95 protein-coding genes and 7 tRNA genes are annotated in these 99,863 nt (G+C 41.7%); 57 read left to right on the top strand and 45 right to left on the bottom strand.

Annotation, left to right across the window (positions count from 1 at the left end; all coding sequences use genetic code 11):
* Positions 1-392 precede the first annotated feature (392 nt).
* Positions 393-791 (top strand): DUF1104 domain-containing protein, encoded by a 399-nt coding sequence (locus BJI48_RS06920; protein ID WP_095333330.1) that lies wholly within the window; start codon positions 393-395, stop codon positions 789-791.
* Positions 792-905: 114 nt separating this feature from the next.
* Here BJI48_RS06920 and BJI48_RS06915 read toward each other — a convergent pair.
* Positions 906-981: transfer RNA gene (locus BJI48_RS06915), tRNA-Phe, on the bottom strand.
* A 371-nt stretch (positions 982-1,352) separates the two neighbouring features.
* Between BJI48_RS06915 and BJI48_RS06910 the strand changes: the two genes are divergently transcribed.
* Positions 1,353-4,034 carry a TonB-dependent receptor plug domain-containing protein gene (locus BJI48_RS06910; protein WP_095333328.1) on the top strand — a complete coding sequence of 894 codons (2,682 nt, stop codon included), beginning with the start codon at positions 1,353-1,355 and terminating at the stop codon, positions 4,032-4,034.
* Positions 4,024-5,097 (top strand): cytochrome c peroxidase, encoded by a 1,074-nt coding sequence (locus BJI48_RS06905; protein ID WP_095333326.1) that lies wholly within the window; start codon positions 4,024-4,026, stop codon positions 5,095-5,097. Before BJI48_RS06910 ends, BJI48_RS06905 begins: the two co-directional genes overlap by 11 nt.
* Before the next feature lie 217 nt (positions 5,098-5,314).
* On the opposite strand, the gene BJI48_RS06900 is transcribed toward BJI48_RS06905, so the two are convergent.
* From BJI48_RS06900 to BJI48_RS06890, 3 genes are all read right to left on the bottom strand, one after another.
* Positions 5,315-5,755: a Sua5 YciO YrdC YwlC family protein gene (locus BJI48_RS06900; protein ID WP_095333324.1), complete on the bottom strand. Its 441-nt coding sequence runs from the start codon at positions 5,753-5,755 to the stop codon at positions 5,315-5,317.
* Positions 5,752-9,057, bottom strand: coding sequence for a carbamoyl-phosphate synthase large subunit (gene carB / locus BJI48_RS06895; protein WP_095333321.1), 3,306 nt, complete (start codon positions 9,055-9,057; stop codon positions 5,752-5,754). The genes BJI48_RS06900 and carB overlap by 4 nt, the downstream gene beginning before the upstream one ends.
* 143 nt (positions 9,058-9,200) lie before the next feature.
* Positions 9,201-9,854: an NAD(P)H-dependent oxidoreductase gene (locus BJI48_RS06890; protein WP_095333319.1), complete on the bottom strand. Its 654-nt coding sequence runs from the start codon at positions 9,852-9,854 to the stop codon at positions 9,201-9,203.
* 145 nt (positions 9,855-9,999) lie between these two features.
* On the opposite strand from BJI48_RS06890, the gene BJI48_RS06885 reads away from it, so the two are divergent.
* From BJI48_RS06885 to BJI48_RS06875, 3 genes are all read left to right on the top strand, one after another.
* A complete protein-coding gene (locus BJI48_RS06885) occupies positions 10,000-10,833 on the top strand; it encodes a flagellar hook-basal body protein (protein WP_095333317.1) in 834 nt (277 codons plus the stop codon).
* 824 nt (positions 10,834-11,657) lie between these two features.
* Positions 11,658-11,882 carry a hypothetical protein gene (locus BJI48_RS06880; RefSeq protein WP_095333314.1) on the top strand — a complete coding sequence of 75 codons (225 nt, stop codon included), beginning with the start codon at positions 11,658-11,660 and terminating at the stop codon, positions 11,880-11,882.
* Positions 11,879-12,151 (top strand): type II toxin-antitoxin system YafQ family toxin, encoded by a 273-nt coding sequence (locus BJI48_RS06875; protein ID WP_095333312.1) that lies wholly within the window; start codon positions 11,879-11,881, stop codon positions 12,149-12,151. The genes BJI48_RS06880 and BJI48_RS06875 overlap by 4 nt, the downstream gene beginning before the upstream one ends.
* 365 nt (positions 12,152-12,516) lie before the next feature.
* On the opposite strand, the gene BJI48_RS06870 is transcribed toward BJI48_RS06875, so the two are convergent.
* From BJI48_RS06870 to BJI48_RS06830, 9 genes are all read right to left on the bottom strand, one after another.
* The gene (locus BJI48_RS06870; RefSeq protein ID WP_095333310.1) at positions 12,517-13,461 is read right to left on the bottom strand and encodes an alpha/beta hydrolase-fold protein; all 945 of its coding nucleotides are present in this window, start codon (positions 13,459-13,461) and stop codon (positions 12,517-12,519) included.
* A gap of 1 nt (position 13,462) precedes the next feature.
* Positions 13,463-14,482, bottom strand: a complete 1,020-nt coding sequence (locus BJI48_RS06865) for a TonB-dependent receptor (protein ID WP_095333308.1) — start codon at positions 14,480-14,482, stop codon at positions 13,463-13,465.
* Positions 14,479-15,573: a TonB-dependent receptor plug domain-containing protein gene (locus BJI48_RS06860; RefSeq protein ID WP_095333306.1), complete on the bottom strand. Its 1,095-nt coding sequence runs from the start codon at positions 15,571-15,573 to the stop codon at positions 14,479-14,481. The genes BJI48_RS06865 and BJI48_RS06860 overlap by 4 nt, the downstream gene beginning before the upstream one ends.
* A 222-nt stretch (positions 15,574-15,795) precedes the next feature.
* Positions 15,796-16,098: a hypothetical protein gene (locus BJI48_RS06855; RefSeq protein ID WP_095333304.1), complete on the bottom strand. Its 303-nt coding sequence runs from the start codon at positions 16,096-16,098 to the stop codon at positions 15,796-15,798.
* Between the two features lie 145 nt (positions 16,099-16,243).
* Positions 16,244-16,999 (bottom strand): glutamate racemase, encoded by a 756-nt coding sequence (murI, locus tag BJI48_RS06850; protein ID WP_095333302.1) that lies wholly within the window; start codon positions 16,997-16,999, stop codon positions 16,244-16,246.
* A gap of 4 nt (positions 17,000-17,003) precedes the next feature.
* Positions 17,004-18,317, bottom strand: a complete 1,314-nt coding sequence (gene rho, locus BJI48_RS06845) for a transcription termination factor Rho (protein WP_095333300.1) — start codon at positions 18,315-18,317, stop codon at positions 17,004-17,006.
* Between the two features lie 124 nt (positions 18,318-18,441).
* Entirely contained in the window at positions 18,442-19,104 is a 663-nt protein-coding gene (locus tag BJI48_RS06840) for a response regulator (RefSeq protein ID WP_095333298.1), read from the bottom strand.
* A 4-nt stretch (positions 19,105-19,108) separates the two neighbouring features.
* Entirely contained in the window at positions 19,109-20,668 is a 1,560-nt protein-coding gene (locus tag BJI48_RS06835; RefSeq protein WP_095333295.1) for a HAMP domain-containing sensor histidine kinase, read from the bottom strand.
* The gene (locus tag BJI48_RS06830; protein WP_095333293.1) at positions 20,658-22,160 is read right to left on the bottom strand and encodes a hypothetical protein; all 1,503 of its coding nucleotides are present in this window, start codon (positions 22,158-22,160) and stop codon (positions 20,658-20,660) included. The genes BJI48_RS06835 and BJI48_RS06830 overlap by 11 nt, the downstream gene beginning before the upstream one ends.
* A 131-nt stretch (positions 22,161-22,291) precedes the next feature.
* On the opposite strand from BJI48_RS06830, the gene BJI48_RS06825 reads away from it, so the two are divergent.
* From BJI48_RS06825 to BJI48_RS06795, 7 genes are all read left to right on the top strand, one after another.
* On the top strand, positions 22,292-23,929 hold the full coding sequence (locus tag BJI48_RS06825) for a cation:proton antiporter (RefSeq protein WP_095333291.1): 1,638 nt from the start codon (positions 22,292-22,294) through the stop codon (positions 23,927-23,929).
* Between the two features lie 2 nt (positions 23,930-23,931).
* Positions 23,932-25,674, top strand: a complete 1,743-nt coding sequence (locus BJI48_RS06820) for a M3 family oligoendopeptidase (RefSeq protein ID WP_095333343.1) — start codon at positions 23,932-23,934, stop codon at positions 25,672-25,674.
* Entirely contained in the window at positions 25,671-26,141 is a 471-nt protein-coding gene (locus tag BJI48_RS06815; protein WP_095333288.1) for a hypothetical protein, read from the top strand. The genes BJI48_RS06820 and BJI48_RS06815 overlap by 4 nt, the downstream gene beginning before the upstream one ends.
* Before the next feature lie 78 nt (positions 26,142-26,219).
* Entirely contained in the window at positions 26,220-27,785 is a 1,566-nt protein-coding gene (locus BJI48_RS06810) for a DUF5644 domain-containing protein (RefSeq protein ID WP_095333286.1), read from the top strand.
* Between the two features lie 36 nt (positions 27,786-27,821).
* Complete coding sequence (locus tag BJI48_RS06805) at positions 27,822-28,133, top strand: hypothetical protein (RefSeq protein WP_095333284.1); 312 nt, start codon at positions 27,822-27,824, stop codon at positions 28,131-28,133.
* An 11-nt stretch (positions 28,134-28,144) separates the two neighbouring features.
* Positions 28,145-29,002, top strand: a complete 858-nt coding sequence (locus BJI48_RS06800) for a TerB family tellurite resistance protein (RefSeq protein WP_095333282.1) — start codon at positions 28,145-28,147, stop codon at positions 29,000-29,002.
* A 100-nt stretch (positions 29,003-29,102) separates the two neighbouring features.
* Complete coding sequence (locus BJI48_RS06795) at positions 29,103-29,612, top strand: hypothetical protein (RefSeq protein WP_095333279.1); 510 nt, start codon at positions 29,103-29,105, stop codon at positions 29,610-29,612.
* Between the two features lie 34 nt (positions 29,613-29,646).
* Here the strand turns inward: BJI48_RS06795 and BJI48_RS06790 are convergent, their stop codons facing one another.
* Both BJI48_RS06790 and waaF read right to left on the bottom strand, forming a co-directional pair.
* Positions 29,647-30,231: a flavin reductase family protein gene (locus BJI48_RS06790; protein WP_095333277.1), complete on the bottom strand. Its 585-nt coding sequence runs from the start codon at positions 30,229-30,231 to the stop codon at positions 29,647-29,649.
* Positions 30,231-31,280, bottom strand: a complete 1,050-nt coding sequence (gene waaF / locus BJI48_RS06785) for a lipopolysaccharide heptosyltransferase II (protein WP_095333275.1) — start codon at positions 31,278-31,280, stop codon at positions 30,231-30,233. The genes BJI48_RS06790 and waaF overlap by 1 nt, the downstream gene beginning before the upstream one ends.
* A 111-nt stretch (positions 31,281-31,391) precedes the next feature.
* Between waaF and hisS the strand changes: the two genes are divergently transcribed.
* Positions 31,392-32,711: a histidine--tRNA ligase gene (hisS, locus tag BJI48_RS06780; RefSeq protein WP_180763079.1), complete on the top strand. Its 1,320-nt coding sequence runs from the start codon at positions 31,392-31,394 to the stop codon at positions 32,709-32,711.
* 9 nt (positions 32,712-32,720) lie between these two features.
* Here hisS and BJI48_RS06775 read toward each other — a convergent pair whose 3' ends face one another.
* Positions 32,721-33,878: a metallophosphoesterase gene (locus tag BJI48_RS06775; RefSeq protein ID WP_095333271.1), complete on the bottom strand. Its 1,158-nt coding sequence runs from the start codon at positions 33,876-33,878 to the stop codon at positions 32,721-32,723.
* 97 nt (positions 33,879-33,975) lie between these two features.
* Between BJI48_RS06775 and BJI48_RS06770 the strand changes: the two genes are divergently transcribed.
* From BJI48_RS06770 to BJI48_RS06730, 9 genes are read left to right on the top strand one after another with little or no spacing between them, the layout of a single operon-like run.
* Positions 33,976-34,434: a low molecular weight protein-tyrosine-phosphatase gene (locus BJI48_RS06770; protein WP_095333268.1), complete on the top strand. Its 459-nt coding sequence runs from the start codon at positions 33,976-33,978 to the stop codon at positions 34,432-34,434.
* A 33-nt stretch (positions 34,435-34,467) separates the two neighbouring features.
* A complete protein-coding gene (locus BJI48_RS06765; protein ID WP_180763077.1) occupies positions 34,468-34,818 on the top strand; it encodes a Spx/MgsR family RNA polymerase-binding regulatory protein in 351 nt (116 codons plus the stop codon).
* Entirely contained in the window at positions 34,815-36,209 is a 1,395-nt protein-coding gene (locus tag BJI48_RS06760) for an SH3 domain-containing C40 family peptidase (RefSeq protein WP_095333263.1), read from the top strand. Before BJI48_RS06765 ends, BJI48_RS06760 begins: the two co-directional genes overlap by 4 nt.
* Entirely contained in the window at positions 36,206-37,084 is an 879-nt protein-coding gene (locus BJI48_RS06755; RefSeq protein ID WP_095333259.1) for a zinc ABC transporter substrate-binding protein, read from the top strand. The genes BJI48_RS06760 and BJI48_RS06755 overlap by 4 nt, the downstream gene beginning before the upstream one ends.
* Positions 37,081-37,806: an ABC transporter ATP-binding protein gene (locus BJI48_RS06750; RefSeq protein ID WP_257874432.1), complete on the top strand. Its 726-nt coding sequence runs from the start codon at positions 37,081-37,083 to the stop codon at positions 37,804-37,806. The genes BJI48_RS06755 and BJI48_RS06750 overlap by 4 nt, the downstream gene beginning before the upstream one ends.
* A gap of 10 nt (positions 37,807-37,816) precedes the next feature.
* Positions 37,817-39,172, top strand: a complete 1,356-nt coding sequence (locus BJI48_RS06745; RefSeq protein WP_095333253.1) for an FAD-dependent oxidoreductase — start codon at positions 37,817-37,819, stop codon at positions 39,170-39,172.
* A 14-nt stretch (positions 39,173-39,186) separates the two neighbouring features.
* Positions 39,187-40,011: a metal ABC transporter permease gene (locus BJI48_RS06740; RefSeq protein WP_095333250.1), complete on the top strand. Its 825-nt coding sequence runs from the start codon at positions 39,187-39,189 to the stop codon at positions 40,009-40,011.
* Entirely contained in the window at positions 40,011-40,220 is a 210-nt protein-coding gene (locus tag BJI48_RS06735; protein ID WP_095333248.1) for a DUF5408 family protein, read from the top strand. Before BJI48_RS06740 ends, BJI48_RS06735 begins: the two co-directional genes overlap by 1 nt.
* Positions 40,192-41,046, top strand: a complete 855-nt coding sequence (locus BJI48_RS06730; protein WP_095333244.1) for a hypothetical protein — start codon at positions 40,192-40,194, stop codon at positions 41,044-41,046. Before BJI48_RS06735 ends, BJI48_RS06730 begins: the two co-directional genes overlap by 29 nt.
* Here the strand turns inward: BJI48_RS06730 and BJI48_RS06725 are convergent.
* The 8 genes from BJI48_RS06725 to serS all read right to left on the bottom strand — a co-directional run bounded on the left by BJI48_RS06725 (position 41,043) and on the right by serS (position 50,916).
* Entirely contained in the window at positions 41,043-41,648 is a 606-nt protein-coding gene (locus BJI48_RS06725) for a ComF family protein (RefSeq protein ID WP_095333242.1), read from the bottom strand. The two genes, BJI48_RS06730 and BJI48_RS06725, sit on opposite strands and share 4 nt — an antisense overlap.
* Positions 41,645-42,298 carry a dTMP kinase gene (locus BJI48_RS06720; protein WP_095333239.1) on the bottom strand — a complete coding sequence of 218 codons (654 nt, stop codon included), beginning with the start codon at positions 42,296-42,298 and terminating at the stop codon, positions 41,645-41,647. The genes BJI48_RS06725 and BJI48_RS06720 overlap by 4 nt, the downstream gene beginning before the upstream one ends.
* Positions 42,283-42,792 (bottom strand): pantetheine-phosphate adenylyltransferase, encoded by a 510-nt coding sequence (gene coaD / locus BJI48_RS06715; RefSeq protein WP_095333237.1) that lies wholly within the window; start codon positions 42,790-42,792, stop codon positions 42,283-42,285. The genes BJI48_RS06720 and coaD overlap by 16 nt, the downstream gene beginning before the upstream one ends.
* Positions 42,789-43,382 carry a UbiX family flavin prenyltransferase gene (locus BJI48_RS06710; RefSeq protein ID WP_095333234.1) on the bottom strand — a complete coding sequence of 198 codons (594 nt, stop codon included), beginning with the start codon at positions 43,380-43,382 and terminating at the stop codon, positions 42,789-42,791. Before BJI48_RS06710 ends, coaD begins: the two co-directional genes overlap by 4 nt.
* Positions 43,383-44,380: 998 nt before the next feature.
* Positions 44,381-45,064 (bottom strand): flagellar basal body P-ring formation chaperone FlgA, encoded by a 684-nt coding sequence (flgA, locus tag BJI48_RS06705; RefSeq protein ID WP_095333232.1) that lies wholly within the window; start codon positions 45,062-45,064, stop codon positions 44,381-44,383.
* Between the two features lie 26 nt (positions 45,065-45,090).
* Positions 45,091-47,157 carry a UvrD-helicase domain-containing protein gene (locus tag BJI48_RS06700; protein WP_095333230.1) on the bottom strand — a complete coding sequence of 689 codons (2,067 nt, stop codon included), beginning with the start codon at positions 47,155-47,157 and terminating at the stop codon, positions 45,091-45,093.
* Positions 47,154-49,607: a tetratricopeptide repeat protein gene (locus tag BJI48_RS06695; RefSeq protein ID WP_095333228.1), complete on the bottom strand. Its 2,454-nt coding sequence runs from the start codon at positions 49,605-49,607 to the stop codon at positions 47,154-47,156. Before BJI48_RS06695 ends, BJI48_RS06700 begins: the two co-directional genes overlap by 4 nt.
* A 10-nt stretch (positions 49,608-49,617) precedes the next feature.
* On the bottom strand, positions 49,618-50,916 hold the full coding sequence (gene serS / locus BJI48_RS06690; protein WP_095333226.1) for a serine--tRNA ligase: 1,299 nt from the start codon (positions 50,914-50,916) through the stop codon (positions 49,618-49,620).
* Between the two features lie 230 nt (positions 50,917-51,146).
* Between serS and tatB the strand changes: the two genes are divergently transcribed.
* From tatB to BJI48_RS06645, 9 genes are all read left to right on the top strand, one after another.
* On the top strand, positions 51,147-51,860 hold the full coding sequence (tatB, locus tag BJI48_RS06685) for a Sec-independent protein translocase protein TatB (RefSeq protein WP_095333222.1): 714 nt from the start codon (positions 51,147-51,149) through the stop codon (positions 51,858-51,860).
* A 3-nt stretch (positions 51,861-51,863) separates the two neighbouring features.
* Entirely contained in the window at positions 51,864-52,637 is a 774-nt protein-coding gene (gene tatC / locus BJI48_RS06680; protein WP_095333218.1) for a twin-arginine translocase subunit TatC, read from the top strand.
* A gap of 10 nt (positions 52,638-52,647) precedes the next feature.
* On the top strand, positions 52,648-53,700 hold the full coding sequence (queA, locus tag BJI48_RS06675) for a tRNA preQ1(34) S-adenosylmethionine ribosyltransferase-isomerase QueA (protein WP_257874433.1): 1,053 nt from the start codon (positions 52,648-52,650) through the stop codon (positions 53,698-53,700).
* A gap of 26 nt (positions 53,701-53,726) precedes the next feature.
* Complete coding sequence (gene rsmG / locus BJI48_RS06670) at positions 53,727-54,356, top strand: 16S rRNA (guanine(527)-N(7))-methyltransferase RsmG (protein WP_095333341.1); 630 nt, start codon at positions 53,727-53,729, stop codon at positions 54,354-54,356.
* The gene (locus tag BJI48_RS06665; protein WP_095333214.1) at positions 54,353-54,565 is read left to right on the top strand and encodes a PP0621 family protein; all 213 of its coding nucleotides are present in this window, start codon (positions 54,353-54,355) and stop codon (positions 54,563-54,565) included. Before rsmG ends, BJI48_RS06665 begins: the two co-directional genes overlap by 4 nt.
* Complete coding sequence (locus BJI48_RS06660; RefSeq protein WP_095333212.1) at positions 54,562-54,942, top strand: hypothetical protein; 381 nt, start codon at positions 54,562-54,564, stop codon at positions 54,940-54,942. The genes BJI48_RS06665 and BJI48_RS06660 overlap by 4 nt, the downstream gene beginning before the upstream one ends.
* Before the next feature lie 49 nt (positions 54,943-54,991).
* A tRNA-Ser gene (locus tag BJI48_RS06655) sits at positions 54,992-55,079 on the top strand.
* A 305-nt stretch (positions 55,080-55,384) separates the two neighbouring features.
* A complete protein-coding gene (locus BJI48_RS06650) occupies positions 55,385-55,753 on the top strand; it encodes a DUF805 domain-containing protein (protein WP_095333210.1) in 369 nt (122 codons plus the stop codon).
* Between the two features lie 81 nt (positions 55,754-55,834).
* The gene (locus tag BJI48_RS06645; RefSeq protein ID WP_095333208.1) at positions 55,835-56,368 is read left to right on the top strand and encodes a DUF805 domain-containing protein; all 534 of its coding nucleotides are present in this window, start codon (positions 55,835-55,837) and stop codon (positions 56,366-56,368) included.
* Between the two features lie 11 nt (positions 56,369-56,379).
* On the opposite strand, the gene selB is transcribed toward BJI48_RS06645, so the two are convergent.
* Both selB and selA read right to left on the bottom strand, forming a co-directional pair.
* The gene (gene selB / locus BJI48_RS06640; protein ID WP_095333206.1) at positions 56,380-58,284 is read right to left on the bottom strand and encodes a selenocysteine-specific translation elongation factor; all 1,905 of its coding nucleotides are present in this window, start codon (positions 58,282-58,284) and stop codon (positions 56,380-56,382) included.
* Complete coding sequence (selA, locus tag BJI48_RS06635) at positions 58,284-59,663, bottom strand: L-seryl-tRNA(Sec) selenium transferase (RefSeq protein ID WP_257874431.1); 1,380 nt, start codon at positions 59,661-59,663, stop codon at positions 58,284-58,286. Before selA ends, selB begins: the two co-directional genes overlap by 1 nt.
* A 68-nt stretch (positions 59,664-59,731) precedes the next feature.
* Between selA and BJI48_RS06630 the strand changes: the two genes are divergently transcribed.
* Positions 59,732-59,826: transfer RNA gene (locus BJI48_RS06630), tRNA-Sec, on the top strand.
* 130 nt (positions 59,827-59,956) lie between these two features.
* Here the strand turns inward: BJI48_RS06630 and BJI48_RS06625 are convergent.
* The 9 genes from BJI48_RS06625 to BJI48_RS06585 form a co-directional block, all read right to left on the bottom strand.
* Positions 59,957-60,033: transfer RNA gene (locus BJI48_RS06625), tRNA-Arg, on the bottom strand.
* Positions 60,034-60,082: 49 nt separating this feature from the next.
* A tRNA-Arg gene (locus BJI48_RS06620) sits at positions 60,083-60,159 on the bottom strand.
* Between the two features lie 27 nt (positions 60,160-60,186).
* A tRNA-His gene (locus BJI48_RS06615) sits at positions 60,187-60,263 on the bottom strand.
* 28 nt (positions 60,264-60,291) lie between these two features.
* Positions 60,292-60,369: transfer RNA gene (locus BJI48_RS06610), tRNA-Pro, on the bottom strand.
* Positions 60,370-60,466: 97 nt separating this feature from the next.
* Positions 60,467-62,677 carry a ferrous iron transport protein B gene (gene feoB, locus BJI48_RS06605; RefSeq protein WP_257874430.1) on the bottom strand — a complete coding sequence of 737 codons (2,211 nt, stop codon included), beginning with the start codon at positions 62,675-62,677 and terminating at the stop codon, positions 60,467-60,469.
* A gap of 62 nt (positions 62,678-62,739) precedes the next feature.
* Positions 62,740-63,978 (bottom strand): Opr family porin, encoded by a 1,239-nt coding sequence (locus BJI48_RS06600; RefSeq protein WP_143428780.1) that lies wholly within the window; start codon positions 63,976-63,978, stop codon positions 62,740-62,742.
* A gap of 31 nt (positions 63,979-64,009) precedes the next feature.
* Positions 64,010-64,858, bottom strand: a complete 849-nt coding sequence (gene panC / locus BJI48_RS06595) for a pantoate--beta-alanine ligase (RefSeq protein WP_180763076.1) — start codon at positions 64,856-64,858, stop codon at positions 64,010-64,012.
* Positions 64,855-65,571 carry an orotidine-5'-phosphate decarboxylase gene (gene pyrF / locus BJI48_RS06590; protein ID WP_095333200.1) on the bottom strand — a complete coding sequence of 239 codons (717 nt, stop codon included), beginning with the start codon at positions 65,569-65,571 and terminating at the stop codon, positions 64,855-64,857. Before pyrF ends, panC begins: the two co-directional genes overlap by 4 nt.
* Entirely contained in the window at positions 65,572-66,237 is a 666-nt protein-coding gene (locus BJI48_RS06585; protein WP_257874429.1) for a DedA family protein, read from the bottom strand. It lies immediately after the preceding gene.
* 154 nt (positions 66,238-66,391) lie between these two features.
* On the opposite strand from BJI48_RS06585, the gene BJI48_RS06580 reads away from it, so the two are divergent.
* Genes BJI48_RS06580 through nusB form a run of 4 tightly spaced genes read left to right on the top strand, consistent with a single transcriptional unit; the run spans position 66,392 to position 68,718 of the window.
* Positions 66,392-67,042, top strand: a complete 651-nt coding sequence (locus BJI48_RS06580) for a carbonic anhydrase (RefSeq protein ID WP_095333198.1) — start codon at positions 66,392-66,394, stop codon at positions 67,040-67,042.
* Positions 67,039-67,845 carry a 3-deoxy-8-phosphooctulonate synthase gene (kdsA, locus tag BJI48_RS06575; protein WP_095333196.1) on the top strand — a complete coding sequence of 269 codons (807 nt, stop codon included), beginning with the start codon at positions 67,039-67,041 and terminating at the stop codon, positions 67,843-67,845. The genes BJI48_RS06580 and kdsA overlap by 4 nt, the downstream gene beginning before the upstream one ends.
* Positions 67,842-68,309, top strand: coding sequence for a 6,7-dimethyl-8-ribityllumazine synthase (ribH, locus tag BJI48_RS06570; protein ID WP_095333194.1), 468 nt, complete (start codon positions 67,842-67,844; stop codon positions 68,307-68,309). The genes kdsA and ribH overlap by 4 nt, the downstream gene beginning before the upstream one ends.
* Position 68,310: 1 nt before the next feature.
* Positions 68,311-68,718: a transcription antitermination factor NusB gene (nusB, locus tag BJI48_RS06565; RefSeq protein WP_095333192.1), complete on the top strand. Its 408-nt coding sequence runs from the start codon at positions 68,311-68,313 to the stop codon at positions 68,716-68,718.
* Positions 68,719-69,860: 1,142 nt separating this feature from the next.
* On the opposite strand, the gene BJI48_RS06560 is transcribed toward nusB, so the two are convergent.
* Genes BJI48_RS06560 through BJI48_RS06540 form a run of 5 tightly spaced genes read right to left on the bottom strand, consistent with a single transcriptional unit; the run spans position 69,861 to position 74,741 of the window.
* The gene (locus BJI48_RS06560; protein WP_095333190.1) at positions 69,861-70,706 is read right to left on the bottom strand and encodes an SPOR domain-containing protein; all 846 of its coding nucleotides are present in this window, start codon (positions 70,704-70,706) and stop codon (positions 69,861-69,863) included.
* 20 nt (positions 70,707-70,726) lie between these two features.
* On the bottom strand, positions 70,727-71,269 hold the full coding sequence (locus BJI48_RS06555) for a DUF1882 domain-containing protein (RefSeq protein ID WP_095333188.1): 543 nt from the start codon (positions 71,267-71,269) through the stop codon (positions 70,727-70,729).
* 8 nt (positions 71,270-71,277) lie between these two features.
* On the bottom strand, positions 71,278-72,528 hold the full coding sequence (locus tag BJI48_RS06550; RefSeq protein WP_095333186.1) for a serine hydroxymethyltransferase: 1,251 nt from the start codon (positions 72,526-72,528) through the stop codon (positions 71,278-71,280).
* A gap of 3 nt (positions 72,529-72,531) precedes the next feature.
* Positions 72,532-74,064, bottom strand: a complete 1,533-nt coding sequence (gene lysS / locus BJI48_RS06545) for a lysine--tRNA ligase (protein ID WP_095333184.1) — start codon at positions 74,062-74,064, stop codon at positions 72,532-72,534.
* Positions 74,064-74,741 carry a CvpA family protein gene (locus tag BJI48_RS06540; protein ID WP_095333182.1) on the bottom strand — a complete coding sequence of 226 codons (678 nt, stop codon included), beginning with the start codon at positions 74,739-74,741 and terminating at the stop codon, positions 74,064-74,066. Before BJI48_RS06540 ends, lysS begins: the two co-directional genes overlap by 1 nt.
* 168 nt (positions 74,742-74,909) lie before the next feature.
* Between BJI48_RS06540 and BJI48_RS06535 the strand changes: the two genes are divergently transcribed.
* Together BJI48_RS06535 and BJI48_RS06530 are read left to right on the top strand one after the other, a co-directional pair.
* Positions 74,910-76,226 (top strand): apolipoprotein N-acyltransferase, encoded by a 1,317-nt coding sequence (locus BJI48_RS06535; protein WP_257874428.1) that lies wholly within the window; start codon positions 74,910-74,912, stop codon positions 76,224-76,226.
* Positions 76,227-76,236: 10 nt separating this feature from the next.
* Positions 76,237-76,875: an ATP-binding cassette domain-containing protein gene (locus BJI48_RS06530; RefSeq protein WP_095333180.1), complete on the top strand. Its 639-nt coding sequence runs from the start codon at positions 76,237-76,239 to the stop codon at positions 76,873-76,875.
* Between the two features lie 36 nt (positions 76,876-76,911).
* Here the strand turns inward: BJI48_RS06530 and BJI48_RS06525 are convergent, their stop codons facing one another.
* Genes BJI48_RS06525 through BJI48_RS06510 form a run of 4 tightly spaced genes read right to left on the bottom strand, consistent with a single transcriptional unit; the run spans position 76,912 to position 82,173 of the window.
* Positions 76,912-77,202 carry a type ISP restriction/modification enzyme gene (locus BJI48_RS06525; RefSeq protein ID WP_095333178.1) on the bottom strand — a complete coding sequence of 97 codons (291 nt, stop codon included), beginning with the start codon at positions 77,200-77,202 and terminating at the stop codon, positions 76,912-76,914.
* Positions 77,192-80,386, bottom strand: coding sequence for a type ISP restriction/modification enzyme (locus BJI48_RS06520; protein ID WP_095333176.1), 3,195 nt, complete (start codon positions 80,384-80,386; stop codon positions 77,192-77,194). The genes BJI48_RS06525 and BJI48_RS06520 overlap by 11 nt, the downstream gene beginning before the upstream one ends.
* 56 nt (positions 80,387-80,442) lie before the next feature.
* Entirely contained in the window at positions 80,443-81,348 is a 906-nt protein-coding gene (locus BJI48_RS06515; RefSeq protein ID WP_095333174.1) for a tetraacyldisaccharide 4'-kinase, read from the bottom strand.
* 39 nt (positions 81,349-81,387) lie between these two features.
* The gene (locus BJI48_RS06510; protein ID WP_095333172.1) at positions 81,388-82,173 is read right to left on the bottom strand and encodes an NAD+ synthase; all 786 of its coding nucleotides are present in this window, start codon (positions 82,171-82,173) and stop codon (positions 81,388-81,390) included.
* 320 nt (positions 82,174-82,493) lie between these two features.
* Between BJI48_RS06510 and petA the strand changes: the two genes are divergently transcribed.
* Genes petA through BJI48_RS06495 form a run of 3 tightly spaced genes read left to right on the top strand, consistent with a single transcriptional unit; the run spans position 82,494 to position 85,097 of the window.
* Complete coding sequence (petA, locus tag BJI48_RS06505; RefSeq protein ID WP_095333170.1) at positions 82,494-82,997, top strand: ubiquinol-cytochrome c reductase iron-sulfur subunit; 504 nt, start codon at positions 82,494-82,496, stop codon at positions 82,995-82,997.
* A gap of 10 nt (positions 82,998-83,007) precedes the next feature.
* Complete coding sequence (locus BJI48_RS06500; RefSeq protein ID WP_095333168.1) at positions 83,008-84,243, top strand: cytochrome bc complex cytochrome b subunit; 1,236 nt, start codon at positions 83,008-83,010, stop codon at positions 84,241-84,243.
* A complete protein-coding gene (locus tag BJI48_RS06495) occupies positions 84,240-85,097 on the top strand; it encodes a c-type cytochrome (RefSeq protein WP_095333166.1) in 858 nt (285 codons plus the stop codon). Before BJI48_RS06500 ends, BJI48_RS06495 begins: the two co-directional genes overlap by 4 nt.
* 183 nt (positions 85,098-85,280) lie before the next feature.
* On the opposite strand, the gene thrC is transcribed toward BJI48_RS06495, so the two are convergent.
* Positions 85,281-86,828, bottom strand: a complete 1,548-nt coding sequence (gene thrC / locus BJI48_RS06490) for a threonine synthase (RefSeq protein ID WP_095333164.1) — start codon at positions 86,826-86,828, stop codon at positions 85,281-85,283.
* Positions 86,829-86,951: 123 nt separating this feature from the next.
* On the opposite strand from thrC, the gene BJI48_RS06485 reads away from it, so the two are divergent.
* The 15 genes from BJI48_RS06485 (at position 86,952) to BJI48_RS06415 (ending at position 99,721) form a co-directional block, all read left to right on the top strand.
* Entirely contained in the window at positions 86,952-87,161 is a 210-nt protein-coding gene (locus BJI48_RS06485; protein WP_095333162.1) for a hypothetical protein, read from the top strand.
* A complete protein-coding gene (locus BJI48_RS06480; RefSeq protein WP_095333160.1) occupies positions 87,162-88,175 on the top strand; it encodes an NADH:flavin oxidoreductase/NADH oxidase in 1,014 nt (337 codons plus the stop codon). It abuts the gene before it with no gap.
* Positions 88,176-88,189: 14 nt separating this feature from the next.
* Positions 88,190-89,560 (top strand): potassium transporter TrkG, encoded by a 1,371-nt coding sequence (locus tag BJI48_RS06475; RefSeq protein WP_095333158.1) that lies wholly within the window; start codon positions 88,190-88,192, stop codon positions 89,558-89,560.
* Positions 89,557-90,246, top strand: coding sequence for a TrkA family potassium uptake protein (locus tag BJI48_RS06470; RefSeq protein ID WP_095333156.1), 690 nt, complete (start codon positions 89,557-89,559; stop codon positions 90,244-90,246). The genes BJI48_RS06475 and BJI48_RS06470 overlap by 4 nt, the downstream gene beginning before the upstream one ends.
* A 59-nt stretch (positions 90,247-90,305) precedes the next feature.
* The gene (locus BJI48_RS06465) at positions 90,306-90,680 is read left to right on the top strand and encodes a hypothetical protein (RefSeq protein WP_095333154.1); all 375 of its coding nucleotides are present in this window, start codon (positions 90,306-90,308) and stop codon (positions 90,678-90,680) included.
* A 28-nt stretch (positions 90,681-90,708) separates the two neighbouring features.
* On the top strand, positions 90,709-91,377 hold the full coding sequence (locus BJI48_RS06460) for a response regulator transcription factor (RefSeq protein WP_095333152.1): 669 nt from the start codon (positions 90,709-90,711) through the stop codon (positions 91,375-91,377).
* Complete coding sequence (locus BJI48_RS06455; protein WP_095333150.1) at positions 91,368-92,591, top strand: HAMP domain-containing protein; 1,224 nt, start codon at positions 91,368-91,370, stop codon at positions 92,589-92,591. Before BJI48_RS06460 ends, BJI48_RS06455 begins: the two co-directional genes overlap by 10 nt.
* A 105-nt stretch (positions 92,592-92,696) precedes the next feature.
* Positions 92,697-95,303 (top strand): HD domain-containing phosphohydrolase, encoded by a 2,607-nt coding sequence (locus BJI48_RS06450; RefSeq protein WP_095333148.1) that lies wholly within the window; start codon positions 92,697-92,699, stop codon positions 95,301-95,303.
* A 3-nt stretch (positions 95,304-95,306) separates the two neighbouring features.
* Positions 95,307-95,699: a LysR family transcriptional regulator gene (locus tag BJI48_RS06445; protein WP_095333146.1), complete on the top strand. Its 393-nt coding sequence runs from the start codon at positions 95,307-95,309 to the stop codon at positions 95,697-95,699.
* Between the two features lie 33 nt (positions 95,700-95,732).
* Positions 95,733-96,470 carry a molybdate ABC transporter substrate-binding protein gene (modA, locus tag BJI48_RS06440; protein WP_095333144.1) on the top strand — a complete coding sequence of 246 codons (738 nt, stop codon included), beginning with the start codon at positions 95,733-95,735 and terminating at the stop codon, positions 96,468-96,470.
* Positions 96,463-96,855: a TOBE domain-containing protein gene (locus BJI48_RS06435; RefSeq protein WP_095333142.1), complete on the top strand. Its 393-nt coding sequence runs from the start codon at positions 96,463-96,465 to the stop codon at positions 96,853-96,855. The genes modA and BJI48_RS06435 overlap by 8 nt, the downstream gene beginning before the upstream one ends.
* On the top strand, positions 96,848-97,531 hold the full coding sequence (gene modB / locus BJI48_RS06430; protein WP_095333140.1) for a molybdate ABC transporter permease subunit: 684 nt from the start codon (positions 96,848-96,850) through the stop codon (positions 97,529-97,531). Before BJI48_RS06435 ends, modB begins: the two co-directional genes overlap by 8 nt.
* Entirely contained in the window at positions 97,528-98,394 is an 867-nt protein-coding gene (locus tag BJI48_RS06425; protein ID WP_095333138.1) for an ATP-binding cassette domain-containing protein, read from the top strand. The genes modB and BJI48_RS06425 overlap by 4 nt, the downstream gene beginning before the upstream one ends.
* 66 nt (positions 98,395-98,460) lie before the next feature.
* Entirely contained in the window at positions 98,461-99,123 is a 663-nt protein-coding gene (locus BJI48_RS06420; RefSeq protein WP_095333136.1) for an LPP20 family lipoprotein, read from the top strand.
* A complete protein-coding gene (locus BJI48_RS06415; RefSeq protein ID WP_257874427.1) occupies positions 99,080-99,721 on the top strand; it encodes a hypothetical protein in 642 nt (213 codons plus the stop codon). Before BJI48_RS06420 ends, BJI48_RS06415 begins: the two co-directional genes overlap by 44 nt.
* Positions 99,722-99,863: the final 142 nt, after the last annotated feature.

Raw genomic sequence — 99,863 nt, 5'->3', positions numbered from 1 at the left:
GATTCTTTTCCATAGCCGTGCGACTAGTTATTTTTTCTTATACTAGCTAGAAAGGGGTGCTGGGGGGCTGACTTGCGAAGCGCCCCCCGCTCACCCCTTTAAACCCCTGCTCTCCCTGCACGCCCCCAATGCAATGCAGGATTAAATGGCGTAGATAGCTTTTTTGTTAGTGATTCCAAACCTGCGAAACCTATAAAACTAGGTTGATGACCAGCGGTAGCTGGGAATAACCCCATACTTTAGGAACGAACGGGAGCTTAGCTCCCGTGAGTGGTCTTGCGATTCAGTTTAAAGAACTGAATCGAGTAGAAAATAGATAAAAAGAGAATTAACACATAATTCACGTTAGAAACTTATAATCCCTGCCTATCTTAAATCAAAAGGACAAAAAGATGAATAAATTCACGTCAATGGTTTTAGCGGGGGCAGTTTGTGCTTCATTTGCTTTCGGTGCTGACTTTTCTAAGCAAAGCAACGATGATTTGATCAAAATGTCGGGCGTTGTCGCTCCAAAAGATTTCCCTGACTATAAAATCGAATTACACAAACGAATGCAGACAATGACAAAAGAGCAGGCAAAGGATTTCCATAAAAAGCTTGAAGAAGCGATGGAAAAAAATACAGACAAAATGACCTTGAAAGAATTTCGAGAAAGAAAACAAGCCATCAAAAAAGCAATGGAAGAAAAAAGAAAGACAATGACTAAGAAAGAGTTGAAAGAAAGTGGTCTTGAACACAAGCATCACAAACACCATAAATGCGATATGGACGAGAAAAACTCAAAAAAATAATTAGCCTACAAATGGATAGAGAAAACCGCTCTATCCATCAATACATTTTCATCTTCTAAAAATCATCAAAAATCATTTTTTACTGCGGGGATAATGTTTATTTTTAACAATGCGTGGTGGCTTGAGGCGGAATCGAACCACCGACACGGAGATTTTCAGTCTCCTGCTCTACCGACTGAGCTATCAAGCCAAAGTTCTAAAGAGGTATTAAAAAAGCTAAACTAAAAAGAAGCAAAATTATGCCAAAAAACCCTTGAAAAATAACTTAAGTCTATCATTTTCCAATCGATTCACTAGCGTGAATCTGAAGACCACTCCGCAAGACGCTTAATCTTGCAACGTTGCTAAAAATACTAAACGATTTCAATTGCAAAAGAAATTTCACCCGCAAGCCCATTTACCTATCTCTAATCCCTTTACTGCGGGCTAGATTCCCTTCAAACAGACCGCATAAAGAATAAAAATCCAAGAAAATATTGCAAAAATTTTGATGTCTCAGTTTTGATAAAGTTATTAAAACTATAATTATGATTATTATTTTAATTAAAAAGGAATATTCCAATGATAAAAACATCTTTTCTTTTTATTATCTGTGTTTTTGGTATTACGGCATTTAGCTTGAGTGCTGGAGAAACTGCACCCTCGCAACCCCCATCATCACCGATAACACCGACAAATCAATCATCCCAGACAGATCAAACAAAAGATCAAACGATGGGTCAAACCACCGGGCAAACAACAAATGAAAAATCCTACCAACTCCCCAAACTCAGCGTCCAAGCGAGCAAAGCGATTAATGATCATATGAGCGGGGGGGGGGGGGTAAATATTAACGAGCAATTTCTCAATGCTTTTACCTCCGGAAATGCCCAAATCACCGATTTTCTAACCACCCACCCCAACGTGCAATTTGATAATTCGTTTCGCAGTTCCAAAACACCCGGCGAAATCGACCCGCCCAATGTCTCCATCAACGGCGCAACGTTTTATCAAAACAGCTTTATGCTTGATGGCGTGAATATGAATAACGACCTTGATCCCGGTGCTAATACCCCTCCATCGCACTTCCAGCTAGTTCCCGGGCGTTCCCAAGGGCTGGGTATTGATGCCTCACTCATCAAAAGTATCGAGGTGTTTGACAGCAATGTTTCAGCCAAATACGGGGGTTTTGAAGGTGGGGTTATCAACGCAAAGACCAAAGACCCAAGCACTGAGTTTAAAGCCAAAATCTCCTATCAATTCACCAGCTCCAAACTCACAAAATACCATATCGATGAAAGCCAGCAAGAAAGTTTTGAATACGCAAGCACAATAGGCAATCAGCCAGAGTTTTTCAAACAAAATATCCGCGCGCAAGCACAAGGGTATGTCAGCAAAAATATCGGGCTGATCGCTAGCTTTGCCACCACGCAATCAACCATCCCAATGCACGTTTATAACAAAAAAGACAATATCCCAGAAAAACGCGATACCAAACGGCGCATTGATAATTATTTTTTAAAAGGCGTTTATAAGGGGGTTGAAAATCTCGACCTTGAAGCCAGCCTCACCTATGCCCCGCAAGATAATAAATATTTCGTTTATCACGCCAAAGATTCGTATTATTCTATCGTTTCAGGGGGTTGGCAGGCTGCGCTAAAAGCAAACTATCATTTCACTTTTGCCCAACTAAGCAACACCCTAAGCTACAACGATGAAAGCAACTCCCGACGTAGTGATAAGCAGTATTTTAAAAACTGGATTCCTAGCCCAGAAAAAAATTGGGGAGCAAAGCAGGCTATAGAGGGGGCGTGGGGGAATGTCGATAGCATTCAGAGGAAGCTAAGCTATCGTAGCGATATGGATTTTGAAAAATTTGAGCTTTTCCACACCCACCACGGCTTTTCTGCGGGATTTTTGCTCGATTATACCAATGCCTATTATGCCCGCCCCAATGAATCCACCAATGCTTCCCGATCTAACACACCTCTAAAAGATGGAGATTCTTGCGCAGAAACCGACTACTGCTCGGCTTCTCCAGTGGATATGAATATTATCACACCCAAAAAAAACCAAGCCACTTGGAAAGACAATAAGGGGCAATATTTTAACTCCATCGATGTCTATCAAAAAGGCAAAATCAATCTGGATAATTTCGCTTATGGGCTGTATTTACAAGACAGCATTGATTTTTGGCGTTTCAACTTCCGCCCCGGTGTGCGCCTAGATGGGGATACGTATATGCAAAAGCTTACCATCGCCCCAAGGCTCGCGCTCAATATGGATGTCTTTGGCAATGGGCTCACGTATATTTTTGGGGGATATAACCGCTACTATGGACGCAATATCTTTAGCTACCGCCTTTCAGATGGTATCGATGCCCTCAGTAGCACCTATAAACGAAGTGGCCCTAGTGCAGAATGGGTCAAGGACTCAAGTGTGAAAAGCGGGACCAAGTTTTCCAAACTCAAAATCCCCTACAATGATGAACTCACTGCGGGGATTACGCAGAAATTTTGGCGATTTGAAGCGGGATTTAAATATGTCCATCGCCAAGCCAGAGATGAAATCACCAAACTCCACGTAAAAAATCCCACTGCCATAAAAGTTGGCAAAACAACGACAACCAGTGATGATTACGCAAGTTATTATTATATTTACCTCAATAATGGCAAAAGCGATAGCGATATTTTCACCCTCACGCTGGCGACCACTAAGCCCATCACGTTTTTTAATATTTCGCAATATTTTCAATTCAGTGCGGATTATTTCAAAAGCCACAGCAATTTCACAGACTACAACAAAAGCGCAACCAAAGAAAAAAATATCATCTATGATGGCAAGGTCATTGATATCACTCAATTGCCCGTAAAAAACTTCGCAAAGCCCTGGAATACTCGCCTCACGACTATCACAGATGTAACATTTTCACGCATAAAACTTAGCTGGACAAACTTTTTTAGCCTCAAATCAAGCTTTCAAGATATTGTAAGCTTCGACAAGGAAGCCACCGACACAGGCGTTATCTTGGATAAATACGAGATTTTTACCTTTCCTGTTGCCTTTAGCTGGGATACCAAAATCGGGGTGAGCGGGAAGTTTTGGGGCAAAAACACGCTTTTTGTGAATTTGGATATTTACAATCTCCTCGATAATCTCAATATCACCACTGCGACCATTGCAACATCAAAAGGTGGCACAAAAACCACCCCCACCTACGAGGCGGGCAGATCCTATTGGATACAAGCCGGTTATGAATTTTAAGATTTTTAAGCTTTTTTTGGCAGGGGCGAGCTTTTTATCCGCTCTGCCTAGCAATATCGAGGCTATCCGTGAGAGCTACCAGCGTCCCCCTAGTCTCTGGGAAGCCCCAAATATCGATGCGGGCGTGAGTTTTCACGAGCTTGCCCCCTTGCCACTTTCCCCGCCTTTCCCGCCAAATAATCCTTACTCCAAGCAAAAAGTAGCGTTAGGCAAAGAGCTTTTTAATGACCCTAGATTGTCGCTTTCTGGGCAAATCTCGTGTGCGAGCTGTCACAAAAAAGAATTTGGCTACGCTGATAATGTGCGATTTTCTCTGGGGCATAATGCCCAAAAAGGCAGGCGAAACGCCCAAAGTGTCCTGATGAGTGCCTTTGGAGAAGAAAAATTTTGGGATGGGCGGGCGAAAAATCTTGAAGTCCAAGCCCTAGGACCCATCGCAGACCCCACAGAGATGGCAATGCCCCTCCAAAAGCTCGCAGAACGCCTCAACGCCGATAAGCACTATCAAAAGGCGTTTTACAAGGTTTTTAAAACCACGCCGATTACTTTGGAGCAAATCGGGCGTGCCATCGCCACCTATGAACGCACGCTAATGCCTAAACGCACGAGGTTTGATAAGTTTTTGCTTGGGGATAAAAACGCCCTAAGCGATGAGGAAGTCTATGGACTCCATCTCTTTCGCACCAAAGCAAGGTGTATCAACTGCCACAATGGCGTAGCGCTAAGCGATGGGAAGTTTCACAATTTGGGGCTGAGCTATTATGGGCGCAAATACCAAGACCTTGGTAGGTATGAAGTGAGTAAAAATCCCGATGATATTGGTAAGTTCAAAACGCCCTCATTGCGTGGGGTGAGCCAGAGTGCGCCTTATATGCACAATGGGCTTTTCCCCTCATTGCGTCGGGTGATTTATGGCTATAATGCCGGGATGTTTCGCCCCAAACCTCCCCGTGGTGTTGATCCACGAGACCCGCTATTCCCGCAAACCTCCCCGCTTTTGTTGGAATTGCATTTAAATGATGAGGAAGTCAGGGCGATTGAAGCATTTTTGAAGACATTGTGATGTTTATGCGATTCAGTTTAAAAACTGAATCTGAAGACCATTCCGACAGGCAAAGCCTGTCTCCATTCCTAAAGTAACCATCTCATATTCAAGCTTGCTTGAATATTCGAGATAAATTTCTAAGGTTTTCATTATGCTTGCTTGATTTTAAAAACTGAATCTGAAAACCACTTCGCAGGGCAACGCTCGCTTACGTTGCTAGAACGATTTTGCCAATTCATCGCATTTTGATGATTTTAGATTGATTGATTTTAAACATCTTTGAGGGCACACCAGAAAAAATCCCTCTAGCATCCAAAACCACAACATCGCACATCTGAAATGCTATCTTTTTGTCAAAAGCCAAGCCTGTTTTGTTCGCTGAAGTCGAATACATCGAACCAAAATGCTTCAAAAAGCCCCTATGGGATTCATCACGCACTACCCGAAACGCTTGATGATTGGGAAAAACAAACGTGCTTTTATTTGCTCTGCGGAGATGGTTTTTGAAGCGCACCGGCACACGCAGATGGGTCTTGAGCCTCGATAATGAATCCACCTCAAGTAAAACAGGCTGTTTTGGCGATCTTTCTTTCAGGGTGTTTAACCTTTCAAAATCTAGGCTCAAAAGCCCCGCTGTCGTGTCTGTTTGCGCCAGATAAACCCAGCGTGCATTCATAAGCGCAGATAATCTTGCAAGGCGATGGCTTCATTGACATTGGCTTCTTGCATTTCTTTGAGTGCGAGTGCTGCGACCTCTGCGCCTGCGAGCGTCGTAAAATACGAGATTTGATTTTTCAGCACTTGGGTGCGGATGAGTTTGGCATCTTCTTTGTTCGATTTGTGATCGCTTGTATTTATCGCCATCACAATCTCGCCATTTGCCATCAAATCCTGGATATTAGGGCGTCCTTCTGATATTTTTAGGACCTTGCTTGATGGGATACCTTGCGACTCCAAAGCGTGATGTGTCCCCTCTGTCGCACAGATAAAAAATCCCAAATCAACGAATTTTCGCACCATATCGCAGGCTTCTAGCTTGTCTCTATCGCTAAGAGAAACAAATATTTGCCCTGATTTTGGCAAGGCATTTTTGCAAGCAATCTGGCTTTTAGCAAAGCTCAAGCCAAATTTTTTGCTAATCCCCATCACCTCGCCCGTGCTTTTCATCTCAGGACCTAGCAACAAATCCGCACCATAAAGCTTATTAAAGGGAAATACCGACTCTTTAAGCGTTACATAATCCATCTTTTTGGGCTTATAAACCCCTCGTTCAAATCGCACAAAATCAAAGGAGTCGTAATATTGCAAGCTTTCTTTGAGATTTCCCTGCCACATCACTCGGGTAGCGACTTTGGCTAGCGGGACGCCGGTTGCTTTACTCACAAACGGCACGCTTCGGCTAGCACGGGGATTGACCTCGATAAGATAAAGCTTGCCCTCAAAAATCGCGTATTGCACATTCATCAAACCCACGACACCGAGATTCAAAGCGATTTTGGCAGTGGTGTCTTCGATTTCTTCTAATAGGGCTTGGGAAATATTGATCGTAGGCAATGAACTCGCCGAATCCCCCGAGTGAATCCCCGCCTCCTCGATATGCTCCATCACACCGCCAATATAGACATCTTTGCCATCACAAATCGCATCGACATCTAATTCAATGGCTTTTTGCAAAAATTTATCGATCAAAACTGGCGAATCCTCGCTGACTTTGACAGCTTCTTGCATATAAAGACGCAAATCCTCGTTATTATGCACGATACGCATCGCCCGCCCGCCAAGCACATAGCTAGGGCGCACAAGCACAGGGAAACCTATCCTATCAGCGATCAAATACGCTTCTTCTTTGGTGAAAGCCACGCCATTTTCGGGTTGTCTGAGATTATTTTGCTTCACAAAACTAGCAAATTTTTCTCTATCTTCGGCGATGTCGATGACTTTCGCACTTGTTCCAATGATTTTTGCCCCGATTTTGGTGAGGTTTTTGGAGAGTTTCAAGGGCGTTTGCCCGCCAAAATGCACGATGATACCATCGGGATTTTCTCTCTCTACTGCCATACGCACGTGCTCAAAATCAATCGGCTCAAAATAAAGCGTATCGCTGGTGTCATAATCGGTGCTCACGGTCTCGGGATTGCAGTTATACATCACGCTTTCTACTCCCATATCCCCGAGTGCAAAGCTTGCGTGCACACAGCAATAATCAAACTCAATACCTTGCCCAATGCGATTGGGTCCCCCGCCAATAATCATCACCTTTGGGCGGGCTTGTTTGGTAGGGGTGGTGGCATTTGCTTGGAGGGCATTTTGATTGAAAGCCTCAAAATGCTCGTGCAAAAATCCATCAGGCAATATCGTCGAATACAAATAAGGCGTGAGCGAGGGAAATTCCGCCGCACAGGTATCGACTTGCTCATAAACGGCTTGCACGCCCATCTGAACCCTTGCGTGATAAACTTCAATCTCGCTCATATCCATTTTTTCATTTTTGCTGATGAGCTTGGCGATCATCTTATCGCTAAAGCCCATCGATTTTATCTGGCGCATTGTTTTTTTATTGTGCAAGATTTCTGAAGTGATACTTGCTTCTTTTGAGACGATCTCAAAAATCTGTTGCAAAAACCACCTATCAATCTGACTCAACTCATAAATATCCTCCACGCTCAAGCCCTGACGGAAACCATCAGCGAGATAAAGCAGGCGATTGGCATTAGGGCGACGGATTTCTTTGCGGATAAAATCCATATCAGAACTCACGCTTTCAAAGCCACAAAGCCCGATTTCTAGGCTACAGAGTGCTTTTTGAATCGACTCACAAAAATTCCCCCCAATCGCCATCACTTCCCCGATACTCTTCATCGATGTGCAAAGTGTCGAATCAGCTTGGGGGAATTTCTCAAAGGTCCAGCGGGGGATTTTGCTAACGATATAATCAATGCTAGGCTCAAAGCTTGCTGGGGTTTGCGTGATGTCATTTTTGATTTCATCAAGTGTAAAGCCCACTGCCAAAAGCGTGGCGACCTTGGCAATCGGATAGCCTGTAGCTTTTGAAGCGAGAGCTGAACTCCGACTCACACGGGGATTCATCTCGATAACAATCATCCTGCCTGTCGTGGGGTGGATAGCAAACTGCACATTACTCCCGCCCGTATCGACACCGATCTCACGCAAGATAGCAAAGCTCGCATCCCGCATTCTTTGGTATTCTTTGTCTGTGAGGGTCAGAGCAGGTGCGATGGTTATGCTATCACCAGTATGCACGCCCATCGGATCGAAATTCTCGATCGAACACACGATGATACAATTATCTGCCCGATCGCGAATCACTTCCATTTCGTATTCTTTCCAGCCCAAAAGCGATTCTTCAATGAGGATTTCATTGATGGGTGAGGCTTCTAGCCCGTTTTGTGCTAAGACCTTAAATTCATCGATGTTATACGCCACCCCACTGCCCCCGCCAGCAAGGGTATAGCTCGCACGGATGATGAGGGGAAAACCGATTTCTTTAGCGGCTTCTAAGGCTTCATTTTCGTTGTAGGCATAAAGACTTTTGGGCAAATCCATCCCGATTTTTAACATCGCTTCTTTGAATGCCTGCCTATCTTCGCCTTTTTTGATAGCGTGGGGCTTTGCACCCAAAAATTCCACACCATCAAGCATCCCTTTTTCGTGCATACTCATTGCGATATTTAAAGCCGTTTGACCGCCCATCGTCGGGAGTATCGCATCGACTTTTTCTTTGGCGATAATATCAGCGACGATTTCTTCGGTGATAGGCTCGATATACGTGCGGTCAGCAAATTCCGGATCGGTCATAATGGTGGCAGGATTGGAATTGATAAGAACAACACGATAACCCAAAGATTTCAGTGTCTTTGCCGCTTGCGTGCCGGAATAATCAAACTCACAAGCTTGCCCGATTACAATGGGTCCAGACCCGACTAAAAGGATGGTTTTTATATCTTTTCGTTTTGGCATACACTTCCCTAAAATATTTTCTGCATTTTAATCTAAAAAGGCTAAAAATATCTTAAGTAAAGCCGAAATCCACCCTACCAGCACACGCCGACCACGTTCATAATCGACACCAAAAAAGCATTTGTTGCTGGTTTTTGCAACACTCATTCAAACCAATGCAGGGCATTTTCGCTGGATTTTCGGTATTTGGGTGGGATTTTGTGCTCTATGCCATAGCCAAATGCTATCAAACACGCTGGCTCAAGCCCATCGATACTCATCAGTTTGTTTAAAATCATTTTCACCCCTGTTGCATAAAATCCCCCAATAATGCACGAATCAATATCAAGCAGTGCAGCCGTTTGGGTCATCTGCCCGATGGCGATAAAGCATTGTTCTCTCGCATAGGCGTTGATGAGTTTGTCATCACCTTTTAAGCGATGGTTGCGGATGGATTCTAGTGCGAGAGCCAAATCAGCCTTGTTGTAAGCCCGATGTGTCTCTTTGTCTTCATAAAGAGAGGCTAAATAATTTGAATCAGCGCGCAAAACCTCAGAAGTCAAATGGCACACGATAAGCAAATGCGAACAATCCTGTATTTGGTGCTTCCCGCCTGAAGAATCTTTTGCTATTTCTTCTTTGAGGGGTTGGGATGTGATAATGATAAATTTCCACGGCTCTAGCCCCAAAGAGCTTGGCGCAAACCTCCCGGCTTGGATAATGGGCTCAAAATCTTGCTCGGGGATTTTTTTGGTAGGGTCAAATTTTCTACAAGAATAACGGCGATACAATAGATCTAAAATTTCATTTTTTTGCATTGGAGTCCTTTTATGCTGGTTTGGGTGATATTAACAAATATTTTTACACGATAAACAAACTTTATCCCGCCTCATCGCCCAATAACTTATCAGGAATAAAATTTGCTTTAAATAGCTTAAAAACAAACCCAATAAAGAGGCTTCTATGCAAAATGGTTATTACGCCGCTACTGGCGGGATGGTTACCCAGTTTAATCGGCTCGATATCATCTCAAACAATCTTGCCAATCTCAATACCAATTCTTTCAAGCGTGATGATGTTGTCATCGGGGATTTTTTGAGGCTGTATCAAACCCACCAAGAAACCTTGCCGATAAGAAATCACACACGAGATGCTGCCAAATACATCAACCGCAATCTTGATCGCGTACCTATCATCTCTGAAGAATACACCGATAGGAGCATAGGGGCGATGAGCCAGACAGAAAATCCCTTGGATTTTGCCCTCCAAAACCCCAATGCTTTTTTTGCTATCCAAACCCCTGATGGCGTGCGATACACCCGTGATGGGAGCTTCACGATAGGGAGTGATGGGATGCTTAGCACCAAAGAAGGTTATCACGTCCTTAGCCGTGTGGGCTTGGATAATGAAGGCGGGATTATGCTCGCACAAGGTATGGAGATAGAAGCAGACAAAAATGGTAATCTTTATTTTAGAGACACCGCTAATGAAGCCATCGGGCAACCCTTAGCTGGTGGGGCGATTGCGGTTGTGAGCTTTGCTAATCCCAAATACCTCAAAAAAGTCGGCAAAAATCTCTATGAATACCCGCAAGACAAAATCGACCAAAGGGAAAATCTCATCACGCCAAACAGCCTAATGCAGTATTTTGTAGAAAAAAGCAATGTCAATGCGGTTACAGAGATGACCCAGCTGATTGAGACTAATCGTTTGGTAGATATGTATTCTAAAGTCCTCAAAACGCATATGGATGAACTCAACAACGAAGCTATTAGCAAGCTTGCTGTGCGGGCTTGATGGTTTTATTATGTTTTACTCGGTTTTCATTATGCGGACTCGATTCAGTTTTTTTCAACGAAAAAAATGAATCTGAAGACCATTCCAGCAGGCAGAGCCTGCTTCCATTCCTAAAGTAATCATCTCGGACCCAAAGCGTTACTTTGTGTATTGGAGATAAGTTTCTAAGGTTTTCATTATGTTTTACTCGATTCAGTTTTTGCAAACTGAATCTGAAGACCACTCACGAGAGCGAAGCCTATGGGTGGGTGGGTCAGTTTCGTTCCTAAAGCACAGGGTTATTCCCAGCTACCGCTGGTCATCAACCCGTTTTCTAAGGTTTGTTGTGTGGAATTGCTAACAAAAAAGCAATCTACGCTTTTTCATCTGAAATTACTAAGGGGGCGTGCAGGGGGAGCAGGGGTTTTAAAGGGGTGAGCTTTTACCCGCCCACCCAATAGCGCTTCGCAAGTCAGATAGGGCGGGCGGGAATACCCAGCACCCCTTTCTAGCGAATATAAGAAACAATCACTGGTCACACGGCTATGGAAAAAATCATTATTGTTTAAACGATTCACCGCGTGAATCTGAAGACCACTATGCAACTGCCACATTCCCTATGCCCGTCCTGCCGTCCAACTAGCGGTGCATATGGCAATTGCTCACGCGAAGCTAGTTAAGCCAAGCAGTTATCTTTTTTTAATGGCTCTCCTCTCATATTTAAGTTTGCCTTGAATATTCGAGATAAGTTTTATAGGTTTTTAAGTGGTATTTTGTGATAAAACCAACCATAAAAAAGGGCGGTTTTAAATGTGTTATAATCAAGCAAAAGCAAAGGAGTGAAGATGACTTTGATTATTGAGAATGTCAAAGATGAATTTGTCCCTGCATTTAGAGATTTAGCCAAAAGTGCCCAAGCAGACATTAAAGAAAATCAATCTCGTGAAATACCCAACCAAGAAACATTGGAGGCTATGAGGGAATCAGAAGACATATTGCAAGAAATAAAGGCAGGCAAAAGAAAACCATTTGAAAACTGGGCAGAAGCAAAAAAGGCACTTTTGGCGTGAAATATCGAATAGAATTTTCGAGCAAATTTAAAAAAGATTACAAAAAGATTCTCAAGCGTGGCGATGGAGGTATCACAGATTCAATCATTGAAAAATTAGCCAATGGTGAAGTCCTAGAGCCAAAATATAGAGACCACGCTTTGATTGGTAATTATGAGGGCTTTAGAGAATGCCATATCTTGCCTAATTTATTATTAATCTATAAAAAAGATAATGATGTCTTGGTGCTAACTTGTGTGCGTGTCGGCTCGCATAGCGAATGTTTTTAATCTCGCCCCAATCCCAATGCAAAATCATCCAAGCGCTTTTTGGTTTGAAACTTCTTCTTCAATAATATCAGGCGGGTTATCTTATTCCATAAAATATTTATCAAGGTTCATAAGGTTTTAATAGGTTGAAAAACTCACTCCCAACGAATGGTCTTCAGGTTTGTTTTTGCAAACTGAATCTGAAGACCGCTCCAACAGGCAGAGCCTGTTTTCGTTTCTAAAGTAACCATCTCGGACCCAAAGCAAAGCTTTGTGTATTGGAGATAAGGTTTTTAAGGTTTCAAGTCTGAAACTGCCTTGCCTTTGTCATAAGTGGTTATATCTTGCTTGTTATCGCCTCGCTGTTAAATCCTCTAAAAACCATTTCAAAACCTATTTTCGCATTTTGTGCTACCAAATGATTTTAGCGCAATACGCAAAGCATAGATGATTGAACTGCCGTGCGTTTGACCGGGGAATTTTACAAAACAGACATTTGTTTTTTGCGTTTCTTGTGTTTCTCGCACGCTTTGTGTTATTTGTCTTTCTTGCACGCCCCACCCGCCCTTTGAGAGCTTTTTTGCCAGGCTTTCTGCGGTAAATGGCGAAGATGAGGGTTTGTTTTCATATTCGCCAATCGTGATGGTAATCGATTTTGGCGGGTGTTTTTCAAGCGGTGTTTGCGATGGGGTTTTTGCCTTGATTTTTCTATCATCGTCTTGGGGAATAAAGCTCCCATCACCCCACCACAAAGATGGCGAAGCAGCGATATAATCGCTAAATGCTTCGGGGTGATAAAACATCACATAGAGGGCAAAAAGCCCACCAAAAGAATGCCCAAAAAGCGTTTGATTTTCGCTATCGATTGCGTAATGTTTGGCGATAAAGGGCTTGAGCGTATGGGTGATAAAATCATAAAAAAATTCCGCACCCCCGCCTTTTGCAAACTTCTCGCTATGAGCTATCTTTGTGCCATCGACTTTGGGGGTGTAGTCAAACGTGCGCCTTACAATATCATAGCCAAGCTCACCGGGATAGCCGATCGCTACGATGAGTGGGGGATTTGTGATAGGTTCATAGGCATTGAGAATCATTGGGAATTGTTTATTGCCATCAAGCATATACAAAACCCTGTATTTGCCGTGATTTTTCAAAGGGATGGCGAGGAAAATCTTATAATCTTTGCCTTGGGCGCTTTTGAGGATAAAATCCTTTATAGTAAAGTATTGATAAACCTTTTTTTGGATTTTGGGGATATTTTGGTTGGGTAGTGCGCTCAATTTTAACCCCACGCCCAAGCCCAAAAACACCGCTAAAGCAATGATTTTCATCTCAAAAATCCATATTCAAGCTGAGAAAATACCGCCTGCCCTCGTGGATATAGGCATAGTTATTGTTGTAAGAGATTTTTTTACCATCTTGGACCGCATAATAATCGATAAAATTATGATTGAGTAGATTATAGATACCAAAATGTAGCGTTATGCTCGGCGTGATGTTGTAGTTCCCGCCGAGGTGGAGCAAAAAATAAGGTTTGTAGTATTTGGGATTTTTCTCTTGCGCTTCTTGTAGCTGTTTGGATGTGGTAATCCTGCCGGGCATATTGAGCTGGTTTGCTTTGTATTCGCCCCGTAGATAAAGCCCGACTTTGGTGAGGGAATAATTCAAAGAGCCGTTGAAATTATGTTCAGGAATATCGGCTAATGGCAAACCTTTGCTTTCTCCAGACGTGATGAGCGAGCGGGTGAAAGTATAGTTGAGATTTAAGCCAATATCGCCATATCCGATGTTGATAGGTTTGATCGAAACAAACACTTCCGCTCCAGTGGTTTTGGCTTTGTCGGCATTGATATTGTATTCACAGCCACCACTTTTTTTTGAAGTATCATAGGGATTTTCGCATACGCCATTGGGCAAAGGCTCGCCTTGGGCTATGGGACCTGAAGATGTGATTTTGTCTTCAAAAAGATTATAAAATCCCGTGATACCCACATCAGTCCAATCTGTCTCGCTCAAAAGTGAGGCTTCAAAATTTATCGAACTTTCGGGTTTGAGTTTTGGATTGCCATAGATGAATCTGCCGTTTTTGCCATAGTTATAAAGCCCTTTTGATGTTGTATTGATGTCAGGGGTTTTGTAGCCAGTCGAAACCCCGCCTTTTAGCGTGATGTAATCGTGTGCGTTATAAACCAAATAAGCCCTCGGGGAGGTATTGAAGCCAAATGCGGAATTGTAATTTTCTCTAAACCCTAAGGTCAAGAATAAATTATCTAAAATAACCAATTCGCTTTCGGCAAATAACGCAGCGTTGTGTTGGTAGAGGAACGTTGCAACGCCTGCTTTGTCTGTCATACTGCTAAACCAATAGCGTCCCCCGAGTGTGATTTTGCCTGCCCCCCCCCCATTACGAGCTTGGAATCAATAATAACATCATCCCCGCGAAGCCCTCTATCGGTCGTGTCTTTTTTAAGATCGATGGGTCTGCCTGTCATTTGGGTGGCATTATATTGAATAGAGGTGTCGGTTTTGCCAAATGTGTAGCTCCCTAGGTGGGCGAAGATGAGATTGTTTCTTCTGGCGTGGATGGTTTTGTTTGCCGAGAGGCTCGTGATGGCGGGATTGGTATTATTGAGCCATTGGTCAGCATAAATAACATCGAGGTATAAGTAGTTTTTTTCATCAGGGGCGAATGCTAGCCTGCCCCCGAGATTGTAATTGTTTGTCTCGACAGAGACCTTGCCGGCGATGTATTGTGTGGGGTCTTCGGCGAGTTTGAAGTTATAAGCAGGCACAAATGCCCGATACCATTCTCTCCCACGCAAGGACAAGCTCCATTTTTTGGCTTTATCGATAGGTCCTGAAGTATAGAAATTGCCTGAATAAATATTGCCAAATTGTTTTTGTTCTTCAAAAGTGGTTTCTAGCGATATGCTCGTGCCCCATTCTTTGAGATTTTTTTTGGTGATGATATTGATGACCCCACCGATGGCATCGCTCCCATAAAGCGTGCTCATCGGACCGCGGATGACTTCTATGCGTTCGATCATCGCAATAGGGGGCAAAAATCCTGAAAACGTCCAGTCGCTATAGCCATTGGGGAATGCCCCGCCGGAGACATCTTGCCTCTTGCCATCGATCAAAATCAACGTGTATCCTGCAGGCATCCCACGAATCGAGATGGGGTAAGCGCCATTTTGCCCTTGATTGGTATCAATGCTAATACCCGGGATCAAAGATACGGCTTCCCCGATGTCTTTTATCGGTCTGTTTTTTAGCTGTTCTTGCGTAACTACCGAGATGGAAGCGGGGGCGTCTTTGAGATCTTGGGCAAAGCCACTTGCAGAGACGACGGATTTGTTGAGGGTGTATTCTTTGACTTCTGCATTTGCGAATATAGCCAATACTAATGATAAAAAAACTTTTGATTTTATGAGCTTATCCATTAAGAATCCTTGTAGAAAAATACGGGATTTTATAGGAATAATTCTTACAATTATATTAATAAAATATGATGTAATTTGGTCGGTGGGTTTGGGTTTTTCTAAAACTTAGATATGCCAATTTGATGGATTTTGTTTTATGCCTGTGTGTTTGTTTCGCAAATAATTAAAAGGAGCTTGGAGCAAAAAATAATCAAAGAGATGGGGGCAAATTAAAGCAATATTTTAAGAGATATTTTTACTGCTAGATTTTTTTGTATTTTTGCACCTTGTGTGCAGTTTGCTTTTTGAGTATTCAAAAAGTTTTTTGAGCCATTTTTGATAGATAAAATCATCGATAGTTTCAATCGGTGTTTTGTTATTACTGCTAAAGAATATCCATATGATGGTAAAAGGGAGATATAACAGACCGGTGAGAAAATACAAACCGATGATTTTTACCCCGAGGCTATTGAGGTCTTCGTTGTTTGGTAATAACAAGAAAATGACAACAAGAAATATACCGCTAATCAGGGCAGTTTTAACCATTCGTTAATCCTTATAAATATATTGTTTAATTTTATCAAAAAAGATTAATAATTAATATACAAAATTGAAATATGAGCCAAATATATTGGATGAATTGAAATCAAAACTACAATTAATCAATGTTTTATAGTAATAAATATTGGATTTATTTAGAAAAAAGCCATTCTTGAGCGGTTTTTTCGAGCGAAGAAACATTGCTTGAAGCATAAAAATGAAGTTTTGCTTGTTTTTTTGATGGATTTTGATGGATTTTGTGATTTTTTTGGAGATAATCAACGATCGCATCGCCTGAATGGATCAACTGGCTTTGGTGTTTGAAAAAACCATCAATAGCTGGGGCGATTAGCGGGAAGTGCGTGCAACCCAAAATGATCGCTTGCGGGGGGGTGGCTATCGATGAAAAATAATGCCACATTGTGGCGTCTAAAATCTCACCATCTTTCATACCCTCTTCGACAATGGGGACAAAAAGCCCGGTGGCGAGACTTTGGATTTGGTGATACCCACAGGCTTGGAGTTTGCATTCATAGGCTTTTGAGGCAATCGTGGCTTTGGTAGCGATGATGAGAATCGAGGCATTTTTGTCTTGTATTTTGTTTTTTACCGCTTGAATGCCCGGCTCAATGACCCCCACGATAGGCACCGAGCTTTTCTCTCTCATCGCTTCGATAGCATAGGCACTTGCGGTGTTGCAGGCGATGATGAGGATATCGATTTGGTGAGGGGCAAAAAAATCGAGTGCCTCAAGAGAAAATGAAATGATGGTTTGCTTGTCTTTGACGCCATAGGGGACTCTAGCTGTGTCGCCATAATAGATGATTTCATCAAACATTTGGGCGTTTAGAATGCTTTTTAGGACGGTCAGCCCGCCTACACCGCTGTCAAAAACACCTGCTTTCAAGGCATCACTCTTTTTCGTTCATCATATTGAGAAATTCATCATTGTCTTTTGTTTTTTGCATTTTTGAATAGATAAATGTCAAAGCTTCGATGTCATCCATTTGTTGCATTACATTGCGGAGCATCCATACTTTGGTAAGCTTGTCTTTTCCTAAGAGAAGGTCATCTTTTCTTGTGCCGGATTTTAGAATGTCAAAAGCGGGGTAGATCCGCCTATCGGCGATATTTCGAGCCAGCACGATTTCGCTGTTGCCTGTGCCTTTGAACTCTTCAAAAATAACCTCATCCATCCGTGAGCCTGTCTCAATCAGTGCCGTTGCGATGATGGTGAGGCTTCCCCCTTGCTCGATATTTCTTGCCGCGCCAAAAAATCGCTTGGGTTTGTGCAAGGCATTCGCATCCACACCACCGCTAAGCACCTTGCCACTTGAGGGCGTTACGGCGTTATAAGCTCTGGCAAGTCGGGTGATAGAATCAAGCAAAATCACAACATCTTTGCCCATCTCGATACGCCGTTTGGCACGCTCCAAGACCAATTCAGCCACACGGATGTGATTAGCAGAGGGGAGATCAAAGGTGGAGCTAAAGACCTGCCCTTTGACACTGCGTTGCATATCCGTAACTTCTTCGGGACGCTCATCGACCAAAAGCACGATGAGTTCGATTTCTGGGTGATTGTAAGTAATGCCGTGGGCGAGCTCTTTCATTAGCTCCGTTTTTCCGGTGCGTGGCGGGGCGACGATGAGGGCGCGCTGTCCTTTGCCGATGGGGCTAAAAAGATCGAGCATTCTGCCCGTTACTTTGGTTGGATCGTATTCGAGCTTGATTTGTTCGGTGGGGAAAAGCGGGGTGAGATTGTCAAAAAGCGGGCGATTTTTTATCTCTTCTAAAGAAAGATAATTCACTGCTTCGATTTTAAGTAGGGCGTAGTAGCGTTCTTGGTCTTTTGGGGAGCGGACTTGCCCGGTAACAATATCGCCATTTCGGAGTGCAAAGCGCCTGATTTGGGATTGGCTCACATAGGTGTCATTTTGGCTATCGCTAAAGACTTCATCAATCCCTCTTAAAAACCCATACCCCTCGTTTGTTGTCTCCAAAATCCCCGTAAAGAGAATATACCCGCCCTGACTGACTTGGGTTTTGAGGATCTCAAACATCAAGTCTTGGCGTTTGTATTCTTGCGGGTTTTCGATTTCGAGTTTATTAGCGATTTCGATAAGTTTTTCCATCGGCTTGGTGCGGAGTTCTTCGATACGATAACCATCTACAGGCGTATGGGTTCGGGTTTTTGAGACATTGGGATTTTGTTCTGTGGTCATTTTTTTCCTTGGAAATTTCCCCTAATCAAAATGCGGAGCAATCAGATTTTGGATATTGGAGTTTTTTGAATGTAAGGCTTGTATTTTATACAAACCTTACATTAAAGTCAAGAATATTTTGGAATCAATCTTTGATAGTGATGTCGGGATGGATTTTATAGACTTTATTTTTGATTTTTATGAGCAAGCCCACTTCGATGAGTTGTTTGAATGTCTTGACAATGGTAGGTTTGGAGACATTCAGATGGGAGATGATATCTTCATACGAGCCATAATATACGTGATCTTCATCGCAATTTTCAAGCAAAAATTTGATGATTTCTATTTTTTTGCCCCCGACAAATGCAGAAATCGCATTGATAAGGAGATTTTTTGATTCAAGCTCGAGTGCTTGGAGTTTGGGTAACATCGCTTTTTGGAGCGTATTGAGAAGCTCATCGACATCAAGGGGCTTTAAGATATAGCCATCGACTTTTAGGCTGATAGCATCCAAAAGATAGGGAACTTCTGTATGGGCTGTTGTGATAAGCACGGGGCAGAAGGGATTAGTCTTGCCATTTCGGATGGCTTTGATGAGTTCGATACCATTGAGTTTTGGCATCAAAATATCTGTCAAAACCACATCGATATTGTGCGTGTCAAAGATATTGAGTGCTTCTTGACCATTTTTTGCCAAAATCAGTCTGCCTACATAATCTTCTAGCACAATCGAGGTAATGCGCTGTGTGTCCTCATCATCTTCTACATATAAGACGGTCAGGTTTTTTAAATCTTCATATTTATTCATATGCTTATCCTTTTTGTTGATTTTGTTTCAAAGGTAATTCTATCAAAAAAATCGCTCCATAATAACTTTCTGCTGAGATTTTACTTATCCAATTTGCATTTGAGGCAGAAATTACCCCATACATTTGCCTTTCAATGATTTGTTTTGTCATATAAAGACCAATGCCTGTCCCTACGGATTTATGCTTGGTGGTGAAGTAAGGTTCAAATATTTTGTTTATATTTTCTGATTTAATACCCCCGGCGTTGTCTTTTACCACGATTTGGGCGCAATCATCTTCGATATTTAGATCGATTTCGCAGACCCCATTGCTGATTTTTTGTTCTAATATCGCATCATAAGCGTTTTTTATCAGGTTTAAAATCACTTGCGTGAATGCGTTTTCGTGCCCATAAAATTTAATATCATCTTCAATATAAGTGCCGATACTGATGTTTTTTTGCCTCAAGCTAGGATGGACGATTTTGATCGAATCTTGAATCGCTTTGGTGAGTGAAAATTCGTTCTTACTTTTATCAAGGCGGAAAAAATTTCTAAAATTTTCTATCGTCGCAGACATATTTTTGGCGATTCTTAGGGCATCTTCGGTTTGTTTGTCGATAAAATGCTTATCAAGCTTGCCATTGTTGAATTTGATTTTGAAACTTTGGATGAGGATCAAAAGCGAGTTGAGTGGCTGTCTCCATTGATGGGCGATATTTTGGATCATCTCTCCCATTGAAGCCAAGCGGGCTTGCTGATACATAATCTGGTCTTTTTGGCGGGATTGCTCGACTTCGTATTCGATAGTTTTTTGGAGATTGATATTCATTTCTTTGAGTTTTTTTGTTTTTTCATCGATGGCTTTTTGGAGTTCTTGATTGGTATTTTTGATATAGGTGAGGACGAGATTGGACAAAAATAGCGTCATAAAAATAACGATAAACATAAAAACCAACAACACAACTAAGGTGATTTTATAAATCATATTGGTCGTGGAATTTTTTAGCACCGAGATTTTGAGGTGGAGTTTGATAATATCAGAAATGATTTCATTGATATTGACACTCAGGCTAATGAGGGTTTTGATATCTTCTTGGTAGTGCTGGGAGTTTTTGAGATAGAGCTTTGTCAGCAAGGCATTGGTTGTGTGGATAATGCGATCGACCTTGCGTATTTCATCAAATTCTTGTTGGCGGTATTCTTGCATTTGGGCGTAGGATTCTTTGGAAAAATTTTTTTGATAAAACTGCTTGATTTGGTGGAGAAAATTATTTTCTGGTCTCCTGAGGATTTTGTATTCATCCCATAGATGGAGCATTCGATTTTGGTTTGAAAAAATATCCATTTTTTGATTGATATAATTCATCACATCAATGAGATAAAAGTCTTGGATTTGTTTGAGTTTTTGGATTTCTTGGATCTGGCTGGGGAAGTTGGTCTCATAATCGTGCTTGAGACCGCTTAGTGTCAAAAACGACGTGATACATACGAGCAAAAATCCAATCGTGATGGTAGCGATAAGCATTTTTGTTTGGATTTGGAGATTTTGGTTGCTGTGGATTCTTGGGGTGTCAAAGTTCAAGTTTGATTCCTCCTATGGCGTTTGAAAGGGCGGTTACAAGCATATTATACTCGATAAATTTACTCTGGCTTTTTTCTTTTTCTTCTTCGATAGCGTGTTCAATATTTTTTTGTTTTTGTATGAGTTCAAGCTTTTTATTTCGGATTTGTTCGATTTGTTTGTTGCAGATTTCGATTTGATTGAGCAAGGATTTTTTCTCCTCAAGATATTTTGTCAAGCTCACGCTGATGGTTTCTTTTTGGATCATCTCATCGCCTCGAAGACTCAAAAGTTCTTTCTTTTTTTTCTCATAAATCGCATCGGTTTGGCTTAAAGTCTTGTTTTTTTCTGCGATTTGATTTTGGATTTCGTTGATGTCAGTTTCGAGATTGAGACCAGCTTGCTTGGCTTTTTGGATACCATTTTGCAAGGCATTGATTCTGATTTGGACTTCAAATCTTTCATTAACAACGTTTTGTATTTTTGCCAAACTATATTTTTCACCTTTGTTATCCAAGATGATGGGGGCAAAAACCTCCTGATTTTCGATACGCACGATTTGCCCACGATAAAACGAAACAAAATCCATCGCGCCTTTGGATTTTTGATAAACGAGTTCGAGCAACCTTTTGGCAACTTCTTCAAAAATCAAATGCCTCCGAGAGCGGACTTTTTCTTCTGCAAAGCAGGTTTGGAGCATACTTGGGATCTTTTCACCAAGGATTTCTTCTAAATGCAAGCGCAATTCTTGCGTCATATAAAAATGGAAATTTTTATAAAATTCCATATTTGAGGTGTTATCTAGGTCTATTTTTGTATCCAAAACATAAGCGGTGCTTTTTAAAATCAAATCATCCAGATTGATATTTTTGAGATGGTTATTGATTTTGAACCTGTCTTCATCGCTAAGGAGACGCTCGGCGCTGAGTTTTTGCACGCTACGGATTTCGTTGCTGATTTTTACAAAATTGAAGTCAAATGTTTTGAGATAGACGCCAAGCTTGGAAAAAAACAGCCCGTCTCGGGAATTGAAGTTAAACGTTTTTTTGACCGCATTGCGGACAACATCGCGAAAAACCAATTCATTGTCCGAATCCACGCAGGTTCTGGCGTATTCAAAAATCTGATTAAAGTCTTCTTGGGAAAGGGGTTTGTCATCTGAAATTTCGGATTTGAATTGATTTTTGTTATCTTGAAGCCATTTACTCAAGAAAAAAATACTCAAGTTGGCATTGGGGTCTTTGATGACTGCAGAGACGGAGATATTTTTGCTTTTGTCAAAATAAATAAAGGCATTCATCCCGTTTTTTCTGTAAAAATCCGCAATACTTCTTCGGACATATTCTTGGCAATTTTGATCACCAGAATCGATGGGGTGATCTTGGAGTATTTTTTTGATCTCAAAAGATAGATTTCCGATAATATTTTGATTAAAATCAACAAGACTTTTTGATCGCATACGACCTTGTTCAAGCATATCCATCGTGATAGTGTATAGCAATGAACAATCCACTTAAAGCCTTTTGTAGTATGATTACAATTTTAATTGAGCCATTATAACAAAAAAGTAAATAATATATTCTAGTTTTTAGGGAGGTTAGTGTCATAGAAGAAGTATTTTATATCACGGTTGCTGGCATTTTAATGTCCATTATTATCAATCTATTTTTGAAGCGGTTTGATATGCCCGTTATCATTGGTTACATCCTTACCGGCGTGGCGATTGTCTATCTTTTTGGGATAGAAAGTTCTGAGACTTTATCAGGGATTGCAGATCTCGGGATTGTGTTTTTGATGTTTATGATTGGGCTGGAATTTAGCTTTGATAGACTCGCTTCGATGAAACAAGAGGTTTTGCTCTTTGGGATTTTGCAAGTCGTAGCAACGATGTTAGTGTTTTTTGGGCTGAGTTATTATATCTTTGGACTTTCCTTAGTGGCTTCATTGGTCGTGGGTATGGCATTTTCGCTGTCTTCTACAGCGATTGTTTTGAAATATTTTGAAGAAAATAAACAACTCAACACCGTTGCAGGCAGGAGCGTTGTAGGGATTTTGATTATGCAAGATATTGCGGTTATCCCTATTTTGCTCGTTTTGGCACTCCTTAGCAATGAAGGCTCTAGCTTGGGAAGCTTGCTGTTAAAGACACTGATTTCTGGACTTATTGTTTTGGTGATCCTCTTGCTCCCCGGGAGATATTTTGCTACCAAAATCCTCAATCTCGCCGCTAATAGCCGATTGCCAGAGTTATTTATCGGGACGATTTTACTCATCGTGCTCGGTGCGGCGAGCGTGAGCCATTTTTTTGGTTTTTCGATGTCTTTGGGGGCATTTATCGCAGGGATGGCGATTTCAAAATCCCGCTACAAATATCAAGTAGAAGCGGATTTATCGCATTTTCGTGATATTTTATTGGGCTTGTTTTTTGTTACCGTTGGGATGCAGATCAATCTCCCTTTTCTCTTTTCGCAATTTTTTGCGATTGTGCTTTTGCTTTGTGGGGTGATGGTGTTAAAAATCGCTTTGATTTATGGGATTCTAAAAGTTTTTAGAAGTTCTGAAAGTTCGATGAAAACGGCATTATCGCTATCACAAATCGGGGAGTTTTCTTTTGTTGTATTTTTGAATGCCCATATTAGCAATCTTTTTGATTTTGAAGAAAGCGGGATTTTGCCCTATCTGCAAGCAAAAGGGATCATCACCATCACGCCAGCGGATTTGCACCAATTTTTGGTTTTGATGGTGATTTTTTCTATGCTTATCACGCCATTTATCTTGAAATATCTCAACCCGATTACCGGCTATATCCTCAAAAAACGTTTGCATTATGGGATCAAAAAGGATCAAAATGTCCAAATTTCTATCCCACCTCAAGACCATATCATTGTCGTGGGTTATGGCACATATGGTTCAGAAGTCGTGCGAATCCTTAAGCAATCGGGTGCGAGATATGTTGCGGTTGATTGCAATATCGCCCAAGTCGAGCTGGGTGAAAAAGCCAAAGATAATGTTATTTTTGGGAATATCACCCAAGAGCGCTTTTTGGAAAAACTCAAGCTTGAATCTGCAAAATGCGTTATTATTACCGTTGATAATACCAGTATTATCAAGGCGATTTGTGATAGAATTTTAGGCATTGCGCCCGGAGTTGATGTGATCGCAAAAGTCGATTGCAAGATCGAAGAGGAGGAATTAGACAGGCTTAATGTTACTAGTATCAACAGCAAGCGTGAAATCGCCCACTTGCTAGCACAATATGCTTTGAATAAAAAGGATAAGTGATGATGAAAAAAATAGAACACCGATGGGATTTGCGGGCTCTTTTTAAGGATACAAGGGAGCTAGAAGATTATCTTTTTAAGACAGAAAAAAAAGCCAAAGCCTATGAGAAAAAAACCGCCAGCACGCTTGGCTCACTCTCGCCTTTGGAATTTCAAAAAGCGCTTGAAACCTATGAGGAGCTTATTGAGGGGATTTCTAGGGCGATGACCTATGTGTTTTTGGTGTTTGCCTCGGATACGACAAAAGGGGATTTTTATGCCAAATACGAACTTATTATCAATGCCATACAAAAGCATATTGTCTTTTTTGAAATCGAATTTTGCGCCCTTGAAGCCAAAAAACAAAAACTTTTGATAAGCAAAATCAAAAAATACGCCCATTATCTCCAAACCCTCACACAAAAAAAACCCCACCGCCTTTCCTTGCCTGAAGAAAAGGTGCTTTTAGCGACATCTCCTGTCGGCGTAGGAGCATTTTCGAGGCTTTTTGATGAATATTTATCCGCACTCAAAATCCCCTATGAAAATAAGATTTTAAGCGAGGAAGAAATCCTGGCACTTCTCCATCATAGCGATAGAAAGACAAGAAAAAAGGCACAAAAATCGTTTAGTGCGACGCTAAAAACATCAAGTTTTTTGCTCACATATATCCTCAATATGGTGCGCAAGGATCTCCATATCGAAACGGAGTTGCGCCATTATGAGAAAAAAGAGTCGTTCCGCCATATTGATAATCAAATCACACAAAAAAGCGTTGATAGTATGATTGAGATCGTGAATGCAAATTTTGCTTTGGTGCATCGGTATTACGGGATCAAATCCCAGATTTTGGGGTATAAGCTCAAAGATTACGATCGCTACGCACCGATTTTGACACAAAAAAGCGTAAATCAGCAGGTAAGCTACCAAGAGGCACTTGATTGGGTTTTGAAAGCGTTCAAAGATTTTTCCCCGCTGTTTTATCAAATCGCCTCAAAGGCTATAGAAAATGGCTGGGTGGATTCTCACCCCAGAGCCTCCAAACGTGGCGGTGCTTTTAGCCACGGCGCTGTGCCTTGCGCCCACCCGTATGTATTGTTAAATTTTACCGGCAATCGGCGGGACGCCTTTACGATTGCACACGAATTTGGGCATATGGTCCATCAAGAGCTCAGCAAAAGCGTGGGTTGTCTGAATATGGATACGCCCCTAACGACGGCAGAAACCGCCTCGGTTTTTGCTGAAATGCTTTTGTTTGAAAGTCTCAAATCCAATCTCTCCCCTACAGAACTCCGTGCGATCTATGCAGGGAAGCTCGAAGATATTTTTTCAACGCTTTTTCGGCAAGTGGTGATGACAAATTTTGAGCGCAGGATACACACAGAAGAAAATGAGCTTAAAGCCGAAGATTTTGATAAGATTTGGCGAGAAGAAAATCAAAAAATGTTTGGTAAAAGTCTCAAACTTACAAAAAATTATGACCGGTGGTGGAGTTATATCCCGCATTTTATCCATTCGCCATTTTATTGTTATGCCTACAGCTACGGGCAGTTGCTCGTTTTGGCGTTATTTGGGCTTTATAAAAGTGGCAAAAATAAGGATTTTGTTCAAACGTATATTGAATTTTTAAGCAAGGGCGGGAGTGAGAGTCCCAAGGATTTGGTTGGGGCATTTGGATTTGATATTGAAGATGAAGCATTTTGGAAAATCGGTATGGATGAGGTGAGGCGAATGCTTGAGGAGTTTGAAAGGTTGGGTGTTGTATGAGTATTTTAGGAGAATACAACCAGCTAAGCAATCGGCATTGCTTTGAAAATATCAATTTTTTAGCGCACAATAATCTGAATTTTTGCATTTTGTGCGATTTGTCAAAAGTTAGCTTTGAACCGCCCTTGCCCCAAGAGATTTTTGAAAAATTTGGTCCTTTGGTGCTATTTGTTTTGGCGGGCTATACTTTTGAGAGTTTGCGTGTTTTTGACGATAGTGTGGCGTTTGAAGCCGGATTTGGCAAAGACAATATCGGCAGTGTCGTGAGCGTGTCTTTAGAGGGCATTATCCAAGTTATTGTAAAAGATAAAAAAGATAATAATATCGTGCTTTTCAATCGCTATGATATGAGCTTAGTTTTTGGTAATCCCGATGAAGAGGCAATGCAAGACTCGATGGAGGCGATTTTGTCTAATCCGCAAAATCGTGAGATTATGCAAGCACTCCAGAAGAATGGAAAAACTTGAATAGTAACCAAAACATTGTCTTTGGTTTTGTGGCAGAATCGGTAAAATCTAAGCTTAATTTTTATGAAGGATTATCCAATGAGTATCCATAAACTGCACCTGAGTGTTTTTAGATTTGACGCAAAAAGAGATTATAACCCTGCTTATGAAAAATGTGATTTTGAATATGATCCAGAGAGTTTGCTATCAAATGTCTTAGAATCTTTGCCTTTGCGGGATTTGGCATATGATAAAACTATCGCGTTAAAAATCAATCAAATCGCTGTTTTTGAGGATTTGTCTGTTTCAGATTTGGTTGTGAGATTTGGCAAAGAATGGGTGCTTGAACCTATTTCTATAAAATACGCTTTCAAGGATTTATGTATCGACAAACAGGCGGTTTTGGGCTTTTACCAGCGTTTTTTAGATGGCGGGGATTTTTTGAGTGCCACAGAAAAAGCCGAGCTTACAAAATTTCTCAATATCAATTTTATCTCACCACAAAGAAATCCTGATTATTTTGGAGATGGCTTTTTTTTATATGTCAAATGGCTTTTTATGCGCCATCCAAAAGAAGCCAAACGCTTGCTTGAAAGTATCGCTGAGCCAAAAAATGGCGTGATGAATTTTGTGAGCGTGAAGCATTTTGTTTATCCTGAAAGCGATGGTATTGATAAAGAAATATTTGAAATCCAAAAAATGCTAACGCAAGCCTCAAAATGCCCATTTGCTGGGAATAGCTGGAGTAAGTTTTCTCAAAATGTCGATTCAAAATACCAATTTGCACCTGCTTTGCCACCGCAAAAATCCTCTGAACTTACCTATGCTATTTTTAACGGCTATGAAAAAGGCTGGAATACCGCCCCGCTCCTTAGAAGTGCGAAGATATTATTAGAAAAAATGGGGCTAAAGACTTTGGATTTGCATTTTTGTTTTGATGGGGGGTATTGGGGGCGGTTGTGCGATCTTGAGAAGTTTTTGCTTGCTAATGCTTATAATCTCGCACTCGCCCAGCATAATGGTGCGGTTTTGCTGTGTTGTGATGAAGACGCTTATATCAATGCGCTTTATGCCAAAAAGATTTTAGATAGCGATGAAAGCGCCGATCAACAGGTGCTTGAAAGTATCAATAAAAAGCTCAAATCTTATGGTTTGAGCTATGAACGCACTTCGAGCAACAATGCAGGCGTAAAATACCTCAATGAAATGATTGCAAATGAGCTAAAATACGATGTTATTCAGAGTTTTGAGGGTTTTGAAACATTGCTTTTTCACGGCTCATTGTTTGGGTTTTCTTCGGATGGAATCGATAAAATTTGCTATGATGAAATGTTTAAAAAAATCTCTTTAAAGCACCATCAAGCAAGCGTCCAAAACGAGTCATATGCCCATTTGTTTGATGTGTTTAAACCCTCTGCACTCAAGCAATCAGGCGCCATTTACTATGAAGCGATTGATTTGGGGGTTGATTTTTTATTGACAACATCACTCGGGCAGTTTGAAATGCTCGATACACACGCCAAAAAGGCTTCCAAAGCCTATCGGCGGGATTTTGATTCTACGCCAACATTGTTTTTGTCTGAATTGGTTTTGCTAGCTATGGGTGAGCGGGATTCTCAAAAAATTGGCTTGCATTTGCATAAAAATCGGGTTGGTTTTATATAATTTGAATCAAACTAGTTTTTTATCAGGATTGTTTGAATGAAGATATTTTTTAAAGTCTTGATAGCTTGTTTCATCGGGGGTATTTGGTATCATATCGGTGGGCAAAATTCCCCAGCAACGGCGCTGATTTTGTTTATCTTTATGCTTTTTATCTTGTTGATGAAGCCCATTGAATTTCAATCCCCAGAAAAGCGAGAAGACTATATGCAACAGCTCAAAAAGAAGCGTGAGCGTAGGCTCGCACTTGAAGCCAAACAAAAAGAGGAGCAGATTCGCTTACACAAAGCCAATCAGGAGCGTGAAGAAAAAAGAAAAAGAGAATTGAGAAATAAATTTAAAAATCGTTAAAAAGGAAAGATATGGATATTGTTTTATTAATACTGGCAGGCGTTGTAGTGTATTATCTCTATATCACGTTACAAGAGTATCTGAAAAATCCTATTTCGGTGCAGTTTAGAGACACAAAGCCCGAAATGGAAGAATATGATTTGTCTCAAGACCCTTATGTGCAAACCAGCCCGCTTGATAAGATCAAAAAGACCGAATTTGGAATTCTCACAGCTATCATTGCCAAAACACTAAAAAGCACCAAAGAACCCACAATCAGGCGATTGATGGTCGAGGGAATGTTTGAAGATATGGCTTCGCAAATGCAGGGCGTTGAAAATCCTATCGAGAGTTTGAGAATGATTGGTGATGATGAAAATCTTGGGGATTTAGACCAATTATGCAAAGACTTTTTGGCATTGAGTTATGGGGAATACAAAAAGCGTTTGAAGCTTGTTGAATTTCTGTTCGCATTAGCCTATGTCGGGGGCAAACTCGATGGAGATGAAAAAGAAAATATCATTGATGTTGCAGCCTTTTTGGAGCTTGGCAATGAAGATTTTAATCGCATTTATGATGCATTTGAAGCACAAAATGAGACAAAAATACAAATGGATCGCCCCAAAGCGCTCGAGATTTTTGGCTTAGGAGAGGATTTTTCATCCCAAGATTTGGAGGGGAAATTTAAAGATTTGGTTTTGGGAGCGAAACAAAATATCTTTGATATCAAAAATCTCAACAAAAGCTTTGTAACACAATCGTTTGAGAAACTCCGTGAAATTGAGCTTGCCTACGAGCTTTTGTGCGTTCAAAATGATTTGAATGGGGGCAATTTGGACCGAAACGATTTAGATGGGAATGATTTGGGCGAGAAAGATAAAAGCATTTAAATCTGCTTAGGCAGAAATCCCAATTGCTTTAGCGGTTGGGAAAATTTAGTTGGCATAGTTTTTGCTTCTCCTTTTAGAATATTATTCTTAAGGAGAGCGTATGGAAATCCAAAATCACACCAATCACGCTAGTAGCCTCAAAGATATTTTTTCTAGCCGTTATCGCCAAGATATCACTCCTGATGTCTCGCCCAATCTCACCGCAGATATTGCCTCAAATGTGGGCAAAAGCGGGCCTGTTGGTGGTGATAAAATTGACAAAAATTCCTCCAGCCATCTTGGGCGTATCAAAAACATTCACGATGAATTTTTGCCATCACAAGAATATACCCGCATTCAAAACATCAAAGATCAGGTTGCTGGCGGGTTTAAAAATGTCGATTCTTTTATCTCGATGGCACAAACCCTCAAAAATGAAAATGTTATCAGCAACAACGATATGATTGCTGTCGATTTTTTGGCAAAAGAAAGCCCAAAATTGAGTTTTGATGCGTTCAATAGAATCATCAGGAATGACAATTTGAGTATGGAGATGAAAGGTTTAATCAGCCAGCTTGTCCAAAAGCTTCAGATGATTGATTACCTTAGCAAGGGTGCATTGGTCGCTTGATTTGCGGGTTTGATTTTGGTCTTATTTTGTGGATTTAGAGATTTTTAGGATCTACCCACTCGCTAGGGAGTTGGTAATATTTCCCCACCCTGCCGACGTTTTTTAGTATAAATTTTAGATCTTCTTGGTAGATTTTATCATCGATGAAACATCTTGAGGCTTCCAGCAAAACAGGCTTGGAATCTTGCGAGATGGCTAAAACATCATAGAGTTCGCACATAAAAGCGACCAAACTCCCTTTGATGATAGGGGGATAGCCATTTTCTATGACTTCAAGTGCAATGTTAAATCTCAAAGCCTCACTCACCCCGTATTCAAGCTCTGTCGCACTTTGGTTGAGGGATTTTAGATTTTTTTCATCACACATACAAATCGTAGCTTTTTTGGTTGCCAAAATATTTTTGAGTGTGTCTTTCATCGAACCATCGCTTTTGGGCGTGATACAGACAGAAAACACCACAGGATTGGGGCTGATGGGGGCAAAAAAGCTGAATGGGGCAAGATTGATAATGCCATTTTCATCGGTGGTGCTGATCCAAGCGATGGGTCTTGGCGTGATGGTATTGCTTAAGATTTTGTATTTAGTTAGTGGGCTGGCGTGCTTGAAATCGATTTGCATTATGGTTTCCTAGCAAGGAGTTTATTTGTTGCTGCGATGACTTCATCGGGTGTGATGAGTTTCATACAATTATGATGATCTAGTGGGCAGGTGCGTTTTTTGCAAGGCGCACAGGGGAGGCTTCTGTTTAAAATCACGGCATTTTTGTGTCGCCAAGGCGAGGTTTCTTTATCATTTGTAGGTCCAAATATCGCAATGAGTGGGATTTGTAATGCTGTGGCGATATGCATAGGACCGCTATCATTGGTGATAAACAAATCCAAAGTAGCGATGGTATCGATCAATGATGTGATGGTGGTTTTGCCTGTTAGATCGGTGATATTTTCGAGGATTTTTTGTTGTGTGGCGAGTTTTTTGACAATCGTGATTATTTCATTCATCATCTCTTCATCGCTTTGATTCCCAAACAGCACGACTTCGTAGTCTTTTTGTATGAGCGATAAAATCGTCTCGGCAAAATATTCTTTGAGCCATCGTTTCGCACTCCCAAATGCTGCCCCGGGATTGATACCGATTTTTGTCTTTTTTTCAGAGGCATAGGGTTTTTTTGACGCTATGAGCTTGAGGGCAGGGACATCTAAAGAGGTCGCATCCAAAAACATCTTGTCTTGATTTTGCTTGTATGCACCTGAAAATAGGGGCGAAAGGAGATGGGCATATGTGAGGACTTGGTGATAACCAGAATGGAATGCGAGGGGATGCGAAAGAAAGGGCGAGCGGAGATTTTTTGCGTAGCCGATTCTTAGCGGGGTTTTTGTCCAAAACAAAAGCAATGCCGAAAAAATATTATTGGTAAAAGTGATCGCAATATCGTGCTTGCCGATTTGTTTGGCGAGCTGGTAGGTTGCGAGTAGGCGTGATTTTGATTTTTTGGTTTCATCGACAAAAACCGCCTGCACGCACGGGTCTCTCTCAAAAAGCCCACATACCGCCTGTGTGCCTACGATACTCAACGAGGCTTTGGGGTAGTGATTCTTTAGCAGTTCTAATGCAGGCGTTGCCATCACCGCATCGCCGAGCCAGTTTGGCAAACGCAATAGAATCTTCATCCACGCCCTTTTGAGATTAAATTAAACTGAATTTTACACAAAAGTGGCTAAAATTTAGACATTAATGATGAATGTAGCGACTAAAAAAATCAAAAGAGGCAATAAACGATGTTGGTTGTTCCCCGAACATTGAGCGGATTTAAAGATAGGTTACCCAAAGAGGCGATGGCAAAAGCACGATTATTATCGAAAGTTTCAAGCGTATTTGAAAGCTTTGGTTTTGTGCCTATTGAAACCCCTCATCTCGAATATGCAGATATTTTGGTCAAACAAGGGAGCGAGGAGATCCAAAAAGAGCTTTATCGTTTCAAAGATCACGGCAATCGGGATGTGGCGTTGCGCTTTGATCAGACCGTGCCTTTAGCGCGATTTATTTCGCAATACCATAGCGAGCTTGGTTTGCCATTTAAGCGCTATGTCATCGGGAATGTCTTCCGTGGGGAGCGTGCGCAACGGGGCAGGTATCGGGAATTTACGCAATGCGATTTTGATTTTATCGGGAGTGAGAATATCGCTTGTGATGCGGAGATTGTGCAGGTGATTTATGCTTCGATGGTCGCTTTAAATATCGAAGAATTCACCGTTTGGCTCAATCATCGGGAGATTTTGAATGGGATTTGCAAGTATTTTGGAATCTTGGAGAAAAAAAATATCGATACGACATTGCGGGTTATTGATAAGCTCGAAAAAATAGGCAAAGATGGTGTTTGTGAGGAATTGAAAAAAGAGCTTTGCCTCCCTGATAAGAAAATTGAAGGCTTGCTCGAAGCGATGAGTATCAAGCAAATCGGGGCGAGCGATGAGTTTTTCTGTGAAATCAAGCACCTCAAAGACTGGAATGAAGAACTCAAAAAAGGCATTGAAGAGCTTGAAGAGCTTTTTGGCATTCTTACAGAATTGCAGATGGACCCGGATACCTATCGGGTGAATTTCTCCATCGCTAGGGGGTTGGGGTATTATACCGGTATCGTGTATGAGACCACGCTCAATCGCCTAAAAAATCTCGGTAGCGTGTGTTCGGGGGGTAGGTATGACAATCTCACCCGCACATTTTCAAAAGAAAATATGAGTGGCGTGGGTGCGTCTATCGGCATTGATAGGTTGTTGGCAGGTCTTGAAGAACTCGGGCTTTTGAGTGCAAAATCCACGAGCGCTCGGGTGCTGATTATCTGTATGGATAGGGCGTATTTTGGTTTTGCCCATAAGCTTGCCGAGTCTTTTCGCCGTAGTCAAGTCGCTACGGAGGTTTATCCAGAGATCCACAAACTCAAAAAACAATTTGGCTATGCAGACAGCAAGGGACACGAGTTTGTCGTTGTGATCGGCGATGAAGAATACGCAAGCAAAACCATCACGCTAAAAAATATGACTTCTGGGATGCAACTGGAGCGTTTGAGTTTTCTCAAAGCCCTAGAAATCATCAAGGAATAAAGTCCCCTTTTATGTTTTGGGGAATAGTTTAATAATGCTGATTTCAGAATGCGTGCCTACACGCATTGGCGGTCCCCAAAATCCCGTGCCTTGATTGATATATACATAACGATTTTCACCAATTTTATGCAGTCCCATCAAATAGGGTTGCTGGAGCAAGACCGCCAGACTAAACGGGAAAATCTGCCCGCCGTGTGTATGCCCACTCAAGATGACATCAACGGGTTTGTTTTGTAATTTTTCGATGATTTTTGGTTGGTGGGAAAGCAAGATGGTCGGCACCGAGCTTTCAATACCCGCAAAAGTTTTGTCAAGATCAGGCTCGAGATAACCCATCCGTTTGCCCATAAGATCAGCATTGCCGGCGATATTGATGAGCGGGACGCCATTTTGAGAAATGAGGACATTTTGATTGATGAGAACGTGGAAACCGAGTTCTTTCATCTTTTCGATGATATTGTCAATATCGTGGAGATATTCGTGATTGCCTAGCACATAATAAACCCCATACCTTGCCCGTAGATTCCCGAGTTCATCTACAGCACGGGCGACGTTTTTTAGTCTTGTATCGACAATATCGCCTGTTAGCACGATAATATCAGGATTTTCTTCATTGACAAGTTGCACGATATTTTTCACACGGCTTTCTTCGATCAACCCACCGATATGCACATCGCTGAGTTGGACGATTTTGAGCGGTGTGCTTAGATTGGCTATAGGAATGGAGATATTTTTTAATACAGGCGTGCGATTGCCATTATAAATACCATAGCCAATATAAATGACAGAGAGTGCTATCACCGATCGTTGGAGATATTTGCGATACGTGGTGCGTTTGTTTTTGCTTGAGACAAAACGGATAAAAATACCCAAAAATTGATAAATCACTGCGGCGACAAATAAGGAAAACACCACACCTATAGATATAGACAAAAGCAGATAAAGTGGCTCGGGGAGGAGGGGGTATTGTCTTACAAACATATAAGCGATAGTGCCCCCAAAGTTTAGCGTTGTGAATGCTTTGAAGAAAAATCGGATGGTCTTGGAGTTGCTAAGGCGATAAAACAAACCCCAATATACAATCAAATGCAGGATCAAAAAAACTATTGAAGCCAAAAACGGGAACAAAAAGGTTTGCATCTGTGCAATCTGGGGGGTATCTTCCATCGGTATCCTTTTGAAAATTAACATAAATTTTTGTATTATACTTGAAATTTACTTAGCCTTTTGCGGGCGTAATTTCGATTTTAAGCAAAGTGCAGGAATGAATATTTTATTTGTATGTTTGGGTAATATTTGTCGTTCGCCTTTAGCAGAGGGGATTGCAAGGCATTATGTTTCTAAGCTTGGCTTGGAGGCAAATATCGATTCAGCGGGGACATCTGGGTGGCACGATGGTGAGCCTCCTTGTGAGGGTTCGATAAATGTGGCAAAAAAATATGGCATTGATATTTCATCTCTTAGAAGTCGGAAAATCAGCCCGTATCAAGATGATAGCTTCGATGTGATTGTTGCGATGGATAAGGGCAATGTTGCTGATTTGCTAGCGATGGGGTTTGTGCGTTCTAAGATCGTGAAATTGGGTGCTTTTGGGCTGAAAAATGCTGATGTGCCTGATCCGTATCATTACACAGATGGCAAGGGTTTTGAGGCGGTTTATGCAATGATTAATACGGGCGTGAAAAATCTATTAGCGCATTATTTTAAAATTTCTATTGAATAAAAAATGCTAAAATCCCGACCAAAAGGCAACTTAATGAGATTATTTGGAATTAAAAATTGTGGTAGCGTTCAAAAAGCACGGCATTTTCTTGACGCCAAAAATATCGCTTATGAATTTGTGGATCTCAAGGCTACAAAGCCTGATTTAAAAGACATCAAAAAATGGGTTCGCGCGCAAGGGATCGAGGTTGTTTTGAATGCCAAAGGCACGACTTACAAGCGTTTGGGGCTTAAAGATATGGATTTGGATACCGAAGGCAAGATAGCTTTTTGCCACGAATACCCGTTGTTACTCAAACGCCCGATTATCGATGAATTTGATGGCGATAATGTGGTTGTTGGTTTTGATAGCGTGCGTTATCAAGAAATCTTTGGTGGGCTATGAAGATAAATTTATCAGTGATTACAAAATTTTTGAGCGTGCTTGTAATCACACTTTTTGTGGTAGGCTGTGCGGGTAAAGATGTTCCATTAGCGGATTTGTCCTTGCCTCAAGACGCGAGTTTTTATATCCAACAAAATGAAAGCATCGCCCTCCCGCCCAAAGCATTAGAAGAACTCAAAGAGAGCTATTTGAACGTGTGGTTTTCTCCTTGGACAACGATGCAGGTAGATCAAGACAAAAATGCGGTATTCTGGGCGGCCCCTGCGTTGCTAAAATATCCCGGATATGGTGAGAATCTCAAAAAAAATTCGCTTGAATACACCGGCAAAATTTATGAAGATATGGATCTAAAAAATTATCCCAGTGCTTCTATCAAAGCCATCATCACGACAGATACAAGCGTGCGTGCTGTGCCTAGCGAGAAGCCCCGTTACAATTCGCCTGAGGGCTACCCCTTTGATCGTTGGCAAAATTCTTTGATATTTCAAGGCACGCCGGTGTTGATTACGCATTTTGACCTTTCTAAAGAATGGGCACATATCCAAAGTAGCTTTGTGTATGGCTGGGTCAAATCCAGCGATATTGCTAAGATCCACCAAAAAGATATGGATTATTTATTATCGCTAAAAAACTACCTTGTCCCCAACAAAGATAAAATCCCTTTGTATGATTCTAAGGGAGAATTTTTGACCCAAGCACGCATTGGTGAGATTTTTGCCCTCAAGCCAGATAGAATAAATTCATCAAATGGCAAAAAAAATGCCGATACAAGCCGTGTTAAAGAGGTTTATGTTTATAAAAAAAATCTTGATGGTTATGCGAGCTTATTGGTATCAAAAATCAATGAAGCCGACTTTAGCCCTTTCCCTAAAAAAATGGATGTCAATTCGATGGCTGAAATCATCAACTCGATGATGGGGCAACGCTATGGCTGGGGCGGGTTGCTTGAAAATCGGGATTGTTCAGCATTCACCAGGGATAGCTTTGCTAATTTTGGGATACTTTTGCCTCGAAATTCCGCCTCTCAAGCTAAATATGCCAATAATATGATCGATTTGAGTGCTTATAATGCTAAGGAAAAAGAACAATATATTATCAAGCACGCCACGCCATTTGCGACGATTTTGTGGCTAAAAGGGCATATTATGCTTTATATCGGGACATATGAGGGCAAGGCGATGGTTGCCCATAGTGCGTGGAGTATTTCGACATCGAAGATGTTTTCAAAGCAAGAAAATATCCTCGGGGGTGTCGTTATCACCACCCTTTGGGTCGGCAAGGAAAAAAACGGCATTTTCTCGAGATCCAAAATGCTTATTGATAAGGTTTTGGGGATGTCTGATTTGTATGATTATGCTTTGAGGGCCCAAGCACACGAAGGGCAACAATGAAAGCAACCCGCATTATTTTTGTTTTGCTTTTTGTTGGGGGTGCTTTTGCGTTTGGGGCTAGCAAGCTCAATATCGTAGTGAGCGTGATACCTCAAATTTATTTTGTCAAAAAAATCGCGGGGGATTATGCCAATGTCTCTGCGATGGTGCCTGATGGCAGAAGCCCTGAGACATATGAACCCCTCCCCAGCCAGATCAAAGAAATCAAAGACGCTGCGGTTTATTTGGGCGTGGGAATGGGGTTTGAAAAAGCTTGGAAAGATCGGTTTATGGGCGTGAATCCAACGATGAAGTTTGTAGATTTATCTCAAGGCTTAGAGCATTCTGAAACCCCGCATAATGATGGGGGCAATGCCGATGGAACTAACCACGCTAATAATAACCACGACCCGCATATCTGGATGTCTATCAAGCTCGCTAAAATCCAAGCACATAGGATTTATGAGGCAATTTCTCAGGTTGATATTTCCAGAAGTTCGGTTTATAGGAAAAATTTGAAAAAATTTCTTGATGAAATCGACGCGCTTGATTCTAAAATCCAAGCGATATTTTCTGCACCAAACGCACAGAAAGCTTTTGTGGTCTATCACCCCGCTTTTAGCTATCTAGCGAGCGAATATGGACTGGAAGAAATCGCCTTAGAAAATCAGGGAAAATCCCCAAAAACAAAGCAACTCATCGCCCTTAGAAAGCTCATCGCACAAAAACAAATCCGTGTGGTTTATATCCAGCCTGAATTTTCTAAAAAACGTATCGAATCCTTGGCAAATGATCTCAAACTCAAGATTTTAGAACTTGATCCTTTAAAGCCAGATTGGAAAAATAATATCTTGCATATTTGCCGTATGATTGCCTCGCAAGGAGAAACTCCTTGAGTGAGACGCTCCTTGAATGTAAAGAACTTTTTTATCGCTACGATAAGGAATATGTCTTAGAAAATGTGAATTTTTCGCTAAAAAATGGTGATTTTTTGGCAGTTATTGGTCCGAATGGCGGGGGAAAAACGACATTGATCAAAATCTTGCTTGGTTTGAATCACCCCCATAAAGGCGGGATTTTTTATCCCAATCCCTCCATCTTGAACCCCCAAAGCCTCATTGGCTACGTCCCGCAAGATACCACCATCAATAGCGATTTTCCGATACAAGCTATCGATGTGGTAAAGATGGGATTTTTAAGCCAACGATTTTTTGGTTGTCATCTTGGCAAAAAAGAGACAGCTTTGGCATTAGAAATGCTCGAAAAGCTAGGTATCGCCCATTTGGCTTATGAGCGGATTTCTGATCTTTCTGGCGGGCAAAGGCAACGGGTATTGATCGCACGCGCACTTTGTGGGAATCCCAAACTCATCATATTAGATGAACCCACTTCAAGTATCGACATCAAGGCACAAAAAGAAATTTATAAAATATTAAAGACCTTTAACCGCAATCATACTATAATTGTAATCAGCCACGACATATCTATACTTTTAGGATACGCATCACGAGTTCTTTATGTGAATAAGGAAGTGATTGTTCATCAAATCCCGAACTTGAATTTAGATACGGACGGGCATATATGTGAAGTTGATTTACTGGATAAATTTGCAACTTGAGGAGCAAAAAATGAAAAACGAGTTTGATGTTGTGATTATCGGGGGTGGGGTGTCTGGCTGTGCGGCTTTTTATGCGTTGAGCGAATATAGCGATATTAAAAGGATCGCTATTGTTGAAAAATGCGATCAAATTGCAAAGGTGAGCTCAAACCCTAAGGCAAACTCACAAACCATTCACGATGGTTCGATCGAGACCAATTACACCGTTGAAAAAGCCAAAAAAGTCAAGCTTTCTGCTTATAAAGTCAGGCGTTATGCGTTGAATAAAAATCTACAAAATCACGTGATTTTCCAAAACCAAAAAATGGCGATTGGGGTAGGGGAAAAGGAATGCGAGTTTATGATGAAGCGCCACGAGGATTTCAAGGAGGTTTTTCCGGATCTGGAATTTTTCTCTAAAGAAAAAATCAAAACCCTTGAACCCAAAGTGATTATGGGATCTGATGGGATGGATAGACCGGAAAATGTCGTTGGTAGCGGTTTTGAGAAAGACTGGTGTGCGATGAATTTTGGGCTTTTGAGTGAAAATTTCATCCAAGAGGGCAAAAAACTCAAATCGGCTAACGAAGTGTTTTTGAACTTTTGGGTCAAAAAGATCGAGCCACGAGGCGATGGCTATGCGCTCATATCCCAAAATGCCGATGAGATTTATGCGAAGTTTGTGCTAGTAAATGCGGGTTCTTATTCGCTCCCATTAGCACAATCAATGGGCTATGGGATGGATTTGGGCTGTTTGCCTGTGGCGGGGAGCTTTTATTTTGTGCCAGATTTACTCAAAGGCAAGGTTTATACCGTGCAAAATCCAAAGTTACCATTTGCTGCAGTTCACGGCGATCCTGATGTTGTTATCAAGGGCAAAACAAGGATTGGACCCACCGCACTTACGATGCCAAAACTCGAGCGGAATAAGCACTGGCTTTCTGGGGTGAGTTGGGAGCTTTTCAAGATGGATTTAAATAAAGAAGTCTTTAAAATCGCTTTTGATTTATTTTCTGACAAAGAAATCCGTAATTATGTCTTCAAAAATATGGTCTTTGAACTGCCTTATATCGGCAAAAGAAAATTCCTCAAGGATGCGCAAAAAATCATCCCATCTTTGAGGCTAGAAGATCTTGAATATGCCAAAGGTTTTGGAGAGGTGCGCCCGCAAGTCCTTGATAGGACAAAGGTAAAACTCGAGCTTGGGGAGAAAAAAATCGCCACAGACAAGGGCATTACCTTTAATATGACCCCATCACCCGGAGCGACAAGTTGTCTCCAAAACGCATTGGTTGATGCAAAAGAAATCAGTGCGTATTTGGGTGCAAAGTTTGATTTGGAAAGATTTTATCACGACCTTTCCCCTGAAGAACTCCAAAACCTATAGGCTGTGTTTTTTAGATGATAGAATTTTTGTCCTATGGATTTATCCAAAACGCCCTGCTAGCATCTTTTCTCATCAGTATTTGTGCGGGTGTGATTGGCTCTATCATCGTTTCAAACAAAAGCGTTTTTTTAGCAGGCGGTGTCGCCCATAGTGCTTTTGGGGGTGTGGGTGTGGCATTGTATTTTGGATTTAATGCGACATTGGGGGCTTGTATTGCTGGCGTGTTGATGGCATTATTGATGGCATATGCTGTGCATCTACATCAAAACAAAATCGACACATTCATTGCTGCAAGCTGGGCTTTGGGGATGGCAATCGGGATTATTTTGATTGATTTGACCCCGGGTTATAGTAGCGATATTACAAGCTATCTTTTTGGCTCTATCATCGCAGTAGCACCGAGTGATATTGTGGCAATTGGTGTGTTTGATGTGGTTTTGCTTGTTTTTGTGGGGGTGTATTATCGGGAGCTTTTGAGTATTTTTTATGATAGCGAGTTTTGCCGACTAAAAAAAATCAATATCCATTTTTTCAATATCGCCGTGTTTGTGTTAGTTTCTTTGGGCGTGGTGATGAGTATGGGTGTGGCGGGCTTGATTTTGGTGCTTTCGATTTTGTCTATCCCTGCGTATATCGCTACGATGTTTGTAGCTTCTTTGCGTTCGCAGATGGTGCTTGCGTGGTTATTGTCGTTGGTTTTTATGTGGGGTGGTTTTTTGATTTCTTATGCTTATGATTTAAGCGTGGGTGCGTGTATTGTCATTGTGTCCGTGCTGGGGATGGGGCTGGCTATCTTGGCTAAAAATACAATTTTAAATCTCAAATACAAAGGAAAATAATGTCTGATGATATAAAAGAAAATCTTGCCTTAGGGGCAGCCAGAAAGGCGGTGCGAATCGTGATTTTTATCGGTATGTTTGCTGTGCTTTTGGTGATGATTAATATTTATGTGCTTCTCAATCAAATCACAGCTACCGCACAGATGAGCAAGGAAATCCACTCAATGCGTGATAAAATCAATGACTTGGAAAAAAATATTCAAAAATAAAATTATCTTACTAGTGTTTTTGTGCTGTATTTTGGGCGCAAAGGATTTCAAGCATAAGACTCCAGCGCCCCATCGGTTTTATGGGCATATCAAAATGGGTGTTGCATCTTATACTTACAAAGAACCTGATGTGATGTCGATTGCTGGACCGATGGCTGTGTTTGGGGCAATGGGAGGGCTAAAAATCAATTCATTTATCAAATCCGATTTGGAAGTTTATTACGCCACGGATATGGGTAAAAATATTTATGATGGTTCGGTAGTCTATAAAGATGGCAGAACAGAACCTCTAAAAGCACCATTAAAAGCACCATCAAAAGATTATTATCTTGGGGGTGTTTATCGGGCGGGATTGACTATCCTTAAAGGCGATAATGGGGAGGAATATTTTGGGATTTATACAGGGCTAGGGTATCGGTATTTGCAAAATCAAGTCCAAAGCAAGGCAGCGTATTTGCGCGAGCAATCTTATGTCTATCTCCCCTTTGGTGTGAGGATCTCTGTGCCTTTGAGTAAGGATTTTGTTCTCAAAGCCAATGGCGAGCTTCGTGCGATGATTTTTGGGAATAATACATCACATTTTAGGGATATTGGGCGTGATAATGATTTGCATTTTATCCAAACCAGTGGGACAGGTGTGCGCCTTGGGGGTGGCGTGGCATTTGGGAATAAAAATGCTTTTTTTATCCAAGCGGTGTTTGATTATTGGAGTATTGCAAAATCAGATGTTAAGCCTGCCTATGTGGGGGGCAAGGTTGATGGGTATTATGTCGAGCCAGAAAACAACACGATTGCTTATGGGGTAGAAATCGGCTTTGCTTTTTAGTTCCTCGCATCGCACAAGGCGATACAAAATCGCACATTCCTGCCTGTGCTTTCGATAGTCTTGATAGCTTCAGACATTGTCGTGCCTGTGGTGATGATGTCATCAACGATGAAAATATCCTCCAGAAGATTTTTTGAACCATCTTTTGGACTTGGCATATCAAAGACAAATTTTTTGGGATTTTGCTGGCGATAGCCGAGCGTTTTGCCTGCGTATTGCACAGCATTTGTGGCTTTTAGCTTGCCATAAGCGGGCTTGAAACCATAGCGACAAAATGCCCGTAAAATGACTGCGGTGTGTGAATAAGCGCTTTTGATAACATCATCAACCCCTACGCCATAAAAGTTCGCTGTTTTCCAAAATGAGGGATTTTGCTGGGAGTCAAAAAAATAATCACTCGCTTTTAGGGCAAGGATATGTAAAATCCTACTCCCAAAAATATAATATTTGCTTTTCATCAGCATAGCCACTTCGCTATAAGCATAGAAACTATAAACGCTTATCCCCTCGATGACACGCACACTCGGGGTGATTTTGATTTCAAAAAGGCATTGTTTGCAGATAGGCTTGAGCCAAAACCTCCCACAAACGACACATTTCATAGTTTGCTATCGATGATTTGTTTGATTTGGGCGTGTATGCACGCTTTGCTTTGGTTTGCATTGATGAGGGCAAGCTCACAACCAAGCTCTTTTGTGGTGCTTTTGATGGCTTCTTGGATGCCGAGCAGATAGGGGATGCCTCTTTGTTCAATGGCGTCGTTGGACTTTTGAGAGAGGCGGGATGTTAGGGTTGCGGGGTCGATTTTTAGCACGATCACCAAATCAGGCACGATCCCACCGGTAGCAAATAGATTGAGCACCTTTGCTTGCGGGATTTTTTTGGCATAAGCGATACCAGAGATAATGCTGCGGTCTGAAAAGATGAGGCTATTTTGATTGGGGATGATAACTTTTGCGGTGTGTTCTGCCCTATCGGCAAGAAAAAGCAAAAACTCCGTTTTGCTATCCATAGCATTGGCTTTGTCATAGCAATGTTGGCACTGCCATACATTATGGGGGTGTTGGGAATGTTGCTCTACAGGGCGTTTCTCTATGGCTTTGTTTTCTTTCAAAATCATCTCACGGATTTCTTTGCCTATGGGTGTCCCGCCGGGTTCTTTGGTAAAAATGGCGTCGGGATAGGCTTGTTTTAGCAGGGCAATTTGGGTGGATTTCCCGCAGGTATCGATCCCCTCTAGTGCGATATACATTTGTCTCCTTTTGTTTCTGCTTTTATTTTGAGGATATATTTATAGACGACATCGGGGATGAGGTGGGAAACTTTGCCATTGTGTTCTAAGATGGAGCGCACGATTGAAGAGCTGATAAAGGCATTTTTTAACGTAGGCATAAAATAAATCGTATCAAGCTCCTCATTCAAAGATGCATTGGCATAGCCCATCTGGAGTTCGTATTCAAAATCACTCACAACACGCAACCCCCTAATGATGAGCTTGGCATTGTTTTCTTTGGCAAAGTCAGCGAGCAGATTATCAAAACAAACGCACTCGGCATTCAGGATGGCACTCGTGGCAAGTTCCATCATTTTTTTGCGGTCTTGAAGTGGAAACATCGGGCTTTTGGAGCTTGATTTTGCGATGGCGATGACAACTTTGTCAAATAACTCCACGCTTCGCTTGATAATATCTAAATGCCCGTTGGTAACAGGATCGAATGTGCCAGGATAAATCGCAATCTTTTTCACTGTTTTATCCCTTTTGATGTTTTATCCCCCCATCTCGGATAAAGTTCATTAGGGATTCCAAGGACATCTAGCCATTTACCGATGAGGAAATTTTCCATCGAAGCGAGATCGTTTGTCTTGGCATAATACGCCAACACAGGCGGGGCGATGATGACGCCTAATCGGGAGAGTTTGAGCATATTTTCTAAGGCAATGCTAGAGAGGGGCAATTCTCTTGGGGTGAGGAGGAGTTTTTTTTGTTCTTTTATCATCACGCTAGCACAGCGAGAAATCAGCCCATCAGCGATACCGCAAGCGATTTTGGCGAGCATATCCATACTTGTGGGCACAACTGCCATCAAATCTACACCAAAGCTACCTGAAGCGATGTTTGCGCTGATTTCATCTTCATCAAATAAAGACATTTTTCTGCCACCTTTTTTGAGGGTATCAAGCGCGGATTCGATTTCGTCTTGGATTTCTTTTTGGGCGACGATTTTAGCACTTTCAGAAATCACGACAAAAAGCTCGATGTCTTGTGGGATAGACTCGATAAATCGAATCGCTAGCCTCGACCCGCTCGCCCCGCTAATGCCAACAATCATTTTCATAATATTATCCATTTGTTTTTTATATTGTTTCCTACTCGATTCAGTTTTTTAAACTGAATCTGAAGACCGCTACGCAGGGAATGAATACCTATTTCTTTCCTAAAGGCTTTCGCCTGCTGGCTTTTCTAGTGCTTTAAGCTTTTTAATCGCAAAAGAAATTTCACCCGCCCGCCCGTTGTTTAATCCTCCCCTAACCCCTCCTTTAACCCACGAAAAGAATAAGCCTCCGCTTTTCTTTTCGGCAAACAAAGGAGGGGAAGTCGCTTGCTTGTGTCTCCTTGCGAAAAATCGGCGGACGCACTTCAACGTCCTTGTTTCCGATTTTTCACAGCACACAAGCGCGACAAAAGAATATCATTTTAACTCAATTCGCTTAGCGAATCTGAAGACCACTGTGGGCGGTTAAACCGCCCTACGTTCCTAAAGAATGGGTTATTCCAAAGCTTCGCTTTGTCATCAACCCAGTTTCTAAGGTTTCTAAATCTTATCCACCTACAAACCCAGCCCGCTACGCCCTGTCATCTGACCTGCTAAGGGGGCGGGTCAGGGTTTGGGGGAGTTTGAGGGGGATATAGAGACCCACCCACCCTGCGGTCTTCGCAAGGAGAGGCGTAAAGGCAAAGCCAACTGCTTGGCTTTGCTAGCCTCGCACGCCGATGCGTATATGCCCGTAAGGGCATAGCATACGGCTAGCCCCTTGTCCCCCTCAAGGGGCGAAGCCCAAACACCAAACCTTACATAATTACAAAATATATCAGGCGAAAGCCTAAAAAACATTATTTTTCACTCGATTCAGTTTTGAAAAACTGAATCTGAAGACCGCTACCACGAGCAAAGCCCGTGTTCGCTCCTAAAGTTACCATCTCACACCCAAGCCAAGCTTGTGCGTTCGAGATAGATTTCTAAGGTTTGAAACCTTATCCACCTTTAAACCCAGCCCGCTACGCCTTGTCATCTGACCTACTAAGGGGGTGGATGGGTAAAGTTTTCTAAGATTTTCATAATACTTCTCCTTTCCCTTCGCCTGTTACTTTGACACGGATGATTTTTTGGGTTTCGGGGTTGATGGCGTTGATGATCTGATCTTTTGTGCCATTTTCTTTGGCGATGAGTGTCGTTTCTAAGCTGATTTGCTTGTCTTTGATGGTAGCGCTAAAGGCATCGTTTTTGTGGATGAGGATTTTTGCTTGGATTTTATCAAGCGTGATGATGGCATTGGTGGGGATATAGGATTTTGCACTGATATGATTGATTTGAGATGTTTTGATAGGGACTTGATTGATTTTATCAAGAGAAACGCGGTCTTTTTGGGTGTTGGCTTCGGTGATATTTTGGGATTTTTTGATGGGCGTAGTTGCTCTATAGACAACGATAGAGGCTTTTATTTGGTAGGTGGCAGGGATTTTGAGTAAGCTATTTTTAAAAGAAACATTCAAAAGCAATGTGCCGTTTTTTTTGTTGAGGTATTTGCTATCAAGATCGATGGATTGGATTTGATAGTCTGGTGAAATTTGTGATGATAGGTTTGATGGTAGATTGAGTGCAATATCGCTGATTTCAATGCCATAATCTTTGTAATGCTCGCTGTAAGCTTTTGTGATGGTATCTTTGATAAGGGCAGTGTTTTGCGATGCCAAGAGGGTTGCAAACAACAGCGAAAATAACAAAAATATCTTAGTCATTTCACACCACCTTTTGCATTATCTTTTTAGCCATCTGTTTTTTGGACAAAAGAAGCCAAAATATCCCTTTGTAGCCCGCCAAAATTGATGGTGAGTTTGGCATTTTGCCCACTGCCTTCAATGCCCTCTATCCTGCCTGTTCCAAATATCTTGTGTGTAACCAAGTCGCCTTTTTTGAAATCTTTGTTTTTAAAATCTAGCCCCCCTGAAGTTTCTTTTTTGTTAGTTAATAGCTTGGCTTCTTGGAGGAAGCGTGATTTTTCTAGCTCCGTTCGCTTACCTTTGTAAAATCGCGATCGCACATAAGAGATATAAAGCTCATCTTTAGCACGTGTAAAGGCAACATAACCGAGCCGTCTTTCTTCCTCAATATCGCTTTGATCACGAATCAATGGGAAAAAGCCCTCTTCAAAACCAGTGATAAAAACGATTTTAAACTCCAGCCCTTTCGCAGAATGCACGCTCATACACGAAATAACCCCATCGCTACTGGTATCGGCATCCGTGCTTAAGGAAAGATCATTGAGAAAGTCTTGCAGCGAGTTCATTGGGGATTGGATAAAGTAGTCCCGAAACATCCCATAAAATTCTTCGATATTAGAAACCCGATCAATTGATTCGTTGGAATTATCCACACTAGCGATGAGGTCAATACTCGTGATAAATTCTTCGAGAAATTTTAGTGGCGAGATAGCAAGATAATCTTGCAAATCGTGTATCGTTGCAAAAAACTCCCCTAAGGTTTGGTGATTTTTTGCACTCAAAATACTCCCAAGTTGGTCTGATTTGAAAGCCTCATATGCCGAGATTCCTAGTGCTTGGGCTGTTTGAAAGATTTTTTCTTGGGTGGTTTTGCCAATGCCTCGCTTGGGTTTGTTGATGATTCGAGAAAGAGAAAAATCATCATTTGGGTTGATGATAAATCGCAGATAGCTCAAAATGTCTTTGATTTCAGCACGTTCATAAAAACGCATTGCCCCGATGAGTTTGTAGGGGATTTTGGCACGATTGAGTCCCTCTTCGATACTTCTTGAGAGGGCATTGAGCCGAAAAAGTATGGCGATTTCGTTGGGGTTTGTGCCATTTTGGAGCAGGTTTTTGATTTTGTTAGAGATTTTATTGCTTTCTTCGGTTTCATCGTTGGAGTAATAAAGCGTGATTTCTTTCCCATCGCCTTTGATACTTTGGAGTTCTTTTCCTAGACGCTTTGTGTTGTGCGAGATGAGGTGATTGGCGACATTGAGGATTTGTGTGCTGGAGCGGTAGTTTTCTTCGAGTTTGATGATTTTGACATCTTTGAAATTGTCCTTAAACTCCAAAATATTACTAATATCTGCACCCCGCCAGCCATAGATACTCTGGTCATCATCGCCTACGACACAGAGATTTTGATGGGTGGTGCAGAGTTTTTGGAGGAGCTGGTATTGCAGATAATTGGTATCTTGATACTCATCGACCATAATGTATTGGTAGCGGTTGCTGATCTCTTGAGCCAAAGGGGGATTGGCGTCTAAAATCTTATAGCTTAAGGCTAAAAGATCATCAAAATCGACCATATTTTTTTCTTCCAAAAACGCTACATAATCGCCATAGATTTGTGCGATTTGTCTTTGGTGCCTATCTTTTGCACTACTTTTGGCGTCTTCTACAGAGATAAGGGCGTTTTTCATCCAAGAAATTTGGGATTCAATCGTGTTAACAGGGAGGCTTTTGTCGAATGTTTTGAGGATCTTTTTTTTATCATCACTATCAATGACGATAAAATTATTCTCACGCCCAAGATGGTGGATATGGAATTTTAAAAACAAAAGCCCAAATCTATGAAACGTGCATAGTAGCGGGGGGTGATTGGTGTTGTTTTCGATGAGTTTGAAAGCTCGCTCACGCATTTCGCTTGCGGCTTTGTTGGTAAAAGTCAGCGTCAAAGTCGCACCAGCAGGGATACCGACCTCATCAATGAGGTAGGCGAGACGGGTGGTGAGTGTTTTGGTCTTGCCACTGCCTGCCCCAGCAAGAATCAACATCGCCCCATCAATATGTTTGACCGCTTCAAGTTGGGAGGCGTTGAGATTTTTGAAAGCCTCAGGATTCATTGCTTGCTTGCCTTTGGTTGGTTTGCCTTGCTTGGCTCGGTATTGATCCGATCGGTATCGATTTGAAAGTCGAAAAATTCCGATTTGAAGTTTGCCACAGAAATGTAATTATAATGCGAAGCTGCGGCTTTGAAGTTGCCTATTTCTTGGTAGAGCAAACCGAGTGCATAGCGACTTTCATAATTGGTGGGCGCATCCATTTTGGCAAGCTGGAGCAATAAGACCGCATTTTCTGGGTGATCTGCCCCGATAGCACTCACAGCGGCAAAAAATTTTGTCTGGGGGTCATCTTCACCGAGATCTTCAATCAAGGTATTATAAATCGTATAGGCTTTTTCAAATTTGTGTTGGTAGATATTTGTCAATGCCATCGCTTGGAGAATCCCATTGGGGGTGTCGGTTTGGGCGATGAGTTTTTCTTCTAAATCCTTTTCTTGATTTTGAAGCGATCCGGTAATAAACCCGATATAAACATAAAGCTCTCTAGCAAATGCCGGGCCATAATACACGCTACTCAAATCAAGTTTGCCAGAAAGGAAGAGATTATGGAGTTTGAGTGCGACTTGTTTGAGATTGGTATCATAGCCGTGGGCGAGTTCATATAAGATATTTGAAACGACATCTCTGGGGTAAATGCTTTTGAGTTTGGAAAATGCTTTTAAGAGCGTTGTTTTGTCTTTGTTCCTGATACCATAAGCGGCTTTGAGGGCATAATAAATCGGGAATTTTTTTTCAGCCTCCTCGATCCAATCCATCTCATCGTTGATGTTATCGTTGAGATAACCAATAAATGATGAAAGGAATTTTTTTTGGGTTTTTGAATCAAAGGGAATGCTTTCAAAATCTTGGGAGATTTGATGGAAAATACGACCGGTGTCTTGATAGATAAATTTACCAGCCATAATCGCAAACAAACCCGATGTGATGTCGTAACTATTGAGATGATAGGCCCTTAAAAAATGCTTATAAGCGTTTTGAAAATCCCCCATTTGCGCATAGATGAGACCAATATCATAATGAAGCACGGCGTGATTGGGGTTGGATTTTGCAGAAATCACAAGGTAGGAGAGCGCATCGCGGATATTGTTTTTGTTTAGCTCTATGAGGGCTTTGATGATGTTTTTGTTGATAGCTGAAATCGTCCCCCCACGCACGAGCGTGCTTTTTGCTTCTTCGATATTTCTGACATCTGAAAACATTCCCCCTTCTCGAATGAGCTTTAAGGCTTCTTTGGCGTCAAAAACACGAAAAGGGGCGTAATAAAAGATGGTTTTATAGGGCATTTTTTCTTGGATTTCAAAGCTACGATTCCAAAATTCTTCTTGGGCAAGATTGACATCAAATAAGGAAGGGTTCAAGATAACTTTGATGGGGTAGGTTTTCATCGCTTTTTCACTCAATGCCTTATCATCAGCGATGGGTTCAAGCGCACTTGCTGCTGCAGGAAAATTCCCTAATTTCAAGTCGATAATCTGGATGGCTAATGATGATTCGATGTCGTTTGGATCGACTTTGAGGTATTGGTAGAGGTAGTTTTTTGCTTTGGGATATTCCCCAACCCTCGCATACAAAAGACCCAAAGATTTGTAATCTTTGGGCGTAGCGATGGTTTGGAGATGGGCTAAAGCATTGTAATCATCATCAAATGCGAGGAATATTTTGGAAGCTAAACGATGGTTTTGCCTCTGAAAGCTTTCTGAATTGGGATTGAGTAGGGGGGATAGGGATTCAAAATAATAGCCATTGTAATATTGGGTCAAGGCATAAAGATACGAATAGAATGGCTCGTGGGCAGAATCCGGGAGATGGGCGTTGGTGAGTTTGAGATAGTGATCGACTTCTTCGGGGTGGTTGAGGTGGAGTGCGCTTACCATCGCATCGATGGCGCTCACACTGATATTATCTCCGGAAGCGATGGCATTGTCAAAGGAGGCAATCGCACTGGCATAGTCTTTTTCTTTGAGCTTGATGACCCCAAGATTGTGGCTGGCAATAGATTGGGAAAATGAGGCAATATTATTAAAAAGATGGAGGGCTTCGGTTTTTTCCCCACCATTATAAAGGAGATTGGCTTTTTTGATGAGGTCATCAAGGCTTTTGCTATCGATTTCTGGGATTTTTGTTTCAAGTTTTGGGATTTCTGGGATAGGGATTTCACGTTGGTTTGATTGGGGGTTTGATTGATGGTTTTTTGGGGGGACTTCTTGGGTTTTTGGATTTTTTGATGAGGGATTTGAAGCAGAGACTGAGAGGATAGTTAGCCCGATGATAATGAGTATCAAGATAATCACAATACCAATAATGGAAAAAAATATTTTTTTAACATCAAAAAAGCCTTTTAGTTTTGATTTGAGTTTGTCTATCAGAGAAGTCGGGGTAGGTTTGGGGGTGCCGGTTTCTGTGATAGAGTTGATATTCTCATCGGGGCTAGGGGCTTGAACGTTTGGCATACGACCTCAATTAAAGATATTTTTGTAACACAGCGGGGATGTGTATCTCCCCATCTTGGGTTTGGTAATTTTCCATTATGGCAATGAGTGTCCTACCTACTGCCAAAGCAGAGCCATTGAGCGTATGGACTAGGGCATTTTTTTTGTCTTCTTTGAAGCGGATTTTTGCCCTTCTGGCTTGAAAATCTCTCGTATTAGAGACAGAGCTGATCTCTCGGTAGCAGTTTTGCCCGGGTAGCCACACTTCAATATCTATCGTATTGCTCGCACTAAAGCCCAAATCCCCGCTACAGAGCTGGACTAATCGATGGGGCAAGCCGAGTTCGCACAAAATACCGCTAGCAGTTGCGATCATTTTTTCTTGCATTTTTTGGCTTTCGCTCGGGTGGGTGATGGCGACAAGTTCGACTTTGTCAAATTGGTGTTGGCGGATCATCCCGCGTGTATCTTTGCCCGCACTGCCAGCTTCTTTGCGAAAACAAGGCGTTTGCGCAGTAAGCATAATAGGCAGCGAGCTAGCGGGGATGATGGTGTCGTTATAGAGATTGGTAAGCGTGATTTCTGAGGTTGAGATAAGATAGAGTTCGTGTCCTTTTGGTTTCTCGCCATTTTTTGGCTCGATTTCTTCAAAATCCCCGCTGATTTTAAACATATCTTCTTCAAATTTTGGGAGTTGGCCCGTGCCTAAAAGCATTTCTTTATTCACAATCACCGGGGTAACGACCATCTCAAAGCCGGCTTTTTGGTTGTAATCAAGCATAAAATCAATCAACGCCCGATTGAGCTTTGCCCCCATCCCTCGCAGGACAGAAAAACGGCTTTTAGCCAGCTTTACGCCAGCTTCAAAATCAATCCAGCCATTCATCTGCGCTAATTCCCAATGTTCTTTTGGCTTGAAAGCAAAAGCCTTAGGAGTGAGGATTTTTTTGAGCTCAATATTGGCAGTTTCATCATCGCCAAGGGGTGTGGCGTCATCGGGTAGATTAGGCAGGCGCAATAAAATCTCATTCAATTTGGCTTCAAGATGGCTAACTTCTTCTTCGCTTGAGGCGATGAGGGCTTTGGTTGCTTCCAGCTCTTTTTTGAGGTTTGCTATCGTATCATCGTTTTGCCCCGCTCTTTTATATGTGCCAAAAAGTTTGGAGTTTTTATTTTGGCTCGCTTGGAGTTGCTCGAGATTTTGTTTTGTTGATTTGTAGGCAGTAGCGATTTGTTTGAGTTCTGCAAGGAATGCGGGTTCTATTTTCCTGCTTTGGAGCTTTTTGCTGACAAATTCAAAGTCGCCAAGTAAAATTTTTATATCTATCATTTCTTAACCTTTTGCATTTATCGACCTTTTGCATTTGTTTGCCCTATGAATGTTATCTTGTTTGGAACTTCTTGAAATTTTATCCAAAATTGCTTGAAGTGCAAGCATTTTTTATTCCTTTAAGTCTTTTTGGAATTAATATGGTGGCGATAAACTTGTGATTTTGAAAGTAAAAGTTTAGGGTTTTTGTTATACAATTATTAAAATATTGCGCGTGCAGGGTGTAGAAGATGTTTGGTATGGGTATTTTTGAGATTTTAGTTATTTTGATTGTTGCGATTATATTTCTGGGACCTGAAAAGCTCCCCCAAGCGATGGTGGATGTCGTGAAGTTTTTCAAAGCGGTCAAAAAAACCCTCGATGATGCCAAAGAAACCTTTGATAAAGAACTCCAAATCAGTGAAATCAAAAAAGAAGCCCTAGAATACAAAAGCCAATTTGAATCCAATATTGATGGGATAACCAAAGATATCCAGCTCAAAGAAATCGAAACAATTTTTAGCGACAAAGAGGCGACAAATACGCATACTGAGGATTCTGCTAGTATTTCTCAAGAGCAGGGTAGCTCTGAAAATTTTTCACCCCAAACAAACCCGCCCAAAAAGCGAGGCAGGAAGCCCAAAGCCACCCCAAATGCTATGGAAGAATCTTCGCTAGCAAAATCTCAAAATCTCAAAATCTCAAAATCTGCCTCATCAAAATCTATCCCATCAACATCGCAAGCACCAGTTTCAAAGACTCGCACCACCAAGTCCAAAAATCCCAAAAATTCAGAACAAGCCTCAAATACCACCGCAAAGACGGCAAAATCCGAGTCTAAAAACCCTGCCATCAAACCTGCTATCAAACCTGCCATTAAACCTACGATGATCCCAAAGCCTGCCAAAAGCACGGGGTTTAAAAGAACATCAAAAACCCCAAATACCAAAGGTGAGGAGAGTTAAGCAATGTTTGAAGATTTGAAACCTCACATTCAAGACCTTCGCAAACGATTGATGATTTCTGTCGGTGCCTTGATAGTGGCTTTTTTGGTGTGTTTTAGTTTTTGGACGCATATTTTTGAATGGATAAAAGCCCCGCTGAGTGTTGCTTTTGATAGCGATCAAGTCAAGGGAATGTTGGTGCAGATTTCGCCTGCAGAGGGCGTGATTGTTGCGATGAAAGTGAGTTTTTTTGCCGCCCTTGCATTATCGATCCCGATTATTTTTTGGCAATTGTGGCAATTTGTTGCCCCCGGTTTGTATAAAAGCGAAAAAAAGATCGTCTTGCCTTTTGTGTTTTTTGGGACATTGATGTTTGTGATAGGGGCGGGATTTGCGTATTATGTGGTATTTCCTTTTACCATCAAATACATTTTGATGTTTGGCAATGAGATGTTTGCAGCAAATATTTCAGCCTCGAGTTATGTAACGTTTTTTACCCGCTTGGTCATTGGGTTTGGCGTGGCTTTTGAGTTGCCTGTTTTGGCGTATTTTTTGGCAAAAATCGGCTTGATTACCGATGCGACACTCAAAAGTTATTTCAAATATGCCATCGTGGTGATTTTCATCCTAGCAGCCATCATCACGCCCCCTGATGTGATTTCTCAAGTCTTTATGGCATTGCCTTTGATTGGGCTTTATGCCCTCTCGATTTTGATTGCCAAAATCGTCAATCCCGCTCCCAAAATTGATAAGGGGATTGATGATGAATCCGAAGAAGAATCTCAAGAAAAGGCATAATCCCGCTTGTATGGAAAATGAATTTTTGCTTGAAAGTTATGATTATGTTTTGCCAAAAAAACTCATCGCTACTTATCCGGCAAGTCCAAGAGAAAGTGCGAAGCTTTTGGTTTATGATAGGCAAAAAGATAGCATTACCCACAGCGATTTTTTTCATATTTTTGATTTTATCCCCCCAGAGGCTTTGATTGTCTTCAATGATACCAAAGTCATCAAAGCCCGAATTTATGGGCATAAAGAGAGTGGCGGGAATGTCGAGATTTTGTTTCATCGCAAAATAACAGATGAAAGGGGCGATGATAGGTATTTGGTTCAGATAAAAGGCAGGGTAAAAACTGGGAGTAAAATCATTTTACAAAATGGCTATGAATGCGTTGTGGAGGCGATTGCAGAAGGCACGTATCGAGAGGTAGCGTTTTTTAGAGGCAATAAGCAATTGGATTTCACAAACACGCTCGCTATGTTTGAAGCACTCGGGCATATGCCGATCCCGCCTTATATCAAGCGTGCGGATGAAGCACTCGATTTGATGGAATATCAAAGCGTGTTTGCCAAGCATTATGGGGCGATCGCTGCCCCGACGGCATCGCTACATTTTTCATCTTTTAGTATGGAGCGTTTGCAAAAGGATTTTTCGCATTGCTTCCTCACACTCCACGTGGGTGCGGGGACATTTGCGGGCATAGAGACTGCAGATATTCGTAACCATAGAATGCACACAGAAAGCCTCTTGATCTCTCCTGTTGCGATGGAAGCGATCGATAAGGCTTCTGCGATCTTGTGCGTGGGGACGACAGCGCTTAGGAGCGTGGAATACTATAAACGTCTTCAAGATGTGGATAAAAAAAAGCCTTTGTGTGCAGAATGCGATATTTTTTTACACCCGGGCAATCCTGTGCTTTGCACTCACCATCTTTTGACAAATTTTCATTTGCCAAAATCGAGCTTATTAATGCTTGTAAGCTCGATGATAGGGCTAAAGAAATGCCACGAACTTTATAATATTGCGATTGAGAAATCTTATCGGTTTTATTCTTATGGGGATGGGATGTTGATTTTATGAGGCAAGATTTTATGAGAGAATCTATAATGCAAACGTTTGATGATTTTGCTTTGGATGCTAAGGCAAAAGAGCGTTTGGAAATCTATGCGCATTTATTGCTTGAATGGAATCAAACCCATAATCTCAGTGGCGTGAAAGATTTGTCTATGGTGGTTGAAAATATTTTTGACTCTATCTACCCGCTCAAATTTATCCATCCATTTCGATCTTGCCTTGATATTGGTAGCGGGGCGGGATTCCCGGGTCTTGTTTTGGCAATCTGCAAACCAACGCTTCGATTTGTCTTGGTAGAGCCACGGGCAAAACGAGCTGCTTTTTTGCAATATGCCAGCGTTGCGATGGGACTCGATGGTGTTGTGGTCCAAAAATGTTTGATTGAAGATCTCAAGCTCCCCAAAAATGGCGTGCAAGAAAAGGTAGAAGCAGGGGCGCAAGGAGAAATGGCAACAGGCGTGGATTTGATAACCTCTCGGGCGGTGATGGGGAGTTGTGATTTGATTGATCGGGGTAAAAGATTTTTGAATAAAAATGGGTATTATTTGTTTTATAAAGGGTCTAATTTAGTCCAAGAGATTGCTTGTGAGCCAGATGAACGTGTTGTTCGGGGGAGTAGGGTTTATTTTTATCGGCAAGAAACACAAAAGGAAATGCGATGAAATTCTTGATTTTATTGGTCTTAATCGGCGGGGTGATATGGTTTTTTTTCTTCAGAAAGATTTCTTCTAAGCCCCCAAAAAAACACGATGAAGAGCTGATGGTAGCGTGTCGTGAATGTGGGACTTATGTAGCTTTTAAAGAGGCAATTTTATATAATGGGGAATATTTTTGTTCGCCAAAATGCCTCAATCACAAGACTGCGCAATGATTATCATAGGTCATCACGGGATTGCGTCCCCAAAGTTTCAAAAGATTAGAGGGCTTGAGGCTGTGCCTTTGGTGCAAAGTCATTTGATGGTATGGTTTGAATCTAGCGATGATGTGGGCTATGTTTTGTCGCATCATTGCGTTGAAAATGGCGTAAAATACGCGATAAAAGTCGATAATATTAAGGATTTTGTGATTTATGCTGCTTTGAAACCCGTTTATATTATCTTGGAAAAATCGCCTGAAGTTTATCAAAAAATCGCCGAGACCTATTTGATGGATTCAAAGATTCTCTATGTGATTGAAGATGATAGCGAGATTGAAGAATTGGCAAAAATGGGCATTGATGGGGTTATTTTTAGACAGGTTTTAGAATAGATACGCTATAATCGGGGCTTTTATTTTGTTGCATTCTATTATGATATGCGGGGAGATGTCCGAGTGGTTGAAGGAGCACGCCTGGAACGCGTGTAAGGTGCAAGCCTTCGAGGGTTCGAATCCCTCTCTCTCCGCCATAGCTTTTTTACTACTTTTTTTAAAAATCATATTCTTTGGCTTTTTATTTGTGTTTTATCCCGTTGGTATTTTGAACTATGCCTCTCCCCCATCAAAAAGAAATAGGTATTTTGTAAAATTATAAATATATTATATATTTAAATAAGAAAATTTTTTGGTTATAAATAGATATTTTTTTGAATATGAATCCAATAAATAGGCTATATTTAGTATATAAAAAATATTATAGATAAAAAACTATTGATTTTAAATTTAAAATATATTATTATGTGCGTTCAAATATTTTTTCAAAAAGGACATTATTATGTATTGGTTTTTACGTGTATTAAAACAATATGCTGTGTTTTCTGGACGTGCGCGTCGCAAAGAATTTTGGATATTTTTTCTTTTTTATGCTGTAGTGGCGGCAGTGCTTCAAATCCTTGCCAAGACTATTACGCCTCTTTCGATGATTTTTTCTTTGATTTCGCTTGCTTGGACACTTGGGACATTGTTGCCATTATTGGGTGTAATGATCCGTCGTTTGCACGATACCCAACGTTCTGGATGGTGGATTCTTATAGGCGCTATCCCAATTATTGGTCCGATTGTTTTGTTGGTATTTACCGCACAGAAAGGGACTTCTGGTTCGAATGCTTATGGCGATGATCCATTAGCAGGGGATAAGGATTAGATTCAAATTATCATTATTGGCATTGGTGGCGGGTTTTTCCATCAATGCTTTTTGTGTGAGATACATAAAAGGATAAGTGTGATGTATTGGTTTTTTCAAGCGTGTAAAAACATTACAAAACGTGGTCGTGCTTGCCGTAAAGAATATTGGATTTTTCAGCTCTTCCAAACCATCAATTTTATTATTTGTTCGATTCTTTTTTACTTTTCTTGGGTTCTTGTAGTCGCTACTGCTTTTGCTTTTACAGGGGAATGTACGGGGTGTAGTAAATATTATTATAATTTTATTATTTCGGTAATAGTATTGATTTTTCTTTCGATCTGGATTTTGTATGTAATTTATGTTTTTTATTCATTCGTATTTCTTTTTCTTTTTGTTAATATTTTGGTTACTATACGCCGTTTGCACGATACGGATCGCTCTGGTCTGTGGATGTTGCTTGGGTTTATTCCTATGATAGGAACACTAATTTTATTGTTTCTGTCTGGACGGTGGATTCTTATAGGTGCTATCCCAATTATTGGTCAGATTGTTTTGCTAGTATTTACCGCACAGAAAGGGACTTCTGGTCCGAATGCTTATGGCGATGACCCATTATTGCAAAATCAAAAATAAGAATTAAACCCCTATTTTTGGGTGTTTGCGTATTTAAACGTCCGCTTGCCTTGAGTATTCTGAATATCTTCAAACCAATCGAGGCTATCTAAATAGGCAATGAGATATTTTCTACTCAAGCCAAGCCTTGTTTTTAGAAGTGCGATGTCGATATAGCCGTGCTGGCTTATCAAGGAACGCATTTGGAGATGGAGATTTTTGAGCGCACTTTGGGCGATAAAAAGATTATGTTGCAATCGGATGATTTTTTTGGCACTACAAAGCGATTTTAGGGCATTATCACCACTTTTGGGGTCGATGTGGAGATTATCATAAATATCATAAGGGGCAAGCGGGGCAAAGTTTTGGGCAAGAATGGTCTGATACAGCGTGTCTTGGAGGTATTCAGCGATATTTTTGATATTATTTTGTTTGGATAGATAAAGCCCCTCTTTTTGATAAATAAAGCCATCTTCTGCCAAAACTTCAAGCGCTTTAAAAATGAAATCACTGCTCGCCCATTTGATTTTTTGTTGCACGCTCACAGGCGATAATAGGGCGTTTTTGTTTTTGGCAAATGTTTGCAAAATATCGTTTTTGAGGTCTTGGAACGTTTGGGGGTGATAGATGACAAGATTTTTGCTATCAAGAAAAATTTCAGGGATTTCTTGTGCGATTTTGAGGGCGTCTTGGTGCGTGAGGTTGAAGCGTTGGGCTGAGCTGATAAGCCCAAAGCCTTTTTTATGCACGCACGCACATTGCCAAAAGGCTTGTTTGAAGTCTTTTTGGAGCAAAAAATTGCAGTAGATGTATTTTTGTTTTTTCTTCATCATCTCCGTGATTGGGTTGAGGATTTCGCCCCCACCGATGGTTTTATCGCTATGTCTGAGGATAAATTTTTCGCCGAAAATACCAAAGATTTTTTCATCGGTTTTGAGGGTCGCTAACAAATAGGGCTTGTCATCTTGCATTGAGGGTTCTAGTGAGAAAATTTTTGCATTGCATTTTTTAGATCCGATAAAAAATTGCACCTCCAGATTGTGCCAGGGCATTGGTATCAGGGGATAAATCACGACATCAATCGTGTCAAATCCCCTAATACAGCCTTTTTTGCTAAGTAAAAACCCTCTTTTTAATGCCGTTGATGGGATGGTTTTGAGATTCAAAGCGATACGTTGGCCCGGGGTGGCTTCATCGATGAAATTATTGTGATGGGAGATATTTTTGATAAGTGCTTGTGTTTGAAGCTCACAGATAACCACTGATTCGTTTTTGGAAAGCTTGCCACTTAGCATTGTCCCTGTAACAATCGTCCCGGCACCTTTGAGGCTAAAAGCTCTATCAATATAGCAACGAAAAAATGAGGCAGGCTGTTTGGGTGGTTTTGAAATCTCGCTCAGTGTGTTTATGAGTTGGGTTTTTGTGGCTTGGATATGGGTGCTAAATTCCAAAATTTTACCGAGTTTGAGAGAGCGGAGTTTGTCAAATTGGGCTTGGATTTGTTTTTTGAGATCTTGGCATTTTTGTGTGCGTTCGCTCTCGGGCATATCGACTAGGAGATCGATTTTGGTGATGACGCAAATCCCAAGCTTGACGCCAAGAATATCAGCAATCTGGAGATGTTCGATGGTTTGGGGCATTATCCCCTCGCTCGCACTTACTACAAGCAACAAAACATCGATACCAAAAGACCCTGCAATCATATTTTTGATGAGTTTTTCGTGTCCGGGGACATCGATGAATGCGATGTTTTTGGTTTGGTTTGGCTGGGATGGGTTAGGGTGGAGACTAAGATGAGAAAAACTCATATCTAGCGTGATACCTCGCTCTTTTTCTTCGGGGGCATTGTCCCCATCAAAGCCATTGAGGGCTTTGATTAGGCTGGTTTTGCCGTGGTCGATATGCCCGCCTAGCCCGATGATAATGTCATTTTCCATCAAGCATTCTTTATCGGGGATTTTGCATTATTTTCCTCATCAATGATTTCTGCAAAAATATCTTGGATTTGCTTAAAATGATGGGGTTGGAGGCAGCGGGTATCTAGGATAATTTTATTGTTTTGAATCCTGCCAACCAAGCCTTTTAGGCGCATTTTTGTATGGAGAATTTGGGGTTTGATAGGCGGGATAGTTAAAGCAACCCCATAAGAGGGAAATTCTTGTGCGCTCAATGCCCCACCGCCTGCCTTTGAACTCAAAGCGATGATTTCACAGCAGAGATTTGGCAGGGGCGAGAGGAGTTCGGCGAGTTGTTTTGCTTTTGCTAAGAGTTCTTCTTCAGACTGGCGTATCATTTGGAGTGTAGGGATGGATTCGACGTCATTTTCCAAATACGCCCGAAAGATGGCACTAAGGGCAAAAATGCTAAATTTATCCACACGCAAGGCACGCAAGAGATGGTTTTTTTTGAGTTGGTCGATGAGGTGCTTTTTGCCAAAGATAATGCCTGCTTGCGGGCCACCTAAAAGCTTATCCCCGCTAAAACTCACCAAACTGGGGTTTTTGGAGGCGATTTCTTGCAATGATGGCTCATCAATGCCCGCAAATGGGGCGATGAAACCACTCCCAACATCGTAGTAATCAACCAGTTCGTGCTTTTTGGCTAAGGCGCTTAAATCTTCAAATAAGACTTCTTTTGTGAATCCGATTTGTTTGAAATTGCTTTGATGGACTTTCATTATCATCGCTGAATCCGAGCTGATGGCGTTTTGGTAGTCTTTGAGATGTGTTTTGTTGGTTGTGCCGACTTCTTTTAAAATCCCTCCTGCAGAAACGATGACTTCAGGGATACGGAAACTCCCGCCGATTTCGACTAATTCGCCCCGTGAGATGATGATTTCTTTGTTTTTGGCAAATGTGTTGGCGATGAGTAGCACCGCACTGGCGTTGTTATTGACAATAAGGGCGTCTTCACACCCCAAAAGCGCGCAGATAGATTGCTTGATATGCTCGTATCTTTCGCTTCGTTGCCCCATTTGGAGGTCGTATTCAAGATTGTTATATTCGCACAATAGCGGGAAAATCCCATCAAGTAATTTCGGCGAGAAGACGCTTCTGCCCAGATTGGTCTGGATGATAACCCCGGTGGCGTTGATAATGGGCTTGAGACTGGGTGTAAGGAGATTTTCATAGGCTGTTTCTATGGCTGTGAGGATGTCTTCATAAGGTGGCAATGGCAGGTTTGTGAGCAATTTTTGACGTAAAAGATGGATTTGTTCTTGGGCGATTTGTTTGAGAAGTGAGGGATTTTTGGCTTTGAAACAGGGCTCTTTGAGGATTTTATCAATTTTTGGGAGCTGGCATAATTGTTCTCTCAAATTCCATCCTTTAAGCGATTTTAAAACAAAACCAATTATAATGAAAGTGGTTTTAAGTTTTGTTGAATGGGTGGCAAGCATAGCTGGTGCGTGCCTTGGGCTTCAAACCCAATGAGTGCTTAGGTGTCTAGGCGCTGGGGAGTTCGATTCTCTCGCCATCTCGCCGAAAAATAGGTCAAACCGCACGCTTTTACTGCAAATTATTCAATACGATAATACGGGCTTGTGTATCTTTGGCATTCTTAAAACAATCTAAAATTAGGACGTTGATAGAATTTGTATGTTATCGAAGCTGGTGCGCCCGGCAGGATTCGAACCTGCGGCCTACGGCTTAGAAGGCTGTTGCTCTATCCAACTGAGCTACGAGCGCAGAATTTTTAATCAGGCAAAATTTCATTCAAGCAAAATCTTACTCAAAGTGGTACGCCCGAAGGGAGTCGAACCCCTAACCCCCAGATCCGAAGTCTGGTGCTCTATCCAATTGAGCTACGAACGCAAAAATTGATCGGAATAAAAATATTTATGGGGTGGGTGATGGGGCTCGAACCCACGACCCTCAGAGCCACAACCTGATGCTCTAACCAACTGAGCTACACCCACCATAAAAAGAATCATTCAAGCCAGAAAATGGTCGGGGCGAAAGGATTCGAACCTTCGACCCCTTGGTCCCAAACCAAGTGCGCTAACCAGACTGCGCTACGCCCCGACAAAATACTTGAAAGGTGAAATTATACTCAAACCCCGCTGTTTTTGTCAAGCAAAACCAAGCCTAGCACCCGCCAATGTTTGCGTATTTTGCGAATCTAAGCAAGCCAAATCATCAGGTATTTTGTCGCATAAAAACCCATCAGGGAAAAAATATAAGCCACAATGCTTGTGAATGCGAAAAGATAAAAGACAAATTTTATCCCGCCAGCTTCGCGCCCAAAGGTTATCGTCGCTGCAAAACAGGGGATATAAAACATAATAAAAACAATAAAAGCGATCGCAGAGGGCACGCCGACGTTTTTTCTCAAAACCTCTCGGAAGCTTTGAGAGGTTTCATCTTGGCTATCCCCTAATGAATAAAGCACCCCAAGCGTAGAAACCACCACTTCTTTTGCTGCAAATCCTGTTACAAGCGAAATCGAAAGCCTCCAATCAAAATTCATCGGTGCAAAAATTGGTTTCAAAAATATCCCAATATCTCCTGCATAGCTTTGTTGCAAAAGCAGTTCTTCAAGTTCGTTTTTTAGATCGGCAATCTGGGCTTCTTTTTGGATTTGAGGGATTTTATGGTTGTTTTGCACAGCAGTCATTTTGTCGTGGTATTGGCTTTCTAGTGCGGGGTTTTTGGGGTATTGGGACGCAAACCACACCAACATCGAACCCAAAAGGATAAATGTGCCGGCTTTTTTGAGATACATTAGTGATTTTGTATAGATACTAAACCAGATAATTCTCCAGCTCGGCAAGCGGTATTTGGGCATTTCCATCACGAAAGGTTCGTTTTTGCCTTTGAAAATGCTGAGTTTGAGAAATTTTGCCATCAAAAGCGCTACCAAAGAACCCAATATATAGATAGCAAATAGCACGATTCCTGCGTATTTGTCAGGGAAAAAAGCCCCGATAAAAAGCACATAGATTGGCAACCGCGCACTGCAACTCATAAACCCGATGATAAACAAGGTAATGAGGCGTTCGTTTTTGTTTTGCAATGTGCGGGTTGCCATATAGGCAGGCACACTGCAACCAAATCCCGTAACAAGGGGGATGAAGCTTTTGCCGTGAAGCCCAAATTTGTGAAAAATCCCATCAAGCAAAAACGCCACCCGCGACATATAGCCTGTGGCTTCCAAAAGCGAAATACCAAAATACAAAATAACAATCAAAGGCAAAAACGAAATCACAGCTCCCACGCCCCCGATGATACCATCGCCAACAAGGGAGGCAAAATCCTCATTAGGTATGCTCGATTTTACCCAGTCGCCAAACCAGCTGATACCATCTTCAGCATAGGTCTGCAACGTCCCTCCGATGATAAAGCTTAGGTAAAAAAGTATAAACATAAAGAGCAAAAAAATCGGCAATCCAAAATATTTGTCTAATAAAATCGAATCGATTTTTTGGGTGTAATGCAAGGATTTTTTCGGATGTGCAATGACTTCGTGCGCAGCGCCTTTGCCAAATGCAAGGGCGTCTTGGGCAAATATATTTTGGATGTTATTTTCCCCGCTAGATTGATAGAGGGATTGGAGGCTGGCATTCAGCACACCAGAGAGTTCCAACCAACAAGGTTTGTCGTGCAAGTAGGCATAAATGGAGGCTTGCTGGGATAGCAACATCACAGCGACTTGGCGGAGCGAAAGGGGTTCTTTATTTTTGTGCTGTGTCAAAAAGGCTGTGATTTCAGGGTATGCCTTTTGGGCGAGATGGTGCGTGAGTGCTTGGATTTGGGTTTCGATAAAATCGGCATAAATCCTTTTTGGGGCTTTGAAATCTGCTTGGTAAATCGCGATGATGGATTCAAGCAAGAGGTTTGTATTGAGCTGTTTGCTCGCTGATGTGGGGATACAGCGCACCCCTAAGATTTCTGAAAGCTGGTTTTCATCGATGATAATTTGCTCTTTTTGGGCTTCATCCCACATATTCAAGGCGACAAGCGTTTTTTTGTTGCATTCTAGCACTTGCGTGGTGAGGGCGAGGTTGCGTTCGAGATTGGTCGCATCAACGACATTTAAGATGATGTCATAAGAGGCATTTTCTAAGAAATCTTTGGTAACTTTTTCTTCGAGGGTAAAATCACTCAGTGAATATGTCCCGGGCAAATCGATAATCGTGATTTTCGTGCCATTGTAAAAAAGTGAGGCTTGCGCTTTTTCGACGGTTACACCGGTGAAATTGCCTACTTTGAGATGAGCGCCACTGATACTATTAATAAGCGAACTCTTGCCTACATTGGGCTGCCCGACAAGGGCGACTATGATTTCTTGTTGCATTTTTGGGGCAGGCGTTTTATGATTGTCTTCTTGCATATGATTTATCTTTGCGTTTTTGCAAAATTATAGCCAAGCAAGATTAATTCCTATTATATCTGTCAGAAAGATAAACGAATCCCGCCGTTGATTTGGGTAGTGGTGGGGATATTGATGGCGTCTTTATGGGTGTTGAGGATATTGAGAATCCCCCATACGTTGTGCGTGAAGCCGATTTCTGTAGAAAAATTAATTTCATTTTGTCTCAAAGATTGCCCATAAGAGGTACTCCCATAGGTCAGAGAGAATTTAAACCTTTCGACATTTGCACTGATGGAGGCATAGATAAGATTCCCGTTTTTTTGTGTTTTGATCGCTTTGCCCCCCCATACAAAAAATGGATCAATACTATCGCCCATTATCCCGATATTGCCCCATCCAGAATCTTTGCTGGTATGGATATAGCCCGCAGCGATTTCAAAAAATTTCATCCCAAAAAAGGCTTTGGCATCCAAAACAGCGCCATTGTGGGCATAGCCACTATAGCGCTCGTTTCCCTCGATACTATAGGCATAGCCGACATTTGCCCCGATAAAAAAGCTTGAAATGTTGAGCTTCCCATCTATTTTTGCTCCAAAGGCGGTGAAGATTTTGGGTGTGAAAAATGTGTAAGCCTTGATAGTGAATGTTTCGGCGATGTAGTATTTGATGGCGAGATTGAGGAGTCCAAAGTTTGAATAGGGATTGATTTTGTCAAATCCACTCATCTGGTAGTAGGCGATACGCCCAACATCATTGACCCAAAACCCCTCAAACATCAGGTTTTCAATCGAACGATTGCGTATCCAAATCCCATCACTCATTGTGTTGATCCATTCGTTTGGGATGATAAATCTCCCGGCTTTGATGTTGGTATCCCCATCAAAATATTCAAAAAAAGATTCGGCAAGTGCGGCTTGATTATGATTGAAAAAATCTTTGGTCGCATCGCCAACCCCGCCATTTCTGATATTTGGGACACTAGGTATCCTGAGATTTTTGTGTGCGTTATAAAACGGCGTTGCAGCCCGAAAGCCCACCGCCGCACGGATATTTTTGTAAAATCCTGATGTATAGCTTAGCCCCACACTCCCCAAAAGATAGCCCGTGTTGCCTAGATAGCTGTAAGTTGCAAGGTTTTTGCCGATACTTGTTGCTTGCCCTTTAGCCAAGCCTTGATAGTCGCCATAAAAGATAACATCTCCTTTGGAAACACCATTTTTGAGGGCCTCATCAATGCTGTCATAGCTATACGCACAGCCAAAAGAAAGGGCATATAGAAAAGCTATTTTTGAGGCGGTTTGGATTATTTTTCTTGCCATTGTTTCTGCTGGTTTTTTTATCATTTTGTTTTCATACCCATAGATTGTCGATCAGGCGTGTTTTGCCAATTTTTGCTGCTAAAAGCACGAGGCTGGCATTTTTTTGGATATTTTCAAGCGGTGCGAGTTCGTAATCACAGATAGCAAGGTATTCGCATTCAATGCCCTCAAGAGCTTTTTTGCCCATTTGGAGCAATGGAGCGCTTTTGGTTTCGCCCATTTCAATGGCTTTGGCGATGGTTTGGAGTGCTTGGGGGATTTTGCGGGCGTTTTTTCTTTCTTCGCTGGAGAGATAGATATTTCTTGAACTCAACGCCAGCCCATCGGTATCTCTTTGCGTGGGGCAAGCGATGATCTCAATAGGGAGAAAAAACTCTTGAACTAATCGCTTGATGATAAGGAGTTGCTGGGCGTCTTTTTGCCCAAAATACGCCCGATGGGGCTTGATGAGATTAAAAAGCTTGAGCACGATGGCAAGCACGCCGTTAAAATGCCCCTCACGGACAAATCCCTCATAAACATAGCCCATATTTTTTGGGGGATTCAGACAGATGGTATCCCGTTGGGGATACATAGTAGCAACTTGGGGGGCAAATACGACATCCACGCCCGTTTCCTCACAAAGTGATAAATCCTTTTGCAAATCTCTGGGGTATTGCTTGAAATCTTCATTAGGTCCAAATTGTGTGGGATTAACAAAAATCGAAACGATAGTAATCGTATTTTGTTGCTTGGAGGTGCGGACCAAGCTCAAATGCCCAGCGTGCAAAGCCCCCATCGTCGGGACAAGCCCGATACGTGTGTCTTTCTCTAGGGTTTCTTGGAGATTTTTTTGATAGGCAATGAGGTCGGCAATATTGCTGATGAGGAGGGTTTTCACGCTGTTGGTCCTTGCATATGATGGGTGGCTTCTATGGTGTGAAGGATTTTTTTTACCACGCTAAGGGGGTCTTTGCTTTGATAGATGGGTCTGCCAATGACAATAAAATCTGCTAGGGCATTTTTTGCCTGCGTGAGGTCTGCGGTGCGTTTTTGATCATTTTTGTCTTCGTTAAATGGGCGGATCGCTGGGGTGAGGGTGAGAAATCCCGGATGGGTTGCTTGCTTGATAGCTTGGCTTTCATAAACCGAACACACTGCCCCATCAATGCCACTTTGATACCCTAGTGTTGCTAAAAACGTGGCGTGTTTTTCTAAAGGGGCGTTATAGATGGCTTCAAAACCTTCTGAATCAAAGCTAGTGAGCGCACTCACTCCAAATACCAAAGGGCGCTTGGGGCAAGCGCTTAGGCGCTCCATCACGCTTTGCATTGCCACTTTGCCACTGCTGGTGTGTAAGGTAAGCATATCAATGCCAATTTTTGCGCATTCAAACGCTGCGTCTGCCATTGTATTGGGGATATCATAGAGTTTGAGATCCAAAAAAATTTTGAAATTTGTATCGATGGTTTTGATTTCTTTTATGAAGCTAACCCCATCCCGAATATAGGAACGCAAGCCCACTTTTACCCATATGTCTAGCCCCTTTAGGGTTGCAAGGAGTGCGAGATTTTTCGACTTTTCTTCAAGGTCTAGGGCAATACAGAGTTGCATTCATTTCCTTTTTCGTTTTTGGTATAAGATATAGGCTAATGCACTCACAAACACGCACCCAAGCGTGATAAGCACAATATAATGCAAATAAGATTTGATACTGATTTCATCGGGATTAGCAGATTTTGCGGTGAATGTATCGATGATTTCTTGGGTATTGATCCCATCGCCTAGCCATACTCCTATATAGTAGCCAAAAACCGCCAAGATACCCACCCAGATACCCGCTCCTGCGGCGCTGTAGGCACAGAATTTGACTAGATTCATCTTTGCAAGCCCGGCAGGCAAAGAGATATATTGCCTCACTGCTGGGATGAGCCTGCCTAAAAATGTGGAGATTTCGCCGTGTTTTTTGAAATAATCTTCCATTTTTTTCATCGAATTTGGAGAGAAAAAGAAATACTTTCCATAGGCAATGATAAAGCTCCTGCCAAATTTTAAGGCGAGATAATAATTAAACAATGCCCCCGCTAAACTCCCTAAAATCCCCATCAAAATAGCGATAGTGATATCCATCTGTCCTTGATATGCCAAATAACCAGCCGGTATCATCACCACTTCAGAGGGAAAAGGAAAAAAACTCGATTCCAAAAACATCATCAAAAAGATACCTACATACCCCAAGCTCCCTATAGTTTCAACGATAAAATGAATGATTTCTGACAAATCTATCCTTTAGATATTTAGATTTTTGGCGAATACGAATTTGTTATTATATGCTATTACTTTGGTATAATTCAAGACTTATCATTGAGATTTTACATCATAAATTTTTTGGGGCGAGGCTTTTGTTAGAGAGTTTTATAGAAAGGCAAGAGATTTGAGAGAATTGTTTGACGGGGCGTTGAAATTTCAAGAAGACGATTATATCAAATATAAAGACCTCTATGAAAGCCTCAAAGTGCGCCAAGAACCCCATACATTATTTATCTCGTGTGTGGATTCTCGTGTCGTGCCTAATCTCATTACTAATACCTTGCCCGGGGATTTGTTTGTGGTGCGAAATATGGGTAATATCATCCCGCCCTACAAAGAAAACGACAATATAATGCGTTCGGGTTATCTCGCCACCACCGCTTCGATTGAATACGCCCTCAATATCTTGGGTATCAAAAACATCATCATTTGTGGGCATAGCAACTGCGGGGCTTGCAGTGCTATCTATGAGCCGAGCGAAAAGCTAGAAAATGCCCCCTATGTAAAAAAATGGATTGAACTTTTGGAGCCGGTGAAAAAAAAGGTCGAAGCCCTCAAGCCAACGAGCAAATCCAAACGCATTTGGCTCACTGAACAAATCAATATCGAACAACAGCTTGAAAATCTGATGACCTATCCTTTTGTCGAGGAGCGATTTGATAGGGGGGAACTCAATATTTATGGCTGGTATTACATCATCGAAACGGGTGAAATTCTCAACTATAATATGATCACCCGTGAATTTAAACCCATCAACAAAGAGAAAAAACAATGAAAAAAACCATACTTTTAAGCGGGCCTTGTGTGATCGAAAGCTATGAAAATCTTTATGCTACAGCCTTAGAACTCAAGCCGTTTGCAGATGACGCACGACTGGAGTTTTATTTTAAGGCGAGTTTTGACAAAGCCAATCGAACGAGTTTGGAGAGCTACCGAGGTCCCGGACTCAAAGAGGGCTTGGAGATGTTAGCAAAAATCAAAAGCGAATTTGGCTATAAAATCATCACCGATATTCACGAGAGCCACCAAGCTGGAGCGATTGCAGAAGTCGCAGATATTATCCAGATACCAGCGTTTTTGTGTCGGCAGACCGATTTGATTGTCGCAGTTGCCAAAACCGACAAGATTGTCAATATCAAAAAGGGGCAGTTTATGAATCCTGCGGATATGAAGTATTCTGTCCTCAAAGCCATTCAGACACGTGGCGGGGATAAGGCAACCTATGATGAGGCGAAGAAGTTTGGTGTTTGGCTTTGTGAGCGGGGTTCTAGCTTTGGCTATGGTAATCTGGTCGTGGATATGCGGGGCTTGGTGATAATGCGTGCGTTTGCCCCGGTGATTTTTGATGCGACCCATAGCGTGCAGATGCCCGGGGGTGCGGGGGGCAAAAGCGGGGGGGATAGCTCATTTGTGCCTTATCTTGCCAAAGCAGCTGCAGCTGTGGGTGTGGATGGGTTTTTTATGGAGACACATCTTGATCCAAAAAACGCCCTCAGCGATGGCCCCAATATGGTGCCTACAGATAAATTAGGCGCATTGGTGAATCAAATTTTGGATATACAAGGAGTTTTAAAATGAATATTATCGAAGGCAATATCGGCTTAAGCGGTGCTGAACGCGTCGCTATTATCGCTTCTAGGTTTAATCATATCATCACCGATCGGCTTGTAGAGGGGGCAAAGGATTGTTTTTTGCGCCACAATGGTGATGAGAAAAAACTTGATTTGATTTTGGTCCCGGGGGCTTATGAATTGCCTTTTGTCCTCGATAGATTGCTTGATAGTGGCAAATATCAAGGGATTTGCACGCTCGGAGCGATTATCCGAGGGGGAACACCACATTTTGATTATGTGAGTGCGGAGGCGACCAAAGGCATTGCCAATACGACACTCAAATACACCACGCCGGTGAGTTTTGGTGTTTTGACTACTGATAGCATTGAGCAAGCTATTGAGCGGGCAGGGAGCAAGGCAGGGAATAAAGGCTTTGAGGCGATGAGTGCGCTTATCGAGCTTATCAATCTCTATAAACAGCTGGCGTGATATGGCAACGAGAACACAGGCAAGAGAAGCGGTGGCGGGGTTGTTGTATGCCTATGGGAGTGGGAATGCTAAGATCAAAGATTTTGCCAAAAATATCCTAGAAGAAAAAAAAATCAAAAACAAACAACAAGAATTTGCCCTAGCACTTTTTGAGGGCACGCTACAAAATCTTGATGAGCTGGATAAGGCTATCAAGACCCATCTGAAAGACTGGGATTTTGAGAGGCTTGGCGATATGGAGCGGGCGATTTTGCGTTTGGGCGCTTATGAGATCAAATTCACCCAGACCGATTCGCCTGTCATCATCAATGAAGCTGTCGAGCTTGGTAAGATCTATGGCGGGGATAATGCGCCCAAATTCATCAATGGCGTGCTTGATACATTAGCTAAAATCTCTAAAAAACCTTGATTGGATTTAGTGTTCCAAAACATAAGACAATCGCCGTGATATCATACTCAAGCAGTTTTTTGGCTAGAGACCCTCTGTCTTAATGAGTGGGTGGCTCTATACGGGTGGGAAAAATTCTCCTTAACCCTTAGCAGATAAGATAACAGGGCGTAGCGGGCTGGGTTTGAGATAGCTTTGGATTTAACACCTTAGAAACTTATCTCAAACGCACACCCTTTGGCTGGGTGTGAGATGATTACTTTAGGAACGAAGCAGAGTTTTACTCTGCGGAGTGGTCTTCAGATTCAGTTTTTTAAACCGAATTGAGTAAAAATGATAAAGGCTTACGCTTTTTAAGGTAGAGAGCTTAAAGGTGAATTAAAAAATCCCTAGTTTTGTTTTCCCTTGAGGGGGACAAGGGGCTTAAATTGCGAAGTCCGCCCCTTATCCCCCTCAAACTCCCCCAAACCCTGACCCGCCCCCTTAGTAATTCCAGATGACAGGGCGTAGCGGGCTGGGTTTGTAGGTGGATAAGATTTAAAAACCATCTAAGGTTTGAAATCCTGAAACTGCTTTCTTTGTCGTGCTTGTGTGCTGTGAAAAATCGGAAACAAGGTTGCAGTAGTGTAGCCGCCGATTTTGTTTTATTATTTTCCAATCAATTCACATTGTGAATCTGAAGACCACTTCGGGCGAGTAGATTAAGGTTTGGGGTCCGGTATGCTCCTAAAAGTCGCATAGGACCATCGCCGTGCGGAGTTAAAAAAGATAAGTAGTTATCTTTTTTAATGCTCCTCCTGTTCCTAAAGGACACAAGCAAGCGACTTCCTCGCCCATCGTTTAAATGTCCTGCCGAAAAGGAGCGGAGACTTATTCTTTTCGTGGGTTAATTGGGGGAGAGGCGAAAAGCTAGAGCCAACTGCTTGGTTTCACTAGCCTCACACAACAATGTGTATATGCCCGCAAGGGCATAGCGGACGGCAGGTTAGGGGTGGGATAAACAACGGGCGGGCGGGTGAAATTTCTTTTGCGATTAAAAAGTTTAAAGCATTAGAAAAGCTTACAGGCGTAAGCCTTTAGAAATGAAGCGAGGCTTTGCCTCCAAAAAGCGGTCTTGAGGTTCGCCCAAAGCGAACCGATAAAAATAAAAGGAAAATAATGCTTTATTTGACTTGTAGATACATCGGTTTGCCCATTTCGGTTGTGATCTTTAAAATGTCGCGATTGGCGTCTGTTCGGGATTGATAAGGTCCGATGAGATATTTGGTAACACTTTGCCCATTGATGGTGGATTTTTGTATGCGGTAGGGGTATTTGCTGATTTTGTCTAGAAATTCTTTGTTGGGGGTTTTGGTGAATGCCCCGATTTGTAGATAATGCCCAGGTGAAGCGACAGAGCCATTTTTGGCATTGGTGGGTTTGGGCGTAGCGGGTTGCGGTTTGGGTTTTTGGACGCTTTTTTCTTGAACTTTTTTCTCTTCTTTGGGTTTTAAAGCGAGAGGCTTGGTCTCTTTTGCGGGCTTTTTATTTTCTTGGATGGATTCCATAGCTTTCAATTGAGGGTCTGGCGTGTTGTTTTGGGCTTGGGGTGCTGGCGTGGGTTTTTCTTCTTTGGGTTCAGGTTTTATCTCATCAGGGCTATTTTGTGAAGCTTCTTGGCTTTTGGCAAGTTGCTTTTCTTTGATGTCTTGAACGATTTTATCGAATTTGTTTTCTTCTTCTGTTTTGGACATATCATCAATAGACATATTTTCAAAATCATCGTTATTGTCGAAAACATCGTTGGTATTGTTGCCCTGCACGGCATCCATTTTTTGAATCGAAGTATCTGTATTTATCGCCTCTTCTTTGGGGGTTTCTTTTTGATTAAACTTCCAGACCACTACCAATGCCACCAAGATAATGACAATAGCGATGATGATTGTCAAGATGACTTTTTTAGCTTTTGAGGGCTGGTTGTCGTTATCATCGCCTAATAAAATTTTATTTAAGTCTTTTTGTTCTTCCATTTTTTACTCCTTATGGTAAATTAAAGATGTCTAGCCCAAGAGGCGCCGCGTTCTTTTGCATACACTTCATATGGCAGGACCAATATATTAAAATCTAAAGGCATTTCATCATTGGGGAACACGCGCCATTCTGTTGGAAGCGATTGGGCGAGTTTCATCGAAAGCATTCTAGCAAGTCTTTTTCCTTCCCCGATTTCTGTATGCCCTTTGTGGATATAGAGATGGAGATGTCCGGGGGTTTTGGACTCATAGGCTGTGAAATTGATAAATCCCTCTTCTCTTAGCATTAGCTGGGCTTTGTGATAGAATTTATCGGTATGCCTGCCGTTGTAGTCAAAAACGATATTTTCGACTTTATTTCCCCTTAGTATCAAAGAATGCGCAAGGGTGATTTCTTTTCGGAGATGTTTTTGGATCAAAGCGTTTGTAAGCATTGCATCGACTCTCTCGAATTTATCAAAAAATGTTTTTCCCATATGTAGCACTCTTTTGCCGATTCCAGCTTTCTTTTGGTAGTAGCAAGCGGTATTCATTTTGATGAGTTTTAGATCCATTTCAGTCATTACAACACCTAAAAAATAGCTTTATCATAAGCTTGAAATCCTTTTGTCATTTGCCTGATTTCTTCTTTTATGCGCTCTTGCAATGACGTATTGTTGATGTCATCAAGAATATCTGCGATTTTATTGCCTATCCATTCAAATTCAGTTTCTTTCATCCCTCTAGCGGTGAGTGCTGGAGAACCCAAGCGAATCCCACTGGTAACAAAAGGACTGCGATGTTCGCCCGGAACGGTGTTTTTATTCACGGTGATTCCGGCATTACCTAGGGCAATATCGGCGTCCTTGCCACTGAAAGGCTTTTGGAGGAAGCTCATCAAAATCAGATGGTTATCACTGCCCCCACTGACAAGATCATATCCCCGATTGACCAATACGCTCGCCATTTTTTTGATATTTGCTTTGATTTGTTTGGCGTAATCTTTCCATTCGGGTTTGAGATTTTCGCCAAAGCCGATGGCTTTTCCGGCGATAACGTGCATCAATGGACCGCCCTGCAACCCGGGAAATACGGCTTTATTTATTTTTTGGGCGATTTCTTCATCGTTGGTAAGTATCATCCCGCCCCGAGGACCACGGAGCGTTTTGTGGGTGGTGGTGGTAACGATATGGCAATGCGGGAATGGGTTGGGGTATTCCCCAGCGACAACAAGCCCGGCAATATGGGCGATGTCGCCCATCAGTATTGCTCCGATGTTATCAGCGATTTCTCGGAATTTTTTGAAATCAAGCTCACGGGTGTAGGCAGAAAATCCGCATACGATGAGTTTGGGTTTGATGACTTGGGCGTATTCTTCGACTTTTTGGTAATTTATCCTGCCATCAAGCTCGACGCCGTAGAAAAAACTCTGATAGGTTTGTCCGGTTACGCTCACCTTGGCGCCGTGGGTCAAATGCCCGCCGTGGCTGAGATCCATCCCTAAGATTTTGTCATAAGGTTTTAGCATTGCAGCATACACAGCACCATTGGCTTGGCTACCTGAATGGGGCTGGACATTGGCAAAATTGCAACCAAAGAGCTTTTTGGCTCGCTCAATTGCGATGGCTTCGATTTCATCGACAAATTCACAACCCCCATAATAGCGTTTTCCCGGATAGCCCTCCGCATATTTGTTTGTCAGCACGCTCCCCATCGCTTCCATCACGCTAGGGAATGTATAGTTTTCACTTGCGATCATTTCGAGGTGATCATTTTGTCTTTGGAGTTCTTTTTGGATAATGTCAAAAATCTCTTTGTCTGTGTGTTGCATAGCGTATGGCATAAATTATTCCTTTTCCTTAGTTATTTCTTCTTTTTGGGTGAGTGCGTTATTGTAATCCATCTTGATGGGTTTCATCGCAGGGAAGAGGATAACATCTTTGATGGTTTTTGCATTGGTCAAAAGCATTACCAGCCTATCAATCCCGATACCCTCTCCAGCCGTAGGTGGCATACCATAGCCCAAAGCCCATACAAAATCTTCGTCCATATATTGGGCTTCTTCATCGCCGGCGTCTTTGGCTTTGACTTGGGCTTTGAATCGTTCGAGTTGATCGAGCGGGTCATTGAGTTCGCTAAAACCATTGGCGATTTCTTTCCCGCCAATAAAAAGCTCGAATCTATCGGCAATCTCTGGGTCGGTGTCATTTCTTCGTGCGAGTGGGCTAATATCAATGGGGTATTGGGTGATAAATGTCGGGTTGATGAGCTTAGGTTCGACAAATTCATCAAATGTTTCGCTCAAAAGCTTGCCATAACTCATATGCGGGTCGAATTTGATGTGATGGCTTTGGAGAAAGGCTTTGAGTTTGTCTGTATCTTCGATGATTTCTTTTGCTATACCGCCGATGTCTTGGAGGGCTTGTTTGTAGGGAATGATTTTAACATCTGCAAAATCAATCTGGTGTTCTGCGTGCTGGATTTTTGTCGGGAGTTCGAGCTTTTCTAAAAGATAAGCGAATAATTTTTGTGTCAAGGTGATTAAATCCTGATAATTTTTATACGCCCAATAAAATTCAATCATCGTAAATTCTGGGTTGTGCGAGTGATCCATCCCTTCGTTTCTAAAATTTCTATTGATCTCAAACACCGCTTCAAACCCGCCGACAATGAGGCGTTTGAGATAAAGCTCCGGGGCAATCCTTAAGTATCTTTCTACATCAAGGGCATTGTGATGGGTGATAAATGGCTTGGCATTCGCACCGCCGGGGATGGGATGGAGCATTGGGGTTTCGACTTCCAAAAATCCCTCTTCTTCAAAAAATTTCCTGATATATGCGATGATACGGCTACGCATTGCAAAGATTTCTTTGACACCCGGATTGACAATGAGATCGACATAGCGCTGTCTGTATCGGAGTTCGATATCGGTAAGCCCGTGAAACTTTTCGGGCAAGGGGATAATGGATTTGGTAAGGATTTTAAAGCTTAGGGCGTGAATGCTTAGCTCGCCTGTTTTTGTAACGAAAGGATAACCATAGACATTGACAATATCGCCAACTTCAAGGGTTTTTTTGATGAGGGTAAAATCATCAGCCAAATCATTTTGGGACAGATAGGCTTGCAAGGTGCCGGTTTGATCTTCGATTTTGATAAAGCAGGCTTTTCCCATCAAGCGCAAAAATTTCACCCTGCCAACAATGGCGTGCTTTTCATCGGGTGCTTTGGGGGTTTCGAGCGATTTGAGGTAGTCAAATTTTTGGATAAATGCGAGGTTTGAGATGGATTTTTCTGTGTCATTGCGGTAGGGGTTTTTGCCCGCCTCTCTTAAATCTTGGGCTTTTTGGATGCGTTGTTTTATGTATTGATTTTCAAACATTATTTTTCCTGATCGGGCGTTTCTTGATTGGATTGCGGGCTTGGGGCTGGCATATCTTCGATCATTTTTTTAGCCGAGTCTTTGAGCGAGTCAGTGAGACCTTGATTTATGGTGTCTTGCATAGACTTTTCGATGGCTTTTTGGGCGGAGTTAGCTGGTTCTTGGCTGATGTTTTTGATATTTTGGGCAGTTTCTTGCACGCTTGGGAGTTTCATTACCGAGGAAGATATGGTCTCCATCATCGTATAGATTTTGCTATTTTGGCTCATATACCCATCAAAATCTTTCATAAAATTTAGCCTAGAAATGCCAAAAAGAATAAAGCCAACGATCAAAAATATTTTGCAACACGAAAAGATAAAGCCAAGCGTTTTATCCACGATGACAAAGTCGGTGATTTTTACAAACCTGCCAATAATAACGCCCAAAATCAAAAACGTTATCCAAATCACTGCCAAAATAATCACAAAACCAATGAGGCTCGCCACAGAGGCGCTGTGGAAATTATGGATATTCTGGGTGAACCAATTCCCCATATGCGAGGCAAATCGGGAAGCAAAAAACACCCCTAATATAATGCCAAGAACGCCCGCAATTTCGTTGATAAAGCCGTTGTAAAAGCCTCTTAGCCCGATGATGACGATGATAATGATGAGTATGAAATCGATATAGCCCATTGCTCGCTCTATGTTATTTTTAGTCTTAAAAAGCTATTATTCTACAATAAATCGGCTAAAAACAAAAATTTTGCCTCAAGGGCTTTAGAGAAAGCAAATTTTTGATTTTTCAAATTTTTAATTTATTTTCAAAGTAGAAGTCAATTCAGAAAATACAAGGGCAACACGATGGGTTTAAAACTCGCACAAAAACAGATAATATCAAAACGATTAGACGGGCTAAAGACACAGGGCATTCGTGCTTTGTATGCCCTAGCGATGGCAGTCGTTTTTTTGTTGGACGTGTATGGGAGTGCGCTGTTTTTTGCTAGCGATCACACCATTGCTTTGGTGATTTATACCAGCATTTTTGGGCTTATCAGTGTGGGTGTTTGGTTTAGTGTGCCCAAAAAGCTCACATTTTGGTTTGGTTTTTTTGTGGGATTGGGGTTGTTTTATTGGACGGGGCTAAGTTTTCGGTTTTCGCCATTGCCGTTTTTAGTGCCGTTTGTGATGGTTTTGGTCGGCTTGGGCTATGGGATTATTTTTTATTTTTTATTGTTTTTTGCTTCGCGGATTTATCGGATTTTTACATTGATGGTGATGAGCTATATCCATCCGTTTGGTTTTGATTGGCTCGTGGGAGAATCGTTTTTTTCTTATAGTGTTTTTGGTGTGGATAAATGGAGCTTTTTTTGCGTGCTTGTAGGCGTTTGGGCGATAATGGTTTTGAAGAGATTTTATAAGCTACTTGGGATTTGTTTTTTGCTTGTAGCCATCGATTGGGGTGGCGTGCGTGCAAAAAATGCGATAAATACCAACAATATCTTGCCGAATATTTCTGTGGTCCGCACGGATGTGAGCCAAGATGCCAAATGGCAGTTTGATAATATCCAAACCATCATCGCGCAAAATTTCGATGCGATTTATAGGGCGATTTTGGGAGGTAAAGATATAGTTATCTTGCCTGAGACGGCATTCCCATTTGCGCTCAATCGAAGCGATTTGAACCAAAGGTTAAAAGATCTTAGCCACCAGATTACGATTATCACAGGTGCGTTGCGAGAAGAAGACGGCAAGGTTTATAATAGCACCTATGTGTTTGAAAATGGCGAGGTTTCTTATGCTGATAAAGTTATCCTAGCGCCCTTTGGGGAGAAGATCCCCTTACCTGATTTTCTAGCCAAGCCGTTTTTTAGGGAGTTTTTTGGGCAAGATTATGGCTTGAGTGCGGGAAAATCGTTTCGAGATTTTCGCATTGATAACACGTTATTTGCGAGTGCGATTTGCTATGAGGGGACATCAAAAATCACCTACGAAAAACAACCCAAATACCTTATTCTTATCAGCAATAATGGCTGGTTTGTCCCCAGCATTGAGCCGATTTTACAGCGAATGCTTATCAAATATTATGCCCGTCTTTATGGCACGATCGTGATCCATAGTGTCAATCAATCCCCATCATATGTGGTGTCGCCCTTTGTTTTGGGCGATGAAAATTATTAGGAGAATAGAAATGTTACAAGCAATTGATTTGTCTCATCGGTTTGAAACCCTGCTATATGAAAATCTCAATCTGGAGGCTTTAGGCGGGGAATCTGTGGCGATTCTTGGGGTGAGCGGGAGTGGGAAATCTACCATACTCAACAACCTTTCTACAATGCTAAAGCCCATCAGTGGCAAGGTGAGCTTGCTAGGGTATGAGGATATTTATGCCCTGCCTGCGCATAAGCTTTTAGAGATTCGCCGTTATGAGGTGGGGATAATTTTTCAGTCGCATTATTTATTTCGGGGGTTTAGCGGGAGTGAAAATCTTAACGTCGCTTCGATCCTCTCTAAACAGCCCATTTCAGAGGATTTGCTTATCGCATTAGGTATCAATGATGTGATCCATCAAAATGTCGGTGAGCTAAGCGGCGGGCAACAACAGCGCCTCTCCATCGCTAGGGTGCTGACAAAAAAACCCAAAATCATCTTTGCCGATGAACCCACAGGCAATCTCGATAGAACAACTGCCAACAACGTGATGGAAGCGATGTGTGCGTATGTGCGGGGTGCTAGCGGGGTGCTGGTGCTGGCTACCCACGATGAAGAAATCGCACAAAAATGCACGAAAGTTTTTCGCCTCGAAAACAAAGCACTCATCCCGCTTTGATGGGCTTTAGCTTCGTTTTGAGGGGAAGCGAAGATTTTAAATAAGTTCTATTTTTTGGATTTTATCTTGCAAAATGATGGTTTCTTGTAGTATTTTGATGGTATTTTCAAAATGCTTGATGTCAATAGCTTCGCCTTTGTGGCTTTTGAGGTATTTATCAAGCACTTGATAACCCCCGATTTTGTATTCCCAAATAGGATCATTGGCGATAAAATATAGGCTGTCATTGATAAAGATTTTGTTATCTTTATAGGTGATTTTGCTGATAGTTTTGTCTTTGTTATCCATATTTTCATAAAAACTCTCACCAATTTGATTATTTTCCATAATAGTCCTTATTGTAGATATAAAGCGGGAAGATATAGCTTGCACTGCCTACTAAGTGATAGTCAATAGTATTTTTACTAATAAAAAAATTATTGACTTGAGGCAGTTTGCAACCCCGATCACAGATTAGCCCTATGTTTTTGATAGTGTTTTCCTCGCTCGCTCGGTGTTGTAGAGATAGAGGGGAAACATATAATTCACCTCTGTGCCCCTGTTTGAGATGTGGCACATCTCCATTATGGTGTGTGCCATAAATGCGTGTTGATAGGTTTGGCTTCCTCTGGCTTGTCGGCAAGTTACAAGCGCTATATTCATTGAAGCCCCCCCCCCCGTCGGGATTAGTGGCATTCATTGTATGGAGATTGATAAGTTTGCACCCTAGTTCGCTGAGCTTCAAAAATTTTTCTTTGGACTCTACAAATACGATTTTGGGGAAATCCATTTTCAAAAAATCCAGATATTTTTCGCGGTAGTCTCGATGGTAAAGCACCGCATAGATATAGCCCAAAATCACCTCGGGGCTAAAATGCTCGCCGTATTTTTTATCTACAAACGCGCGAAATTCAGGGGTGAAATTTTCAATGCGTGCTTGCCCTTTGAAAATATCATCTTCTTTAAAGAGGGAATTTTTAGTGCTAGATTTTGCATTGCCTGTATTGTTAGTGTCTTTGGAATCCAATAAATCATTATTCGGATTTTGCAAAAAATGCTCCGATACAACAGGAACGGGCCAACCAACAAATCCTCGAGATTTCCCACTATAAAAGATGTATCTTGTATCAAATGGACGATAAAGAATTTTTTGAATCCTATCTTTGCTATTATTTTCCAATACATCATTTTTTGCCCATTTATATCTCCAATCTCTTACATCCTCAGGCATATTATATTTTTGATAAAAATCATTCTTTTCCAGATTGATAATATCTTGCATAGCCTCCCAGACCTTGTCTCTTGTTTTTTGAATGCAGAGATTGTCTCTTTTTGTTACTATTCCCGTATTGGAGACCCGAAACATATTATTAACGCTCCAGCCTTTGTCATATTCTGCTTTGAGACTTTCATTTTGGGGGATAAAGAGATAAAAAGGGGCGGTGGGATTGAGGGCTTGCCAAGTGATAGAATCAAGCGTATTGGAGGCTAAAAAATTGTATTTATGCTGTCTTTTGCCATAAAGGTCGTAGTGAAATATTTTGGCAAGTGGGGCAAAATCCCTGTTGTGGGGTGTTTCGGGGGGGGGGGTCGAAGACTTATGAGCGGTTTTTACAAAAATATTAATACTCACCCCTTGCATAATATCAAAGACATTATCATCCTTGCTCCCATCCGGGGCGATTTCTTTTTTTCTCGTATTGCCGTGGAGATCTAAGATGTAGATTTTATCAAAGCTCGTCAAAAGCGAGTAGCGCATACCCCGAAAGGTAGGGTTATCTAAAAAGGCGTTATTGGAGATAAAGGCAAAGATCCCTTGATTTTGGCTATCGATTTTATTTTGGGCAAAACGGATAAATTTCACATAATCATCAAGCAACCATTTGGGATTTTTCTCCCGCTCGACTTTGTTATTTTTGATGATAGCTGTCGGGTTTTTGGGGTCTTCCATTAGGGTTTTATAGCCCTCTTTGACTTCATCATTATAAAGCTCGCCATTTTGTGAAGCCCCGCTATAGGGGGGATTACCCGTGATGATTAGGATTTGCTTTTCTTTTGTGTGATGAGCGGCTTCAGCTTCTTTTTTGGCTTGAAAAAGCGTGGCTTGTTCGCCTGAATTTTTTTCTAAGGTATTGGTGAGAAAAATATTGAACCTTTCGTCTTCTTTTAGGCTAAAGTCAAATTTGTCTTTTAGGGTGATGGCGAGGTTGAGATGGGCGATAACATACGGGGAGATCATAATCTCAAAGCCCTCAAATTTGCCTAGTAGGGCATCGGGATCAAATTTTGTCGAATTTTTTGGGATAGCACTGAGGGCTTTGTTGAACGCTTCGAGGATAAACGTGCCTGTGCCTGTGGCGAAATCTAAAAGATTGATTTTATTATCTTTGGAGATCGCATCACAAAGCCCCCCGCTAAAGCCTAAATCATTTTTTAGCGTGCTATCAATGGCGTCGATGATAAATCTCACAACCGAATCGGGCGTATAATACACCCCCCTGCTTTTTCTCAAACTCGGGTTGTATTCTTTGATGAAATGCTCATAAAAGTGGATAGTTGGATTATGCGAGGCTTCATCGGTATGGTTGTTTTTGTTGTAGCGATTGAAATCCTCTAAAATCATCTTGATGTCAATATGGTTGATGAGCCTCACAATCAAATCAATCGTCCGTTTTAAGCCAGTGATTTCATAAATGGCTTGCAGGCGCTTGGCGGTCGCATTGATGAGTGAAAAATTTTTGCCGATAAAGCTGGCTAGATTATAAATCGTGATTTCAGCTTTGGGGTTGTAATCGGGATTTGCGTTTAGGTTTGGATTGGTATCTTTTTGGAATTTAGCCAAAAATAGGCTGTAAGTGAGCGTCTGTGCGAAGCTATCGGCAAAATCATTAAAAGAAATATTTTCATAAATGCCTTTGGTAAATTCCTTATAAAACGAATGAATTTCTTCATTGTCTTGCAAGTCAATCAGGCTGTTTTCAAGCCATTTGGTAGGTTGGGATAATTTGATCGCAAAGTCTTTTGCGCTATTGATAGGGCTAGGTGTCGCCCCAAAAAATACGCTAAAAAGTTCTTTGAGATCTTTTGATTTTGTTTTGAGATCGATATTTTTAAGATTTCTTAGCTCATTGAGACTGCATATGCTGACGTTTTTTTCGGCTTTTATGGAGTCATTTTCGACATTTAAAAGCGTGAAATTCAAATAATCGCTTAGCATTATATTGGTGCTTAATTTTGCATATTTTGCAATTTGTTCGCTTTTTAGGATTTGATCGAGGTTAGCATTTACCCGTTTGTTTTCGATAAGCCCTTGCGGGAGAGAGTCTTTTAGGATCAAAAAATCAGGAGCGCCCAAGCCATTTTTATTATTATTTGGCTCGTGGATTATTTCTATATCTTTAAAATCCAGCTCCACTTTTAGGTTATTGATTAAGGTTTCTAACGCACCTCTGTGCGTGTGTTCCTTGTCGCTTTCGGTGATATTTTGGATTTGGGTTAGGTATTGACTTACTGTTTCTTCATATGTTCGCATTTTCCCTCTTTTTTATCCTTTTGGAATTGTGAATTTATCATCAAGTCTTATGCGTATTATATTTTATTGGCTTTGATATATTCATAAATTTTTTCTTTTATTTTTGCGTCGATGTGGAGATTGAGGCGCATTGTGCTTAGGGGAATCGGGCAATCTTGGAGCTTGACTTCATCTTTTTGCGTTACTAACAATGATGTGGCATTGTGTTCTTTCGTCCAGCAAGCTATTTTTGTCAAATCAAATGGTGCGTGATCGGGCAAAATTACCTTGCCAACGATGTTTGGTAGGTATTCTTCTAGTCGTGAGGGATTAGCGATCGCAGTAACGAGCAACATCCTTTCGGTGGGATTTGTGATACTAACTTCTCGCTTGTAGTCGAGCCCTTCTAGGGCGAGAATATCTGCAGTAGTGTAGAGTGAGGGATTTTCACGATAAAGCCCGCTAGGGATAGGAAACCGAAAATAAGGCTCTAGCTTGGGTTTTAATAAAATATTGAGTTTTTTGAATGCAAAGCGAAAACCATCATCGAGAAAAACGACTTTACAGCCCAATTCTTTTGCTTTTAGGATAGCCAAATCTCGCTTTTTGCTCACAATTACGCTGGCATTTTTTAGCGTTTTGGCGATGAGATAGGCTTCATCGCCGGCTTCTTTTTGGGAAACGAGGATTTCTCCTTTGAGGCTCACGACCAAAAGCCCTTTGGAAGCTCTTTTGTAGCCCCGTGAGATGATGGCAACATCGGGGTAATCTTTGGCGATTTCGATGATAAAAGGGGTTTTGCCACTCCCGCCTGCAACGAGATTTCCCACACTCACTACAGGGATGTCAAAATCCTTGTATATGCTTATTTTGCGTCGGATTGTCGCAATAAGACAATACAGGGCTGATAATGGCAACAAAACAATCGCAAGGGTTTTTTGCCAAAAACTCGGCTGGTAAAAGTAGCGTTCAATCCATCGCATTAATAGGGAACAACCTCCAAGAAGCTTTGGGTTGCATTATTATTTGATTTCATAGATAGTAGGCAGAGTGCGTTTGAAGAGATTTTTTTTGATTCTTGGGATGATGGAGTTAAGCATTTCTTTATCATAGCCTAGCGGGAGGAGTTTTTTTGCATCGAGCTTGGAAAGATCATCATAATGTTCGCAAATATCAACTAGCAAACTATCGACATCTTCGTATTTGTAGCCTAATTCTTCCTCATCGCTTTGCCCTGCGTATAGATCGGCGCTGGGTTTTTTATCGATGATGGCTTTGGGGATATTGAGTAATCTGGCGAGTTCATAGACTTGGGTTTTGTAGAAATTCCCCAATGGATTGATCGCATACGCCAAATCCCCATAAATCGTGCCATAGCCCAACATCAGTTCGCTTTTGTTGCTCGTGCCTACGACGAGTGCGCGGATTTCTTGGGAGAGATCATAAAGGAGCGCCATTCGGATGCGGGTGCAAAAATTGCCTTTGCGGATCAAGTTGGCGTCTTTGTGATTAACCCTGAAAGCTTCATCATAGGCGTTGATGGTTTGGATTTGGTAGGGGATTTCAAATTGTTCGCACAATGCGACCCCATCGGTGAGGCTGGATTTTGATGAGGTGATTGAGGGCATTAGCAAGGCTTGGAGGTGATTGCCAAATGTCATTTTGCACAGCACGGCAACAACGGCACTATCAATGCCACCACTCACGCCAATGACGACGCGATTAAAACCACGATTTTTTGCTTCTTGGTATAAAAAATTTATCAGAGATTTAACAATGTTTTGAGGCAGAGCTGGGATGTTATTCATAAGTGTTTTCCTAATTGTCAATGTGAAATTTGTCGGATAATTGTATCAAAAATATTCGTTAGGTTTATGTGGCGTGAAATACTTTAAATATAATTGTAAGAAATCCTTTGTCTATTGCCACACTCGAGCGGATTTGAATAAAAATTTTTCTGCTTTAAAATGCTCGGTTTGATTTCGGTTTGAAACATTTTGCGGGTTCAAAATCAAATTTTTTTCTGAATCAAAGATTATTTAAAGTGGATATGGACTACAATTGGCAGATTTTTCTACGAAGCACTAAAATCAACTTACAAAAACCAAACAATAAAGGAGACTAAACAATGGCTGAAATCAAACGACGCGATTTTTTAGGGATGACGCTAGGGGGTGTTACCGCCGTAGGTGCCATCGCTTCCCTTGTCGCAATGAAAAAAACTTGGGACCCGCTCCCAAGCGTGGTTTCTGCAGGTTTTACCACTGCAGATGTCGGCAATATGAAAGAGGGTGAATTTTCCACCGTGGAATGGCGTGGTAAGCCTGTTTATATCATCAAAAAATCCAAAGCAGACCCATTCAATCCGCAGAGAGATTTTAAAATCAATGATGATGTTTTCACCGTAGGCATTCAGATTTGCACCCATTTGGGTTGTATTCCTATCTTTAAGCCAGAGGAAAAAGAGTTTTTGTGTCCTTGTCACGGCGGTAAATTCACGCTTGATGGTATCAATGTTCCCGGAACACCTCCTCCAAGACCTTTTGATATTCCTCCTTTCAAGATTGAAGGGACAAAAATCGTATTTGGCGAAACAGGGACTGAGTATCAAAAAATGATAGGCAAGGCATAAGGAGGAAGAAATGGCAGAAATCAAAAAAGCAGATGGGCTGATAGACTGGTTGGATCAGAGGTTGGGCGTCAAAAAGCTCACAAAAGTCTTGATGACAGAATATTGGATTCCCAAAAATATAAATTTTTTATGGGCGATGGGCGTGGTTTTGACCGCATTATTTACGGTTCTTGTGATTTCAGGGATCTTTTTGTTAATGTATTACAAGCCAGACGCAAAAATGGCGTTTGATAGTGTGAATTACACGATTATGCAAGAGGTTGCTTATGGGTGGCTTTGGAGACATATCCACGCTGTAGCAGCGAGTATGATATTTGTGATTATCTATATCCATATGTTTGTAGCTATTTATTATGGTTCTTACAAAAATGGCAGGGAGATGATTTGGGTTAGCGGTATGCTACTCTTTGTTGTCTTTTCTGCGGAGGCTTTTAGTGGGTATATGTTGCCTTGGGGGCAGATGAGTTATTGGGCTGCTACGGTTATCACCAATCTTTTTGGTGGTATTCCTTTTATCGGTGCTGATGTTGTCGAGTGGATTCGGGGCAATTATGTTGTTGCCGATGCGACTTTGACGCGATTTTTTATGCTCCACGTGTTTTTGTTGCCAGTGGTGATTATGCTCCTTATCGTGGTGCATTTCTATTCGCTCCGTATCCCTCACGTTAATAACGAATATGGCGAAGTTCTTGATTTTGAAGCTGAAGAAAAAAAATACCTTGAGGGCAAGAAAAAAGAATCCAAAGTCATTCCATTTTGGCCTGTATTCCTCTCAAAAGATATTTTTGTCATCTGCACATTTATGATATTTTTCTTTTATTTGGTTTGTTATCATTATGATTTTGCGATGGATCCGGTGAATTTCGACCCCGCCGATAGCCTCAAAACCCCAACACATATTTATCCGGAGTGGTATTTCTTGTGGAGTTATGAGGTGCTAAGAGGATTTTTCTTCAGTGCGGATTTGGGCTTGATTGCTTTTGGTATCGCCCAGGTGATATTTTTCTTCTTGCCCTGGCTTGATCGGAGTTCAAAGGTTGCTCCCGCCCATCAAAGAGGCACATTTTTGATTTGGTTTTGGCTCTTGGTGTTGGATTTGATCGTCTTGACAATTTATGGCAAGTTACCTCCTGAGGGGATAAATATTTACATTGGTTTTGTGGCTTCGATTGTGTTTTTGGTTTTGCTCCTCATTGTGTTGCCTATCATTACCATTGCTGAAAGAAAAAAAGGAGGTGTTCAATGAGAGAGTTTAAAATCCTTGTTCTTTTGGTGGTTGTGATTGGTGTGATTTATTGGGGTGTAGAGCCTTTGGCGCATTCGATTATGCACCCAAAAGTTGCCCCTGCTGATTATGCTTTTAGCGATCTTGAAAAGATTGATTTGAGTAATGGCGATGCCCAAAAAGGTAAAGCGCTTGTAGAAGAAAATTGCACCGCTTGCCATAGTATCGAGTCTCAAAATATCCCTGCTCCGATGGATAATGCCTCTGCTGCACAATCTTATGGTGTTGTCCCTCCTGATCTTTCCGATGCTGGGGCGGTATTTGACCATAACTTTTTGGCTAATTTCATCAAAGATCCCATCAAGGCAGCCAAGCTTACCCATAAATTTGGTGATGCTAATCCCTATCCAATGCCTGCGTATGACTGGATGAGTAATGAGGATATTTCTAATATCGTGGCATATCTTGCTTCTATCGCTCCAAAAGAGCTTAGCGATAAGCAGGTTTTTGCTCAAGCGTGCCAACGATGCCATAGTGTTGATTATGACAATACGCACGCCCTCACACCAGCAGAGGATTTGCAAAAATATTTGGGGGCAAAAGCACCGGATTTGTCGATGATGATTCGCAGTCGTGGCGAACATACCCTTAGTATCTTTATCAATGACCCCCAAAAGACACTTCCTGGCACATCAATGCCTCGTGTAGGATTGGATGAAAAAGCAGAAAAACAAGTCATCGACTATCTCCAAAAAGTCGGCGATAGCAAAAAGCCTGAAAGGGATGCTTTGGGTATCAAGATTATGATATTCTTTGCGGTGATGGCATTGCTTGCGTATGCTTGGAAAAGGAGAATCTGGAAAGATCTCCACTGACCTAAAAATGGGAGGCTTGCTCTCCCTAAAAGTGTTGGATTGCATAATATGTGATTGATTTTTTGAAACTCTTGGATTTTCTAGGGGTTTCTTGATAGTTTTTTACAGATTCTTTTTATACTTAATTTATATCCCGTGCTTCACAGGCTTAAGCCTTGTGATCGCACTTTCTTCGTCATATTTTTATCCCTCTATAGTCTTATCTTCAAGCCAGCTAAGGATATGTGATTTGATAGCATTTTGATCCAAAACTTCATTATGGATAATAGGTTTGGAAAATAGTTGCTCGATTGTATCAGGAACGGCGATATTTTTTGCAATGCCTTTGGGCTTGCTTTCATCAATATTATTCGCATTTTGGCAGGTTTGTTTTTGCATCCATTCAATGGCTTCTTTGTCGCTGAAGTTTTTATCAAAAATCGCTTGGGTGATCGTGGGGGCAAATTTTGTCCATTCGGCTGTGGAGCAGATGATAGTAGGGGAATGCGAGCAAAACTCTTTGGCAGCTTTGAGTGCGGTTGCGGTATGGGGATCGAGCAAATAGCCCGCCTCAAAAGATTCTTTGATGGTTTCGCAGCATTTTTTATCGGTGCAAAATGTAGCCGAAAAATGCGTTTGAAGTGTCGCAAGCTCTTTTGCGCTGAGTTGGTAATAGGATTTATTTTCCAAGCTTTCCATCAATTCACGTGTGCGATTTGAACCAAAAAGGGCAAATAAAACCCTCTCGATATTCGAACTTTTCAAAATATCCATCGCAGGGGATGTCGTTTTGATGAGGGATTTGTTGGTGATGTCATAAACCCCTGTTTGGATAAATTCGCTCAAGATATTGTTTGCATTTGAAGCGATGATGATTTTTTCGATCGGCAACCCCATCATCTTGGCATAAAACGCCCCGAGAGCATTGCCAAAATTCCCGCTAGGCACGATGATTTGAATCTTTTTATCAAAATTCCCCGCATTGTTTGGGGCGATTTTTTCGCTTTTAATAACTTGCAAATAACCCCAGATATGATAGATGATTTGGAATGCAATGCGTCCGAAATTCACAGAATTTGCAGCAGATAAAAGGATTTGTTTTTCATTCAGCGCGGTTTTGAACGCCTCATCTTTGAGTAGGGATTTCAGAATACTTTGGGCATCATCAAAATTGCCTTTTATGGCTAGGACTTTGAGATTTTTCGCATTTTGGGTGGTCATTTGGAGGGCTTGCACATCGCTTGTCCCTCCCTTGGGATACAAGCAAACCACAGCGATGTTTTTTTGGTTCGCAAAGCTTTCAAGTGTCGCAGGTCCGGTATCCCCGCTAGTGGCAGCAAGGATGAGGTATTTTTTGTTTCTCTTAAGGGCAAGCTTAGAAAACACCACACCAAAGGGCTGGAGAGCCATATCTTTAAACGCCCGTGTGGGGCCGTGATAGAGTTCTTGCACATAAAGATTTTCTTTGATTTTTACCAATGGTGCGGGGTTAGTGGGATCATCAAAATGCCTATAACGCCCAATCGCGCTATCCAATATATCCCCATCAAGCGTGATATTAAGTGCAGAAAAGATATGTTTGAGAAGCTCGGCATAATCGAGATTAACCAAAGAAGAAAAATCGACTTGTGGGATATGCTCCAATGTGTATAAACCACCAAAAGAAGCCCCTGGATTTAAAATCACATCTTCAAAATCTGCTTTTTGGGGGTGGAAATTATCACTCCCACGAGTTTGTATAAAATTATTCATCATTAGCCTTATGCGGGATTTGAAATTTTTGCGATTTTAACAAAATATAACATTTTATGATAGAGTGTTTTTCAATATTTTACATCAATAGCCAAATGGTGACCGACTGGTAAAAGGCAAAATATGGATTTTCAGTATAAATTGATGATGTTTGGGTTTTCAGCATTGTGTGAGGATATTAGCGAGGTGGAGCAACGCCTCAGGCAGATTCCTATCCAGCGAGCAGAAGCGGAGACACTGGAGCAATGCTATCTTATTGATCTTAAAAGTGGTGAAAAATTTGATGTGGTTTATAATGAAAAAGGTTTTTATATCCGATATGAGGAAGTCTAGATGAAAAATACATTATTTTCTGAATGGAAAATCAAAAATCTAACGCTAAAAAATCGTGTCGTGATGGCGCCAATGGACCAATACAGCGCCACCGATGGGATGGCAAATGCGTGGCATTACACCCATTATCTCACCCGTGCTATCGGGCAAGTGGGCTTGATTATTATCGAGGCGAGTGCGGTTTCTAAGGCAGGCAGGATTTCCCCAGAGGATTTGGGTATTTGGAGTGATGAGCATATTGCAGGGTTGGCTTCTATTGTCAGTGCTTGCCATCAATATGGTGCCAAAATGGCGATACAAATCGGGCATTCAGGCAGGAAATGCGAGTGCGAGGGCGAAGAGGTGATCGCCCCTTCAGCACTGGCTTTTTCGCCCACATCAAAAACGCCAAGAGAGATGACGCAAAACGATATTAAAGCTGTGATTAAAGATTTTGAACACGCCGGTATGCGGGCTGTGAAAGCCGGATTTGACGCTATTGAAATCCACGCAGCCCACGGCTATCTTATCAGCGAATTTTTATCCCCACTTTCCAATCAACGCACCGATGAGTATGGCAAGGATAGGGTGCGATTTTTAAAAGAGATTTTAGAGGCGTTGCGTAGCGTTTTGCCACAAGATTTCCCGATTTTATTGCGTATTTCTGCACGGGATTATCACAAAGACGGCAATGACGTGATGGATTTTATCGATTTGCTCTCACCCATCAAAGATTTGTTTGATGTTTTGGATGTCAGCACGGGTGGGGTGATTGAGACAGATATTAAAGTGTATCCGGGCTATCAAATCGAACCCGCTCGCATTCTCAAGGAAGCCCTTGGGGTTGATTGTATCGGCGGGGGATTGATAACTGAAGCGAAAATGGCACAACGGCTGGTAAAATCGGGTGCTGTGGATGCGGTATTTTTGGCAAGGGAGCTTTTGAAAAACCCTTATTGGGCGATTCAAGCCGGGCTTAGCTTGGGTGAAGAGATTAGCTTGCCTCGCCAATATGAGCGAGCAAGGTATCTGTAAAAAATGGATTTTTTATGCGCCTAAAAAGTATTAGGATACTCCTTTTTACCTATATTGGTATTGCCCTGGTAGGGGCTTTGTTTTTGATGAGTAGCTTTGCTCATCACGGGCATATCACATTTTCGGATGCCTTTTTTACGGCTGTTTCTGCTTTTACTTGCACCGGGCTTATTGTCAAGGATACGGCTTTGGATTTTACGCCATTAGGTCAAGGGGTGATTTTGATTTTGATCCAAATGGGTGGGTTTGGCTATATGACGATGATCGGGCTGTTGTATGTGTTTTTTCGCAAAAAGCTCACTCGAGGTGAAAAAGACTTGCTTAAAGAGGTCTTGAGCCATTATTCTTATGATGGGCTGATTGATTTTATCAAAAAAATTTTTATTTATGTGGTAGTGATTGAGAGCATTGGGGCGGTGATTTTGAGTGTGGATTTTTCTAGGCGCTTTGGGGCAGAGGGGATTTGGTTTGGGATTTTTCATTCGATTTCAGCGTTTAATAATGCGGGTTTTTCGTTGTTTTCGACAAATTTGGCAGATTTTAGAAAAGATGTGATTGTCAATCTCGTGATTTGCCTGCTGATTATTTTGGGCGGGTTGGGTTATATTGTTTTGGTTGAGCTAAATTTTTTGATCCGTCAAAAAATCATCCAGACATTTTTTCTTCGGTTTTTTCCTAATACGGATTCTAAAATCCGCCTTTCTCTCCATCTAAAAATCGTCCTTTCAGGGACAGCGATTCTCATAGTCTTAGGGATGGTAATGCTTTTGGTTTTTGAATGGCATAATGCTAAGACTTTTGAGAGCTTTTCTTTGCCTGAGAAGATTCTTGCGGCGTTTTTTACTTCGGTAAATTACCGCACGGCTGGATTTAATACCATCGATTTGGGGGCATTGAGCGATTCGAGTTTGTTTTTTTCTGTGCTGTTGATGATAGTTGGTGGCGCACCTGGTGGCACAGCCGCAGGGATAAAAATCACGGTTGCAGCGATTTTGCTGGCATTTTGCCGTGCGATCTTGACGCATTCAAAAACACGGCTTTTTAATCGGGGCATTGATGAAAACAATGTCCAAAAAGCCATCACGATTTTTTTGATTGCGTGTATTTATATCTTGGGGGCGAGTTTTCTTTTGAGTATGACAGAGCCTGCAGAAAAATACTTGCCCATTATGTTTGAGGTGGGTTCAGCATTTGCCACCGTGGGCGTTTCTACGGGGAATGGCGGGACACTTAGCTTGAGTGCGCATTTTAATGATTTTTCAAAATTTATCATTATGTTGCTGATGATTTCGGGAAAAATCGGCATATTGGGATTCTCACTGGCACTCTTTAGCGCCCCAAAACGCCATCGGGTAGAACTCATTACAGAAAAGGTCAGATTATGAAAAAAAGTTATGCAGTCATTGGGCTAGGAAAATTTGGGTCTTATATTGCAAAAGGGCTGGCAGTTGAGGGCGAAAATGTCATCGTTTGTGATAATACCAAAGAGAATTTTAGGGATTTGCAAGATAGTATTGAGGATCTATACGTGTTGGATTCTACCGATAAGCTTGCCCTGGAAGAAGCGGGTGTTATTGAGCTTGATATGGTGATTGTGAGTATCGGGGAGAATGTCGAGGCTTCTATTTTGACCCTGATGGCTTTGCGAGAACTTGGCAATAAAACCATCATCGCCAAAGCCATCAGCCCGATTCACGGGCAGATATTGCTAAAAATCGGCGCAGATAGGGTGATCTACCCTGAAAAAGAAGTTGCCAACCGCTTGCTAGCAGAGCTAATAAGCAACAAAGCTGAGGTCAGCATTATTAGTGAGGATCTCAAGATGTGTAAAATGATTGCTGGGAATACGTTTGGCAAAAGAACGATTGAAGAAATCCAAAAAGGCAATCTGGAAGTCAAAGGGCAAATCCCAACAGAGGGTGAAATCAAAGTCGTTGGTATCAAATCTGAAGACAACTGGAAGCTGAGTTTTAATCTCAATGATGAGGTTTGCAATGAAGATTTTTTGGTATTTGTGGGTAATAATGCCAAGATTGATTTTTATGTGAAATTAAAATCCCTGAATAATTGACAAAATATATAAGCTTACTGATTATAATTTTTTGGAAAAATATCCCATAGAGGTTTGCGATGAAAAAAATCTTTTTTTGCTTGTTTTTTGTCGGTAGTTTTTTGCTTGCAGATAGTTGGCGGGATCTCAATGAACTCCACAAAGACCTTAAAGAAGTGGGTTTGAGCCATAAACAAGAAAAAGAGGTGAAAAAACTTTTTAAAGAATACCACCACGATCTCAAAGAATGGTGGCATAATAATGAAAAAGCCGATGCGATGATGATGCAACTTTTTGTCAAAAATGAACTTGATACCAAAGAAATTGCCAATAAGATGAAAACCATTCACGATAGAAAAATCGAGCTGGATTTAAATTTTTTAAAAGATTTGCACGCCATTTTAAATGAGGAACAAAGGAGTAAAATATCCAAGGATTTTGGGGAAGAAGATTAAGAAAGGGAAGATTGACAAAGGAAATGAAATGGGAAAATTGTTATTGATCGAAGATGATTTGGAAATGCAAGGATTGATAAAGACCTACCTTGAGCAGGCAAAATTTGAGGTTTTGGCTACGGATTTGCCTAGCAAAGCGATCGCATTACTCAAAGAAAATTCTGGCAATGTGGATTTGGTGATCTTGGATTTGACATTGCCTGAAATGGATGGCTTTGAGCTTTGCAAGAAGATTAGAGGTGTTTCGCAAGTTCCCATTATTATTTCTACAGCCAGAGGCGATATTTACAATAAAATCCAGGGTTTTGAAAAAGGCGCTGATGATTATCTTGCCAAGCCTTACGAGCCTGCTGAACTCATTGCCCGAATCAATGCGATGTTACGCAGATTCAAGCCAAAAGAAATGGTATTTGATGATTTGTCTATCAATATCCAAAAGCGTGAAGCTCGATTGGGCGATAAGCTTGTGGATTTAACCAATACCGAGTTTGATATTTTGATATTTTTGATCGAAAACAGACTTCACCCTGTCTCCAGGGAAGCCATAGCCAACACCATCAATGCGATTCACGAAGATAGCTTGCTCCGGAGTATCGATACCCACGTGCGTAACCTACGGGCAAAACTGGGTGATAATGCCAAAGAACCCAAATTCATCCAATCAGTCTGGGGGATAGGTTATAAATTTTGTTTATAGCTAACCTGCGTGTCAAATTCAGTATCTTGTTTGCGATGGCATTTTTGTTTGTCATTGGATTGTGGTATCAGACCGATAAAATCATTGCCGAAAAGCAAAATGAGCGTATCAAGAACGAAACAATGCTATTTATCCAAAGTATCTTGCCAAACTACACCACAGGCAATCTCAATGCCGTGATGTTGGCGGTAAGAAAATTCGGCTATACCCGTTTGCAAGAAATGCCCCAAGCGTTTAAAATCATCGAAGCGAGAAATGATGATATGCTCGGCATAAAAATCTTTCGCACGGACAAAAAAATCGGCTTTGGTGTGAATTATTTTGGCGATACATTTGTTGTTGTCAAAAATATCGAAACCGATTTTTGGGAGGCAAACCGCCTCAAGGTATTTTTCTTGCCTATTATATTGATTTTGGCGATTCTTTATATCATCTTTTTTACTCTCCTCACCCCGCTCAATAAGCTAAGCTATGCCATCAAAGAATTTGCCAAAGGCAAATATGACCGCAGTTTGGCGACTGATCGCAAAGATGAGATTGGCGATTTGATACGGGCGTTTAATTTTATGGGTGATAAGATTTACAAAATGCTTAAAAGCAGGGAGCTGATTTTGCGCAATATCGGGCACGAGCTCAAAACCCCCTTGGCAAAAATGAAGCTATTATTAGCCCTAGAAAAAAACAAAACCAAAGAATTAAAAAAGCTAGAACATTATGTCTTGGATATGCAAAAAATCTCGGACAATATGCTTGAGTTTGAACGGGTCAATAGCGGGAATATCATCATCGCTAATGAAGAGTTTTTGAGCGAAACATTGATATTTGAAGCGCTTTCGAGCTTTTTTGATGAAGAACATCGTATCGAAGTAAATTTTGGCAAAAATTTCATTGTTCGTGGGGATTTACGGCTTTTATCCATTGCGGTAAAAAATCTCATTGAAAACGCCCTCAAATACACCAAAGATGAAAAAATAATGATCGAATGCCTCCAAGATAAAGTTATCGTCAAAAATAAAGGCGACAAACTCGAACACGAAATTAGCTATTATTTAGAACCATTTTGTCGGGATGTTTCCCAGATGGCAATCAGCGGGCACGGGCTGGGGCTTTCTATCGTGAGTGAAATCCTCTCACTCCATCGCTACCAGCTCGAATACGCCTATGTTGATGGTTACCATATTTTTAGCATTTTATTCGTAACGCTCAAAAATTGATTGATATTTTTTAAGTTTTAGATATAATTTTTCTACCAAACAGAAAATATTTTTGGTATTTTTTATAAAATTAATGATTATGCCCCCCCCCCCTAAGGAAAAGTCTTGAGATTAGTAAATATTATTTTTAAAGATAAAAAACAGCTTCAAGTTGCATTGGAATCCCACCAAATCCATTCGGGTGCGAAAGAAAAATATTTTATACAGGTTTTTGGTCCTTTGGGGCGTGAGATGTCTGAATATTTGATCGATGTGTTGAATGAGCTTCTCCCTGGTTGTGAGATTTTGCTTGCCTCAAGTTGCCATCAAGCATTTGAATTTAAGGTCTTGAGCGAAATTTGTTTGGGGATTTCTTGTTTTTGTCATTCTGATGTCAAGACCGCCTATTTCCCTGCCGAGCTTGAAGAAACCCAGATGGCTACAGCCGTGATCTCAGAACTCATCACCAAAAGAACAAAACTTTTGATCGTATTTATCGAATATTTCAGCGTTTCTGGCGAGGTGTTTTTGAATGAAATCTTCCGCCTTGCCCCAAATCTGGTCGTGTGTGGTGGGAAAGCTGCAGGGAGCAACATCAAAGCCACCCGCACGCTTATTGGCAACACACAGGGTGTTTATGTTGATGGGCTGGTGTGTGCTGTTATTGATTCAGATGTCTTGAATATCCAAAACAGCTATATTTTTGGCTGGCGTCCCATCGGATTGCGTTTTGAGGTAACCAAATCGTTTCAAAATGTTGTCTATGAAATCAATCACACCCCCATCAAAGAGATTTATGGGCATTATCTTGGGGAAAATGCGCTTGATGATTTGGGTAAAACCGGCTGGAATTTTCCTTTTGTGCTTGAAGATAGCGAGGGCAATCTCATCGGCAGGGTGTTAGACAAGGTCCAAGATGATGGCGGGATTTCGTTTTTGGGTATCATCCCTGAGGGTGCGTCGGTGAAATTTTCATTTGGCTTTCTTGAAAATGTCAAAAAAGATTTGATGTTCGAAGACGCCCATCGCCCCAAAAACTCCCAAGCGATTTATATGTATTCATCTGTCGGGCGGATTTCATTTTTGGGCTTAGAGGGCATTAATGAGCTTTTGAATGCCTTTACGGATACTGATTGTGTGTGCGGGTTTTTTACATTTGGAGAAATCTATCATTTTGCCAAATCCAATGCGATGATGAATCTCGCCAATACACGGGTGATCTTGAGCGAAGAACCCTTTGATTTTAAGACCAACCAAGAAAATATGCAGATACAATGGAGCGAAGAATCTACGATTTTAAATACCATCACGCATTTATCTGAAGTAACTTCTCGGGAGCTTGATGTCGCAAGTGGTTCGCTAAAAAGCTACAAAGACCTTATCACCGAAGCAATGCAATATATCGAAATCAACAAAGACCTCAAAATCACTGATGTCAATGATCGCATATGCGAGGTTTCTGGCTACCCACGAGAGCAACATATAGGCAAAAATGTTTTGGAATTTTTGAATGCAGAAATGGGGCATTATACCCTCAATGAAATCGTCCCAACACTCCAAAGAAATGGCATTTGGAGTGGCAAGATGAGCCATATTCGGGCTGATGGGAGTTTGTATTATACCAATACGTTTGTGAAAGCTGTTTTTGATAATAAGCGCCAAATCCTCTCTTATATCGTGGGTGAAATCGATCGCACCGATGAAGAGATGAGGCAAAGACGGCTTGAAAACGATGTGAAACTCCTCCAGTATTCTGATGAAGAAAAGCAATATCTATTGAGCCAATATGAAAATTTCATCGATGGTAGCCAGATACTTTTCCGTTTGGATTTACAGCGCAATTTTATCTATACCAACCCGGCGTTTTTGGAGGTTTTTGGCTTTGAGTCTCACGAGGTTTTGGGGAGAAATCTTTATGAATTTTTAGATGATACCCAAAAGCAACAATTTTTAAACATCGGCAAAGCCTTGAATGAAAAAGGTATCTACAAAGGCGTTATTAGCTGGAGTCGCAATGATGGCGAGCGTTTTTATGTCAATGCTTTGGGGATGTATATTTATGACCTTGCGGGCAAGCCCCTTGAGATTATGGCAGCAGGGACAGATATTACTAAGATTGTCCAATCCCAAAAAGAAATCGAAAGCGTGCAAAAAGATATTATTTTTACGATGGGAACGATTTGTGAGGGCAAAAGCCGTGAAACAGGCAATCACATCAAGCGGGTGGCTGAATACTCCCAGCTCCTTGCAAAGCTCTATGGTTGCACATCGCAAGAACAAGAGCTTATTTATATCGCCTCGCCAATGCACGACATCGGCAAAATCGGTATTCCAGATTCTATCCTCAATAAGCCGGGCAAACTCACACCAGAAGAATTTGAGGTGATGAAAACGCACACGACATTGGGTGCAGAGATGTTGAAAGGCTCGAATCGTATTATTTTAGAGACTGCTTCTCAGATCGCTAGAAGCCATCACGAATGGTGGGGTGGCGGGGGCTATCCTGATAATCTTAGCGGGGAAGAAATCCCGCTTTTTGGTAGAATCACAGCGTTAGTCGATGTATTTGATGCCATCAGTAATGATCGGGTTTATAAAAAAGCTTGGCCTCTCTGTGATGTCATCACCTATATCCAAGACCTCAAAGGCAAGCAGTTCCAGCCTGAATTGGTGGATTTGTTTTTGGGGCATATTGATGATTTTTTGGTTATTAGCCACCATTATAAGGATTGAATAATGCAGATTTTTTTGCGTTTTTGGATAAAAAAAGATAATAAAAATTTCTTAGGAAAAGGCAAAGTAGAGCTTCTTGAGCATATCGGGGCGACAGGCTCGATTCTCAAAGCTGCTAAAAATATGAAAATGAGCTACAAAGCCGCTTGGGATAGTATTGATGGGATGAATCATCTTGCCAAAGAACCGATGGTCCAATCCAAGAGCGGGGGCAAAGGCGGGGGCGGAACGGTGCTAACTGCTGAAGCCCAAAAAGCATTAGCGGTTTTTAAGCACCTTGAATGCGTGATGGATAAGCTCCAAGCCCATCTGGGAGAAAGCCAAGATTTCGATGAATTGGAAAATAAAATCCTATCTTTGGAGGCAAAACTGGCGCCCTCTTCCATCGTTATATAAAATATTATATAATGAAACAAAAAGGAGATTGTTATGAAAAAAATATTTCTTGCGAGCTTATTGTTGGTTGGGGTGCTTTTTGGCAGGGAGATTCACGTCGCTGCAGCGGCAAATCTCGCTTATGCGCTTGGGGAGATTCAAAAAGAATTTTTGAGCACCCATCCAGGCGATAAGATCAATATTGGCTATTCTTCATCAGGCAAAGCTTACGCCCAGATTATTCAAGGTGCGCCGATTGATTTGTTTGTTTCTGCAGATAGGGAGTTCCCTCACAAGCTTTTTATGGAGGGCAAAACCCCACAAAAAGAAAAGGTCTATGCACAAGGCGTGCTGGTGCTTTGGAGTGCTGATCCTAAAATCAAAATCACTTCATTAGAAATGCTAACAGACAAAAACATCGTCCATATCGCTATCCCCAACCCCGAGCTTGCCCCTTATGGGCGTGCGGCTAAAGAAAGCTTGGAAAAAACCCATCTGGCTAGCAAGATAAAATCCAAACTTATTAATGCCTCATCGATCTCCCAAGCCCATCAATTTGTCGCTACTGGCAATGCCCAAGCGGGATTTGGTGCATTATCCTTGATAGACAAGCAAGATAAAAATGTCAGCTATATCTTGGTGGATAAATCCCTCTATGCCCCTATCGATCAAGCCTTAGTATTGACTGAACACGGCAAAGATAATGCCTTAGCCAAAGAGTTTGAAGCCTTTATTTTAAGCCCCAAAGCCCAAGCGATATTCAAAAAATATGGGTATATCGTGAATGAATAAAATCCCTTGTCAAGTCGCTTCTATCGCTTATGATGAGGGTATCGCATTTGTCAAGCTAGCATTTGGAAGCCACTATATTGCTGCGATGCTTTTAGGCGAGGGCGAGAGGCTAGCTAGCGGGCAAAAACTCAAAGCAGTTTTTAAAGAAAGCGAAGTGATGGTTTGCGATAAGAGTTATTCCAAAATCAGCGCCCGCAATCGTTTTGTCTCCAAGGTGCTAAAGACCGAAGTTTCTTCTGTGATTGCCCGTGTGATCTTTGAATTTGAAGGTTTAGAAATTTCTGCGCTCATCTCTGCAGAAGCTTATAATGAGCTTGGCATTGAGGTAGGTAAAACATTTGGCTGGTTTGTGAAATCCTCTGAAGTGATGCTTGAATATGTTTGATCCTGATTTTTTTCAAACGATGTATCTGACATTTATTCTCGCAGTGGTTACCACGCTCATTTTATTGCCTATTGGTATTGTTGCGGGGAATTATCTGGCGTTTTCTAAGGGGTGGTTTAAGACCATCTTAGAGACGCTTATTTGGATGCCTTTGATCTTGCCCCCAACGGTGCTGGGGTTTTATTTATTGCTGGCATTTTCGCCACGATTTGCTTTTGGGGAATTTTTGCAAAATGTTTTGGGAATCAAGCTCGTATTTAGCTTTTGGGGATTGGTGCTTGGGAGCGTGATTTTTTCTTTGCCCTTTATGGTAAATCCGATCAAAAGTGCGCTCATCTCACTCCCCATATCGCTCAAAGAAGCCAGCTATACGCTAGGGAAAGGCAAGGCTAGCACGTTATTTTTTGTTTTGTTGCCTAATATCAAGCCGAGCATTTTGATGGCGATGGTAACGACTTTTGCCCATACCATTGGGGAATTTGGCGTGGTGATGATGATTGGGGGAGATATCGCTGGAGAGACCCGAGTGGCGAGCATTGCGATTTATACCCAAGCAGAAGCGACAAATTATTCCTTAGCAAATCAATACGCTTTGAGTCTGTGTGTGGTGAGCTTTGCCCTTTTGTTTGCGGTGATTTTTATGAATAGAAAAACAGGCAGCAAGGGCGTGATATGATCGAGCTGGATTTTGAAAAAACACTCGATGGTAATCACGGCACATTCCTCTTGCAAGTCTCTCTGAAGCTCCCTAGAGGCAAGTTTTTTTCTATATTTGGCAAATCAGGGGCGGGGAAAACCACGATTTTGCGTATCTTATCAGGACTAGAAAATCCCGATAAGGGTAGGATTGTCGTTGGCAATCGGGTTTATTTTGATTCGCACAAGGGGTTCAATCTCCCCATCCAGCAAAGAAAAATCGGCTTTGTTTTTCAAAATTATGCCCTTTTCCCCCATCTGAATGTCTATGAAAATATCATTTTTGGGCATAGCGGGGATAAAACACGTATCGAAGAAGTGATGGCGTTGATGGAGCTTGATGGGCTATCAAAGAAAAAAATCACCGCCCTTTCTGGCGGGCAAGCCCAGCGAGTTGCCCTAGCACGGGCATTGGCGAGTTCTCCAGATATTTTGTTGCTTGATGAGCCCTTAAGTGCGCTTGATGGGGAAATGCGCTCCAAGCTCCAAGAGGAACTCAAACGTCTCATCGCCCATTTTGGTATCACAGCGTTTTTGGTTAGCCACGATTTAGGCGAGGTTTTTAAGCTTTCTGATGAGGTTATTTGCCTCCAAGATGGCAAGATTGCCAAGCGTGGCACGCCTGATGAGGTGTTTTTGAGCGACCGATTCAGTGCCAAACTCCAGATAAATGGCGAAATTCTCAAAATCACCCCACAATCTTTGATCACCATCGTTGATGTCTTGAGTAATGGTTCGATTGTCCGCATTGTGCTTGCACCGAGTGAGGCGAAACATTTTAGGGTAGGCGATTGTGTGGCTGTTGTTGCCAAAGCATTCAGCCCTTCTGTGGTATCATTATAAAATATTCCGACAAAGTTGGCACGCCTTTTGCTTAGAGAATGCCAAACAATATTTAAAGGATGTTTTATGACAAGAAGGTTATTGAACGGTTCGGCTTTTTTAGTAGCGACTATCGCATTGGCAGGGTGTAATTCATTGGTAAATCCCGGCGATGATACGAGCCTTATCCCGCCATCTGCAGTGTATCAACCTGGTGGTATTCAAGCACCTGTTTATCCGCCTACAGGTTTTAGTAATCCCAACCTAAACGCTGGCATTGGCTCAAACCCCAATATGCACCAAAATGATTACGCAAACCAAGCGCCATTGCCCGATACACGCTTTGATAACTCCAATGAATCGATCGCACCGAGAAACTCTGAGCCGATGATCCCTAATACACCTATCCTCACCCCAACCAATGTTATTGAGCTGAGTGCTGTAGGGATGGGTGTCGCCCCTGAATGGACCATCTCACCATCTCAAGCCCTAGCCCTTGCGAAGCGGGCTGCGATTGTTGATGCTTACAGGCAACTGGGCGAAAAAATGTATGGTATCCGTGTGAATGCCCAAGATACCGTGCGGGATATGGTGCTCCAAAACTCCACCATCAAGACAAAAGTCCAAGCACTCATCCGCAACGCTGAAATCACAGAGACCGTCTATAAAGATGGGCTATGCCAAGTCAGTATGGAACTCAAACTAGATGGCAGGGTATGGCATCGAGCCCTTAGCGGTGCTAATAGCTAAAATGCCTTTTTTAAACGCAATCTTTCGGCATTTCCCCGCATTCTTCGGGGCGGTGCTTCTCCCTATTTTTTTGGTCTCTTGTGCTTCTATGAGCGATTTTTTTACCAACAAGCCCCCCAAAGAGGTGCTTGAAAAGCAAGCCCGAGAAGCCCAAGAGGCAAAAGCCAAGCAACCACCCCCTGAGTTTAAACTCATCACCATCAAAACCCCGATGTTTCGCTTTTATGATTATGGTATTTTGCATACCCGCCCAGATGCCATTGAGCTTGAGCTTTTCAAGCTTGGCAGGAGTATCGGCTCTATCCGTATCGAAAAATCTAAAATCTGCTTTTTGAATGATTGTTACCGCAAATGGCCGGCTGCAAAAAATTTCTTTGGCAAGGTTAGCTATGGGGATTTGTTTGAAGATATTTTATTAGGAAAAGATATATTTGGGGGCATTGGCAAGGTTATTGGTCCAGATAACACGCTGATCCAGAGATTCCAAAAGAGTGGTGAGATTATTTTTTATGAACGCAAACCCGGGCATACGCTTTTTCGCAATATGAGCACGGGCGTTGTTATCGCGATTGATGATTATCAAGAGGACACACCTTAGAAAAATATTATGTTTTACTCGGTTTGTTAAGAACAAACCTGAAGACCGCTACATCTATTTTTTACTCGATTCACGTTGTGAATCTGAAGACCGCTACGCAGGGAATAAATCCCCGCTTCGCTCCTAAAGCACAGGGTTATTC

The organism is Helicobacter sp. 11S02596-1 (assembly GCF_002272825.1).
In the GTDB taxonomy this organism is placed as follows: domain Bacteria; phylum Campylobacterota; class Campylobacteria; order Campylobacterales; family Helicobacteraceae; genus Helicobacter_J.
The sequence above is the reverse complement of the archived record's forward strand: the minus strand, read 5'-3'. Positions and strand labels throughout refer to the sequence as shown.

What these genes read in the sequence shown, in the direction of transcription:
- kdsA (WP_095333196.1), top strand. Translation starts at nt 67,039, where the DNA reads ATGAAAAAAACCATACTTTTAAGCGGGCCTTGTGTGATCGAAAGCTAT.
- serS (WP_095333226.1), bottom strand. Translation starts at nt 50,916, where the DNA reads ATGATAGATATAAAAATTTTACTTGGCGACTTTGAATTTGTCAGCAAA.
- BJI48_RS06710 (WP_095333234.1), bottom strand. Translation starts at nt 43,382, where the DNA reads ATGAAAATGATTGTTGGCATTAGCGGGGCGAGCGGGTCGAGGCTAGCG.
- BJI48_RS06465 (WP_095333154.1), top strand. Translation starts at nt 90,306, where the DNA reads ATGAAAAAAATCTTTTTTTGCTTGTTTTTTGTCGGTAGTTTTTTGCTT.
- BJI48_RS06540 (WP_095333182.1), bottom strand. Translation starts at nt 74,741, where the DNA reads ATGGGCTATATCGATTTCATACTCATCATTATCATCGTCATCATCGGG.
- rho (WP_095333300.1), bottom strand. Translation starts at nt 18,317, where the DNA reads ATGACCACAGAACAAAATCCCAATGTCTCAAAAACCCGAACCCATACG.
- modB (WP_095333140.1), top strand. Translation starts at nt 96,848, where the DNA reads ATGTTTGATCCTGATTTTTTTCAAACGATGTATCTGACATTTATTCTC.
- selB (WP_095333206.1), bottom strand. Translation starts at nt 58,284, where the DNA reads ATGGAAAATGACATTATCATCGGGCTAGGCGGGCATATCGACCACGGC.
- BJI48_RS06650 (WP_095333210.1), top strand. Translation starts at nt 55,385, where the DNA reads ATGTATTGGTTTTTACGTGTATTAAAACAATATGCTGTGTTTTCTGGA.
- BJI48_RS06730 (WP_095333244.1), top strand. Translation starts at nt 40,192, where the DNA reads ATGACTTGGAAAAAAATATTCAAAAATAAAATTATCTTACTAGTGTTT.
- BJI48_RS06435 (WP_095333142.1), top strand. Translation starts at nt 96,463, where the DNA reads ATGAATAAAATCCCTTGTCAAGTCGCTTCTATCGCTTATGATGAGGGT.
- BJI48_RS06415 (WP_257874427.1), top strand. Translation starts at nt 99,080, where the DNA reads ATGGCAGGGTATGGCATCGAGCCCTTAGCGGTGCTAATAGCTAAAATG.
- BJI48_RS06425 (WP_095333138.1), top strand. Translation starts at nt 97,528, where the DNA reads ATGATCGAGCTGGATTTTGAAAAAACACTCGATGGTAATCACGGCACA.
- BJI48_RS06880 (WP_095333314.1), top strand. Translation starts at nt 11,658, where the DNA reads ATGACTTTGATTATTGAGAATGTCAAAGATGAATTTGTCCCTGCATTT.
- BJI48_RS06530 (WP_095333180.1), top strand. Translation starts at nt 76,237, where the DNA reads ATGTTACAAGCAATTGATTTGTCTCATCGGTTTGAAACCCTGCTATAT.
- BJI48_RS06445 (WP_095333146.1), top strand. Translation starts at nt 95,307, where the DNA reads ATGCAGATTTTTTTGCGTTTTTGGATAAAAAAAGATAATAAAAATTTC.
- BJI48_RS06525 (WP_095333178.1), bottom strand. Translation starts at nt 77,202, where the DNA reads ATGGAAAATAATCAAATTGGTGAGAGTTTTTATGAAAATATGGATAAC.
- BJI48_RS06885 (WP_095333317.1), top strand. Translation starts at nt 10,000, where the DNA reads ATGCAAAATGGTTATTACGCCGCTACTGGCGGGATGGTTACCCAGTTT.
- BJI48_RS06510 (WP_095333172.1), bottom strand. Translation starts at nt 82,173, where the DNA reads ATGAATAACATCCCAGCTCTGCCTCAAAACATTGTTAAATCTCTGATA.
- BJI48_RS06485 (WP_095333162.1), top strand. Translation starts at nt 86,952, where the DNA reads ATGGATTTTCAGTATAAATTGATGATGTTTGGGTTTTCAGCATTGTGT.
- BJI48_RS06700 (WP_095333230.1), bottom strand. Translation starts at nt 47,157, where the DNA reads ATGAATCCTGAGGCTTTCAAAAATCTCAACGCCTCCCAACTTGAAGCG.
- waaF (WP_095333275.1), bottom strand. Translation starts at nt 31,280, where the DNA reads ATGAAGATTCTATTGCGTTTGCCAAACTGGCTCGGCGATGCGGTGATG.
- BJI48_RS06900 (WP_095333324.1), bottom strand. Translation starts at nt 5,755, where the DNA reads ATGAATGCACGCTGGGTTTATCTGGCGCAAACAGACACGACAGCGGGG.
- BJI48_RS06770 (WP_095333268.1), top strand. Translation starts at nt 33,976, where the DNA reads ATGAATATTTTATTTGTATGTTTGGGTAATATTTGTCGTTCGCCTTTA.
- carB (WP_095333321.1), bottom strand. Translation starts at nt 9,057, where the DNA reads ATGCCAAAACGAAAAGATATAAAAACCATCCTTTTAGTCGGGTCTGGA.
- BJI48_RS06535 (WP_257874428.1), top strand. Translation starts at nt 74,910, where the DNA reads ATGGGTTTAAAACTCGCACAAAAACAGATAATATCAAAACGATTAGAC.
- BJI48_RS06740 (WP_095333250.1), top strand. Translation starts at nt 39,187, where the DNA reads ATGATAGAATTTTTGTCCTATGGATTTATCCAAAACGCCCTGCTAGCA.
- tatB (WP_095333222.1), top strand. Translation starts at nt 51,147, where the DNA reads ATGTTTGGTATGGGTATTTTTGAGATTTTAGTTATTTTGATTGTTGCG.
- BJI48_RS06890 (WP_095333319.1), bottom strand. Translation starts at nt 9,854, where the DNA reads ATGCAAAAAAATGAAATTTTAGATCTATTGTATCGCCGTTATTCTTGT.
- BJI48_RS06775 (WP_095333271.1), bottom strand. Translation starts at nt 33,878, where the DNA reads ATGGAAGATACCCCCCAGATTGCACAGATGCAAACCTTTTTGTTCCCG.
- BJI48_RS06480 (WP_095333160.1), top strand. Translation starts at nt 87,162, where the DNA reads ATGAAAAATACATTATTTTCTGAATGGAAAATCAAAAATCTAACGCTA.
- queA (WP_257874433.1), top strand. Translation starts at nt 52,648, where the DNA reads ATGGAAAATGAATTTTTGCTTGAAAGTTATGATTATGTTTTGCCAAAA.
- tatC (WP_095333218.1), top strand. Translation starts at nt 51,864, where the DNA reads ATGTTTGAAGATTTGAAACCTCACATTCAAGACCTTCGCAAACGATTG.
- BJI48_RS06645 (WP_095333208.1), top strand. Translation starts at nt 55,835, where the DNA reads ATGTATTGGTTTTTTCAAGCGTGTAAAAACATTACAAAACGTGGTCGT.
- BJI48_RS06870 (WP_095333310.1), bottom strand. Translation starts at nt 13,461, where the DNA reads ATGAAAATCATTGCTTTAGCGGTGTTTTTGGGCTTGGGCGTGGGGTTA.
- BJI48_RS06790 (WP_095333277.1), bottom strand. Translation starts at nt 30,231, where the DNA reads ATGCAAATCGATTTCAAGCACGCCAGCCCACTAACTAAATACAAAATC.
- BJI48_RS06855 (WP_095333304.1), bottom strand. Translation starts at nt 16,098, where the DNA reads ATGGTTAAAACTGCCCTGATTAGCGGTATATTTCTTGTTGTCATTTTC.
- BJI48_RS06555 (WP_095333188.1), bottom strand. Translation starts at nt 71,269, where the DNA reads ATGACTGAAATGGATCTAAAACTCATCAAAATGAATACCGCTTGCTAC.
- thrC (WP_095333164.1), bottom strand. Translation starts at nt 86,828, where the DNA reads ATGAATAATTTTATACAAACTCGTGGGAGTGATAATTTCCACCCCCAA.
- BJI48_RS06665 (WP_095333214.1), top strand. Translation starts at nt 54,353, where the DNA reads ATGAAATTCTTGATTTTATTGGTCTTAATCGGCGGGGTGATATGGTTT.
- BJI48_RS06470 (WP_095333156.1), top strand. Translation starts at nt 89,557, where the DNA reads ATGAAAAAAAGTTATGCAGTCATTGGGCTAGGAAAATTTGGGTCTTAT.
- BJI48_RS06745 (WP_095333253.1), top strand. Translation starts at nt 37,817, where the DNA reads ATGAAAAACGAGTTTGATGTTGTGATTATCGGGGGTGGGGTGTCTGGC.
- BJI48_RS06920 (WP_095333330.1), top strand. Translation starts at nt 393, where the DNA reads ATGAATAAATTCACGTCAATGGTTTTAGCGGGGGCAGTTTGTGCTTCA.
- BJI48_RS06810 (WP_095333286.1), top strand. Translation starts at nt 26,220, where the DNA reads ATGAGTATCCATAAACTGCACCTGAGTGTTTTTAGATTTGACGCAAAA.
- BJI48_RS06865 (WP_095333308.1), bottom strand. Translation starts at nt 14,482, where the DNA reads ATGACAGACAAAGCAGGCGTTGCAACGTTCCTCTACCAACACAACGCT.
- BJI48_RS06795 (WP_095333279.1), top strand. Translation starts at nt 29,103, where the DNA reads ATGGAAATCCAAAATCACACCAATCACGCTAGTAGCCTCAAAGATATT.
- BJI48_RS06755 (WP_095333259.1), top strand. Translation starts at nt 36,206, where the DNA reads ATGAAAGCAACCCGCATTATTTTTGTTTTGCTTTTTGTTGGGGGTGCT.
- BJI48_RS06805 (WP_095333284.1), top strand. Translation starts at nt 27,822, where the DNA reads ATGAAGATATTTTTTAAAGTCTTGATAGCTTGTTTCATCGGGGGTATT.
- flgA (WP_095333232.1), bottom strand. Translation starts at nt 45,064, where the DNA reads ATGACTAAGATATTTTTGTTATTTTCGCTGTTGTTTGCAACCCTCTTG.
- BJI48_RS06420 (WP_095333136.1), top strand. Translation starts at nt 98,461, where the DNA reads ATGACAAGAAGGTTATTGAACGGTTCGGCTTTTTTAGTAGCGACTATC.
- BJI48_RS06560 (WP_095333190.1), bottom strand. Translation starts at nt 70,706, where the DNA reads ATGGAAGAACAAAAAGACTTAAATAAAATTTTATTAGGCGATGATAAC.
- BJI48_RS06500 (WP_095333168.1), top strand. Translation starts at nt 83,008, where the DNA reads ATGGCAGAAATCAAAAAAGCAGATGGGCTGATAGACTGGTTGGATCAG.
- feoB (WP_257874430.1), bottom strand. Translation starts at nt 62,677, where the DNA reads ATGCAAGAAGACAATCATAAAACGCCTGCCCCAAAAATGCAACAAGAA.
- pyrF (WP_095333200.1), bottom strand. Translation starts at nt 65,571, where the DNA reads ATGCAACTCTGTATTGCCCTAGACCTTGAAGAAAAGTCGAAAAATCTC.
- BJI48_RS06765 (WP_180763077.1), top strand. Translation starts at nt 34,468, where the DNA reads ATGAGATTATTTGGAATTAAAAATTGTGGTAGCGTTCAAAAAGCACGG.
- BJI48_RS06760 (WP_095333263.1), top strand. Translation starts at nt 34,815, where the DNA reads ATGAAGATAAATTTATCAGTGATTACAAAATTTTTGAGCGTGCTTGTA.
- BJI48_RS06520 (WP_095333176.1), bottom strand. Translation starts at nt 80,386, where the DNA reads ATGCGAACATATGAAGAAACAGTAAGTCAATACCTAACCCAAATCCAA.
- BJI48_RS06815 (WP_095333288.1), top strand. Translation starts at nt 25,671, where the DNA reads ATGAGTATTTTAGGAGAATACAACCAGCTAAGCAATCGGCATTGCTTT.
- nusB (WP_095333192.1), top strand. Translation starts at nt 68,311, where the DNA reads ATGGCAACGAGAACACAGGCAAGAGAAGCGGTGGCGGGGTTGTTGTAT.
- BJI48_RS06695 (WP_095333228.1), bottom strand. Translation starts at nt 49,607, where the DNA reads ATGCCAAACGTTCAAGCCCCTAGCCCCGATGAGAATATCAACTCTATC.
- modA (WP_095333144.1), top strand. Translation starts at nt 95,733, where the DNA reads ATGAAAAAAATATTTCTTGCGAGCTTATTGTTGGTTGGGGTGCTTTTT.
- BJI48_RS06800 (WP_095333282.1), top strand. Translation starts at nt 28,145, where the DNA reads ATGGATATTGTTTTATTAATACTGGCAGGCGTTGTAGTGTATTATCTC.
- BJI48_RS06820 (WP_095333343.1), top strand. Translation starts at nt 23,932, where the DNA reads ATGAAAAAAATAGAACACCGATGGGATTTGCGGGCTCTTTTTAAGGAT.
- BJI48_RS06725 (WP_095333242.1), bottom strand. Translation starts at nt 41,648, where the DNA reads ATGAAATGTGTCGTTTGTGGGAGGTTTTGGCTCAAGCCTATCTGCAAA.
- BJI48_RS06515 (WP_095333174.1), bottom strand. Translation starts at nt 81,348, where the DNA reads ATGCGATGGATTGAACGCTACTTTTACCAGCCGAGTTTTTGGCAAAAA.
- BJI48_RS06495 (WP_095333166.1), top strand. Translation starts at nt 84,240, where the DNA reads ATGAGAGAGTTTAAAATCCTTGTTCTTTTGGTGGTTGTGATTGGTGTG.
- lysS (WP_095333184.1), bottom strand. Translation starts at nt 74,064, where the DNA reads ATGTTTGAAAATCAATACATAAAACAACGCATCCAAAAAGCCCAAGAT.
- BJI48_RS06475 (WP_095333158.1), top strand. Translation starts at nt 88,190, where the DNA reads ATGCGCCTAAAAAGTATTAGGATACTCCTTTTTACCTATATTGGTATT.
- BJI48_RS06735 (WP_095333248.1), top strand. Translation starts at nt 40,011, where the DNA reads ATGTCTGATGATATAAAAGAAAATCTTGCCTTAGGGGCAGCCAGAAAG.
- BJI48_RS06460 (WP_095333152.1), top strand. Translation starts at nt 90,709, where the DNA reads ATGGGAAAATTGTTATTGATCGAAGATGATTTGGAAATGCAAGGATTG.
- BJI48_RS06720 (WP_095333239.1), bottom strand. Translation starts at nt 42,298, where the DNA reads ATGTATATCGCACTAGAGGGGATCGATACCTGCGGGAAATCCACCCAA.
- BJI48_RS06910 (WP_095333328.1), top strand. Translation starts at nt 1,353, where the DNA reads ATGATAAAAACATCTTTTCTTTTTATTATCTGTGTTTTTGGTATTACG.
- BJI48_RS06825 (WP_095333291.1), top strand. Translation starts at nt 22,292, where the DNA reads ATGTCCATTATTATCAATCTATTTTTGAAGCGGTTTGATATGCCCGTT.
- BJI48_RS06840 (WP_095333298.1), bottom strand. Translation starts at nt 19,104, where the DNA reads ATGAATAAATATGAAGATTTAAAAAACCTGACCGTCTTATATGTAGAA.
- BJI48_RS06860 (WP_095333306.1), bottom strand. Translation starts at nt 15,573, where the DNA reads ATGGATAAGCTCATAAAATCAAAAGTTTTTTTATCATTAGTATTGGCT.
- petA (WP_095333170.1), top strand. Translation starts at nt 82,494, where the DNA reads ATGGCTGAAATCAAACGACGCGATTTTTTAGGGATGACGCTAGGGGGT.
- BJI48_RS06550 (WP_095333186.1), bottom strand. Translation starts at nt 72,528, where the DNA reads ATGCCATACGCTATGCAACACACAGACAAAGAGATTTTTGACATTATC.
- rsmG (WP_095333341.1), top strand. Translation starts at nt 53,727, where the DNA reads ATGCAAACGTTTGATGATTTTGCTTTGGATGCTAAGGCAAAAGAGCGT.
- BJI48_RS06600 (WP_143428780.1), bottom strand. Translation starts at nt 63,978, where the DNA reads ATGGCAAGAAAAATAATCCAAACCGCCTCAAAAATAGCTTTTCTATAT.
- BJI48_RS06905 (WP_095333326.1), top strand. Translation starts at nt 4,024, where the DNA reads ATGAATTTTAAGATTTTTAAGCTTTTTTTGGCAGGGGCGAGCTTTTTA.
- ribH (WP_095333194.1), top strand. Translation starts at nt 67,842, where the DNA reads ATGAATATTATCGAAGGCAATATCGGCTTAAGCGGTGCTGAACGCGTC.
- BJI48_RS06660 (WP_095333212.1), top strand. Translation starts at nt 54,562, where the DNA reads ATGATTATCATAGGTCATCACGGGATTGCGTCCCCAAAGTTTCAAAAG.